Below are 114,009 nucleotides of genomic sequence, written 5' to 3' on the forward strand. Positions count from 1 at the left end.
CCCTGCGCCTTCCGGATCCGCCCGGTTCCGTCCGGCACCCCGTCCACCAGACCACCACCTGAGCATCCGCAAAACCGCCGGGCCTGCACAACGCATCCGCACCGCCCCGGCACCATCAATGAGGAGAAGAAACCTATGGGACTTCGTGGAGAAGCCGCAATTCTCGGCTACTTTGAACTGCCGCCCGAGCGCAAGCTCGCCCGTGAAAAGACGTTCAACCTGGAGCAGTGGGCCCGGCTTTCGAAGGCGGCGCTGGACGACGCCGGACTGGACGCTACCGATGTCAACGGCATCGTGACCCCGCTGATCGGAGAAGCGGACATGTTCGTGCCCTCCACCATTACCGAATACCTGGGCATCAACGCGAACTTTGCGGAAATCGTCGACCTCGGCGGCGCAGGTTCCGCCGCAGCCGTCTGGCGGGCAGCCGCGGCCGTGGAACTCGGGCTGTGCGACGCCGTGCTGGTCACCTTCCCCGGCACCCACGACGTGCCGACGGACGCCCGCCGCCCCTTCGTGATGGACGACAAGATGTACTTCGGCGCCTCATCCAACGCATACGGCTCCCCCCAGGCGGAATTCGAGATTCCCTACGGCAACCTAGGGCAAAACGGACCGTACGGCCAGATCGCCAAACGCTACGGCTACGAATTCGGGTACGACGAGCGGGCCATGGCCAAGATCGCCGTGGACCAGCGCACCAACGCCTGCGCCACCCCGGATGCCATCTTCCACGGCAAGCCGATCACCATCGAGGATGTCCTTGCCTCCCCCATGGTCGCCGACCCGCTGCACATGCTCGAAATTGTGATGCCGTGCCAGGGCGGGGCGGCCATTGTCATCGGCAACGCAGAGTTGGCCGCCAAGTCCAAAAACCGCCCCGTCTGGATCAAGGGCTTCGGCGAAAGGGTCCCCTACAAGACCCCGACCTATGCAAAGGACCTGATGCATTCCCCGATGATCCACGCCGCGGACCAGGCCTTCACCATGGCCGGCATCGACCGCAGCGAGGTGGACATGGTCTCAATCTATGACTGCTACTCCATCACGGTGCTCATGAGCCTGGAAGACGCCGGGTTCACCGAAAAGGGCAAGGGCATGCAGTTCGTCAGCGAGCACGACCTGACCTTCCGCGGAGACTTCCCCATGAACACGGCCGGCGGGCAGCTTTCCTTCGGCCAGGCCGGAATCGCCGGCGGTATGCACCACGTCATCGACGGCGTGCGCCAGATTATGGGCCGTGCCGGCGAGGCCCAGGTCGCGGACTGCAACCGGGCTTTCGTCACGGGCAACGGCGGCATCATGAGCGAACAAACGGCACTGATTCTCGAAGGCGAATAGGAGTACCACCATGAGCACCGATTACACCCCTCCGGTCCTGGAACGGCCGATGCCGGTCCCCACCCCGCTGACCAAGCCGTTCTGGGACGCACTGGCCGAGCACCGGATCCGCATCCAGTTCTCACCGTCGCTGGGCGAGTACATCTTCTATCCGCGGCCGCTGGCCCCGGGAACCCTCGCCGACGACCTGGAATGGCGTGAGATTTCCGGCGCCGGAACCCTGTATACCTACACCGTCTCCACCCGGCCCGTGGCCCCGCACTTTGCGAACGAAGGCACTCTGGTGCTCGCCGTCGTGCAGTGGGACGAGGGTCCCAAATTCTCCACCGAACTGGTCAACGTTGCCCACGACGAGATTCAGGTGGGCATGCGGGTCAAGCCCGTGTTCTGCGATTACCCCGAATCAGGAATAACCATGCTGCGCTATGAACCGGAGATGTGAATATGACAACCACCACCGATTTTGTTCTTCCGCCCGTCACCCTGCGCATCGGCGGGGAATCCCGCACCGCCGGCGCCGGCGCCCACACGCACGTTAACCCGGCCACCGGGCAGCCCGGCGCCCAGGTTCCGCTGGCCGGGGTGCAGGACGTTGACGACGCCGTCAACGCCGCCCATCAGGCCTTCGCCGTGTGGCGTGCCACCCCTGCCGGTGTGCGTTCCAAGGCCCTTCTCAAGCTGGCGCAGCTGGTGGAGGAGCACACCGAGGACTTCGTGGAGCTGGCGATCGCAGACAACGGCATCGCCCGTTCCAATGCCTACCCCACGGTCACCGCGGCCACGGAATGGATCCGCTACTACGCCGGCTGGGCCGACAAGCTCCCCCTGGGCCGGATCACCTCGGTGGTTGGCGCGGGAGGGTCCTTCGGGCACACGCTGCGCCAGCCCTACGGAGTCATCGGCGCGATCATCACGTGGAACGCGCCGCTGATGTCCCTGGCCATGAAGGTTCCCGCGGCTCTGGCCGCAGGCAACACAGTGGTGGTCAAGCCCAGCGAACTGACGCCCTTCAGCGCCATGCTGTTTGCCGACCTCGTCACCGAGGCCGGCATTCCCGACGGCGTGTTCAACGTCATTCCCGGCGGCCCCGAGGCCGGCGCCGCTCTGGTCGAGCACAAGCTGGTCAAGAAAGTGACCTTTACCGGCGGACCGGACACCGCCCGCAAGATCACCGCTGCCTGCGCCCAGACCTTCAAGCCGGTACTGCTGGAGCTGGGAGGCAAATCCGCCAATCTGATCTTCGACGACGCGGACCTCGAAGCCGCAGCCATGAACTCCACGTTCATGGCCTTCGGCATCATGAGCGGCCAGGCCTGCGCCCTTCCCACCCGGCTGCTGGTGCAGGACTCGATCTACGATGCGTTTGTCGAAACCATCGGGGCGATCGCCGCGTCCTTCCCCGTCGGCAATCCGCAGGACATCGGCACCGTCTGCGGGCCCGTCATCAACGAAGCGGCCATAGACCGCATCCAGTCGATGGTTTCCCGGGCCCAGGAAGAGGGCGCGCGCCTGGTGACCGGCGGGCAGCGGCTTGCCGGCGACCTGGCCGACGGGTTCTTCTACCCCCCGACCGTCCTGGCCGACGTCGATCCCTCCAGCGAACTGGCGCAGAAGGAAGTTTTCGGCCCCGTGCTGGCCATCACCCGCTTCAGCGACGAGGCCGAGGCAATCTCCCTGGCGAACAGCACCGACTACGGACTCTCGGGCTACATCTGGACGGCCGATGTTCGCCGCGCCATCCGCGTCACCGAGGCCCTGGAAACCGGGGAGGTCACCGTCAACGGTGCCATGAACGCAGTGGCCGAACGCCCCTTCGGCGGCATCGGCCATTCCGGCAACGGCAATGAAGGCGGACTGGAAGGGCTCGAAGAGTTCTTCTGGACCAAGTCCGTCGCCTACGGCAACGGCTAACCACAAACCCCGCTGCGCACCACGCACCACCTTTCTCTAAAGATCGTCTGCTCCACCGCCGCCCGATACCTGTCGGCCGGCGCCGCTGCATTCTGTTGACCTCATAGGAAAGGCAGGACACCGATGTCCTCCACCACTCGGGCGCTCAAGCGCCCAGGCTTTGCCTCAGTAGTCATAGTCTTGGTTCTGGCCGAAATCATCTCGGCCTTCGAACTGTCCATGATGTACGTCATGCTGCCGACCCTGATCGCGGATTTCCAGGTGGACGCCAACACGGTCGCCTGGGTCGTCACCGCCTATCTGCTGGTCTCCGCCTCAGCCGCCGTGCTGGGCGGACGCTTCGGCGACATGTACGGCCGGCGAAAGGTCATGGTCATTGTCCTGGCCATCGCAGCCGTCGGTTCGCTCATCTCGCTGCTCGGGGGCTCCCTGGGCATGATTATCTTCGGCCGCGCCATTCAGGGTGTTGCCGGCGCCGTCCTGGGCCTGGCCTTCGGACTGGCCCGCGAACACCTGGATGAAAAGCGGGTGCCGGTTGGCATCTCCATGGTCGGTGCCTCTGCCCTGATCGCCGGTGCCGGCGGATCCATGATCGCCGGGTTCATGATCGATCTCTTCTCCTGGCACGGGATCTTCGTCTTCGCTGCCGTCCTGGCGGTCATTGCCGCCGTGGCCATCCAGCTGGTTATTCCGAAGGACACCAACGCGGCCACCACCGACAAGCCCGACTACCTGGGTGCCATTCTGCTGCCCATCGCGGTCAGCGCCCTTCTGCTGGGGCTCTCCAACAGCTCGAAGACCGGCTTCCTGTCGATGGAGTTCCTGGGACTGACCGGCCTGGGCCTCGCTGCCGCCGCTGTATGGGCGTGGTGGGAACTGCGGGTTGAATCACCGATCGTGAACCTGCGGATGTTCAAGAACCGGCAGATTGCCCTGGCCATGACCGCCACGGTGTTCGCCGCCGTCGGCCCCCTGGGCGGGGTGTCGGTTCCCTCGCAGATGATCATGCAGTCCCCCGAGTCGCTGGGGTACGGGCTGGGCTTTACGCCCACTGAATCGGGCGTCATCATCTGCCTGACCGCTCTTGTTGGCTTTGCTCTGTCACCGGTGGGCGGAAAGCTTGCCTTCCGCTACGGGGCGCGGATTGTGTTCATCGGAGGGCTCGTGCTGATGGCCCTGGTCCTTCCCCTCATCCTGCTCACCTACGGGAACGTGGCAATGTACGTAGTGGCGATGACTCTGAACGGTGTTGGGATTTCCCTCACCTACGGTGCGCTGCCGAACCTGCTCGTTGAGGTGGTCCCGGAAACCCACACCTCGGAAACAGCCGGAACCAACACCATGATCCGCAACGTCGGCCAGTCCGCGGCGATCGCCATCGGCGCGTTCATCCTCGCCAAGAACACTGACCCGGCAACCCAGGCCATCTCGCAGCAGGGCATCAGCGCCGCGCTGCTCCTGGTCCTGGCCTTCGCAGTGCTCTCCGTGATCATGGGACTGATGCTGAGCCGCCGTCCCAAGCCCTGGGTTCCCGAGACGGTTGGCGAGCGCGACATTCGCCGGGGAACGGTTACCGGCCCGAATCCGGAAGACGTGGTCTCCGCGACGGCCTAGGCCGCACCCGGCTCAGTCCCCGCCGCCGGCATGCACCGCGTCACCGTGCGCGGTGCATGCCGGCCTTTTCTTCTCCCCAAACCGAAAGGCGGGACACCGATGTCCTCCTCAGCACGGCAGCTTAAGCGTCCGGGTTTTGCTCCGATCGTCCTGGTTCTGGTGCTGGCCGAGATTGTGTCGGCCTTTGAACTGTCCATGATGTACGTGACGCTGCCTACCCTCATCCGGGATTTCCAGGTGGATGCCAACACCGTTGCCTGGGTCGTCACCGCCTTCCTGCTGGTGTCGGCCTCCGCCGGCGTCCTCGGCGGACGGTTCGGCGACCTGTACGGACGGCGCAGGGTCATGGTCATTGCCCTGGCCATTGCCGCCGTCGGCTCGGTCGTGTCCCTTCTCGGCGGTTCCCTGGGCATGATCATCCTCGGCCGGGCCATTCAGGGCGTGACGGGCGCCGTCCTGGGCCTGGCCTTCGGACTGGCCCGCGAACACCTTGACGAGAAGCGGGTGCCCGTCGGCATTTCCATGGTCGGCGCCTCCGCCCTGATCGCCGGTGCGGGCGGCGCGCTGATCGCCGGCTTCATGATTGATGCCTTCTCCTGGCACGGAATCTTCATTTTCGCGGCGGTCGTGTCGGTTCTTGCCGCGGTTTGCGTCCAGCTGGTGATCCCCCGCGACACCGTGCTGCCCAACCGTGAAAAACCCGACTATCTCGGGGCTGTCCTGCTGCCCGTTGCGGTGTCCGCGCTTCTGCTGGCGTTCTCCGGCGCCTCCAAGACCGGTTTCGCCTCGGCACAGTTCATCGGGCTGATCACCGCAGGCCTTGCCGCCACAGCCGTGTGGGCCTGGTGGGAGCTGCGGGTCGAGTCACCGATCGTGAACCTGCGGATGTTCAAGAACCGCCAGATCGCCCTGGCCATGACCGCCACGGTGCTCGCCGCCGTCGGCCCCCTGGGCGGAGGGAACGTTCCGGCGCAAATGATCATGCAGGCCCCGGCATCACTGGGGTACGGACTCGGTTTCTCGCCGACGGCGGCCGGAGTCCTGATCAGCAGCACCCTGCTGGTGGGATACATCTTCTCGCCCCTGGGCGGGAAGCTCGCCTTCCGGTACGGCGCCCGCACTGTCTTCATCGCCGGCCTGGCGCTGGTGGCCTTGGTGGTACCGATCATCCTGCTGACCTACGGAAGCGCTGTGCTGTTCGCGGTCGCGATGATCTTCAACGGCATCGGCATCTCACTGGCCTACGGTGCGCTGCCGAACCTGCTCATTGAGGTGGTCCCGGAAAGCCACACATCGGAAATCGCCGGGACCAACACCCTGATCCGCAACATCGGGCAGTCCGCCGCCGTCGCAATCGGCGCGTATATCCTTGCCGGGCACACGGATCCTGCCACTGCTGCCGTGGCCCAGGAAGGAATCAGCGCAGCCTTCCTCTTCGTGTTCGTCTTCGCGGCCCTGTCCGTGGCTGCGGCGATGATGCTGCGCCGTTCCCCCGCCCGGTGGGTCCCGGAGACGCCCGGGCAGCGGGACTTACGCCGCGGCACCGGCGTACGCCCCGCGGACGTGCTCCCGGCCGCAGGCTGAAACTAGAACCCTGTTATAGCATTGCCGCAAGCGATCCAGGCCACAGTTGCGGCGGGAATCATCCACCGGGACCTGTTCCCGAAAGTCTCATGAGAGGGAACGTCATGACGATCCACACGCAGAACATTGGAAAGGTCTCCGAAGGGGCTCCTGTTTCCTGGAATTCCAAGGACGCACTCCTGTACGCACTAAGTGTGGGTGCAGGAGCCCGGGACCAGACCGGGAACCTGGCCTTCACGACGGAAAACTCCCGCGGCATCAGCCAGAGCGTGCTGCCCACCTTTGCCGTGCTGCTGGGCGGTTCCGGCGGGTCGATGGACTCGCTCGGCGACTTCAAGCTCTCCCAGATTCTGCACGGCGGCCAGTCCGTCACCCTGAACCGGACGCTGGCGCCCGCCGGGACGGTGATTCCGCGCAGTTTCATGAGCGCGGTCTACGACAAAGGCAAAAACGCCGTTATCGAGCTGACCACGGAACTGCTCGATGCCGAGACCGGCGAAACGGCGGCAACCTCCGTTACCAGCATGATCATCCGCGGCGAGGGAGGCTTCGGATCGGAGCCGGCGCCGGCGGACGGGTGGGAGGTCCCGGACCGGTCCGCCGATCTGGTGGAGACACAGAAAACCACGCCGGACCAGGCGCTGCTGTACCGCCTGAACGGGGACCGCAACCCGCTCCACTCCGATCCGGCCATGGCGGCCCTGGTCGGATTCGAGAAGCCGATCCTCCACGGGCTGTGCACCATGGGATTCGCCGGCCGCGCCCTGCTGGAGGGCATTTCCGGATCCGACGCCGATGCCTTCGGCTCACTCAGCGTCCGCTTCGCCGCCCCGGTTATTCCGGGCGACGAACTGACCACGAGTATCTGGAAGACCGGCACGGGCGCAGTCTTCCAGACCCGCGTGGGAGACACCGTGGTCCTGGACCGCGGTGTCTACACGCTCCGGGGCGCGGCACCCTCCGGGGAAACCCGCGCATCCGCAACCGCCGCGGTTTAGCGACCGTTCGCTGCCGGGCGGCACACCGTGATTATTCGGTGCAGCCGTCCGGGCAGCGCAGCGTTTCGGGATCCGCCGAGCACTCGGCACAGTACAGGGTGAGCTTGCGGCAGGAGAGATTAGAGCAGTTCTCGAACTTGCTGGTGGGCGCCTCGCAGCGGACACAGGTGCCGATCGTCACGGCGTCGTCGGTGAACTCCGTGTGCATCCGCTTGTCGAACACGTACAGGGATCCCTCCCACAGGCCCTTGTCGCCGTAGGTCTCGCCGTAGCGGACAACGCCGCCCTGCATCTGGTAAACCTCCTTGAAACCGCGGTTGACCATCAGCGAGGAGAGCACTTCGCAGCGGATGCCGCCGGTGCAGTAGGTCACCACCGGCTTGTCCTTGAGGTCGTCGTACTTGCCGGAGTCCAGTTCCGCAATGAAGTCATGGGTGGTGGCCACATCCGGCACCACCGCGCCCTTGAACCGGCCGATCTGCGCTTCAAAGGCGTTGCGCCCGTCGAAGAAGACCACGTCCTCGCCGCCGGCTTTTTTCTCCTCGACCAGTTCATGCAGCTGCTCGGGGCGCAGGTGGGTGCCGCCGCCGACCACCCCGTCCCGATCCACTTTGAGCTCGCCGGGAGCGCCGAAACTCACAATTTCTTCGCGGACCTTGATGCTCAGGCGGGGGAAGTCCTCGGCTCCGCCCTCTGAGTATTTGATGTCCATCTTCTTGAACGCCGGATATTCGCGGGTGGCCTTGGCATAGGCCTTGACGGCGTCAAGGGGGCCGCCCACGGTTCCGTTAATGCCGTCGGGGGAGATCAGGATCCGCCCGCGGAGCCCGAGTTTCTCACAGAGGGCGCGCTGCCACAGGCGCACCGCCTCCGGATCCGGAAGGGGAGTAAAGGCGTAATACAGAGCAATTCGATTCAAAGCCACTCATCAAGGGTAGACCGCAGCAGGACCCCGGATTTCATCAGCACCCGTACCTTTCCCCTGCCTGCGCCGTTAGTGTTCATTCATGAGAGTGCTGAACGACGATTTGCTCGAGACCTGGGTCACCGGCTGGGCGCAGTCCCGCGGGTACCAGACGCGGCGGGAGGGCCGCTTTCCCTCCGCGTTCCTGCATGACAGGACCAATGACTGGGAGTATTTCGCGCTGGAGCCCTCCCATGACGAGTTCGCCGCACTCGCGTCCTCCGCCCGGAAGAGCCCGGAGCGCCTGTTCACCATTGTTACCAGCCGCACCAACGAGATCCACGGCGCCGCCCTGGTCCACGGGCTGAGCGTGCGCTCCGCGGATGAGGTGTTCATGTCCCTGGAGATGGCCGGACAGGACATTGAGGACCCGGTTCCGCTCGACGGCTTTGAAACCGAAACCGTGCGCGGGGCCAAGACGGGCATCGTCATGGTGACTTCCGACGGTGAACCGGCGGCCCGCGGCAGTGTCTCCGTGGTGAATGATCTGGCGGTCTACGACCGCATCGTCACTGAACCGCGGTTCCGCCGCCGCGGGCTGGGAACCTATGTCATGCGGGCCCTGACAGCGGTGGCGCTGGAACACGACGCCGAGGCCGGGCTGCTCGTGGCCACGGCCGACGGACTGGAACTGTACAGATACCTGGGCTGGGAGAACCTGGCCAGCGTGGTGATGTTCGAGCCGAGGCTGTAACTGCCTGCGGGTTCAGCCTGCGGCTGAGCAGCCGTGTTTAGCTGCGGCTCCTCCAGCCTCCGGTGGGAGAATGGCAGCGTGGCCCTACATGATTCCCTGATCCCCCTGCTCGGCTCCGGCGCCGACCCGGAACAGCTGGTCCATGTGCACGAAATCCCGGCCCGCACTGCCGTTCCGGTGCCCTGGCCGGACTGGGCGCATCCCGACGTCGTCGCCGCCTACTCGCGGGTGGGCGTCCACGAACCGTGGCGGCACCAGATCGAAGCGGCAGAGTCCGCCCACGCCGGGAACCACACGATCATTTCCACCGGCACCGCCTCCGGGAAGTCGCTGGCCTACCTGCTGCCGGTCCTTGACGAAATCCACCGCACGGCACTGGATGACCGGGTCACGCTGGAGCCTACCGGCTCGGTTGCCCTCTATCTGGCGCCCACCAAGGCGCTCGCCGCGGACCAGCTCTCCGCGGTGAACGCGTTGAAGTTGCCCACTGTGCGGGCGGAAACGTACGACGGCGACACGGACCCCGGCGCGCGGCGCTGGATCCGGGACCACGCCAACCTCGTGCTGGCCAACCCGGACATGCTGCACTTCGGCGTGCTGCCCAACCATGCCTGGTGGGCCCGTTTCTTCCGCCGGCTCAAGTACGTCATCATCGACGAGGCCCACAGCTACCGCGGGGTGTTCGGTTCCAACGTTGCCAACCTGATGCGCCGGCTGCGCAGGATCTGCCGCTACTACGGCGCCGATCCGGTGTTCATCGGCGCTTCGGCCACCTCCGCTGACCCGGCCCAGTCCTTCGGCCGGCTGATCGGCGGCGAAGTGACCGCGGTGACCCGGGATGCCTCACCGCACGGGGCCACCACGGTGGCGCTCTGGGAACCGCAGCTGACCGAGCTCAAGGGTGAAAACGGTGCCCGGTCGCGCCGGACGGTCATTGCCGAGACCTCCGATCTGCTGGCGAACCTGGTGGCCGCCCAGGTGCGCACCATTGCCTTCATCAAGTCCAGGCGCGGCGCGGAAACGATCGCCACCATCACCCGCCGGCTGCTCGACGAAGTGCACCCTTCTTTGCCGGACCGGGTGGCGGCGTACCGCTCCGGGTACCTGCCGGAGGAACGCCGGGAACTGGAACGCCGGCTGCGCAGCGGTGAACTGCTGGGGATCTCCAGTACCTCCGCGCTGGAGCTGGGGATCGACATTTCCGGGCTTGACGCGGTGCTGGTGGCCGGCTGGCCGGGCACCCGCGCCTCCCTGTTCCAGCAGATCGGCCGGGCCGGGCGCTCCGGACAGGACGCGCTGGCCGCGTTCGTCGCCAGCGACGACCCCCTGGACACCTATCTGGTGCACCACCCGGAGGCCATTTTCGACATCTCGGTGGAAGCCACCGTCTTCGATCCGTCCAACCCCTATGTCCTGGGCCCGCACCTCTGTGCCGCCGCGGCGGAAATACCGCTGACCCCGGATGAGCGCGAGCTGTTCGGCCCCACCGCCGCCGGATTGCTGGACCAGCTGGTGGAACAGGGTTACCTCCGTCGCCGGCCCTCGGGCTGGTTCTGGACCCACTCCGAAAGCGCCGCCGCCATGGTGAACCTGCGGGCCGACGGCGGCGGACCGATCAACATCGTGGAGTCCGACACCGGAATGCTGCTGGGCACCATGGACGCTCCGCAAAGCCAGTACCAGGCGCACACCGGCGCGGTGTACGTCCATCAGGGCCAGACCTTCATGGTGGACGAACTGAACGAAGCGGACCACTGCGCCATGGTCACCCGCGGCAACCCGGAGTTCTACACCCAGGCCCGCGATATCACCCAGATCGAGGTCATGGAGACCGAGCGGACCTCGCACTGGGGTGAAATCCAGGTCTGTTTCGGCACCGTGAAGGTCACTACCCAGGTGGTCTCTTTCCAGCGCAAAGCACTGATCTCGAATGAGATCCTGGGCGAGGAGCCGCTGGAGCTGGAAGCCAAGGAGCTGTTTACCAAGGCAGTCTGGTTTGTCATCGACGAGCATCTGCTGACCGCTGCCGGGCTCATCCCGGCCGATTTCCCCGGCGCCCTCCATGCCGCCGAGCACGCGTCCATCGGGATGCTGCCGCTGATCGCCACCTCCGACCGCTGGGACATCGGCGGGGTGTCCACGGCGCTGCATGCGGACACCGAGAAGCCCACCATTTTTGTGTACGACGGCCACCCCGGCGGTGCCGGTTTCGCCGAGCGGGCCTATGAAGCCGCCGAGCTGTGGCTGACCGCCACCAGGGATGCCATCCGCGCCTGCGAGTGCGAACGCGGCTGCCCGTCCTGCGTCCAGTCCCCCAAATGCGGCAACAAGAACAACCCGCTGTCCAAGGCCGGGGCAGTGACGCTGCTGCAGGTGCTGCTGGACTCCGCCCGCGGCCGGGATGCTGATCCGGCGGCGGCCGAATCAGCGGTCATGGCAACTGGACCATAGTCATGGCGGCGGTCCGGCACGGGCGCGGCCGGTAGCTGTCACCGCGGCGGTCCAGCCCGGGCGCGGCCGGTAGCTGTCACGGCGGCGGTCCAGCCCGGGCGCGGCCGGTAGCGGGCCACGGCACCAGCCCGGCCGCCACCTGGGTGTTTACCTGCACGGTGTGATCCCCGGGATTGACCGCGCAACCGGTCAGCGCGGCACCGTTGCGGTCCGCAACCTCACCCGCCACCGCGCAGGCATCGCCCTCCCGCAGGCCGCGGACGGTGTCCGCAGCGGCCAGCGCAGACAGGTCCGCTGCAGTGGCGGCCCGGTTCGCGGCGACCGTGCTCTGCAGCAGCAGCAGAACGGCACCGAACAGCACCAGCAGCAGCACCCCGGTCCCCAGCACCAGCACGGTCCCGGACCCGCGTTCCTCCTTCCCTGCTTTCCTCTGTCCTTTCCTCTGTCCTTCCCTCGGTCCTTCCCCCGGCCCTTCCTCCGGTCCTTTCCTCGGCAACCCGGTCCCCACCCCGGCTTCAAGCCCGGTCTCTTGCCCGGTCTCAGGCCGGGCTTCCTCTCCGGATCCGTTCCGGGCAGTGTTCACGGCAGTGACTCCGGAAGGGCCGACGCAGAAGCAGTAAGCACCAGGGGCAGCCGGTCCAGCAGCGGGGCGGCCACGGCTGAGTCGACCTGCACCCGGAGCCAAGGCCCGTCCGGCGAGAGCGTCACCTGCGCTTCAGCGCCGGCAATCCGCAGGGCCGCCGACTCCGCCGCACCGCTGTCTCCGCGCATGATTTCCCGGGCCGCCGCCCGGGCCGCTTCCTCGATGCGAAGCTGGGTCACTCCGGCCGCGACGCCCGTGAGCACTGCGGCCAGAAGCAGCGCCACAGCGGGCAATCCCACCGCAAGTTCGGCGGTGACTGCGCCCCGAGCGGATGGAGCCCTCGGATTCTTCCGGCCCATCGGCTATCCCAGCGTGAGCGCGCTGCGGATAAGTCCCATCAGCAACGAGCGCACCTCTCCACTGCCAAGCACGGCCACCAGCAGCGCGGCGAACGCCACGGCAGCGAGAGTGGCAATGGCATATTCCGCGGTTGCCATCCCTGCCTCGCGGCCGGGAACATTGCTCCGGAGCCGTTCAGCCCTCCGTGCCCGTCCTGGAGTTGAACTGTCCCGGGCGGCAGAGGGTTGCGCCGGGTACAACACCGTCACGGTGCCGTAGCCCGGAGTTTCCCGCGGTTTTCCTCCGAATCCCGGTGCCTGGCCGGCGGCACTGCACCGGCAGGTACTGCCTTCGGGTTCTGACGTCTCGCCGGTGCCGAAGGCCGGGGCACCGGCAAAGCTGCGGCCGCGCTGGGCGGCAGTTACGGATCTGCTCAAGACAGACATGGTTTCCTCCTGGTGTTGGCTGGCATCACTTGCACCGCTTCGAAAGCGGTGTTCCGATCCTGCAGCCGGCAGCCGCAGCGGGCCAGAGGTCCTTCCGCCGCTGCGGATAACGGCCGCGGCCAAGTTGGCTGTGGAGGGACGTACCGGTGCAGCGGTCAGGGAAACGACGGCAGCAGCGACAGCAGCAGCGGCATCACGGTCAGGACGACAAAGGCCGGCAGCGCGCAGAGTCCCAGCGGGACCACCAGCTTGACTCCCAGTGCTGCCGCCCGGCGTTCGGCCTCACGGGAGCGTCGGCGGCGGACCTGGGCGGCTGCTGCCAGCAGCACTGCGGCTGAGGGCGCCCCGGTGGTCGCGACAAAGGTCAGTGCCTCGCGGAGCTGGGCGGCCGGCGCCTCCGGCCGTTGAGAGGCAGCCTCTCGAGGAGCACGTCGTTGAGGAGCCCGCTGTGGCGAACCGAGCTGCTGAAGTCCTGACCGCCGGGGACTGCGTCGGCGGTAATCTTTCGGCCCTGATCCGGAAGGACGGAATCGGGCGCCGGGACGCCCGGCATCGGCTAGTTCCCACGCCACGGCCCACGGAGCACCCAGTTCCAACGCAGCCTGCACCCGCCGCAGGCACAGGGCCGTCTCCGGCTCCACAACATCCGCGAGGACACCCAGCGCCGGCAGCAGCGATTGGCCGGCGTCCAGCATGGCAGCCACCAGGTCCAGCATCAGCGCGGGATCTGCTATTCCGGCGCTTCCATGACTGTTGGCCCCGGTCGTTTCCAGTGCGGCGCGACTGGCTGCGTCTCCCCTGCCCCGGGCCGGATACCTTCCGGGTCGCAGCAGCAGCCAGGCAGCTGCAGCCAGGAACACGGCCACCAGGGTTCCTGCCATCAGGGGCCGGCTGCCCGGCGCACCAGCGCCCTGGACCAAAACCCGGCGATCAGGAACAGGGCTAAGCCGGCGGCCGCGGCCAGCCAGCCCAACGGGCTTCCGGCGAGGATCGCCACCGGATCGGCGCCCAGCAGGTAGCCCAGTCCCAGCCCGCCCGCCGGCAGCCAGGTCAGCAGCCGCACGGTTGCCTGCGGTCCTGCCAGCGCCGTTTCCCGGGCCGCCTGCTGGTCCAGGCCGCCCTCCAGCTGCGCGGCGTAGCGGCTGAGCACTCCAACCAAAGGTGCACCGCTGCGTTCCGAGACGCTTACGCACGCTGCCAGTTCGCTCCACACGGCCTCCAGTGACAGGTGGGCGTGCCCGCCCCCGCCGATAGCGGTCCGGGGTGCGCCCCCTCGGGCCGCTCGAGTCCGCCGCGAGCCACCAGTTTCCCCTCCGCCTCCCGCGGCAGCCCGGAAGACGGGCACCGGGCTCAGGCCAAGTGATGCAGCTTGGGCGGCTGCTTCGAGGACCGGCAGCAGCCGCGCGGCCAGCAGCGCATTTGGTCCTGTGCCGCGGACGCCAAGCTGCAGGGCTGCGGCATCTGCCCACAACTGGTGAGGAGTCCGCCCGGCGGCCAGCAACCCGGTGAGCTGGTGGATGAGCAGCGGGACGTCCTGCAAAGCAGGATCGGGACGGGCGGGGACGATATTGGCCTTTACCAACCGGGACCGCAGCCGACCGGTCTTTGGTCGGTGCGGCCCCGACCCCGCCCTGCCCGGCCCCGGCCAGCCCGAGGAGCGCCCGGCGGCAGGTGAAGCGGAACGGGGCAGGAGCAGCCCGGCGGAGATTCCGAGCAGCACCGAAATCCACAAGCCAGTCACTCGACGCGTGTTTCTTCTCGAATCGGTTCTTCGTTCAGGATCTCCGCCGGCAGATTGGAGCGGCCGGCCATCCGTTCCTGCAGTATCGGCCAGCCGGGACCGTAGCGGGCTGCGGAATCGGGGCGGATCAACGGCAGCAGCGCCGGCAGTGTTAGCAGCCGGCCGTCGGGCGAAACTGTGAGCACAGCGATTTCGGCCACCCGGCGGCCGGAGGGCTGGCGGGCAAGGTGCACCACCGCGTCCAGGGCACTGGCTGCCTGCAGGTTTACGGCCGTGCTGCTCATCCCGGCCAGGGCACCGAGCGCGGCCAGCCTTGCCGGCACGCTGGCCGCGGAGTTCGCATGGATGGTTGCTCCGGCGCCGTCGTGCCCGGTGTTCATGGCCGCCAACAGCTCGCGAACCTCCGCACCCCGGCACTCGCCGACAACCAGTCTGTCCGGACGCATTCGAAGGGCCTGCCTCACCAGCTCGGCCAAGTCCACCTGGCCGGTGCCCTCCACGTTGCCGTGGCGGCTCTGCAGACCCACCGTATGGGGATGGCGCGGATCCAGTTCTGCGGCGTCTTCGACCAGCACCAGCCGTTCCCCGGGATCACTCAGTGACAGCAGGGTGGAGAGAAGCGTGGTCTTTCCGGTCCCCGTGGCTCCGCTGATCAGGAAGTTCAGCCGGGAGGCCACCAGGCGCCGCAGCACCCCCGCGCTTTCGGGGTCTACGGTTCCCCCGGCCTGCAACTCCTCCAGCGTGAACGTCAGGGTCCGCCGGATCCGGATGGACAGCAGCGTGGAGCCGGTGGAGATCGGCCGGAGCACGGCATGTACCCGGTAACCGCGCAGCTGGACATCAACGCAGGGGTTGGAGTCATCCAGGCGGCGGCCTCCGGCCGCGATCAGGCGGGCAGCGAGCGCCTGAACTTCCGCATCGGAGCCAAACCGCAGCCCGGTCAGTTCAAGGCCGTTTCCGCTGTCCACCCAGACGCGGTCCGGGCCGTTGACCAGAATGTCGCTGACCCCCGGCAGCAGTGCCAGTTCCTGCAGCGGCCCCAGTCCCTGCAGCTCGGCCTGCACACGGTCCACCGCACGCAGCGCCCCTTCAGCTCCGAGCAGCCGGCCGCTGGACTGAATGGCCGCGGCCAGCCGTGCGGGCGTGACGGGTTCGCCGTCGTCGAGCATTTGCCGGCGAACCTGCCGCACCATGGGAGCGTCACCGGGCCGGGACTGCTGCTGGTCCGCCGGCTGGGAGCGCGCGGCCCTCCGGCCCTGGGGACTCATGCGCGTGCACCCGAAGCCGCAGATGCGGCCGGGAGCCCGGATGCGACCTGCCGGACCAGCTGCCCCGTCACGCTCCGGATCCGGGTGCGGCGGCCCCGTTCCAGCAGCAGGCCGCGCGCTTCGGCATGTTCCAAGTTGCGTACGTCGGGCAGGTACCCCGCGAGGGGAAGCCCAACGGCTTCGGCCGCACGGGCATCATCCAGCCCGTCTCCCAACGGCCCGCGGACCACCACAGCCTGCGGCACCGGGCCCAGGCTGAGGTGCAGGGAACGGGCTGCCAGCACCGGGCGGAGACGGCCCGGAACCACCAGCAGCAGGGCATCACAGGAGACCAGCAGCTGAGCAGACCGGTTTCGAGCGCAGTCCACCACGGTCAGGGTGAAGGCAGCCCGCGCCGCGTCCATCACCGCCCTGACGCTTTCTTCGGCAGGTTCCGCACCGGCTTCCGCTTCGCTGTCCGCTGCCGGCAGCACCCCGGATTCATCGGCACCGGACCCCGCGGTGCCCGGGCCCGCGGTACCGGAAAGCAGGGCGAACCCGGACACTTGGGGAAGCGCCGACAACAGCTGCACCGGGTTGAGGGAACCCCTGACATCGGCCAGATCGGGCCAGCGAACTCCTGGAATATCCCCGCTGGCGAGACTGGCGTCCAACCCGCCGCCGTATGGATCTCCGTCCACCAGCAGGGTCGAGATTCCCTGTTCCGCTGCTTCGTGGGCCAGCCAGCACGCCAAGCTGGAGGCTCCCGCGCCGCCGCAGCCGCCCATTACACCCAGGACGTACCCGGCCGCCGGCGCACGCCGGCGGCTCAGGTACTCAGCCAGCCAACCGGAGGCTGCAGGCAGGACGGCTACCCGTACGGCGTCCAGCCGCGCCGCGGCTTCCCACAACCCGGGATCCTGTCCGGTGCCCACCACGATGGTCTCGGTTCCGTTCGCCCCCGGCCGGGCATGCCGCCAGGATCCGGCGCGCCCGTCCGTGGCCAGGTCTATGCCCAGCAGCAGCACCTCGGGGTTCCGCGCCAGGGCTGTCTGGACATCCGGCAGGGCTTCCAGCTCCAGCCCGGCTGCAGCCGCAACCCTGGCCACCTCATCCTGCAGATGCTGGGACCGGCTGGCCAGGACCACCTGCGCTTCGGTATTCGCGCCGGGGGCCGCAAAACGCGAACCCGGCCGCGAACCCGGGCGGCGCCCGCCGGAGGAAACCCGGTGGACTCCCCCGGAACCGGCCCGGCGGCCCGGCTTCCGCACCGTTCCCGCCCCGCGCCCGGGCAACACCGGGCCCGGCGGCGGCACCGCTGCCCGGCCCGGCCGGGTGGCAGCCGCCGGCTCGGAAGGGCCCTCCCCTGAAGAGCTCTCCCCGCCAGCGTCTTTACCCTCAGGGGCAACCCCGGACCCGGCCCCGGGCCCGCCACCGGACCCGGCAAGACGCTCGGTCAACCCCGCGGCACCACGGTTCCGCCGGTTGGCGACAACCTGCCCCGCAGGACCCGGCACCTCAGCGTCCGGCACCCCAGCATCCGGCACCCCAGCATCCGCCACCCTGGCCGCCGGTACCCTGGCCGCCGGTACCCACAGCTGTTCATCTCTCATGCGCCCCACCCTTCCCTGCCAGCGGCAGGGTGCACCCGGAAACCGAGCAGGCTGGGGACAAGCTGCCGCCGGCCCGCGGCTGTGGAGGACAAGCCCAGCGCGGCCACATTCACCCTGGAACACGTTCACCCGGTAAATGGTTCAAGCCCCGCACCTGCCAGCAGGGACAATGGAAGCATGTACGTTGTCCTCACCCCGGCCGGGCCCGGCCCCGCCGCCGGTTCCCTGCAGCTGCAGGAGACGGACGACGCCGGCCGGCCCACCGCGGCGCCCGCCGTCGTCGTGCCCTCCCTGCTCGCCGCCGTCGTGGGCAACTACGAGGAGAGCGGCCGGAACGTCCGCTGGGTCTTCGGCAGCACCCGGGAGCTGTATCCGCGGCTGCTGGACGCGGGCGTGCGGATCGGCCGCAGCCACGATTTGGCGCTGGTGCGCGGGATTCTGCGCTTTTCCGAGGCCGCAGCGCCTTGCCCTTATATTGACGCGCTGCGCGCCGAGGTGCCCGCAGGGGACGCGGATCTGCTGCCCCGGCAGCTGCTGCCGGTCCGGCCCGCACCGAACCAGAGCTCGCTTTTCGAGGAGCTGGAGGGCTTTGAGGACCCCGCGGCCAGACGCGGCCCGTCGCTTGAAGACCAGCTGGCCGAGCTGCAGGCCCAGCTCGCCGCGGTCGAGGCTTCCCCGGCACGGCAGGGACTGGCGCTGCTGCTCGCCGCCGAATCCGCCGGCGGACTGATCGCCGTGGAGATGGAGCACACGGGACTGCCCTGGCGGCGCGACATCCACGAGGCGATGCTGGAACAGGAGCTCGGCCCGCGGCCTCCCGAGGGGCAGCGTCCGGTCCGGCTGGAACAGCTGGCTGCCGAGCTGCGGGAAAAACTTGGCAACCCCGGCTTCAACCCGGATTCCCCGCAGGAACTGCTGCGGGCACTGCACCGCGCCGGGATCGAAGTGAAGACCACGCGGTCCTGGGAACTGGAGCAGCACGAGCATCCCGCCATCCCCCCGTTGCTGGAGTACAAGCGGCTCTCCCGGCTGCTCAGCGCCAACGGCTGGACCTGGCTCGACGCCTGGGTGGCGGACGGCCGGTTCCGCCCGGAGTACGTGGTGGGCGGCGTGGTGTCCGGCCGCTGGGCCTCGCGCGGCGGCGGCGCCCTGCAGATTCCCCGTTTCGTGCGCGACGCCGTCCGCCCGGACCCGGGATACAAACTGATTGTCGCCGACGCCGCGCAGCTCGAACCCCGGGTCCTCGCTGCTCTGGGCCGGGACAACGCCCTGGCCGCCGCGGCCCGCGGCAAGGACCTGTACCAGGGCATCGCGGACCAGAACTTCAACGGGGACCGCGCGCAGGCCAAAATGGCGATGCTCGGCGCCATGTACGGAGCAACCTCGGGAGAAGCCGGACGGCTGATGCCCGCCCTGACCCGGTCCTATCCGCAGGCGATCGACGTCGTCGAGCGCGGCGCCCGGGCCGGGGAAGCCGGCAAGACCGTCAGCAGCCACCTGGGCCGCAGCTCCCCTCCGGTCTCCGGGCGCTGGCTGCGCGCGCAGCAGACGGCCTCTGCCGAAGAGCAGCGCCGCGCCGACTCGCTCGCCCGGTCCCAGGGCCGTTTCACCCGCAACTTTGTGGTCCAGTCCACCGCCGCCGAATGGGCTTTGTGCTGGCTGGCGGAAATACGACGCCGGCTGCAGGCCGCGTCGGTGTCCTCACCGGCCGGGGAACTGGTGTTCTTCCTGCACGATGAAGTCATGCTGCACGTGCCTGAATCCAGGGCCGCGGAGGTCACGGCACTGGTGACGGATGCCGCTGCGGCCGCAACACGGCTGCTGTTCGGGCAGATCCCGCTGGAATTTCCGGTGGTCGCCGTGACCGTCGATTCCTACGCCGACGCCAAGTAGCCCGGACAGTCCGGCTCTTTCACGAACGCGGCTACAGGACCGGCACGATTTCCCGGCTGTCGTCCCAGGGCAGGGTCCAGCCCAGTTCCTCCAGCACGGCGTTAAGGATGATGCCGGTAAACCCCCACACCAGCACCCCGTTCACGAGGAACGCGGGCGAGCGGTGTGCGCTGGCCCCGTGTCTCATCACGGCGGTGCGCCGGTTTTCCGGATCGAGCAGGTCCGCCACCGGCACCCGGAACACGGAGGCGGACTCGCCGTAATCCACCACATCCACCGGTGTGGGCCGGTCCCACCAGCCCAGCACGGGCGTCACCAGGAAGTTGCTGACGGGCAGCCCCACCTCCGGCAGCGTGCCCAGCACGACGACGCCGTCGGGGTCCAGCCCCGTTTCCTCCCGGGCTTCACGCAGGGCGGCGGCCTCCGGGCCGGCGTCCCCGGCGTCAAGTGATCCGCCGGGGAAGGCCACCTGTCCGGGGTGGTCATTGAGCGTGGCGGCCCGTTCAACCAGCAGGACGTCGAGCTCATCAGGCACCCCGGCGGAGTGGAAGTCCGAGGGCTTGTTGTCCAGGTTGCCGAAGAGGATCAGCACGGCGGCGCGGCGGGCCGTGGACGGGTCGACGCTGCGGCGCAGCAGCTCCAGGTTCGCGTCGAAATAGGTGGTGCGGGCGGCGGCTGCTGCCCCCAGCGCCTGCAGATCCGCGTAGGCGCTCATGCTTCCAGGCCGTAGCCGGCGGCCCGCAGCTGAGCGCGCGTTTCGGCAGCCATCATCCGGGCGTGCAGCTCCTCGCGGCCGGGGGCGAGCTCATACTTCAGCAGCTTCCGCGCCTTGTCCGGATCGGTTTCACCCTCGCCGTAGGAGGGGCAAAGCTGCGCGACGGCGCAGGCCCCGCAGGCCGGGTTCTTGGCATGGCAGACCCGCCGGCCGTGAAAGACCACCCGGTTGGACAGCGGAGTCCAGTCCTTGGGCTCAAACAGCTCGGCCACGTCCTCTTCCACCTTGACCGGGTCCTTGGCAGTGGTCCAGCCGAAACGGCGGGAAAGCCGGCCGAAGTGCGTGTCCACGGTGATGCCGGGAATCCCGAAGGCATTGCCAAGCACCACGTTCGCCGTCTTGCGGCCGACACCGGGCAGAGTGACCAGCTCTTCGAGCTTGTCGGGAACCTGGCCGTCGTATTCATCGACCAGGCGGGTGGACAGCGCCTTGATGCTGGCGGCCTTGGCCCGGAAGAAGCCGGTGGGCCGGATCAGCTCCTGCAGGTCCGCCTCGTCGGCCTCCGCCAGGGCCCGGGCATCCGGATAGCGGGCAAACAGCACCGGCGTGACCGCGTTGACGCGGATGTCGGTGGTCTGCGCGGACAGGACTGTGGCGACCAGCAGCTCAAAGGCGTTGGTGAAGTCCAGCTCCGCCACGGCATAGGGATACAGCTCCCCCAGCAGCCGGTTGATCTTCCGCGCCCTGCGCTTCAGGGCGAGCAGGGAGGGATCACTCCCGGGTGCCTTAACCACGTCCTTGTGTCCTTCGTTCCGGTTTGGATGGTGCCGGGTGCGGGCGGATCCGGCTACTCGCCGGAGTCTTCGCCGACACGCTCGATGTTGCTCAGGTCCCGCAGCACGCCGATGCGGCCGGTGCGCTTGTCCTGTACGAGGAACTCGGTGCCGCGGTCTTCCAGCCCCAGCTCCCAGTCGCCCGGGTGGAACATGAACAGCGGCAGGCCCGTGCGCTCGTCGACAATCTGGCGCGGGGTGCCCACGGCAAACCAGAACGCCTCCACGACGTTCTCGGATTCCTCGCGGGTGGCGCTGATCGAGTCAGAGCCCGACGACGGCGCAGAGACCAGGGGCGATGCCTGCGTGGCAGGTTCCGCGTGGGACTGCTGGCTCTGGACAACCGGGTTTACCGTGGTGGCCGCGATGTCGTCGCGGCCGAAGACGGAAGCCGAAGCCTCGGTCTTGGTTTCCGGAGTGTTCTCCGCAGCAGCCGTTTCGGCGCGGGCCGGACCGGTGCCGGCCGGGTCCTGTTCCGCATTGCTGCGGGCTGAATCGTCACGGGCTGAATCAACACCGTTGGGGGCCGCTGAGGCGCCTGCAACTGCTGCGCCGGTTTCCGGGATGCCGTTCGGGGCCGGAGTGGTGCCGGCGTCGTCGGGCTTGCGGCCGAACAGGCCGGTCGGGGCAAGCTTGCCGATACCGGCGAACCGGGATCCTGCGGGCTTGGCGTCGCCGGCTGCGGCGTTGTCGCCGGAGTGGTCGGAGTGGCCGGAGGCAGCGGAACCAACGGTCCGTGCCGGAGCGGCCGGGCGGCGGCGCAGGCGCACGGCGTCGCGCGCCATGACGTGGGCGGGCTCTTCGGGACGCTCGCCGAACTCGCGGGAGAACGGCGGAATATGCGGAGCCAGCGTTGTCGAAGCCACCAGGCCGAGGGCACCGATGAACGTCAGCAGGGTGCCGATGGTGAATTCGTTGACCAGCTGCAGGAAGAAGAAGGCGGTGGCCAGGACTGCCACCACGGAGCCGAACTGGTCCACTGACAGGGAACCGATACGGTATTTGAGCTCCGGGGCCATCCGGCGGGCCGCGAACAGTCCGGCGACCAGCAGCGGCAGGATGATGCCGATCCCCAGGAAGAACAGGGGCGTCAGCGGCGACCAGAGGTTGAGTTCCAGATCAAAGCTGGTGCTCCACGGCAGCAGGGAACCGATGAGCATCAACAGGACAGAACCGCCCACCACGGTGTCGCGCAGGCCAAACGGACCAAAGACGGCGGTCCGGGCTTTGTCCTCGCCGGCTGGACGGTTCTCGGCAGGTGCCGGGGTATCCGCCACCGTTCTGGCGTCCTTTTCAACGGGGGGCTGGTTCATTCTGTTCTCCATTCACGACCGCCGCTTACGGGCCGGCACTTGCTGCGGTCCGCAGCATCGGCGGGCCGCATGCACGGGTCAAAAAGCGGTTGCTTCCTCCCACAGCCTAGTCAACGCCGGCACCGCAGACTAGCCGAACTGCCGCAGGGCTATCCGCCGTGATCTACCGCTCACCGCAGAATTACCCCCTTTACCGGGCCTGCATGTGACGGTGGACACATGCCCGTCTGATCGGAGTTAGGGTTGTTCCAACGCTACGGCAGCCCCTCGATCCGGGCTGGACCGTGGGCACACAGTTAGCGAAAGGGTTCACGATGTCTGAACAGTCCCCCGTCAAGGCGCATGGCGATGCACTGGAGAACCTGCTCCACGAGCACCGCAGTTTCCCGCCCAGCCAGGATTTTGCGGAGAACGCAGTCGCCAAGCCTTCCCTCTATGAGGAAGCGGCAGCCGAAGGGCCGGAGTTCTGGGCCCGGCAGGCCCGCAGCCTGCTGACCTGGGACAAGGATTTCACCGAGACGCTGGACTGGTCCGATGCTCCGTTCGCGAAGTGGTTCGGCGGCGGCAAAATCAACGCTGCGTACAACGCCCTGGACCGCCATGTCGAGGCAGGCCGCGGCGACCGGGTGGCACTCTTCTTCGAAGGCGAGCCCGGCGACACCCGCACCTACACGTATGCCCAGCTCACCGAAGAGGTCAAGAAGGCGGCCAACGCCTTCGAATCCCTCGGCGTCGCCAAGGGCGACCGGGTCGCCGTCTACCTGCCGATGATTCCCGAAGCAGTCATCACCATGCTGGCCTGCGCCCGCATCGGCGCGGTGCATTCCGTGGTCTTCGGCGGCTTCTCGGCCGATGCACTGCGCAGCCGGATCGACGACGCCGAGGCCAAGCTGGTCGTCACCGCCGACGGCTCCTACCGGCGCGGCAAGCCGACGTCGCTCAAGCCGGCCGTGGACGAGTCGCTGGTCAAGGAAGGCCATACGGTCAGCAGCGTTGTTGTCGTGAAGCGCAACGGCGAGCCGGTCCAGTGGACCGAGGGACGCGACCTGTGGTGGGACGACGTCGTGGGTACCGCGAGCGCCGAGCACACCGCGGTGGGGCACGACTCCGAGCATCCGCTGTTCATCCTCTATACCTCGGGCACCACCGGCAAGCCCAAGGGCATCCTGCACACCACCGGCGGCTACCTGGCGCAGACGGCCTTCACTCACCTGAACACCTTCGACCTGAAGCCCGAAACCGACGTGTACTGGTGCACCGCGGACATCGGCTGGGTCACCGGGCACTCCTACGTTACGTACGCGCCGCTGATCAACGGAGCCACCCAGCTCATCTACGAGGGAACCCCGGACACCCCGCACCAGGGCCGCTGGTGGGAGCTGGTCGAGAAGTACAAGGTCTCCATTCTGTACACGGCCCCCACCGCCATCCGCACCTGCATGAAGTGGGGCCGCGACATTCCCGGGAAGTTCAACCTCGACTCCATCCGGGTCCTCGGTTCCGTGGGCGAGCCCATCAACCCCGAGGCCTGGATGTGGTACCGCACGGTCATCGGCGCCAACGGCAACAAGAAGGAAAACCCCGCGCCCATCGTGGATACCTGGTGGCAGACGGAAACCGGCGCGCACATGATCGCGCCGATGCCCGGAGTCACAGCCACCAAGCCCGGCTCCGCGCAGGTGGCAGTGCCCGGCATCTCCATTGACGTGGTGGATGAGATGGGCGAGTCGGTGCCCAACGGTTCCGGCGGCTTCCTGGTGGTCAAGGAGCCCTGGCCGGCCATGCTGCGCGGCATCTGGGGTGATCCGGAGCGCTTCAAGCAGACCTACTGGTCCCGGTTCGACAACATGTACTTCGCCGGCGACGGCGCCAAGAAGGACGAAGACGGCGACATCTGGCTGCTCGGCCGGGTGGATGACGTGATGAACGTTTCCGGACACCGGCTCTCAACCACGGAGATTGAATCCGCCCTGGTCAGCCATCCGTCGGTGGCGGAGGCCGCCGTCGTCGGGGCCAGCGACGAGACCACCGGCGAAGCAGTGGTGGCGTTTGTCATCCTGCGCGGCAGCGCCAAGGACGACGACGACATTGTCACCACGCTGCGCAACCACGTGGGCAAGGAAATCGGACCCATCGCCAAGCCGCGTCACATCCTGGTGGTGCCGGAGCTGCCCAAGACGCGTTCCGGCAAGATCATGCGCCGGCTGCTCAAGGACGTGGCCGAAGGCCGCGAAGCCGGTGATTCGAGCACGCTCGCGGACAACACCGTAATGCAGCAGATTGCGGAGTCCATGCGGAAGTAACTCCCGCGGAAAACAACCCCGCGACATGGCAGAAGGTGCGCTTCCCAAGGCCGGGAAGCGCACTTTCTGCCATATCGGCGAGGGGAGGTTAGGCGACGGTGACGTCGAGAACGACGTCGATGTTGCCGCGGGTCGCGTTGGAGTACGGGCACACCTGGTGGGCGGCTTCGACGAGCTTTTCGGCGGTCTCCTGGTCCACGCCGGACATCTCGACGTGCAGCTCGACACCGAGCTTGAAGCCGACTTCCTGCTTGTGCAGGCTGACGTCCGCCGTGATCGCGGCGTCGGCAATCGGAGCCTTCTCGGCGCGGGCAATCATCTTCAGCGCGGAGAGGAAGCATGCGGCGTAGCCGGCGGCAAAGAGCTGCTCCGGGTTGGTGCCGTCGCCGGCGCCGCCCATCTCGGTGGGAGTGGCCAGATTGAGTTTCAGCTGGCCGTCGCTGGTCCGGGCCTCTCCGTTGCGGCCGTCTCCGGATGCGGTGGCTGAAGCGGTATACAAAGCGCTCATGGCGACTCCTTCAATTGGGGGACGTTCAGGTAGACTGACTAGTACGTCTACTTGAGGCAAGTAAACGCGTCTCCGCCTTAATCCGCAACCCAGGAGGAACCATGGCCAGCCAGTCGCCGGTGCGCGAGCGCATCCTGGACGCCGCCGCCTCCCTCTTCTATTCCGAGGGCATCCGTGCCGTGAGTGCCGACCGGATCATCGCGGAAGCAGGCACCACCAAGGTGACCTTCTACCGGCATTTCCGCACCAAGGAGGACCTGGTGGTCGCCTATCTGCAGGCCCAATCCGCGCGGACCCGAGCGGCAGCTGAGCACCTAAGCGCCGACCCCTGCACCGGACTCCTGCAGCTGGCGGAAGCCATGGGCGCCGAAACCTGCGTACCCGGATTCCGCGGCTGCCCGTTCATCAACGCGGCAGCGGAGTATCCCGACGCCGGGTCCCCGGTCCGCGCCGTGGTCCGGGAGCACCGGGAATGGCTGCACGCCGAAGTCAGCGGCAGGCTCGCGCAGCTGGGAGCAGCAGAACCGGCCGCGCTGGCCGACCAGCTGCTGATGCTGCGGGACGGGGCCATGGTCCACGGTTATGTAGCCGATCCGGCCGGGGTTTCAGCTTCCCTGGTCAGCGCCGGCCGGGCGATTCTCGGCAGCGTTCTGCACTGACGCCGGACCCGGCGCCGGAGTGCAGGGGTGACCTTGGACTCAACAAGTTGGCACCGGGGCACGCGGGGTAGCAGAATCAATGCTCGTGTCCACTTCCAGCACTGCCTCCCCAGCTTCCACACCTGCCGAAACCGATCCGCAGCACCGCCCGCAGTCACGCCGGATGGCGCGCAGGGTAGCCGGAGCCTCCTTTGTCGGAACGGCACTGGAGTCCTATGACTTCTATGTCTTCGGCACGGCCGCCGCACTGATCCTGAACCGGATCTTCTTCCCGGAGGTCGATCCGCTGATCGGCGTCCTGCTGTCCTTCCTCTCCCTGGGCATCGGCTTCATTGCCCGCCCCGTCGGAGCGGTCCTGTTCGGCCACATCGGAGACCGGATCGGACGCAAGAAGTCGCTGATCTGGACCATTGTCCTCATGGGCACGGCCACCGGCGTGATCGGCCTGCTCCCGGACTACAACACCATCGGCCTCTGGGCTCCGGCGCTGCTCGTCACCCTGCGGCTGCTGCAGGGCCTGGCCGTGGGCGGGGAATGGGGCGGAGCCATCCTGATCGCCACCGAACACGCCGAGCCGCGCAAGCGCGCCCTCTACGCCGCGATCCCGCAGATCGGCTCCCCGGTGGGCACCATCATGGTCACCGCCACCTTCCTGCTCCTGACCCAGGCATCGCAGGAAACCATGGAAGCCGGGCTGTGGCGGCTGCCGTTCCTGATGGCCTTCCCGTTCATGGCCATTGCCCTGTACCTGCGCTTCGCCATCGAGGAAACCCCGGTCTTCAAGGACGTTGCCGAGCACCAGGCCGTTCCCCGCGTTCCGGTCCTGGAAGTGCTCACCACCCAGCGGCTGCCCGTTCTGGTTGCCGCCGCCGCCTCACTGCTGGGCATCGGTTCCTACTTCCTCATGACCACCTACACCCAGGCCTACGGCACCCAGCAGCTCGGCCTGTCCGACACCACCGTGCTCAACGCCGCCCTGGTGGGCTCGGTCCTGCAATTGGCCACGATTCCGGCCTTCGGCTGGCTGGCCACCCGAATCGGCTCGGCCCGGATGGTGGCTGCCGGCGCCGCGGCCACGCTGCTGATTTCCTTCCCGCTCTACTGGGTGATCAGCACCGCGGACCAGACCACCTACATCCTGGCCATCCTGCTGGGCGGCATTGCCCCGACGGCGGCCTGGGCGGCTTTGGGCGGGCTGATGGCTGACCTGTTCCCGGCCCGCACCGGCTTCACGGCGCTCTCGCTGGCCTACAGTTTTGCCGGAATCCTCGCCGGCTTTACCCCGGCGGTCACCTCCGCCTACGGCGAGGCGACCGGCGGTGCGTGGTGGCATCCCGGCGTCGTACTGGCCCTGATGTCCCTGGTGACGATTGCCGGCGCGCTTGCTGCGGCCCGCATGACGCGCCGCGGCGCAGACGCCGCCGAGCGGGTGCAGGTTGGCGCATAGTTAAGGCATGACTGCCTCCCGCACCCGCAACCTGCTCGTCCTCAACGGCCCCAACCTGAACCTCCTGGGCACCCGGGAGCCGGGGATCTACGGCACGGCCACCCTTGACGACGTCGAGACACTCGCCCTCCAGGCGGCCGAGGCGCAGGGCTGGACGGTTGACTGCATCCAGTCCAACCACGAGGGGGACCTGATTGACGCGATCCACGGCGCTCCGGGGCTGGCGGACGCCATCATCATCAACCCCGCCGCGTACAGCCACACCTCCGTTGCCATTCCCGATGCGCTGTCCGGAGTGGGGCTGCCCGTCGTGGAAGTGCACCTGAGCAACATCCACCGGCGCGAGGAGTTCCGCCACCACTCCTACGTGTCGGCAGTGGCCGACGTCGTCATCTGCGGCGCCGGAATTGCCGGCTACGGGATGGCGGTCAACTATCTCGCTGCCCGGCTCGACGGCGAAGCCGGGGACTGAGCCCGCGGAACCGACCCTCTGCTACTTGCAGCCTGTCCTACTCGCCGGAAATGCACTGCCCGGGAGACACCGGGTCGGAGTAGCCGGCGGCAGCCTGCGCCACCGGACCGAGTTCGCTCAGGGACAGGGCGTAGCCGATGGGCTGCTCGCCGGTCGTCTTGGCGAAGATCACCCCGGCCACCTGCCCGTCAATATCCAGGAGCGGCCCGCCGGAGTTGCCCTGCTGCACGTTGGCCGCCAGGGTATAGACCTCCAGCACCTCCGGCGATGAGCCGTAGATGTTACGGACGGAGACGTCGGAGAGCCGCTCCACGTTGGCCGCCTGCAGACGGAACGGGCCGCCGGCCGGATACCCGGCAAAGGCCGCCGTGGTGCCGTCCGGCAGCACGTCGCCGAGGGGAATGGGGTCCGCCTCCAAGTTTTCCACCGACAGCACGGCCAGGTCACGGGTGCTGTCAAAGTAGACCACCTTGCCCGGAAGTGCCCCGCCGCCGGGAATCTGCACCACCGGCTCGGACACCCCCGCCACCACGTGGGCGTTGGTGATGACGCGGTCATCCGCCACCACGAAGCCGGAACCGGTCTGGTTCTGCCCGCACTGGTAGGCGGTGCCGGTGATCTTCACCACGGACTCCGACGAGGTTTGGAGCGCAGCGGAGGAGAACGCCTGGTCGGGGGCGACCACCGTTTCCGGTGCCGCGCTGTCCAGGATGGTCGGCAGGCCCTCGGCCAGCGTGAAGGACCGCACCTGCGCCGTCCAGGCCTGCACCCGGTCCGGAGTGGCCTCGTCGATGGTGGTCAAAACCTTGGACGAGGTGATCTGCTGCGAGAGGAAGGGCACACCGAGCGTATTGACACTGAACGCGAGCATCGACATCACCAGTGCGGATACCGCCAGGTTCACCGCACCGCCGAACAGCCGGTCCAGAAACCGCAGCGGCGGGAAGTTCAGCCAGCGCCGGATTCCGCCGCCCAGCGCGGCTCCCACGGCATGTCCGCCCAGAACGAGGACCGCCACGGTGGCAATAACGGCGGTCAGCCGCCACCCGTCGTCGGGCACCCACGCCGCGACCAGCGGAATGGCGAAAAACGCAGCGACAGCTCCGGCCACGAAGCCGACAATGCCGCCCAGAGTCACCACCAGACCGTTCCGCAGACCGGCGATGAGGTAGAACAGCAGCGCCAACAGCAGAATGATGTCAAGCAGGGAGAAACCGAGCACAAACAGCTCCAAATACGGTGTAGGGGGCTAACGCGGGACCATGCGGCGACGGTCCCTGCCTCCAGAGTTTAGCGGTCCAAGCTGGGTGTGCCGTCCGCGCCGGAGTCCGCCGGGCAGTGCGTCGGGGCGTCCTTTTTATCATCCGAGGGCGAACAAAGCTATTACAGGTGTCACATGGGGCCGCAGTGCGGGAAGATAATAGAAGGGACAACTATTTACAGGAGATTTCATGGATATCGAGGTACTGCGCCGTGCGCCACTGTTCGCCTCATTGGGAGACGACGTCTTCGCAGCTCTGACCGACGAGTTGACCGAGGTCGACCTTTCGCGCGGCGCATCAGTTTTCCGCGAAGGTGACCAGGGCGACCAGCTGTATTTCATCGTGTCCGGAAAGATCAAGCTGGGCCGCTCTGCACCCGACGGCCGCGAAAACCTGCTGGCCATCCTCGGCCCGGGCGAGCTCTTCGGCGAGATGGCACTGTTTGATCCGAGCCCGCGCAACGCCACCGCCACCGCGGTGTCGGAAACCCGTCTTGCGGGACTGCGGCACGACAACCTGAAGGCGCTGCTGGAAACGCGCCCGGAGGTGTCGGTGCAGCTGCTGCAGGCACTGGCCCGCCGCCTGCGCCGCACCAACGAGTCCCTTGCGGACCTCGTCTTCTCGGACGTTCCCGGCCGTGTCGCCAAGGCGCTGCTGGATCTCGCGGACCGCTTCGGCCGTCCGGCCACCGACGGCATCCTGGTGGCACACGAGCTGACCCAGGAAGAGCTGGCCCAGCTGGTCGGCGCTTCCCGCGAAACGGTGAACAAGGCCCTGGCCGAGTTCGTCCAGCGCGGCTGGCTGCGCCTTGAGGCACGCGCCGTGGTCATTCTGGACGTGCAGCGGCTGCGTCAGCGCTCCCGCTAGGCCTTCGGCTTAGCGGTTCTGCCGCACGACGACGGCGGCGCCTCCCCTTTTCGGGGCGGCGCCGCCGTCGTTTAACCGGTGCGGTAGCCAGACGCGGCGTCAGCGCCCCCGCTGGGCCGAACCTTCGCCGGCGCCGCTGAGCTGTACGGCCAGCCAGTAGCCGTCGTCATTCTGGACCAGTTCGGGCTGGTAAACCTTTGCGGGGCGGCGGGAAGCCAAGTAGGCGATGCAGCCGCGGGCAGTCGCCAGCTTTTCCAGGACCAGCTCCACCTGTGGAACTGTCAGCTCCCCCAGGCGCAGTCCGGCGGTGTCCGGAAGCCCGATTTCGTCACCCAGCGACGTCGTGTCGCGCGCTCCGATTTCAGCGGCCGCGGACCGCCACCCGCCCCAGACGCCCTTGCCCTCGAGCAGGGAGGCCTCCTGGCCGATGGGCTGCACGGCGGCAAAGTAGCGGGTGTCGAAGCGGCGCAGCGCAAAATCCGCCGTCTGCCAGTTGGAGAGCGGGCGCAGCAGGTCCGTGCGCAGGCCCAGGCCGCGGCGGCCGAGCAGGTCCAGGAAGGACAGCTCTCCGGAGGCAATTCCGGACCGCGCCGCCATCCACTCCGGGCCCCGGTTGGCCTCCAGCAGGGTGGACTCATCCGGGCCCGCCAGCAGGATCCCCGTTTCTTCGAAAAGCTCGCGGATGGCAGCCACCACGTGGCGGCGGGCCAGCCGGGGGTCGTCGATGCCCAGGGATTTGGCCCAGGCTGCGGCGGAGGGTCCGTACCAGCCGGCGGCGGAACCGTCGTCGCCCTCTTCGATGCTTCCGCCGGGGAAGGCGACCTTGCCCAGCGGGGATTCGCCGCGCCGGTAGGCCAGATAAGTTTCAGTCCCGCGGGGAGCGTCCCGGACCAGCACCACGGAAGATGCCAGGCGGGGTTTGCGCGGTGTGCGGTCACCGTGTTCTAGCCAGCTTTCCGCGGCCCCCCGCAAATACGGGGGAACCGGGAAAAGCCGTAGGGAGGAACTAGGCAAATTCAGCGATCACTTCTACTTCGACCGGGGCATCCAGCGGCAGTACCGCCACGCCGACGGCGGACCGGGCGTGGGAGCCCGCCTCGCCGAAGACCTTCCCCAGCAGTTCGGAGGCTCCGTTGATGACGGCCGGCTGTCCGGTGAAGGACGGCTCGGAGGCAACGTAACCAACTACTTTCACAATGCGGCTGATGCGGTCCAGGTCACCGATCTGTGCCTTGATGGCAGCCAGTGCGTTGACTGCGCAGGTTGCGGCGTAACCGGCGGCGTCCTCAGCGGACACCGCGGCGCCCACCTTCCCCGCAGCCGGCAACGCGCCGTCGACAAACGGCAGCTGGCCGGAGGTGTAGACGTAGTTGCCGGTGACAACGGCCGGCACGTACGCGGCCACGGGGGCGGCCACCGCGGGCAGGGTCAGGCCCAGCTCCGCGAGCCGGCGCTCCACGGCCGAAACCGCTTCATTAACCTCTGTCACTGCGACTTCTCGCGCTTCATATAGGCAACAGCTCCGGTGCCGTTGGGGGCGGGGGTGATCTGAACCAGCTCCCAACCTTCTTCGCCGTGCATGTTAAGGACAGCTCCCGGTGTGTGAAGAGGAAGCGGCGTGATGAAATATTCCCATTTGCTCATAATCCAAAGACTAACGCGTGCTTGTAGACTGATGCGCATGGCAGCTCGCAAATCACCTCTTTTTGACACGGCGACCACTTTGGGCAAGATCGTCGCGTTCTTTGGCGTCAGTGCACTTTGCGGTGTTTTGGCCGCGGGACTCCTCGTTCCCGCCGCCGCGGCTGCCGGCACGGCCGCATCCGGTTCCCTGCAGTTCTTCGACAATCTCCCGTCGGAACTTGAGCCCGGGGCACTGGCCGAGCCCTCTCGGATTTATGCCAATGACGGTTCCCTCATCGCCACGCTGTATGAGGAGAACCGCCAGCCCGTGAAGCTGGCCGAAGTCTCCCCCACCATGATCGACGCGATGCTTGCCATTGAAGACGACCGCTTTTACGAGCACGGCGGCGTGGACATGCAGGGCATCCTCGGGGCTTTGGCCTCCAACATCTCCTCCGGCACCAACCGTGGTGCCTCTACGATCACGCAGCAGTATGTGAACAACGTCATCATCGACTCCAACCTCCAGAACGAAGAGGATGTGGTCTTCAGCGGCAGTATGCAGAAGACCTACGGCGACAAGCTGCGGGAGATGAAGCTGGCCATCGCCGTTGAGAAGCAGCTGAGCAAAGAAGAGATCCTTGAGGGCTACTTCAACATTGTGCCGTTCAGCGGAATGACGTTCGGCGTGCAGGCAGCCGCCAAGTACTTCTTCAACGTGACAGCGGCTGAACTGAACATCCCACAGGCCGCGCTGCTGGCCGGCGTGGTCAACGGTCCCACGCTCTACAGCCCCACAGGCAACCCCGAAGTGGCCCTGAAGCGGCGCAACCTGGTCATCGGCACCATGCTCAGCACCGGGCGCATCACCCAGGAAGAGCACGACGCCGCCGTCGCCACCGATCTGGGCCTGAACCTCACGCCGGTCCCCAGCAACTGCGTCGGCGCCGTCCAGGCACCGTACTTCTGCGACTATGTCACTCACCTGGTCACCAACGACGAGCGGTTCGGCGCCACGGTGGAAGACCGCGAGAAGCTGCTGTACCGCGGCGGCCTGAGCATCAACACCACCCTTGACCCCGAAATTCAGAACGCCGCGCAGACCGCCATCAACGAAACCGCCAACCCGGACACCACCGACCCCGAGATCGGCCACTCCATGGTCTCCATGGAGCCGGGCACGGGCAAGATCCTGTCCATGGCGCAGAACACCCGGTACACGCCCGAGCAGGGCCCCGGCAACTCCGTGCTGAACTTCAACGTGGACCAGTACCAGGACGGCAACCCGGAGAAATCCCTGGGCGGCATGGGCGGTTTCCAGCCGGGCTCAACCTACAAGCCGTTTACCGTGGCTGCCTGGCTTGACGCAGGCAAGACACTGAACGCCCAGCTGGACGGCCGCAAACGCACCTACCCCGCCGGACACAGCTGGAACGCCAGCTGCCTGCCCGGCGGCCGGTACGGCATTCCGGAACCCTGGACACCCATCAACTACGGCGACACCAACTACAAAACAACCTCGGTCATCGACGGCCTGGCAAACTCCCTGAACACCATCACGCTGGCAGAAATCAACCAGCTGGATCTGTGCAAGTTCCAGGAAATGGCCTTTGCCGCCGGCATCCACAACGGCAAGAGCTCCAGCGGAGAGTACGAACGGCTCGGCATCGACCCGCCGTCGTCCTTCGGCGGCGGCGGCGACGCTTCGCCGCTGTCCATGGCCACCGGCTTTGCCACCTTCGCGGCTGAGGGCCTCAAATGCGAGCCCCGCGCCCTGACCTCGGTGACGGCATCCGACGGACGGACCTTCGAGGTTCCGGCTCCGGACTGCCAGCAGGTCATGAAAAAGGAAGTTGCCCAGGGCGTCAACGCTGCCACCCAGCAGGTGATGACCAAGGGCTCGGGCTACAACCTGCAGATCGGCCTCCCGGTCGCCGGCAAGACCGGAACCAACGACTTCCGGTCCCAGACCTGGTTCATGGGTTACACCACCGGCATGGTCACCGCCACCTGGCTGGGCAACCACGTTTGGGGTGACGATCGTGGAACCATGATCGGCAAGCCCATCGGCGGCAAGGTTTACCCCGAAATCGACGGTTCACTCATTGCCGGGCCGTCCTGGAAGAACTTCATCCAGCGCATCCCCGGCGAGTACGGGGCCAACCCCTTCACTCCCCCGCCCGCCAGCATCATGGGCAATGCGCCCCAGGCCCCGAAGCCGGCTCCCGCGCCGTCCCCCAGCCCCGCCTCAGACAATGACGAGGGCAACGGCGGCGGCGAGGGCAACGACGGCGGAGACGGCGGCGGCGAGTCCGAGGGCGACAACAACGCTTCCGGGGTGAGCTTCTTCAAAGACCGGCTTGCTGCCGGACGCGAGACGTACTAACTGTGGCTGACTCATCCCTGGGCACTGCCCTGCGCTCGGCCGCATGGACGGCCGGAGCCGGGGCTGCCGCCCTGGCCTACGCCTCATTGATCGAACGCAACCTCTTCGGCGTCCGCACGGAGACGCTGGCTGTCCTGCCCCCGGGCAGCACGCCCCTGCGGGTGCTGCACCTTTCGGATATCCACTTTGTTCCGAACCAGAACGTCAAAACACGGTGGCTGGCCTCGCTTGCCGAGCTGGAACCGGACCTGGTGGTCAACACCGGTGACAACCTCAGCCACCCCGATGCCGTTCCGCCGCTGCTTGAGGCGCTCAAACCGCTGCTGCGGTTCCCCGGCGTTTACGTTCCCGGCTCGAATGACTACTACGGTCCGATGCTGAAGAGCCCCTTCACCTACTTCACCGGGCCTTCGAAAATCACCAGGGAACCGCCGGCACTGCCGTTTGGAGAGCTGTTCGGCGCATTCGACGACGCCGGCTGGACCGGACTGACCAACCGCCGGGATTCCAAGGTCATCGACGGCGTCCGGCTGGATTTCTCCGGCGTGGATGATCCGCATCTGGACCGCGACGTCTATGCAGGGTTCCCCGAACCCGCCGCTGCCGCCGCTGCGCTCCCCGCTCTCCGGGTCGGGGTCGCCCATGCGCCCTACCAGCGGGTGCTGAATTACTTTACCGACGGCGGCGCGGAGCTGATCCTGGCCGGCCACACCCACGGCGGACAGGTCTGCATCCCGTTTTACGGCGCACTGGTCAGCAACTGCGACCTGCCCACCTCACGGGCCAAGGGCGTGTCGATGTGGGAGCACAACGGCCGAAGCGTACCGATGAACGTGTCCGCCGGGATCGGAACCTCCCGTTTCGCTCCGGTCCGGTTCGCCTGCCGTCCCGAAGCGGTCCTGCTGACGCTGACCCCGCGGGCATGAAACCGGCCTGAGCCGGCACCGGCTCAGACTCCCGGGCAGCGACCGCACCGGGCGTGAAGCAGGCATTTCGTTCCGGCCCGGACCATACTCCGGACCTCCGTCGATTCCGTCGCCGGGCAGGCTTAGGATTGAGGCCACCAGGGACAACTGCTCGCAGCAGAACCCTCCACCCGCACAAAGAGGTTTCATGCCCGCGCAAACAACACTGTGGCTATCCCTTGGACGGCTGTATCCCCATCTGCGGCCCATCCTTCTCCGCTTAATCCTTGGACTCTTCTGCGCACTGGGGGCCAGCCTCATGGCGCTGGCCATCCCGCAGGTCTTCCGGGTCCTGATCAACACCTCGCTCAACCCCGGCGGATCCTCCGCTGCCGTGTGGGGCGCGGCCGGCGTCGTGCTGGGCCTGGGCGTGCTGGAAGCCGTCTTCGTAGCGCTGCGCCGCCAGTTCGTGATTGCCCCCGCCACGACTGTGGAAACCCGGATGCGCACCTCGTTCTACCGTCATCTGCAGGACCTGTCCGTGGAATTCCACGACCGCTGGGGCAGCGGCCAGCTGCTCTCCCGCGCCATGAGCGACCTGAACCTGATCCGCCGCTGGATGGCGTTCGGCGCCATCATGCTCGTAGTCACCGCCCTGACCGTGGTGATCGGGTTTACCGTCATGCTGTTCACCAGCTGGCCGCTGGCCCTGATCTTCATGGCAGCCGCTGTTCCCATCGTCATTTACGGATTCCGCTTCAACCGGTTCTACCGGCAGGTGTCCCGCCAAAGCCAGGACCAGACCGGCGACCTGGCCACCACCGTGGAGGAATCCGTCCACGGCATCCGCGTCCTGAAGGCCTTCGGCCGCAGCCGCGAAGCCCTGGACTCCTTCGAGGAACAGGCCCAGGAACTGCGTCTGACGGAAGTGTCCAAGGCCAATTCACTGGCCAAGTTCTCGCTGGTGGTCACGCTGCTGCCCGAGGCCGCCCTGGCCGCGGCCCTCGTCGTCGGCATCATTTCCGTGGCCGACGGCACGCTCAGCATCGGCGCGCTGGTCGCGTTCTTCGCCACCGCCGCCGTCGTCGCCGGCCCGGTGGAGGCCATCGGGCCGCTGCTGTCCATGACGCTCACCGCGAAAACCGCAATTGACCGCCACTACGAGGTCATGGACGCCCGGCGCTCCATCACCAGCCCGGCCAACCCGGTGCACCTGCAGGACGTGCGCGGGGAGCTGGTGTTCGACGGTGTGCATTTCGCCTATCCGGACACCAAAGACGGCACACGCAACCTGGTCGACGGCGTCGACCTCTGCCTGCGTCCCGGCGAAACCATGGCGCTGGTGGGGGTCACCGGAAGCGGGAAAACAACCCTGCTGCAGCTCGTGCCCCGGCTCTTCGACGTCACGGGCGGCTCGATCCGGATCGACGGCACCGATCTGCGGGACCTGGACCTTGAAGAGCTCCGCACCATCGTGGCGGTGGCTTTCGAGGACACCACCCTGTTCTCCAGCTCCGTACGGGACAACGTGCTGCTCGGCGCCGAACCGGCAAGTTCCGCCGAAGCGGACCAGCTGCTGGCCCAGGCGCTCGACGTGGCGCAGGCCGACTTCGTGTACTCGCTGCCCGAGGGCACCGACACGCTGATCGGCGAGGAGGGCCTGAGCCTGTCCGGCGGGCAGCGCCAGCGTGTGGCCCTGGCCCGCGCCATTGCCGCCCGGCCCAAGGTCCTGATCATGGATGATCCGCTGTCGGCCCTGGACGTCCGCACCGAAGAACTGGTCGAGGGCCGCCTGCGGGAGGTGCTGGCCGACACCACCACGCTGGTGGTCGCGCACCGCCCCTCCACGGTATCCCTGGCCGACCGCGTCGCCCTGCTTCAGGACGGCCGGATCAGCGCCGTCGGAACCCACGCCGAGCTGCTCGCGGGCAATGAGCACTACCGGTACGTGATCGCAAGCCTGCCCACGGATCCCAAAGATCTGGACAGCGGGCTCGACGACGGCCCGGTGCCGGAGAACGACGACGGCGACGGCCTGGCGGCCCAGCGCCTCGATGATGAGGAGATAGTGCGATGAGCCGCTTTACTGTCCGCCGCGGCCCCGCCAAGGGCTCCGATCCGAACTACGACGCCGCGGCCCGGCTCGGCACCGCCGGCGAGGACGCCGTCCACCTCGGAGCGGAAGAAAACCGGGCGGTCCGGCGCCGTTCCCTGGCCCTGCTCGGGTCCCTGATCCGGCCCAACCGCGCCAGGTTCATCGGCACGGTGGCGCTGGTCGTCTTCTCCCAGGCCGCGCGGGTGGCCGGACCGGCCATCATCGCCTACGGCATCGACCATGCCCTCCCTGACCTGCAGGCCGGCAACAGCCTGCCGCTGATCCTCTCCGGCGTTGCGTACCTCGTGGCGGCACTGCTGGCGGCCGCCCTGACCGCAGGTTACGTCCGCGCCACCGCACTGCTGAGCCAGGCCATGCTGCTGGACCTGCGGCTGCGGGTCTTCCGACACACCCAGCGCCTGAGCCTGGAGTTCCACGAAAAGTACACTTCCGGGCGCATCATCTCCCGGCAGACCTCGGATCTGGAGGCCCTGCGCGAACTGCTCGACTCGGGCATCAGCTCCCTGGCCTCGGGCGCCATGTACATGCTGTTCACCGCCGTCAGCATTTTCCTGCTGGACTGGCGCACCGGGCTGCTGCTGCTGGTGGCGTTTGTTCCCATGTTCCTGCTGACGCGCTGGTACCAGACGCGTTCCCAGCTGGCCTACCGCGCGTCCCGGGTGACCTCCGCGAAACTGATTGTGCACTTCGTGGAGACAATGACCGGAATCCGGGCTGTGAAGGCATTCCGCCGCGAACAGGTCAACGCCCGGAAGTACGACGAGCTGGCCGATGACTACCGGGTGGCGACCGTCCGCTCCATCAACCTTAACGGCGTTTTCCAGCCCGGACTGGTGCTGATCGGCAACGCCACGGTGGCCGTGGTGCTGCTGGTGGGCGGGTTCCGGGTGCTCGACGGCGGCCTCGAGGTGGGTGCCCTGCTGGCCCTGCTGCTGTACTCGAAGCGCTTCTTCCAGCCGGTGGACCAGATGGCCATGTTCTACAACTCCTTCCAGTCCGCCTCCGCGGCGCTGGAAAAGGTCTCCGGGCTGCTGGAGGAAGTTCCCACCGTCCGCCCGCCCCAGCATCCGGTGGAGCTCAAGCACGCCGCCGGCGACATCCGGTTTGACGGCGTGGAGTTCCGGTACGGCAGCGGCCCGGTGATCCTGCCGCAGATGGACCTGCACATTCCCGCCGGGCAGACGGTCGCCCTGGTCGGCCAGACCGGGGCCGGAAAGTCGACCCTGGCCAAGCTGATCGCCCGCTTCTACGACCCGTCGCAGGGCGCCGTGCTGCTGGACGGTGTGGACCTGCGCGACCTCACGCAGCGGGACCTGCGCCGCGCCGTCGTCATGGTGACCCAGGAGGCCTTCCTGTTCAGCGGTTCGGTGGCGGACAATATCGCGCTGGGCAAGCCCGAAGCCAGCCGCGCGGAAATCATCGCCTCGGCCAAGGCCGTGGGCGCGCACGAGTTCATCGAAGCGCTGCCGGAGGGCTATGACACTGACGTGAACAAGCGCGGCGGCCGGGTGTCCGCCGGCCAGCGCCAGCTGATCAGCTTTGCCCGCGCCTTCCTGGCCGATCCGGCGGTGCTGATCCTGGATGAGGCCACGTCCTCGCTGGACATCCCCAGCGAACGGCTCGTGCAGCACGGCCTGAAGACCCTCCTCGGGAACCGGACGGCTTTGATCATTGCGCACCGCCTCTCCACCGTGGAGATTGCCGACCGGGTGCTGGTGATGCACTCCGGCGAGGTGGTCGAGGACGGCACCCCGGCCGAGCTCACCGCCGGCACCGGCCGCTTCGCGAAGCTGCAGGCGGCTTGGCAGGAATCCCTGGTGTAACCCGGTTTCGCGGAACCGGACCTCATCGTCTACACTTGTAAAGTTGCTTCAGCGGCGGGGAAACCCGCCGAATAGCAGTGGTTACGGGGTGTGGCGCAGCTTGGTAGCGCGCGTCGTTCGGGACGACGAGGTCGCAGGTTCAAATCCTGTCACCCCGACCATAGAAAAGGTTCCCTTCCGGTTTTTCCGGAAGGGAACCTTTTTCGTTAAGTTTCCTGCTGCTGGGGTGGTTCGGGGACTCCCCCATCCCGGAGGAGGGGGGAGTCCCCGAACAAAGTCCCCTACTCGAACTTTTTCCCGGTGAGCCGCTCGTAGGCCTCCACATAGCGCGCGCGGGTGCGCTCGACGACGTCGGCCGGCAGGGCGGGCGGCGGGGTGTCCGAGGACTTGTCCCAGCCCGATTCCGGCGACGTGAGCCAGTCGCGGACGTACTGCTTGTCGAAGGACGGCTGCGCGCGGCCCGGCTCGTAGAGCGCGGCGTCCCAGAAGCGGGAGGAGTCCGGAGTCAGCACCTCATCGCCCAGGGTCACCTCGCCGGTGGCCGGATCCTTGCCGAACTCCACCTTGGTGTCCGCCAGGATAATCCCGCGGTCCCGGGCGATCGCCTCGGCCGCCGTGTAGATCTCCAGCGTGAGCGCGCGCAGCGTTTCCGCCGTTTCGGCGCCAACGGATTCCACCACGGCACCAAAGCTGATGTTCTCGTCATGCTCGCCCACCTCAGCCTTGGCCGAAGGCGTAAAGACCGCCGGCTCCAGCCGGGAGCCGTCCACCAGTCCGGCGGGCAGCGGCACCTCGCACACGGTCTGCGACTGCCGGTATTCGGCCAGTCCTGTCCCGGTGAGGTAGCCGCGGGCGATGCACTCCACCGGGTACATCTCCAGCTTTTTGCAGACCATCGCCCGGCCGGCCACTTCGGCCGGCACGCCCTCGTCCGCGGAAATCACATGGTTGGGCACGGCCAGCTGGTCAAACCACCACAGGCTCAGCTGGGTCAGGATGCGGCCCTTGTCCGGGATCTCGGAGGCCAGTACATGGTCAAAGGCGCTGATCCGGTCACTCGCGACCACCAGGACACGCTCCTGAGCCCCGGGCGCGGACAGGTCCGCGGGCACATAGAGGTCGCGGACCTTGCCGGAGTAGACGTGGGTCCAGCCGGCCAGTTCGGGCGCGCTCATGCCGGGTCTCCGTCCAGGCTGCGTGCAGGCGTGTTTTCCGTAGCGGCGTCCGGTACCGTGCAGGTGCCGGAGGGAACCTCCACTTCCCCGCGCAGCGCCTTCAGGGCAATGTCGCTCCGGTGCTGGGACCCGTCCAGCCGGATTTTCTCCACCCCGGCATAGGCCAGGTCCCGGGCGTTCCCCAGGTCAGAGCCGAGCCCGACGACGGCGAGCACCCGTCCGCCGGCGGAGACTGCCTTGCCGTCCCCGTTGAACGCGGTACCGGCGTGCAGGACGTGTACGCCGTCGAGCTTTTCCGCCTTCTTCAGGCCCCGGATCCGGTCTCCGGTGCGCGGGGTCTCCGGATAATTGGCGGCAGCGACCACCACCGCCACTGCCGTCCGCGGGTCCCATTTAAGCTGTTCCATGGCGTCCAGCTCACCCTTGGCCGCGGCCAGCAGCAGGCCGCCGAGCGGGGTTTTCAACCGGGCCAGGACAGCCTGGGTTTCCGGATCGCCAAAGCGGGCATTAAATTCGATGACGCGCATGCCGCGGGAGGTCAGGGCCAGTCCGCAGTACAGGACGCCGACAAACGGGGTGCCGCGGGCGGCCATTTCATCGACCGTGGGCTGCGCGACGCGCCGAACGACATCATCCACGAGGTCCGCCGGAACCCAGTTCAGCGGCGAATAGGCTCCCATGCCGCCGGTATTGGGCCCTGCGTCGCCGTCGTAAATGCGCTTGAAGTCCTGGGCCGGTGCCAGGGGAACAACATTGCGTCCGTCGGACAGGACAAAGAGGGAAACTTCCGGGCCGTCCAGGAATTCCTCGATCACCACGGTTCCGCCGGCGTCGAAGCAGGCCTGCGCATGCGCCAGCGCAGCGTCGCGGTCGGACGTGACCACCACGCCCTTGCCCGCGGCCAGGCCGTCGTCCTTGACCACATAGGGTGCACCAAAGGTGTCCAGCGCATCGGCGGCCTGCTCTGCAGTCGAGGCCACCCGGGCCATCGCGGTGGGAACGCTGGCCGCAGCCATGACCTGCTTGGCAAAAGCCTTAGAGGCCTCCAGCTGGGCGGCCGCCCGGGAGGGACCAAACACCGGAATGCCTGCCTCGCGCAGGGCGTCCGCAACGCCTGCGGCCAGCGGAGCTTCCGGGCCGATGACCACCAGGGTTGAGCCCAGGGTCTTGGCGAGTGCGGTCACCTCCGCCGGATCGCTGGCGTTGACCGCGTGGACCGGAACCATCTGCGCGATGCCCGCGTTGCCGGGGGCAGCGTGGACCTCTCGGACATAGGGGTCAGCGAGGAGGGATCGGACAAGGGCATGTTCGCGGCCGCCGGGGCCAACAACGAGAACCTTCACAGTAGTTCAGGGTACTGGTTGGGCTCCGGCAGCCGAAAGCACGGCTCCCGTATGACGCGGCCACCCATACCTGCGCCGGGCTGCTGCGAATAGTTTCCATGACGGCCTCCCCAGCACCCCCGCCCGCCCGAACCCGTATCCGGACCCTGCTCCGGCCCCGGCCCGCACTGATCTACGCCGCAGTGGCCGGGATCCTCGCCGCGGCAATGGTGCTGGCCGTGGCCGAGCTGGCCGGCGCGTTCTTTACTGCGCGGGCCCGCCCGCTCATTGCCCTGGGCTCCACGTTTATTGACTTCACTCCCCTGTGGCTGAAGAACTTCGCGGTGGAAACCTTTGGCACCAATGACAAAGCCGCCCTCTTTGCCGGCATGGCCGTGACCATCGTCGTGCTGGCCGCCCTCGCAGGGGTGCTGGCCCGGTACCGCTGGGCGCTCGGGGTTGCCGCCGTCGTCGCCATGGGCGCGGTGATCGTCGCGTGCGTCCTGACCCGCGCCGGTGCTGCGCCCCTCGACGCGGTGCCGACCCTGCTGGGCACCGCAGCCGGCATTGGCGTGCTGCGCGGGCTTCTTCGGCGCATTCCTGCCGCGAAATCCGCTCCTTCTGTTGCGGTGCACGGGCAGCAGGCGGATAGTAAACACCGGTCGGCAGGCATCCCCGCAGCGGCGCCCGCCGTCCAGCCGGTCTCGGCGGGGGACGGTCAGAACGACGGCGGTGCCGGGGCCGTCATCGGCGCCCCGTCCCCCGCGGGCCCCGGCCTGCACCCTGACCTGCACCCCGGACCCTTTCCGAACCGGCGCGGATTCTTCGTTGCTGTCGGGCTCACGGCGGTGCTGGCGGCTGCGGCAGCAACCGGCGGCCGGGCCATCGCCGCGGCCCGCAGCACCACGGCCACCTTCCGTGCGGCCCTGAAACTGCCCGCCGCCGCCGAGCCCGCTCCCGCCCTTCCCTCCGGTCTGCAGTCGCCGGTGCCCGGCGTGACGCCGTGGCTGACGCCGAATGCAGACTTCTACCGGATCGACACCGCGCTGAGCGTGCCGGAGGTGGACGCCGAAACCTGGGAACTGCGGATCCACGGGATGGTGGAGGAAGAGATCCGGATCAGCTTTGCCGAGCTGCTGGACTCGGACCTGGTGGAGCGCCACCTCACACTGACCTGCGTTTCCAATCCGCTCGGCGGGGACCTGGCCGGTACTGCCAAGTGGCTGGGACTGCCGGTGCGGGAGCTGCTGGCCCGGGCGCGCCCCACCGCAGGGGCGGACATGGTGCTCTCCACCAGCGTTGACGGCTTCAGCGCCTCCACTCCCCTGGAGGTGCTGCAGGATGACCGCGACGCCCTGCTGGCCGTGGGCATGAACGGTGAGCCGCTGCCTCCGGTGCACGGCTATCCGGTGCGGATGGTGGTGCCCGGCCTCTACGGCTTTGTATCCGCGACCAAATGGCTCATCGACATGGAGGTCACCCGCTTCGACGCCCAGACCGCCTACTGGACCGATCGCGGGTGGGCCGAGCAGGCGCCGGTCAAGACGATGGCGCGGGTGGAGGTCCCGGCGTCATTCGCCCGGGTACCGGCCGGCCCCGTGGACGTCGGCGGCACAGCCTGGTCACAGCAGCGCGGCATCACCGGAGTGGAAGTGCAGATCGACGACGGCGAGTGGCAGCCGGCGGTCCTGGCCGCGGAGGCCTCGGTGGACACCTGGCGGCAGTTCTCCTTCCGTACTCCGGCGCTGACTGCGGGCAACCACACGGTGCGGGCACGGGCCACGGATCCGCGGGACGGTGTGCAGACCGATGCCCGGGCCGACACGGTGCCCGACGGCGCCTCCGGCTGGCAGTCGGTACAGTTCATGGTGGAATAAGAACATGCCTGCCACTTTTACTGCGTCCGATGCCGTTGAACTTGCCGTTGTGGAACGCAACGGTTTCATCGAGTCCCGCCACATCGGTTCCGCCGTCGTCATGGCGGCGGACGGAAGCGTCGTCACCGCCCTGGGCGACATCACGACTCCCATCTTTCCGCGCTCCACGCTCAAGCCGTTCCAGGCGGTGGCCGCCATGAAGTCCGGTGTCCCGCTGCGCGGCCCGCAGGTGGCGCTGGCCGCTGCCAGCCACACCGGGTCCAAGGAACACACCGACGTCGTCAAGACCATGCTGGCTGCCGCCGGAGTCACCGAAGAGCACCTGCAGTGCCCCGAGGACTGGCCGCAGGATGAAGCCGCCCGGCATGAGCTGATCCGCAGCGGCAAGGGCAAAAACAAGCTCGCCTTCAACTGCTCCGGCAAGCACGCCGCGTTCCTCTGGGCCTGCACCGAAAACAACTGGGACCACGCCACGTATCTGGACCCGCAGCATCCGCTGCAGCTGCGCATCGCCGAGGTCTTCGAGGAATTCACCGGCGAAACCATCCGGCACTGGGCCACCGACGGCTGCGGCGCGCCGCTGGCCGCGGTTTCCCTCACCGGCCTGGCCCGCGGCATCGGCCGCCTGTCCAAGGCACCCTCGAGCAAGCACGGCGACGCCCGGGCCGCCACCGTGGCCACCGCGATGCTCGACTACCCCTGGGCCGTCCACGGCCACGGCCGCGAAAACACCGTGGTGATGGAAGACCTGGGCATCATTTCCAAAAACGGCGCCGAAGGCGTCCTCGTGCTGGGCACCGACACCGGCGTGTCAGTCGCCCTGAAGATGCTGGACGGCGACACCCGGGGCGCCTCCCTCGTGGGACTGACCCTGCTGGCGGCCAGCGGGGCGGTGGATGCCGGCAAGATCGGCGCGGTACTGGACAAGATTGTCCGTCCGGTACTTGGCGGAGGCGAGCCCGTCGGCAGCATCCGGCTCGGGGCACCCGTCACGGCCCTGCTGGATTCCTGACCAGCGGCAGCGGACGGATTACCCATGGCACGACGACGCGTCCCGGCCCCCGAGGGTGAGGCGGCGCTGCGGGCTGCCCTGGCAGCCGCTGAGACCGGATCCGCGGCCGACCGCAAGACCACGGCAACCGCGGTCCGCTACTCCCTGGAGGAACTGGCCGAACGCGCGCCGGGCAACAGCGTTGAGGTCCGGGTCCCGCCGTTCGGCGTCACCCAGTGCGTGGCCGGCCCCCGCCACACCCGGGGAACGCCGCCGAACGTGATCGAGACCGATGCTGCCACATGGTTGGCGCTCATAGCCGGAAGGCAATCGTGGGCCGACGCCGTCGGAGCCGGGCAGGTGGCCGCATCCGGGCTGCGCGCGGACCTCTCAGAGTGGCTTCCGCTGTTCCGTGCAGGGCAATAATCTCTACTGCCGGTAGAATTTGGATATGAATTCCGAGCAGCACAGCCCTGAACGCCGCGAGATTACCGTCCGCCGCGCTCCCCGCTTTATCCCGTTCCTGGCTCTGGGCGTGATCGCCGGGTTCATTGCCGCGCTGGTGGTCGCCTACTCCGGGCCGGCCGATCCCACCTACACCCGGGCGGCAACCCTGGGCTTCTTCACCATCATGTTTGCCATTCCCGGAGTCTGCCTCGGCGCCGTCGCCGCCCTGCTTCTGGACTGGATCAGCGTGCGCAAGGCACGCCGCGCCGTCGTGGAGCGCGACGAGGAGTAACTCCCGGCGGCTCCGTAATGGTTCCGCATCAAACTCCGGCTTTGACTCCGCCGTGAGACACTAATCTCATGGCACGCGGTGACGGAAAGCTTTCCCACGATCTCATGCCCGGCGAGAAAGGTCCGCAGGATGCCTGCGGAGTTTTTGGTGTCTGGGCCCCCGGCGAAGAAGTAGCAAAACTCACGTATTACGGGTTGTACGCGCTGCAGCACCGCGGACAGGAGTCCGCCGGCATTGCTACGAGTGACGGCAACAGAATCAGTGTCTACAAGGACATGGGCCTGGTGTCCCAGGTCTTTGACGAAACCACCCTCAATACCCTGACCGGCCACATTGCGGTGGGGCACTGCCGGTATTCCACCACCGGGTCCTCGCAGTGGGCCAACGCGCAGCCCACGCTGGGCGCAACGGCGAGCGGAACCGTGGCCCTGGCGCACAACGGCAACCTGACCAACTCCGCCGAGCTGTACGACATGATCATTGAACGCGAGGGCCGGCCCCGGTTCGGCGAAATCGCCCAGGGCAATACCTCGGACACTGCGCTGGTCACTGCCCTGCTCAACGGCTCCGACGGGCGTTCGCTGGAAGACACAGCCCTCGAGCTGCTGCCCAAGCTGCGCGGGGCCTTTTCCTTTGTCTTCATGGATGAAGGCACCCTCTATGCGGCCCGCGACACCTACGGCGTCCGTCCGCTGGTGCTGGGCCGGCTGGCCAGCGGCTGGGTGGTGGCCTCCGAAGGCTCCGCACTCGCCACCGTGGGCGCCAGCTTCATCCGCGAAATCAAGCCCGGCGAATTCATCGCCATCGATGAATCAGGTATCCGCAGCACCAGCTTCGGCGAAGCCACCCCGGCAGGCTGCGTCTTCGAATACGTCTACCTCGCCCGGCCCGACGCCGTCATCAACGGCCGGTCCGTCTACGAGAGCCGGGTGGAGATGGGACGCCAGCTGGCCCGCGAGTACCCGGTCGAGGCGGACATCGTCATTCCGGTGCCCGAGTCCGGCACCCCGGCGGCCGTCGGCTACGCCGAGGAGTCGGGCATTCCCTTCGCCCACGGCTTCGTCAAGAACTCGTACGTGGGGCGCACCTTCATCCAGCCCAGCCAGACCCTGCGCCAGCTGGGCATCAAGCTCAAGCTCAATGCCCTCGAATCCGTCATCCGCGGCAAGCGCGTGGTGGTCGTGGACGACTCCATCGTCCGCGGAAACACGCAGCGGGCGATTGTGCGGATGCTGCGCGAGGTGGGCGCCAAGGAAGTGCACGTCAAGATTTCCTCCCCGCCGGTCCAGTGGCCGTGCTTCTACGGCATTGACTTTGCTTCCCGTGCCGAGCTGATTGCCAACGGTGCCGCCGTCGAGGAGATCTGCGCCTCCGTGGGAGCCGACACCCTGGCCTACATCTCCGAGGAGGGCATGATCGGCGCCACCCAGCAGCCGCGCGAGCGGCTGTGCACCGCCTGCTTCACCGGTGTCTATCCGATTGAGCTGCCCTCGGCGGACCGGCTGGGCAAGAACCTGCTCGAGCCCGCAGCGCCCGGCAATCCGGCTGACGAGGACGGGGCCAACGGCTGCGATCCCGGCCCGGATGCCGAGTTTGAGAATCTCCTGACCAAAGCTGACAAGAAGGAAGCCGTATGAGCTCGTCCAAGACCGCCATTACCTATGCCTCAGCGGGCGTGGACGTTGAAGCCGGCGACAGGGCCGTGGAACTGATGAAGGCCGCGGTGAAGGCCACACATAATTCCTCCGTGCTGGGCGGAGTGGGCGGATTTGCCGGACTCTACGACGTTTCCCGGCTGCTGACCTACAAGAAGCCGCTGCTTGCCACCTCCACCGACGGCGTGGGCACCAAGGTGGCCATTGCCCAGGCCATGGACATCCACGACACCATCGGCTTCGACCTGGTGGGCATGGTGGTGGACGACATCGTGGTGGTCGGAGCCGAGCCGCTGTTCATGACGGACTACATCGCCTGCGGCAAGGTGGTTCCGGAACGCATTGCCGACATTGTCCGCGGCATTGCCGCGGCCTGCGAGGTTGCCGGAACAGCACTGGTGGGCGGCGAGACCGCCGAGCACCCGGGCCTGCTGGGAGAGCATGAGTACGACGTCGCGGGCGCGGCTACCGGCGTCGTCGAGGCCGGGAACCTGCTGGGACCGGAACGGGTCCGCAGCGGCGACGTGGTGATCGGTATGGCGTCCTCGGGGCTGCACTCCAACGGTTACTCGCTGGTCCGCCGCGTGATCAACCATGCCGGCTGGCAGCTGGAGCGCCAGGTCAGCGAATTTGGGCGCACGCTTGGTGAGGAGCTGCTGGAACCCACCCGGGTTTACGCTGCCGACTGCCTGGACCTGGCACGGCTGGAAGCCGCCGGCGTCCACGGTTTCAGCCACGTCACCGGAGGCGGCCTTGCGGCCAACCTGGCGCGTGTACTGCCCAAGGGCCTCGAAGCGACCGTGGACCGCTCCACGTGGGAGCTCCCGCCCATCTTCAAGCTGGTAGGCGAGCTGGGGAACGTGCCGCAGCCCGATTTGGAGCGCACGCTGAACCTGGGAGTGGGCATGGTGGCCATCGTCGATGCCGCGGGTGCCGATGCAGCTGTGAACCGGCTTGCCGAACGCGGAGTTCCGGCCTGGGTGATGGGCACGGTGGGAGCCGCCGGTGAAGCACAGGCGGGACCCGACTATGTCCAGGGCGCCAAGGGAGTCGACGGCGGCGCGGTCCGCCTGGTGGGAAACTACGCGGGCTAGCGGGAACCGCGGGCTGGCGGGAACCGCAGAGCCGGCAACATAAGAGGGTGCGTATCCGCAGGGATGCGCACCCTTACCCGTTCGACGGCCGGGTCAACCGACAGCGCATGGGCGTTAACGGCCTTCAGCGGATACACCCTGGGGTGATCCGCTGAAGGATAGCAATTGGCCGACGCTTTGAAGTGCCGCTCTAGCCGGTGCGGCGGGAAGTACCTTCATCGTCGTCATCGTCGCCAAATTGATCCGCGTACTTATCTTCGTACGCCGAGTAATCCGGCTCGGCCGGTTCCTCGGGATATCGACTCGATGGACGGCTCGTTGGTCCCGCAAGCTCGCGCTGCAGTGCCGAGTAGTCCGTGGCCGGGGTGAAGTACTTCATTTCCCGGGCCTGCTTGGTTGCTTTTGCCTTTTGACGGCCGCGCCCCATGGCGTGACCCCCTTTTTGCGTCGATCCGGAGGTGGTCGCTCTGAGCAAGTGAGCGAGGCCCCGGAATATTTGGTCAATTTGTCGTAAGTACAGGTTACATGTTTTCGGGCCGCCTTGTGCCCCGCCTCGCCCTTTGTGGCGCTGGGAGGCGCATTTTGACCGCGCGCCCCAAACCCCCCTTTCCTGCGCCACCCCGCAGAGACTGGGTAAAGTCAGGGGTAGAGACAGTTTTGGGGCCCCCGGAGGGCCGCCTACAGTGAGGACTGACGTTCACCATGAGCGATAAAAAAAGCACGCAGGGGGCTGGCACTCCTGCCCCCTCGGGAGCGTCCGAGGCGACCCCGGACACCGTCGAAGGGCAGGCCCCGGTTCCCGCGGAAGCGGATGCTGCAGGCACCGTACCGGCTGAGGCCGACGCGGCTGCCCCCGCCGAGGCCCCGGCAGGCGCCGACGCCCCGACAGGCGCCGACGCCCCGACAGGCGCCGAAGCCCCGGCAGCCGGCCTGCCGGACCTGGAGGCCCACACGGAGGCTCCCGCCTGGCTTTCCGGGAACGGAGAGCATGACGGCAAGGTCTGGGAGGGAGCATTCGAGGCAGAGCCCGGTGAACCCGCCGCCGCAGAGCCCGCCGACGCAGAGCCCGCTGCCGAACCGGAGGTGACCAATCCGGATGACGTCACGCTGGAAACCCCGGCGCTCGGAGAGGCGGACATCAGTTCCGATGCTGCCGAGGCCGCATCGCTCAGGGACGCCACAGCTGAAGTCAAGGAAGTGGAAGCCCAGGCAGCGGACGCCGCTGTGCTGACCGATCCGGCAGCCAACCATCCGGCGGCAGTAAACCGCACCGACGGGATTGCAGCGGCTGCGCCCATGACAGGTGACTCGCCCGGCGACTCGTCCGATGCTCGTGACGACAAGCCGACGGCAGGCACAGACACCGGCACGCAGGCGGAGGGCGATGCCGCCCCGACCGCGGACACGGAGGACGGCTCCAAGCCGACGGCGGACGACCACGCCGGTGCGGGCGCAGCGGCCGCAGGCGGCGCCGCAGCCGGAGCTGCCGCCGCAGCGGATCCCGCCGAGTCGCGCCGTTCGCGGCGGACCGATCCTGCCCCTTCGTCGGAGCCGGCCGGCAACGGACGGAACAAGCGCCTGCTGATGATCATCGGAATCATCGGGGTCCTGGCCGTGCTGGTGGTGCTGTTCTTCACTGTCATTCTGGGCAATTCCGAGAAGGAACCGGGCGTGCTGGATGAAGATGTGGCGCCGATCGAGCTGGAAACCGGTGCCTGCCTGCAGGACTTCACCGGAATCAACGAGCCCACCACCGTGGTGACCTGCGAGACGCCACATAACGCGCAGCTGGTGGCCACTGACACCTACCCGGACGCCGATGACTTCCCCGGCACCGAGGCGCTGTCATCCCGTGCCACCGAGATCTGCTCCGAGGTCCGGTATTCGGACGCGCTGGCTGAGCGCGGCGACCTGGACCTGCAGGAAAACAAGGTAATCCCCACCCCCGAATCCTGGCGGGACGGGGACCGGCGGATTGACTGCTTTGTGGTCGCGGGCTCCGACCAGGAGCTGACCGAATCCCTGCTTGAGCAGTAGGTCGGCGCAGCCCCTGGCCGGGCCCCGGCAGGAAGCGCGTTAGGCCGCTTCCACCGACAGCCCCACCGGCTCGGCCACCAGCTCCTCGCCGTCCACGGCCATGTTGCCCTCCGGGCGGTCCACCAGCACGGTGTCGCCGTCGGTGATCTTGCCTGCCAGGATTCCCCGGGCGAGCTTGTCGCCGATCTCGCGCTGGACGAGACGGCGCAGCGGCCGGGCACCGTAGGCCGGGTCGTAGCCGGTGAGGGCCAGCCACTCGCGTGCGGCATCGGTGACATCCAGCACCAGCCGGCGCTCGTGCAGGCGGTCGGCCAGAGCCCGCACCTGGATGTCCACGATCTTTGACAGATCGTCCAGGCTCAGCGGGTCAAACAGGATGACGTCGTCGAGCCGGTTCAGGAACTCCGGCTTGAAGTTCGCGTTGACCATGCCCATGACCGCTTCCCGCTTCTGGTCCTCGGCCAGTCCCGGGTCCACGAGGAACTGTGACCCCAGGTTGGAGGTCAGGATGAGGATGACATTGCGGAAGTCCACCGTGCGTCCCTGGCCGTCGGTGAGGCGGCCGTCGTCGAGCACCTGGAGCAGGATGTCGAAAATCTCCGGGTGCGCCTTCTCCACCTCGTCCAGCAGGATGACGGAGTAGGGCCGCCGGCGGACCGCTTCGGTCAGCTGGCCGCCTTCCTCATAGCCGACGTAGCCGGGAGGGGCACCGACGAGCCGCGACACGGAGTGCTTCTCCGAGTATTCGCTCATGTCGATGCGCACCATCGCGCGCTCGTCGTCGAAGAGGAACTCCGCCAGGGCCTTGGCCAGCTCGGTCTTGCCGACGCCGGTGGGGCCCAGGAAGAGGAAGGAGCCGGTGGGGCGGTCCGGGTCGCTGACACCGGCGCGGGAGCGGCGCACCGCGTCCGAGACGGCATTGACGGCTTTGGTCTGACCGATCAGGCGGGAGCCGATGTTCTCTTCCATGGTGAGCAGCTTCTGCGACTCCCCCTGCAGCATTCGTCCGGCCGGAACTCCGGTCCACGCGGACACCACCTCGGCTATGTCGTCAGCGGTGACCTCCTCGGAGACCATGAGTTCACGGGTCTCCTCGCCGAACTTGCTTTCCTCCGCCTGCTGGGCGGCGTCCAGTTCCTTCTGCAGGGCCGGGATCTCTCCGTACAGGATCCGGGAAGCCTCGGTGAGATCGCCGTCGCGCTGGAATTTCTCCGCTTCGGAGCGCAGCTCGTCAATCTGCGCCTTCAGGTCGCCGACCCGGTTGAGCCCGGCCTTCTCCGCTTCCCAGCGGGCGTTCAGTGCCGCCAGCTGTTCCTTTTTATTGGCCATGTCTTCGCGCAGCACTTCCAGCCGCTCCACCGAGGCCGAGTCGGTTTCATTGGCCAGGGCCAGCTCTTCCATGGTCAGCCGGTCCACGGCGCGGCGGAGCTCGTCGATCTCTTCCGGCGCGGAGTCGATTTCCATGCGCAGCCGGGAGGCCGCCTCATCCACCAGGTCAATGGCCTTGTCCGGCAGCTGGCGGCCGGTGATGTAGCGGTTGGACAGCGTGGCGGCGGCAACCAGGGCCGAGTCGGCGATTGCCACCTTGTGGTGCGCCTCGTACCGTTCCTTCAGCCCGCGCAGGATGCCGATGGTGTCCGGAACGCTGGGTTCGCCCACGTAGACCTGCTGGAAGCGGCGTTCCAGCGCGGCGTCTTTTTCCACGTTCTCGCGGTATTCATCCAGCGTGGTGGCACCGATGAGCCGCAGCTCGCCGCGGGCAAGCATGGGCTTGAGCATGTTCCCGGCGTCCATTGACCCCTCGGCTGCGCCGGCACCGACAACGGTGTGCAGCTCATCGATGAAGGTGACAATCTGCCCCTCGGCGTTCTTGATTTCCTCCAGGACTGCCTTGAACCGCTCTTCGAACTCGCCGCGGTACTTCGCTCCGGCAACCATGGACCCCAAGTCCAGGGAAAGCAGCGTCTTGCCGTTGAGGCTTTCCGGAACGTCTCCGGCGACGATGCGCTGGGCCAGCCCCTCAACGACGGCGGTCTTGCCCACGCCCGGCTCGCCGATCAGGACCGGGTTGTTCTTGGTACGCCGGCTCAGCACCTGGATCACCCGACGGATTTCCGAGTCCCTGCCGATGACGGGGTCCAGCTTGCCGCTGCGCGCCATCTCCGTGAGGTCGGTGCTGAACTTTTCCAGTGCCTGGAAAGTGTTTTCGGGGTCTGCGTTAGTCACTTTTCGGTCTCCTCTAACGGATGGAAGGGCTGTCCGCAGGGCGTCGTGGCCCGCACCGTTGTCCCGCAGGGCCTTGCCCGCAGCACCGCTGTCCAGGGACAGTCCCAGCAGCAGGTGCTCCGTGGAGACATACGCATCTCCCAGCTGCTCGGCTTCCTGCTGGGCTGCAGTGATCACCTGGAGCATGGGGCGGGAAAACTGCGGCTGCGCCACAGAGGAGCCCGACGACGACGGCAGGGCATGGATCGCATTGCTGGCGGCAGCACTGACGGTGTCCGGATTGGCGCCGGCGGCCTTGAGCAGTGCCACGGCCACCCCCTGGCGCTGGTCCATTAGTGCCTTCAGGAGGTGGGCGGGCTCGATCTGGGGATTGCCCGCGGTGGTGGCGTTCATTGCAGCCGCCTGCAGCGCCTCTTGGCTCTTGTTCGTGAATTTGGTGTCCACTACGGGCTCCTTCCAACCTCAACAACGTGGCTTCCCGGCTTCCGGAGCGCGGCTCCACGCAGGTATCACCCGTCCGGACGCAACAAACTTGAGTCTAATTCGCTCAACTTAGGATGTAAAGTTATCCACAGGCTTTCAGCGCCTGTGAAGGCTCTTAAAAAGAAGGGCCCCGGGAAGAACATCAGGAGGGGCCGGGAGTGGCCTCGTGCTCGTGGTCCCAGTCGGCTTTTACCTTTTCCCATTCGGCATTCCGTGCCTGGTACAAGCCCAGCTGCTCTCCCTCGAACGTCCGCCAGCCGATAATGCCCAGCGGCTCTTCAGGATTCTCCCCGTTCAGGAAGTCAGTGAGGCTGTCGAGGAAGAATTCCCATCCCGGACCCGCCGCCCACTCGCCGGAAGCGGCATCGATCAGCACAAACCCCTTGCGGACGGACGCGTACTTCAGATCGATACGCGTACGCGAATCCTCGGCGGTCAGATGCAGCTCCAGCTCCGCCGAGTGCCCTCCGGGGCGCTGCACCGAGAGGGTCAGCATCCGGGGCGGATCGCAGCGGAGGATGTCGCCGCGGGTGCCGTCGGGCAGCTCGTACGTGCCGCCCCGCCTCAGGTCCCCTTCGGGCCGGCCCACGTACTGTTCCAGCCGGTCGGGATCAGTGACAGCCGCCCACACTTCACCGATCGGGTGGGGTATGGCCCGCGAAATCAACATCATGAGCGCGTGGCCCGCCTGGATCTGGCGGCGGCCGAAGGTTCGCTCGGTTTGCGTAAGCGCGGACTTCTCTTCGGACATCATTTCCACTCCTCTGTAGAACAACCGGCCACCAGTTCCGGGTCCTCCAGCGGCCGTCGACGCCGAGTGGCCGTCAGCAGGATCAGTGGAAGCGAGTTGTGGTCAGGGCCGCAGGCAGCCTCTTTCCGAAAACGGTAGCAGGGAAAATCCGCGGTGCACAGGTACGCTGAGATGCAGGTTCGTGATGGGAGTCACTGAAATCGGAGCCCTTAAATCGGGTTTGATAAGTTCATATTGCCTCGGTTCCCGCTCCTTCAGGAGCCCCCCGCAGTTCCTTCGTGCCTTGTCAGGCTGGAACTGTGCGTTGCCGGCGCTGCTTTGAAACTGCCGGCGGCCGGAGCGGGAACACCTCCAGCAACCCGAAGGATTGATCAAAGTGGCCAAACTTGCGGAACCGGACGCGGCGGAAGTCGCCGAACCACGGACCAGGGTTAACAGAACGGTCTTTGTCGGGTCTGCCGCAGGCATCCTTGCCATCGCCCTCTGGGCCATGCTGGCCACCGAGAACGCCGAGTCCGTCATTGGCTCGATGGTGGGCTGGGTGTCGGCCAACATGGGCTGGTACTACTTCCTGGTAGTCAGCCTGGTCGTGGTCTTTGTCCTGGTCACCGCTTTGTCCCGGGTAGGCAAAACGAAACTCGGCCCGGACCATTCCAAACCGCAGTTCGGCGTCTTCACCTGGGCCGCGATGCTCTTCGCAGCCGGCATCGGCATCGACCTGATGTTCTTTTCGGTGTCGGAGCCTGTCACCCAGTACCTTGCGCCCCCAACCGGCGACGGCGCCACAGCGGAAGCCGCGCGGCAGGCCCTGGTCCTGACCCTGTTCCACTACGGCATTACCGGGTGGGCGCTGTATGCCCTGATGGGCCTGGCACTGGGCTACTTCGCCTACCGGCACAACCTGCCGCTGAGCATCCGCTCCGCCCTCTACCCGATCTTCGGCAAGAAGATCGAGGGACCCATCGGCCACGGCGTGGACATTGCCGCCCTGCTCGGCACCATCTTCGGCATTGCCACCTCACTCGGCATCGGCGTGGTCCAGTTGAACTACGGACTGAGCTTCATGTTCGGCCTGCCGGAAAACCTCACGGTGCAGATAGCCCTGATTGCCCTGTCCGTCGTCATGGCCACCATCTCCGTGGTCTCCGGCGTGGAAAAGGGCATCCGCCGGCTCTCGGAGCTCAACGTCATTCTCGCCGTCGGACTGATGCTCTTTGTGCTGATTGCGGGCAAGACCAATTTCCTGCTGGACGGAATCGTGCAGAACACCGGCGACGTCCTCAGCCGTTTTCCGGCAATGACCATGGACACCATGGCCTATGACCGGCCGGATGAATGGCTGAGTTCCTGGACCTTGTTCTTCTGGGCCTGGTGGATTGCATGGGCACCGTTCGTGGGCCTGTTCCTCGCCCGCATTTCCCGGGGCCGCACCATCCGCCAGTTTGTGCTCGGCACCATGATCGTTCCGTTCGCCTTCATCCTGCTGTGGATTTCCATCTTCGGGAACTCAGCCCTGGACCTGGTCATCGGCGGCAATGCGGCCTTCGGCGAGGTTGCCATGAACCAGCCGGAACGTGCCTTCTACGGTCTGCTCGAGCAGTATCCGTGGGCTCCGGTGACGGCCGCCGTCGCCACCTTCACCGGCCTGCTGTTCTACGTGACCTCCGCCGACTCCGGCGCCCTGGTCATGGCCAATTTCACCTCGCACCTCAAGGACGCCGACTCCGACGGGCCCAAGTGGCTGCGCGTCTTCTGGTCAGTGGTCACCGGCCTGCTGACCCTGGCGATGCTCATGGTGGGCGGAGTGACCACCCTGCAAAACGCCACCATCATCATGGGCCTGCCGCTGTCCATCCTGCTGCTGTTCATCATGCTCGGCGTCTACAAGGCCCTGCGCGTGGAAAACTCGCTGACGGACAGTTACCGCGCTTCGCTGCCGGGCATCATCGCCGGCCGCAGCCTGGACACCCGCAGCGGCCGCAGCTGGCGCCAGCGGCTCTCCCGCGTCATGACCTATCCCGGACCCCGTGCCGCGGAGCGGTTCCTGCAGACCGTGGCGCGGCCGGCGCTGCAGGAAGTCCATGACGAACTTCAGGAACGCGGCGCCGACGTCGTACTCTGCGAGGGCGAGGTGGCCCCGCACGGCATCCACCACCTGGACCTGCAGGTGGGCATGGCAGAGGAGCGCGGCTTCAAATACCAGATCTACCCCGTGCAGTACGACACCCCGTCCTACGCCAGCAACGCGTCGGCGGACAGCAAGTACTTCCGTATGGAGGTCTTTTCCCTTGAGGGCAGCCACGGCTACGACCTCATGGGCTACACCAAGGAACAGGTCATCACCGATGTCCTGGACCACTACGAAACCCACCTGGAATTCCTGCACCTCAACCGTGAGGTGCCGGGCAATACCTCCATCGCGGAGGACCAGGTTCCAAAAGATAACTGGGAAGCTGATTTTCTCAGCGAGGAGGGACGAGCATGACAACCGCCACACTGTTCATTGACGGAGCGTGGGTGCCCGCATCCGACGGAGGCACCCGTGAGATCCACAATCCTGCGGACGGAGAATTCGTAGGCGCGGTCTCCGAAGCAACGCGGGAAGACACGGAAAAAGCCATCGCCGCCGCCAAGGCCGCCTGGGACCGCGGGGAATGGGCCGGCGTGCCCGCACCGGAGCGCGGAGACTTCCTGCTGAAGGTCGCCGCCAAACTGAAGGAACGCAAGGATGAATTCGCCCTGGCCGAAACCAGGGACACCGGCAAGCGCCTGGTGGAAAGCGAAATCGACATGGACGACATCGCTGCCTGCTTCACCTACTTCGGCAAGATCGCCGGTTCCAACGCCGGCCGGATTGTCGACGCCGGCAACAACGACGTCGTCAGCCGCATTGAGTACGAACCCGTGGGCGTCTGCGGGCTGATTGCTCCCTGGAACTATCCTTTGCTGCAGGCAGCCTGGAAGATTGCCCCGGCCCTGGCCGCCGGCTGCACCTTCATCCTCAAGCCCTCCGAGCTGACCCCTCACACGTCCATCCTGATGATGCAGGTGCTGGAGGAACTCGGCCTGCCCCGCGGTGTCGCCAACCTCGTGCTCGGGGCGGGGGCAGTTGCCGGCGCGCCGCTCTCCGAGTCCCCGGACGTGGACCTGGTCTCCTTCACCGGCGGCGTGGCCACGGGCAAGGTGATTGCCGCTTCCGCCGCCAAGACGGTCAAGAAGGTTGCCCTGGAGCTGGGCGGCAAGAACCCCAACATCATCTTCGCCGATGCAGACTTCGACGCCGCACTGGACAACGCCCTCAACGCCGCCTTTGTCCACTCCGGGCAGGTCTGCTCCGCCGGAGCCCGGCTCCTCGTGGAGGAACCGATCGCCGAACGGTTCGTGGCCGAACTGGCACGCCGTGCCGAAATGATCCGGATGGGCGGCCCGTTCGACGCGGACACCGAAACCGGTCCGCTGATCTCAGCGGCCCACCGCGACAAGGTCACCGCGTACGTGAACAAGGCCGTTGAGGAAGGCGCCCGCATCCGCTGCGGCGGCACCTGGGGCACCGGGGAGCTGGAGAAGGGCTTCTACTACGCTCCCACCGTGCTGGACAACGTGGACAGCGGCACTGCTGCACTTAAGGACGAGGCCTTCGGCCCCATAGTCACGGTGGAGACGTTCAACGGCGAAGCCGAGGCCGTGAAACTCGCCAATGACACCGACTACGGACTGGCCGGAGCCGTCTGGACCTCCGACGCCGGCAAGAGCCAGCGCGTGGCCCGGCGGATGCGCGCCGGAACCGTATGGATCAACGATTTCCATCCCTACCTGCCGCAGGCCGAATGGGGCGGATACGGCCAGTCCGGCATCGGCCGCGAGCTCGGACCCACCGGGCTCGGTGAATACCAGGAAGCCAAGCACATTTACCAGAACATCAACCCGCAGGTGACCGGCTGGTTCACCGATCACGGAAAGGCCTAGGGCTACATGGCTGAAAAGACCGAATTCGACTACATCGTGGTGGGCGGCGGCTCCGCCGGTGCGGCTGTGGCCGCCCGGCTGAGCGAGGACCCCGACGTCGAGGTGGCGCTGGTTGAGGCCGGCCCCGATGACCGCGGCGAAGAGGTGATCCTCCAGCTGAGCCGCTGGATGGAACTGCTCGAATCCGGCTATGACTGGGACTACCAGATTGAACCGCAGGAAAACGGCAACTCCTTCATGCGCCATGCCCGTGCCAAGGTGATGGGCGGCTGCTCCAGCCACAACTCCTGCATCGCCTTCTGGGCGCCGCGCGAGGACATCGACGAGTGGGAGGCCAAGTTCGGGGCCGAGGGCTGGAACGCGGAAACGGCTTTCGCCCTGTACAAGCGGCTGGAGTCCAACGAGGACGCCGGCCCGGAGGCCCCGCACCACGGAGACTCCGGCCCCGTGCACCTGATGAACATTCCCCCGGCGGACCCGTGCGGGGTGGCGCTGCTGGATGCCTGCGAGCAGGCCGGCATTCCGCGCGTGAAGTTCAACACCGGCGAGACGGTGATCAACGGAGCGAACTTCTTCCAGCTCAACCGCCGCGCCGACGGCACCCGGTCCTCATCCTCGGTCTCCTACATTCATCCGATCATGGAACGGGAGAACTTCACCCTCCTCACCGGTGTGCTGGCGAAGGAACTGACCTTCGATGAGGCCAACCGCTGCACCGGCGTCGCCGTTGTGAACAATCCGTTTGGCCGGGCCCACACGCTGCGGGCCCGGATCGAGACAGTGGTCGCCGCCGGCGCGATCGACTCCCCCAAGCTGCTGATGCTCTCCGGCATCGGCCCCGCGGAGCACCTTGTGGAGCGCGGCGTACCGGTCCGGGTGGACTCCCCCGGCGTCGGATCCAACCTGCAGGACCACCCCGAGGGCGTGATTCAGTGGGAGGCGAAAAAACCGATGCCCGAAACCTCCACCCAGTGGTGGGAAATCGGGATTTTCACTCCCACCGAAGAGGGACTGGACCGGCCGGACCTGATGTTCCATTACGGGGCGGTGCCGTTTGACATGCACACCCTGCGGCACGGATACCCCACCACGGAGAACGGTTTCTGCCTGACCCCGAACGTCACGCACGCCCGCTCCCGCGGCACCGTCCGGCTGCGCAGCCGGGACTTCCGGGACAAGCCGATGGTGGATCCGCGCTACTTCACGGACCCGCATGACCTGCGGGTCATGGTGGCAGGGATCAGGAAAGCCCGCGAAATTGTCTCCCAGCCGGCCATGGCGGAATGGGCCGGCGAGGAACTGTACCCGGGCAAAGACGTACAAACGGATGAACAAATCACCGAGTACATCAAAAAGACCCACAACACGGTGTACCACCCGGCCGGCACCGTCCGGATGGGAGCTGCCGAAGACGTGATGTCGCCGCTGGATCCGCAGCTGCGGGTCAAGGGAGTCACCGGTTTGCGGGTCGCCGATGCGTCGGTGATGCCTGAGCTGGTTACCGTCAACCCGAACATCACCACCATGATGATCGGTGAACGCTGCGCGGACCTGATCAAGGCTGCGCGCAGGTCATAAGACCGGCAGCCAGCAGGGAACGCCGAAGGGGCGGTGGGGGAAAACACTCCCGCCGCCCCTTCGGCGTTTCTTTTCCGGAGCGCAGGTACTCTGTGCGGATGGGGAAAATTCGCACCATCACTTCCGTCCTGGCCGCTTCGGCCCTGGCACTGACGCTCGTCTCCTGCTCGGAGGACAAACCCTCGCCGCAGGACGCGGCCGAGTCGCTGGCCAAGGGAATCGCCGCCCGGGATGTCGCCGGGCTTTCCTTTGCCGGCACCGATCCGGCGAATGTTGGCACAGAGCTTGAAGAAATCCTGGCCGGCCTGGGGGACGTGGAGCCCGACGTCACCGTCGCCGGAGTTCAGGAGGACGGCGACGACGCCGCCACGGCCCGCCTCAGCTATGCCTGGGACTTCGACCGGGATGAGACCGCGGACTGGACCTACGAGACCACTGCTCCGCTCGAACGGGCCGACGACGATTCGTGGCAGACACGCTGGGAACCGGCTGTCCTCTTCACCGGCCTCTCGGATGACCAGCGGCTTGTCCGGACCAGCGAGCCGGCCGCGCGCGCCGACATCCTGGGCGCGGGCGATGAGGCACTGGTGACCCAGCGCGGCGTCTTCCGTGCGGGGATCGACAAGACCAAGGTCGACGCGGCAGCCCAGGCCGCCTCTGCCGCTGCCCTCGCAACACTGCTGGAACTGGACCCGGCAGCCTACACCGCCAGCGTCGAAGCCGCCGGCCCGGAAGCTTTCGTGGAGGCCATTACCCTGCGCGCCGAGGAAGAGCCGGATCTGCCGGAACGGGTCGCCGGAATCCCCGGCGCCGTCGCACTTCCGGCCACCATGGCCCTTGCCCCCACCCGCACCTTCGCCCGCGCTCTCCTCGGTTCGGTGGGAGAAGCAACAGCCGAACTGATCGAGGAATCCGACGGCGTGCTGGCGGCCGGAGACCAGGCCGGGCTTTCCGGACTGCAGCAGCAGTACGATGCCCAGCTGAGGGGCACGGACGGAATCACGGTGATGGTGATGGATGCCGCCGGGGAAGTCTCCTCGGAAGCCTTCACCTCCGCGCCGAAACCGGGAACGCCGCTGAAGACGAGCCTCGACGCGAGGCTGCAGGCCCTCGCCGAATCGGTGCTCGAGGACGAGCCCTCAGCATCCGCCATCGTGGCGCTCCGTCCGTCCACCGGTGAAATTCTTACCGTGGCAAACGGCCCCGGCAGCGAGGGGCAGCAGACCGCCCTGCTGGGCCAGTATCCGCCGGGATCCACCTTTAAGATTGCCACCTCCCTGGCACTCCTCCGGCAGGGAAGCACTCCTGACAGTGTGCTGTCCTGCCCGGCCGAGCTGATGGTTGACGGCCGCAAATTCAACAACGCCGGCAGCTATCCGGCAGCCTTTGTCGGAGACATTCCGCTGCGCGATGCCTTTGCCCAGTCCTGCAACACCGCGTTCATCAGTACCCGGGATGCGGTTCCCCAGGAGGCACTGGCCGCCGCTGCCGCAGATCTGGGCATCGGCGTGGAGCAGCCCATCGGTACTGAGGCATTTTTCGGTTCGGTTCCGGAAACCGCTGAGGGCACCAACCATGCCGCCTCCATGATCGGCCAGGGCGAGCTGCTGGCCTCGCCGCTGGCCATGGCCGTTGCTGCCGCGTCCGTTGGAAAGGGTGAACGCGTGGCTCCCGTCCTGGTCACGGCCGATCCCGCCGCCGCGGATTCTGCTGCGACAGCGGAGACCGGCACTTCGCCGTCGGCTTCCGCTGCCCCTGAGCCTGCGGAAGCCGCCGACCCCGGATCCCTAACGGCTGCGGAGGCAACATCGCTGCGTGAGCTGATGCGCGGCGTGGTAACCGAGGGCGGCGCTGCCATGCTGCTGGAAGTCCCGGGCGAACCGGTCCTGGCGAAAACCGGAACCGCCGAGTTCGGCAGCGAAACACCGCCGCGGACGCACGCCTGGGTGGTGGCGCTCCAGGGAGACCTGGCCGTGGCCGTGTTTGTCGCCGAGGGTGAACTGGGCTCCACCTCCGGCGGTCCGCTCATGAAGGCCTTCCTGGACGGAGCGGCCCGATAGCGGCGGAACTAGCTGCGGTACTGGCCGTATCCCGGCGCGGCACCGTAAGGTCCCGCCTGCCCGTAAGGAGCGGCCGCACCGTACGGAGTGACCCCGGGACGGCCGGTCGGGACAATGACCTTGCCCAGCGGCATCAGGGAGATCGGCACCATCTTCAGGTTTGCGATGCCGAGCGGAATGCCGATGATGCTGATGAACATGGGAATGGCAGTCAGGATGTGTCCCACCGCGATCCACACGCCGGCCACGACCAGCCAGATCACGTTGCCGACCGTGGACAGCAGCCCGGGAGATCCGCCCCGGTCCACCACAGTCCGGCCGAACGGCCAGAAGGCGTAGGCGGCGATCCGGAACGAAGCTATGCCGAACGGGATGGTCACAATCAGGAGGCAGCAGACAATGCCGGCCAGCACATAGCCCAGTGCCAGCCAGATGCCGCCGAACAGGAGCCAGATGATGTTCAGGATGAGGTTCATCGTCTCATTGTGGGGCACTGGCCCCGGCGGCACCATATCCCGGGAGCAGCGCCGGTTTCCGGCGAAGCGGGCCGCTGCAACTAGACTGAGGGCATGTTGCCTATCAAAGATGATGCCGGAACACCTGCCGAGAAGCCCGCCGAATTAACGGCCAACCAGTGCTGGGACTACATCCGCCAAGCGGCCATCGGCCGGCTGGCCGTGGTAGTCGACCGGCATCCCGAGATTTTCCCGATTAACTTTGTCGTGGACAGGGGTTCGGTGATTTTCCGTACGGCTGAGGGAACGAAGCTCGCGGGCGCCCTTGAGGGTGGTGTGGTCGCTTTCGAAGTAGACGGTTATGACGACCGCCTCGGCATGGCCTGGAGCGTTGTCCTGAAGGGCAGCGCCGTGCAGCTGGAGAGCATTGAAGACATCCTGGCTTCCGAGGAGCTTCCGCTGTTCCCCTGGCAGGCCGGGGAAAAGAACCATTTCCTCCGGATCGAACCCGTGCAGACCAGCGGGCGCAGCTTCCTCATTAACAGTGCAGCCCGGCGGCACTATCTGCGCGGCAGCACTCCGCTGCCCTCCATCGAGTAAGGACACCGTGAGCAGTCCCCAGAACACCGGCACCCCGGTCATCCGCTTTGCCGATCTCCCCTCTGTCCCGTGGGGGAAAAACAACGGCCGCGTCAAGGAGGTGTCCTCCGGAACCGGGTGGCGCCTGAGCATTGCCTCCATCGACAAGCCCGGCGCTTTTACCCCGTTTCCCGGCAGGGACCGGATCACGGTGCCGGTCGAGGGCGAGCTGCTGGTGCTCACCGTTGACGGCGCTGAGCAGGGGATGGAGAGGTTCCGGCCCTTCCGGTATTCCGGTGACTCCCCCGCCGAAGCAGCGCTGCCCACCGGGCCGGTGACGGTGCTGAACACCGTTGCTGACCGGGCCTCGACCGGAGCTTCCGTGCTGGTTGCCGAGCTCTCCAAGAAGAACCCGCAGACCATTGGCGAGGGACAGTTTGTGGTGCTGCTGCACGGCGCGGCAACCGTCACCGCCGCCGACGGTTCAGCCTCGGCACTGGGCCCCCTGGACACCGTGGTTGGCGGGCCCGAGCGGCCTGCTGTCGTGGGCCGGGGCTTCGCCGCCGTCGTCTCGTTCTATGACCTGGGCTGACGGACCGAACTCAAGGTGTGAGCCGACGGCCTGAACCGACGGTCTGCTCAACAAAAAAGGCGCCTGCTTCCGGAAGGAAGCAGGCGCCTTTTGGCTGGTGCTAGAGGCTAGCGTGAACGGCGTTCGTTCGACGCCGGAGCCGTTGCGCGGCGGGGGCCGGCACCGCGTGCGGGACGGCCTGCGCCCGTTGGTGCCTGGCTGCGGGAAGCAGCCGGCCGGCCGCCGCCGGCGGGAGCCACGTCACCGGCGCGCTGGCCGGTGGCCGGACGGCGGTTGCGGCCCGAAGCGGTGGAAGCAGCAGCGGCACCGCGGCGTCCGTCCTGCGACCGGCCGGCGCGGGGCGCATCGGGAGTGAAGTCGTTGCGCTCGCTGCGGTCGCTGCGTTCCGTGCGGTCAGCGGAGACACGGCCGCGTCCGCCGGATCCGCCCCGGCCGCCGGCACGGGGTGCGGTGGTGGAGCGGGCGGCGCGCTTGCGCTGTGCGTTGGCACCGGTGGACCGGCCGCCGCCCTGCTGGGGCGACTTCGACGCGAGCTGGGCGGCGCGCACATGCGGCTCCACAGCAGCGGCGCGGTCGCCGATCAGCTTGGCAATGGACGGGGAGTTGTGCGAGACCTTCTCGATCGAAACGTCCACGCCGGCAGCCTTCATCAGCTTGGACACTTCGCTCTTCTGCTCCGGCAGGGTCAGCGTGACCACGGTTCCGCTGGATCCGGCACGGGCCGTACGGCCTGAGCGGTGCAGGTAGGCCTTGTGCTCCGTGGGGGGATCGATGTGGACAACCAGCTCCACGTCGTCCACGTGGACGCCGCGGGCGGCGACGTCGGTGGCAACGAGCACGCGCACGTCACCGGAGGAGAATTCCGCCAGGTTCCGGTCACGGGCGTTCTGCGACAGGTTGCCGTGCAGGTCAACGGTCGGGATGCCGCTGTCCGTCAGGAACTTGGCCATCTTGCGTGCGTGGTGCTTGGTGCGCATGAACATGATGCGCCGGCCCTGGCCCGAGGCCAGTTCCTTGACCAGCAGTTTCTTTGCCGTCTGGTCCTGGACGAGCAGAACGTGGTGCTCCATGGTGGTGACCGCGGCCTGCGGATCATCCACGGAGTGCGTCAGCGGGTTGGACAGGTAGCGGCGGACAAGCTTGTCCACGCCGTTGTCCAGCGTTGCGGAGAACAGCATCCGCTGGCCCTTTTCCGGGGTGCGGTCCAGCAGCCGCTGGACGACCGGCAGGAATCCGAGATCAGCCATGTGGTCGGCTTCATCGAGCACAGTGATTTCAACGGATTCCAGGCTGATGACCTTCTGCTTCATCAGGTCTTCCAGGCGGCCCGGGCAGGCAATGACAATGTCAACGCCCGCCTTCAGCGCCTTTTCCTGGCGCTGCTGGGAAACGCCGCCGTAGATCACCGTGGTGACCAGGCCCATTTCCTTGGCGAGCGGCTCAATCACGTTGTTGATCTGTGTGGCCAGTTCGCGGGTGGGTGCCAGGACCAGGCCCAGCGGACGGTTCGGACGGCGGCGGTAGCCTGCTTCGGCTTCAGCCAGCCGGGCGACGAGCGGCAGCGAGAATGCGAGCGTCTTGCCCGAGCCGGTGCGGCCGCGGCCCAGCACATCGCGGCCCTTGAGGGTGTCGGGAAGTGTTTCAACCTGAATCGGGAATGCTTCGTCAATTCCGGAAGCGGAGAGGGAGGAAACGAGGACCTTGGGTACACCAAGGGCAGCAAAAGTAGTCATTAAAAGACAGGCAACTTTCGGTAAGTGGCCCCCAAAACCGTATGGCGCCGGGGGTTCGCCGAAGAAAAGTCAGACAGTGTCCAGGGCTTGGCCGGATAAGGGCCAGCGGGACAAAAGAAAGCGTTCATCGACGCAGGTTGTGCTGCTTACACACGCGGCTTTGAGGCGCGGCAGACACAACAACTTCGTCCAGTTTACCGGATTGCCCCCAGTTTCCTAATCGGCGGGTCCGCAGGCACCCCGGGGACAGCGCCGGGACAGCGCCGGGCGGCTGGAAACGGCCCCCCGTCCCAGCCGATAGCATTAACAGTGATGACTACTGAACCAGCCCTGCCCGACGCCGGCTCCCTGAACGCTGCGGATCCCGAAGTTCCGGAACCCGCTGCCCCGGAGCACGGGAACGAAACCGGTGAAACCGGCGAGACCGGCGATCCCCGGCACTTCCGCTCACCGGTGTCGTTTGTCCGCCGCGGCTCCCGCCTCCAGGGACGCCGCCAGCAGGCATGGGATGAGCTCTCCGATCAGTTCGTCATTGACGTCCCCCGGGCCGAAGCTGACACGTCCGTTGATCCGGAGTACGTGTTCGACGCCGCTGCCGAGTTTGGCCGGACTGCTCCCCTGATCGTGGAAATCGGTTCGGGGCTGGGCGAAGCGGTAACTCATGCCGCCGAGCAGAATCCGGACACAAACTACCTGGCCGTTGAGGTGTATCTTCCCGGCCTCGCCCAGACCCTGCAGCGCATCGGGCAGAAGGAACTGAGCAACGTCCGCGTGGTCCAGGCAAACGCCCCCGAGGTCCTGACCACCATGCTTCCCGCCGGGTCCGTGGACGAAGTTTGGGTCTTCTTCCCCGATCCCTGGCACAAGACCCGCCACCACAAGCGCCGCATGGTCAAGGAAGAATTCGCCGAACTGGTCGCGCGGGTGCTGGTGCCCGGCGGTCTCTGGCGCCTCGCCACCGACTGGTCCGATTATGCAGTGCAGATGCGCGAGGTCCTGGACGCCTCCGGGGCGTTCGTCAACCTGCACGCCGGGGAGCGCGCCGGCGAGGACAGCCCGCTGACCCGGGTGAACCGGGAAGGCCTGGAAAAGAAGGCGCCGGTGAACGACGTCGACACCCGCGGCGGCTGGGCACTGCGCTTTGACGGCCGCATCCTGACCAGCTTTGAGAACAAAGCCCACCAGGCAGGCCGCCTGATTTTCGATCTCACCTACCGCAAGGCCTAAGTTCCATGAATGAACCCAACGACGCCCGCGTCGGCCTCTACATCGACTTCGACAACATTGTCATTTCCCGCTACCAGCAGCTGCACGGCCGCAACGCCTTCCAGCGCGACGGCATCCGCAATTTTGACCGGCTGAGCCGTGACGCCGATCCCGAGGTGGCAGCCAAGCTGACCGCGGCGACGGTGGACTTCAACGCCATCATCGACTTCGCCGCCTCATTCGGCACGCTGGTGGTCAACCGCGCGTACGCCGACTGGTCGGTGCCGGTGAACGCCAGCTACCAGCGCCAGTTGATGTCCCGGGCTGTCGACCTCACCCAGCTCTTCACGACCACCACCCGGGGAACCAAGAACGGGGCGGACATCCGCCTCGCCGTGGACGTCGTCGAAGACCTTTTCCGGCTGCCGGACCTGACCCACGTCATCATTGTGGCCGGCGACAGCGACTACATTGCCCTCGCCCAGAAATCCAAGCGCCTGGGCCGCTTCGTCGTGGGCATCGGCGTCGCCGGATCGACAAGCACCTCCCTGGCCGCTGCGTGCGACGAGTTCGAAGACTATGACTCGCTGCCCGGCGTTGTGAAGGCAAGCGAGACTGCTCCGGCCTCCACCGAGGCCAGGGGCACTGCAGCCGCTGCGCAGGACCAGGCTCCGGACACCGCGCGGAAGCTGACCGTGGTTCCCATGTTCTCCCACACCGGGGATGCCCCGTTCGAAGAACCGGATACTGCGGAAGACATCGATCCCCGGACCCTCGCCACGGAACTCCTGGTGCGGGCACTGAAGATCGGCCATGCCAAGGGCGACGCCGACGAGTGGCTCAACACGGGCACCGTGAAGAACCAGATGCGGCGCATGGACCCGTCCTTTAACGAGAAGCCGCTCGGTTTCCGGTCCTTTACCGATTTCCTGTCTTCGCACGGGGATCTGGTGGAGCTGGACGAGGACGGCCCGCAGCGGCTCATCCGGCTGCGTCCGGAAGCGGATTCCCGGCTCTAAGGCAGGGAGGACAGAGCAGGGCGGTCAGCGAAGGGAGACCGCATCTCCGGCCCGTACCGTCCCGGCCCGCTGCACATACGCCTGCAGGCCGAATTCCGTGCGGTGGTGCAGGCCGAGCAGCTTCAGGGTTTTGCCGCCTTCGGTGACTCCTGCCTGGGCCTGATCGATCATCACGCAGCGGGGCATCCCCGGTCCCAGCCGGAGGACAACCTCATTCCCCAGGGCCAGTTCGGCCCCGGCCCAGCCGTCCTCGCAGAACGCTGGCTGGGCCCCGGTGTTGAGAATGATGTTGGCGCGGAACCGGCGCTCGTCCACCGCGGCGCCGGTGAGGTTCCCGAGTGCTTCCAGCGAGGACGTCGTGAGAAGGTGCAGGGGCGTCTCGTCGTGGTGCTGGACCGTGGTTTCGGGCCGCAGCTCCAGTGAACGGCCAAAGGCTTCGCTGAGGGCCCCGGATGCGGCGGGGTCGCCCGCCGCGAAACGGAGCCCTTCAGGACTTACGAGCAGCGGTTCTCCGCAGTCATCTTCCACCAGGGAGGACCACTGCATCAGGCCCGGGACCGGGCGGAAGCGCTGAGTCCGCTTGCCGCTGGCGATGCCGCCGTCGTCGGTATACACGGCCCATCCGCGGTCATGCAGCAGTCCCCGGCCGGTCACGGCGCAGCTGCGCACCGCCTGACCTGCGGTTGATTTGACCGGGTAGCGGTAAAGCGCTTGGACCGTGCCTATCGGCGTTCCCTCATGCGGCATTCCGGCATTGTTTCACACGGGCCCGGATCCCCGGGTTGCCGGTTCAGCAAAACAGCTTGGCGGCAAACGGCCCGGGACGCCATGCTTTTGACATGGAGAGAAATGACGGCAGCACGCGTGATGCGCAGCAGTCCCCCGCCCACACCCGAGAGCCCTCCGGCGGAATCGAAGACTTTTGGGACCGGCGCTACGCCGAGATGAAAAGCCTGTGGAGCGGACAGCCCAACGGCGCACTTGTCCATGAGGTGGACGGGCTTGAGCCCGGGCGGGTCCTGGACGTTGGCTGCGGTGAAGGCGCCGACGCCCTGTGGCTGGCGGAACAGGGCTGGAACGTCACGGCGCTGGATGTTTCCCGGGTGGCGCTGGACCGGGCCGCCCGCGAGGCCGAAGCGCGCGGGCTCCGCGTGACGTGGCTGCATTCGGGCCTGGTCGAAGCGGCCCTGCCGGCCGGGTCCTTTGACCTGGTCTCCGCACAGTTCCCGGCGCTGCTGCGCACGCCGGAGAACCTCGCGGAACACGCACTCCTGGACGCGGTGGCTCCCGGCGGTCTGCTCCTGGCCGTGCACCACCCGCTGCCGACCGCCGCCGAGGCCAAGGCCCGCGGCATGAATCTCGACGAATATGTGGGCCTGGCGGAAATCCGCGCACTCCTTGAGGGGAACTGGCGGATCGAAGTTGACGAAATCCGTCCCCGGCACGTTGCCGCCGGCGCCGGCGCGCACCATACCGAAGACGTCATCCTGAAAGCCCGCCGCCTGCGCTGAGCGTGCGGTGCCCGGAAAAGTTCCAAAACCCTCTTGTTGCAAACGGGTTTGTGATGCAAACTGCTTTGCAACCGGCGCAAAGCCGGCCGGATCTCTTCCGGAGGACAGCATGGAACGACAGTCAGCGGGCCTGCACCACGACGGCGGATCTCCCGCGGGCGGGCGCATGGACACGCCTGCCCCGGACCGGCCGCTGGACCCGGGGGCGGCCCTGGCCATCGTGGAGAACGCGGAACGCTCCACCCGCAGGCAGCTGACCGGCAACGCGGCCCTGATCTACCTGCTGTGGGGGCTGGCGTGGCTCACCGGGTACGGTGCGCTGGACGGCAGCAGGCGCGGGTGGCTTCCGCTCGAGCCGGCCTCCGCCCTCATCGTGCTGGGCGCGGCGCTGCTGATTGCCACCGCTGCCACAGTGGCCGTGTCGATCCGGGCCGCTCTGGGCATCAGGGGGCACAGCGCCTTCCAGGCCGGAATGTACGGTGCTTCATGGATCCTGGGGTTCCTCGTCATGGGCATCCTCAGCATGAGCATCGGCCGGGCAGTGGACGATTTCTGGCTGCGGGGCATGCTGATCAATTCGAGCGCGGTGCTGATTGTCGGCCTGCTCTACATTTCCGGCGGCACCGTCTACAACGATCCCCGCCAGTGCTGGCTCGGATTGTGGCTGCTGGCGGTCACCGCGGCCGCGCTCCTCTCCGGGCCGGATCATTTCCTGACCGTCAATCTCTACCTGGGTTCCGGGGGCATGCTCGCAGGCTCCCTCGCCGAATATCTCGGCACCCGGGGGCGGGCATCGGGGGTTCCCCGTGCCTGAACTGGATCCGGTCATCCACGCCGAATCGCGGCTTCGGGCCCTGACCACATTGAACGAGGTGGGCGAACGAAACCGCATCGCGTTCACCAAGCTGCGCGCCATGCTGGACATGACGGCGGGCAACCTTTCCACCCATTTGCGCAAGCTCGAGGATGCCGGCTACATCGAAATCACCAAGACCATCGAGGGCCGCTCACCCGCCACCTATGTGGGCATCAGCGCCGAAGGGAAGCTCGCCTACGCGCAGTACCGCAAGGCGCTGAGGGACCTCCTCGCGGGGCCGGTGCCCGAGGGCGCCCCCCGGACCCGCGCCGAAGAACCGCAGCCGCACTGACCGTCGTCCCGCCGAACCCGTTTCCTGGAGGCAGCATGAGTGTGAACCCGAGTCCCGTCACCGCTGAGAGAGTTCCCCCCGAACGTCAGGCTGACGTGCTCGCAGCGGCCTCTTCCGTGAGAAAAAACTACGCAGGGAAACCGGCCCTGAACGGGGTGAGCCTTTCCATCCGCGCCGGTGAGGCCCTCGGGCTGCTCGGCCCCAACGGTGCCGGCAAATCCACCCTGCTGAACCTGTTGTGCGGCACCCGGACCCCCGACGCCGGGACGGTGGAACTCTTCGGCCGCAGCCCGCGGGATCCGGCGGCACGGCGGGAACTCGGGACCACGCCCCAGGCCACCTCGGTTCCGCCCACCCTGCGGGTCCGCGAGACCGTCGACTTTGTTGCCGCGCACTACCCGGACCCGGTGCCCACCCCCGAGCTGCTGGCTGACTTCGGGCTCTCCGACATGGCAGCCAAGCAGTGCGGCGGACTCTCCGGCGGACAGCAGCGCCGGCTCATGGTGGCTCTGGCACTGGTGGGCCGGCCCCGGCTGGTGATCCTGGACGAGCCCACCACGGGCCTGGACGTGGAGGCCCGGGAGAATCTCTGGGAACGTCTGGGCCAGTACCGCCGGGACGGCGGAACACTGCTGGTCACCAGCCACTACCTCGAGGAGATCCAGGCACTGTCCGGGCGGGTGGTGGTCCTGAACGGCGGATCCGTCGTTGCCGACGGCACCGTTGATGATATCCGCAGCCATGTCTCCGTGAGCAAGGTGTCCTTCCGCACCGACCTGCCGCCGTCGTCGTTCGCAGCCCTTCCCGAGAGCGCCGGGGTCACGGCCGGACCGGGAAATTCAGTGACGGTGCTGAGCCGGGATGCCGATGAAACGGTGCGCCGGCTGGTCCGCGACAACGTTCCCTTTGCCCGCCTTGAAGTCCATGCCGCCAGCCTCGAAGAGGCCTTCCTTGCCCTCACCCACCAGCCCGCCGCCGGCCCGGAGCCGCTCGCGCGGAAGGAGCAGCCATGAGCGCAGTATCCGCCCCGGCACGCGGACGATCCCGGACGGAGCTGATCCGGGCCCATGCCAAGGCCCAGGTTTTGGAGCAGCTGCGGATTCCGATCTCGGTGATTTCCTCGACAGTGTTCCCCACCCTGGCCCTGGTGTTTTTCGTGCTCCCGCAGGAGGCCGTCACATCCAATCCCGTTGCGTCGCTGATGGCCATTTCCCAGCTCGCCCTCTTCGGCGTCATGAGCTCGTTCCTCTTCAACTACGGCATCGGTGTTGCAGAGGAGCGCGCCAACCCGTGGAGCAGCTACGTGCGGACGCTGCCGGCGGGGGCCGTGCCGCCCACCGTCGGACGCGCCCTGACGGCCATGATGTTCGCTTTCTTCGCCCTGGTCCCGGTGATGCTGGTGGGCCTGTTCACCACCGCGGCGCTGGAGGCCTTTACCACCGGGCTGGTCTCCTGGTGGCGGGTCCCGGCCGCGGTTGCGGTGTGGCTGGTGTGCGGCCTGCCGTTCCTGTTTCTGGGACTGCTGATCGGCTATCTGTGCACCTCAAAGGTGGCCATTGCGGTGACCCAGGTGGTGTTCTTTCCGCTGGCGTTTGCGGGCGGGCTGATGCTTCCGCCGGATCTGTTCAGTCCGGGGCTGAACACGTTCTCCCTGTTCCTGCCTACCCGGGCCGCGCGGGATGTCTCGGTGGCGGTGTTTTCCGGTGAACCGCTCGGGCCGGCCGCACTGCCGTGCCTGCTGGCCTGGACACTGCTCCTCGGCGCCCTGGCGGTCTGGGCCAACCGCCGCGACCAGGGCCGCCGGTTCCGCTAGAGGGACGGGACGTAGCCGCCGTCTGCGTAGTCCACGGGTTCCTGCTTCCCGGCCGGCAGGGCGCGCAGCTTGCCGCGCCGCTGGACCAGCGACGCAAGGCTGAGCTGGCTCGCGAAGGGGCGCGACGCCGGCGGCCGCTGTCCGCGGGTCAGGGTCACGACGTCGCCGGCCAGGCCGGCCGCGAAGACCCTGCTCCGGTCGGGGTTGCGCTGCTGCATGGATTCCAGTTCCTCGGACAGTTCCTGGACCCGGGCGCGCAGCCCGGACACCTGGTTTTCGAGGTGCATGATGCGTTTGATGCCCTCCAGGGACACACCCTCCTGGGAGAGCCGCTGAACCTCGCGAAGCATTTCGATGTCATGCTGCGAATAGCGCCGTGACCTGCCCGGAGCGCGGCTGGGACAGACAATGCCCAGCCGGTCGTACTGCCGCAGGGTCTGCGGATGCATGTCCGCCAGTTCCGCGGCAACGGAGATCACAAAAATAGGCGCATTGACATCGATGCCCATTGTTCCTCCTTGACAGCAGTTGAAGTAGTAACGATAACCCGGTTCGGCTCCCGGGGCACGGGAAACCGAACCGGATGTGCGCTGCTAGAGCCGGGCCTTGGACGCCAGTCCGGCCCGGGGATCTTCGCCCTTTGTGGCCTCAGCGAAAGCTTCGACCGCCGCCCGGGCTTCCTTGTTCAGATGCGAAGGGACGGCGACGTCGATGGTGACCAGGAGATCACCGTCGCCCTTTGCGGTGTGGACGCCCCGGCCCTTCACCCGCAGGGTGCGGCCGGACGGGGTTCCCGCCGGCACCTTCAGCCTCACCTTGTCTCCGGTCAGGGTGGGCACCTCAATGGTGGCGCCCAGCGCGGCCTCCGGGAAGCTCACCGGTACGTGGATGCGGATGTTGTTGCCGTCGCGGACAAAGAAGTCGTGCGGGGTGACGTTCACCGTCACCATGAGGTCACCGTTGCCGGCCGCCCCGGGCTGGCCCTTGCCGCGGACACGGATCTTCTGGCCGTCCTTCACGCCGGCCGGCACCCGCACTTCAACGACTTCGCCGCTGGGCTCGCGCAGGCCAATGACCGTTCCGTTGATGGACCCCGCGAAGGAAATGGTGGTGCTGGCCGTCCGGTCAGCCCCCTTCTGAGGCGGGGCCGAGCCGAAACCGCCGCCGCCGAAGCCGCCTCCGCCGAACAGGTCGGCGAACTCGGGCGGGATGTTGCTGCCGCCCGGGGTGCTGTAGGTGGTGCGGCGGCCGCCGGGACGGGCGCCCTGGCCGAACAGTCCGCCAAACAGATCCTCAAAACCGGCGCCGCCGCCGGGGCCTGCACCGCCCGGACCGCCGGCGGAGAAGCGCGCCCCGCTGCCCATGGCCCGGATCGCGTCGTACTGCTGGCGCTCTTCGGCGTCGGACAGCACCGAGTAGGCCTCGGACAGGTCCTTGAACATCCGCTCGGCGTTGGCGTCGTCCTGATTCTGGTCCGGATGGTACTTTCGCGCCAGCTTCCGATAAGCCTTCTTGATATCGGCTTCCGACGCGTCCTTGGGGACACCCAGAATCTTGTAAAAATCCTTATCGACCCAATCCTGACTAGCCAATTGGAGTCCCCTTCCATAAATTCCTGCTCCTGCCCGGAACCCGTGGGGTTACGGGCAGGACGTGCACTGCGAAAAGAAAAAGGGTGCCCGGGGCCGTGACGGTCCCGGGCACCCGAGGTTACTGCTCCGGAACGGAGACGATAACCTGTGCCGCCCGCAGCACCCTGTCATTGGCCTTGTAACCGGCCCGCAGGATCTGCGTCACTGTATCCAGCTGGACGTCCGGGCTCTGCTGCTGAATCAACGCTTCGTGGATGTTCGGGTCGAACTCGACCCCCACTTCGTCAATCCTGCCCAGGCCGTACGTCTTCAGCGTGTTTTCCAGCTTGTTGGCGATCGAGGCAAACGGTCCGTCCGCCAGGTCGCCGTGCTGGCGCGCTGCGTCGATGTCATCCAGGACCGGCATCAGGGAGTTCAGGACTCCGATGACAGCCATTTCCCGTGCAACGTCGCGGTCACGCTCCACCCGCTTGCGGTAGTTGACGTACTCGGCCTGCAGCCGCAGCAGATCGTTCCGCAGTTCGGCGGCTTCCGTGGAACCCGCTTCCTGCGGCTGGTCCGGCGCGCCGGCGCTGTTGAGGATCTGCTCGGCCTGGGCCAGGGCATCACCGTCAGCTCCGGCGTCTGCACCGGAAGCCGGAGCTTCCGATGCGTCAGCCGGTGAGCTGCCGGACTCCGCCGGCTGCCCGGCGGCTTCCTGCTCGTTGGGGTCGGGCTTCTCGTTGGGGTTTTCGTTCCCTGCCGTCATGATTACTTCTTGTCTTCGTCGTCAACAACCTCGGCGTCAACGATGTCTTCATCGCCCGCTGAGGAGGAGTCGGAAGCGCCGGCACCGCCCGCAGCACCGGCACCGCCTGCAGCGCCTGCGCCGTCAGACTGGGCCTGGGCGTAAATGGCTTCGCCCAGCTTGGTCTGCGAGGTCTGCAGCTTCTCGAACGCCGACTTCACTTCGTCGTCGTTCTCGGTGCCTTCCAGCGCCTTCTTCAGTGCGTCAACGTCGCCCTTGACCTCGGTCTTGACGTCTTCGGGCAGCTTGTCATCGTTGTCCGTGAGGAGCTTGTCCACGGAGTACGCCAGCTGCTCGGCGGAGTTGCGGACGTCGGCTGCCTCGCGGCGCTTCTTGTCCTCCGCTGCGTGCTCTTCGGCTTCACGGACCATGCGGTCAATGTCTTCCTTGGAGAGGGAAGAGCCGCCGGTGATCGTCATGGACTGCTCGGCGCCGGTGCCCTTGTCCTTGGCGGACACGTGGACGATGCCGTTGGCGTCGATGTCGAAGGTGACCTCAACCTGCGGAACGCCGCGCGGAGCCGGAGCAATGCCGGTCAGCTCGAACGTGCCCAGCGGCTTGTTGTCGCGGGTGAACTCGCGCTCGCCCTGGAAGACCTGGATCGCCACGGACGGCTGGTTGTCGTCAGCGGTGGTGAAGGTTTCGCTGCGCTTGGTCGGGATGGCCGTGTTGCGCTCAATCAGCTTGGTCATCACACCGCCCTTGGTCTCGATGCCCAGGGACAGCGGGGTGACGTCGATCAGCAGAACGTCCTTGCGCTCACCCTTCAGGACACCGGCCTGCAGTGCGGCGCCGACGGCGACGACCTCATCCGGGTTGACGCCCTTGTTCGGCTCCTGGCCGCCGGCCAGCTCCTTCACCAGTTCGGTGACGGCCGGCATGCGGGTGGAACCGCCGACGAGGATGATGTGGTCAATGTCGGAGACCTTGATGCCGGCCTCGGAGATGACGTCCTTGAACGGCTTCTTGGTGCGGTCCAGCAGGTCCTTGGTCAGGTCCTGGAACTTGGCGCGGGAGAGGTGCTCGTCCAGGTGCACCGGACCTTCGGGGGTGACCGAGAGGTACTGCAGGGAGATGTTGGTGGAGGTCGCGGAGGAGAGCTCCTTCTTGGCCTGCTCGGCGGCTTCCTTCAGGCGCTGCAGGGCGATCTTGTCCTTGGACAGGTCCGCACCCTTGGCCTTGGCCTGCTGCAGCAGGTAATCCACGACGCGCTGGTCCCAGTCGTCGCCGCCGAGGCGGTTGTCACCGGCGGTGGCGCGCACCTGGATGGTGGAGAAGTCGTCTTCGTCCTTGCCGACTTCGAGCAGGGAAACGTCGAACGTTCCGCCGCCGAGGTCGAAGACCAGGATGAGTTCGTCTTCCTTGCCCTTGTCCAGGCCGTAGGCCAAGGCTGCCGCGGTGGGCTCGTTGACGATGCGCAGGACGTTCAGGCCGGCAATTTCACCGGCCTCCTTCGTGGCCTGGCGCTCGGCGTCGTTGAAGTACGCGGGAACGGTGATCACGGCGTCCGTGACCTTTTCGCCCAGGTACGACTCGGCGTCGTTCTTCAGCTTCTGCAGGATGCGGGCGGAGATTTCCTGGGCCGTGTAATTCTTGCCGTCAATGTCCACCTTCCAGTCCGTGCCCATGTGGCGCTTGACGGAAGAGATGGTGCGGTCGATGTTGTTGACGGCCTGGCGCTTGGCGATCTCGCCTACCAGGACCTCACCGGACTTGGCGAAAGCAACAACCGACGGCGTGGTGCGGCCGCCTTCAGCGTTGGCGATAACGGTGGGCTCGCCGCCTTCAAGGACGGAGACAACCGAGTTGGTGGTTCCAAGGTCGATACCTACTGCACGTGACATGTTTGCTTCCTCTTTCCGTGGAAAACGACGCCGTTGGGAGGAATCATCCATCCCGCAGCGCGTCTTGAGCCTTCTGCACTCAACTTTACTCAGAGCATCGGCTTTGTCAACAAAGTTGAGCCTGATTGACTCAACTCTGTGTATCTGCCGGCCGGGTCTTGACGGCACCCGGCGCAGGCGCCCCGGCGGCAGGAAGGACACACACCGCAAAGTCCGGACAATCCGGTCCGCGGCCCGCGTATTCTCCTCCTATGGCTCCCGAACAGTATTCGCACGGCCACCACAGCAGCGTGGTCGGCGCCCACGCGGCACGGACCGCCGCTGATTCCGCCGCCTATCTGCTTCCGTTCCTGGAACCCGGCATGGCGGTGCTGGATGTTGGCTGCGGCCCGGGCAGCATCACCGCGGACCTGGCCAACCTGGTGGAGCCGGGTCCGGTGACCGGGCTGGATCCGTCCGAAGACGTTGTTGTTTCGGCGCGGAAACTTGCTGCCTCGCGCGGCCTGACGAACATCGGCTTCACGGCGGGCAACGTGTACGACCTGGACTACCCTGACGGAACGTTCGACGTCGTTCACGCCCACCAGGTCCTCCAGCATCTGGCGGACCCGGTGGCGGCACTGCGCGAGATGCGCCGGGTGACCCGGCCCGGCGGCATTGTGGCGGTGCGCGACGCCGATTTCCACGGGATGAGCTGGTATCCCGAGCTTCCGGAGCTCACGGAATGGATGGATACCTACCAGCGGATTGCCCGCGGCAACGCTGCCGAGCCCGACGCCGGCCGACGGCTTGTGGCCTGGATCCTGGAAGCCGGTTTCACCGAGTTCGAGCCCTCCTCGTCGAACTGGCTCTATGCCACGCCGGAGCGCCGGGCCTGGTTCGGGGAGGGCTGGGCCGAGCGGGTGCTGCACTCCGCCTTCGCGGAGCAGGCCCTGGGCCGTGAGCTGAGCGACCGCGCCGGGCTGGAACGGATGGCCGCAGGCTGGCGGCGCTGGTCGCAGGCCGCTGACGGCTGGTTCCTGCTGCCGTCGGGAGAAGTGATTGCCTGGGCCTGATAACCACTCGGTAGGCTGGAGGAATGTACCGAATCAGTGCGGTGTGCACCGGCAACATCTGCCGCTCCCCCATGGCCCAGTTTTGTTTGACCCGCGCTTTTGAAGACGCTGGCCTGGGAGCCCGCGTGAGCGTAACTTCCGCGGGTGTCACCGGGTGGGAGGCCGGACGCCCCATGGATGACCGCACCAGGGCCGAGCTGCTCAAGCACGGCTTTTCCGCGGCCGACCTTGCGCCGTTCCGGGCCCGCGCCTTCGAGCCGGAAGAGTTTGCAGCCCTCGACCTGATTCTGGCCCTGGACTACGGCCATCTGCTGGAGCTCCAGGACCTGGCCCGCACTGAAACGGACCGGGACAAAATCCGCCTGCTCCGCAGCTTCGATCCGGCCGCGGCCGGCCTTCCCCCGGAACAGCTCGGCATCGAGGATCCCTGGTACGGCGACATGCGGGACTTTGATTCCTCCTACGCCCTGATTACCGCCGCGGTCCCGGGCATCGTGCAGCATGCGGCCGCCGCCCTGGACGCAGCTTCCGGCACCGCGGGCTAATGCCTCTTCCCTCCCCCACGGCCGCCGGCACCGCCGCCCTGCCGGTGATGATCGCCGTCGACGGCTTCTCCGGTGCCGGAAAAACGACTCTCGCCATTGAACTGGCCGCCGCCCTGCGCGCCCACCACCGGGTGTCCCTGTTCCATCTGGAGGATATTTATCCGGGCTGGGACGGCCTGGCCGACGGCATCGCCTACTACTGCGGGCAGGTCGCAGCGCCGCTGGCAGCAGGACGCCCGGCGGTCTGGCAGGCATGGGACTGGGACGCGGGCCGCTACGGTCCGGCCCGCACCACGGAGCCGGCGGAAATCGTCATAGTGGAGGGCGTTGGAGCCACCGCCGCCGCTGCGGGGCAGCTGCTTGACGCCGCAGTGTGGGTGCAGGCGCCCGCCGACCTGCGCCGGGAACAGGCGCTGGAACGCGACGGTGAAACCTACGCACCGCACTGGGAGCGCTGGGCGGCGCAGGAACGCAGCTGGGCCGCCGCGGATCCCGCGGCGGAACGCGCGGACATCACCGTTGACCGGCAGCACCGGCGCGGAACTCCGGCGGAAGCCGCGGGTTATGTCCTGCGCGCCCTGGCTGATCTGTCCCTGCCGCGGCTGCAGCTGGCCCGGCCCGAAACAGGTGCCGCGTCCGCCGCCGTCCGCGTGCACCGGATCGAGGCGCAGCCCGATCCCGCAGAGTTGTTTGCCGCCCTGTACACGGACTCGGCGCGCGCGGTCTGGCTAGACAGTTCCAGCGCGGCGGCCCCCGGGCTTCCCGCGGAGTCCGGCGCCGCACACATTGCCGCGCGCAGCCGGTACAGCATCATGGCCGACGACGGCGGAGCGCTGGGCAGGTACGCCGAGCACCGCAGGGGCGTGACCACCGTGGTGTCCGGGCCGGTCACGGTGTCCCGCCCCGGTCCGTTTTTCCAGTGGCTGGACTCGGTGTGGGGCGAGCCCCGGGCCGCCGTACCCGAGGACTACCCCTGCGGATTCGCCCTGGGCTGGCTGGGTTTCCTGGGATACGAGCTCAAGCGTGAAACCGGCGGCTCCGACACTGCTCCGCCCGCGGACGGGGCGCCGGACGCCGCCCTGCTTTTTGCGGGCCGGGCAGTGGTGCTGGACCACGAACTGCGCTGCCTGTACGCGCTGACACTGGGCGATGACGACGGCGCGTGGGCCGGCCGGGTCAGGGACGCAGCGCAGGCTGCCGCCGGTGTCGGCGGTGTCGGCGGTGTCGGCGGTGTCGGCGGCGCGGGCTCCGGCGGGATTCCCTCCGTCCCGCCGGCTCCCGTCCGGCCGATTCAAAGCACCCCGGAATTCACCGTCCGGGACAGCCGGGACTCCTATCTGGCAAAGGTCCGGTCCGCCCAGCAGGAAATTGCGGACGGCAATTCCTACGAAGTCTGCCTGACCACGTCCCTGAGCGCCCGGCTGCCGGTTCCGCCCGACAGCCGGACGCTGCTGGAGATGTACCGCGCACTTCGGGGGCGCAGCCCGGCACCGTTTGCTTCCCTGCTGCGGTTCGGCAGTTTCGCTCTGGCCGGCACCTCACCGGAGCGGTTCCTGTCCATGGACGCCTCCGGGCTGATGCGTGCCGAACCCATCAAGGGAACCCGCCCGCGCGGCGCCACTGTACAAGCGGACCGGGAGCTGGAGGAAGACCTGGTGACCTCGCTGAAGGACCGCGCTGAAAACGTCATGATCGTGGACCTGCTGCGCAATGACCTGTCCCGTTCCGCAGTTCCGGGATCCGTCACCGTTCCGCGGCTGTTCGCAGTGGAAAGCTACGCCACGGTCCATCAGCTGGTCAGCACCGTCGATGCCCGTCTGCTTCCCGAGGCGTCCCGGGCTGAAGCTATTGCCGCCGCCTTCCCGCCCGGATCCATGACCGGCGCTCCGAAGATCAGCACCATGGCCATCCTCGACCGGCTGGAGGGTGCGCCGCGCGGCCCCTATTCCGGCGTCGCCGGCTGGTTTTCCCTCACCGGAGCCGCTGATCTTTCGGTGGTGATCCGCACCCTGGGGGTTCAGGGGAACTCGCTGACGCTGGGGGTGGGCGGAGCCGTCACTGCCGATTCCGATCCGGCATCGGAATGGGAGGAAATCCGGGCCAAGGCCTTCGGCGTCCTCAGCGCACTGGGCGCCCGGTTCCCCGGCTGAGGAACGGCCTGGCCGGCTACTGCAGCGTGGCCGTCAGCCGGCACACATTGTCGATGTACCGCTGCCAGACCGGGCGGTCCACCCACTCGGAGAGCAGCAGCTCCCGCGACATGGAACGGTAGGTGTCCTCGATCCGGCGGGTTTTCGCCACGATGTCGCCGTCAAACATCATGATCGACACCTCCAGGTTCAGCGAAAAGGACCGCATGTCCATGTTTGAGGAACCGAGCACCGCCACCTCGTTGTCGATGGTGAAGTGCTTGGCGTGAAGGACCAGCGGCTTCGGGTAGAGATAGATCCGGATGCCGGCCCGCAGCAGCGCCTCGTAGTAGGAGCGCTGGGCGTGGTCCACCAGGAACTGGTCGCCCTTCTCGGATACAAAAAGCTCCACCTGCACGCCGCGCTGCGCCGCCGTCGTAATGGCATACAGCAGCGAATCGTCAGGAACGAAGTACGGGCTGGTGATGGAAATCCGGTCCGAGGCCGAATAGATCAGGGAGGTGAAGAGCCGGAGGTTGTTTTCGGTGGAGAATCCGGGACCGCTGGGCACCACCTGGCAGGTGACTTCACCGGGGTGCGTTGTCCACTCGTAGAGGCTGAGTTCGCGTTCCAGGTTCTCGTCGGTTTCCGCGTTCCAGTCGGTCGCGAACACCACGTTGATTTCGTCAACCACCGGCCCCTCCAGGCGGGCCATCAGCTCCACCCATTTGCGCCCCATCCTGTGGTTGCGGGGCTTGCGGTAGGACGGTTCCACCAGGTTCTGCGAACCGGTGTAGGCCACCTGGCCGTCCACCACGAGGATCTTCCGGTGGTTGCGCAGGTCCGGGCGGCGCCACTGGCCGCGGGCCGGAAGGATGGGCAGCATGCGCCGCCACTGGATGTCGGTGCTGCGCAGTTCCTTGAGCAGCTTGCGGTATCCCTTCACCCGCAGGGTGCCGATGTGGTCGAACAGGAGCCGCACCGGCACGCCGCGGGCCGCCGCTTCCTTGAGGGCGGCAAAGAAGTCCCGGGTGACGGCGTCGTAACTCATGATGTAGAACTCGACGTGCACGTATTTCTGCGCGCCCCGGACCACCTCGGTCATCTCCCTGATGGATTCGTCGTAGTCCCGCTGCAGTTCCACTTTGTTGCCGTCCAGGCTCGGGAACGATCCCAGCCTGCGGTTCAGCTCGGTGGCGGAAACCACCCACTCGGGACCGGAATACCGGCTGCCTTCGGCCTCGAGTTCGCGGGTGTTCTCACGTACGGCCCGGTTGACTTCAGCCTGCCGTTTCACCCGGTGTTCAGACAGCCGGAAGTTCCCGAAGAGCAGGAACAGGATGATTCCCGGGACCGGAAGGAAGAAGATGCACAGCAGCCAGGCCATGGCGGTGGTGGGGCGCCGGTTGCCGGGAACCACGCCCAGCGCAATGATTCGGATGGCGTAGTCAAGGATGGTGAGTGCAGTGGCAATCCACAAAGGCAGCGTCGAACCGGTTAATGCCACCCACACACGACGCTCCCATCAGCTGATCCTTATCCTCAAGCCTAGTCTGCCGCACCGGCAAACTAGGCTGGGCACATGACTGTTCTGGTATTTTTGGACCCCGAATTCCCCGAAGGCCGCCTGGCCGACGCTTCCGTTCCGCAGCTGATGGCCACAGATCTCGGCGCGACCCGAGGCGACGGCATCTTCGAATCGATGCTGGCCGTGGACGGCAGCGCCCGCAAAATGGACGCCCACCTGGACCGGCTGACATCCTCGGCCCGCGCCCTGGACCTTGAACCGCCGGCGCGCGGCGCCTGGGAGCGTGCCGTCGCAACAGCGCTGACGGAACTGGTGCTGCGGGAAGGCCCGGGCGAGGCCGTGGTGAAGCTGCTGCTGACCCGCGGCGTTGAAGGGGCGCACTCCCCCACGGCGTGGGTTGCCGCTTCCCCCGTTCCGGCCGGCACACGCGAACGCACCGCGGACGGCGTGTCCGTACTGCTGCTGGACCGCGGTTACGACAGCACTCTGGCGGAGCGGGCACCGTGGCTGCTCCTCGGAGCCAAGACCCTCTCCTACGCCGTCAACATGGCCGCCCTGCGCTACGCGAAGGCCAACGGCGCCGACGACGTCATTTTCACCTCCGCCGACGGCAAGGTCCTGGAAGGCCCGACGTCCAGCGTCATTTTGGCCGTGGAAGAGGACGGCGTCAAAATGCTGCTGACCCCCGAGCTGGAGAGCGGGATCCTGCCCGGCACCACCCAGCGGGCGCTGTTCGACGCCGCCGAAGCGGCCGGCTGGGCCCGGGGTTACGGCCCGCTGGAGCCGGCGCACCTGATGGAGGCCGACGCCGTGTGGCTGGTTTCCAGCATCCGGCTGCTGGCTCCGGTTACCTCCATCGACGGAACGCCGATCAGTTCCTCCCCCGCTCTCACCGAGGAACTGACCGCCCTGCTGCGGGAAGCGCTGACGGAGGGTTAACGAGAGGGAACGGCCGCCGCCGGGGCGCCCCGGCGCGGGCGCCCCGGCGCGGGCGCCCCGGGTCCCCGGCCGGGCCCCGGCCGGCCTAGGTGAGGATGAAGTTGAACGTCCCCGCCGCCACGGCGGCAGCCAGTGCAGCGCCGGCAGACACCGCCCCGTACAGAGCCACCCAGATATCCAGGCCGGTGAACACGGACGTCCGCGCCCAGGTCCGCTCGCCGCTGCCAAAGCCGCGCGCCTCCATGGCCGCTGCCAGCCGAATGGCGCGGCGCACCGCCTGGACCAGCAGCGCCACCGACTGCCCGAGGAAGGACCGGGCACGGGCCAGCGGCCCTGCGTCCGAGCCGATCCCGCGTGCGTGCCGGGCCATGCCCAGGGTCTGCCATTCCGAGACCAGCAGGCCGACCAGCCGCATGGCAGCCAGCGCGCCGAGCACGAAGCGGTGCGGCAGCCGCAGCTTCTGGGCCAGCGCATCCGCCAGATCCGTCGGGTCCGTGGAGACCAGCAGATAGATTCCGGGCAGGGCGATCGCCAGCCCCCGCAGTCCAATCGCGATGCCTGCCTCCACCGAATCCGAGGTGAACAGCAGCGGCCCGGCGTCCAGCAGCACCGCTCCGGTCTTTTCGGCCAGCAGTGCGGTGCCGTAGGCGCCGATGAGGGCAGCAACAAGCAACGGCCAGATGCGCTTGAGCAGCGTCAGCGGCTCAATCCGCAGCAGCGGCAGCAGGACCAGCTCGGACGCCAGGACTATTGAGGCACTGATCCAGTCCACGCTCACCAGCACAGCCACTGTCAGAGCCAGCGCCGCAGCCAGCTTGGACAGCGGATTGGCCCGTTCCAGCAGCGTTCCGGCCGGCCGCCGGGAGGGGTTGCGCAGGTCGGCGGGTTCCTGGTGCTGTGCTGTGAAACTCAATTCTTCCGAGCGTTTCACAGCAGCGCTCCGGCCCGGGCGGTGCCGTGTTCCACCCGCAGGAGGCTGCCGCCCAGGGCAGCTAGGAATTCGGCGTCGTGGGTCACGGAGACCACCGCCGTGCCGTCAGCCACCAGCGTACGGAGCAGTGCCACGAGCTCGGCCCAGGTGTTCGCGTCCTGCCCGAAGGTGGGTTCGTCCAGGAGAAGCACAGCGGGGTCGGTGGCGATCATCGTGGCGACGGAGAGGCGGCGCTTCTCTCCGCCGGAGAGGGTGAACGGGTTGGCGTCCAGCAGCGCGGACAACCGCAGCCGGTCGGCCAGGGAAGCCACCAGCCCGGCTACCTGCGCTTCGGACTTCCGCCCCGTGCGCCGGGGTCCGAAGGCCAGTTCCTCTCGCACCGTTGCCGCGAGGAACTGGTGCTCGGGTTCCTGGAAAACGGTGCCGATCCGGGTCACCAGGTCCGTTGATTTCCACCGCGCAGGATCGGGCCCTGCAGCACCGGCCAGTGCGGGGGCGGCACGCAGGGCGCCGGCGACGGGCTTCAGCAGCCCGCCCAGGGTCAGCGCCAGCGTGGACTTTCCGGCCCCGTTGGGACCGGTGATCCCCAGGGCGGTTCCGGCCGGCAGCGCCAGGTCCACATCGCCCACAACAGCCGGTGCCCGCTTGGAGCGTCCGGCGCCCAGACCGCGGGCTTCAAGCAGGAGTTCCCCCGGTGTTCCGGCCGCCGGCCCGCCAACGGCAGGCCGCACTCCGGGCAGCCAGACCCCCGCGGCGCGGAGGCGGTCCCGGTTGGACGGATCGGTGAGGACCTTCGAGGGCGGTCCGTCGGCGAGGATTCCGCCGTCGGCCGCCAGGACCACCACGCGGTCCACGACGTCGGCCCACACTGAAACGCGGTGTTCCACCACGATGAGCGTGGCGCCGGTGCGTTCCAGGACGCGTTCGACGGCGGCACGGACCTCCAGCACTCCCGCCGGGTCCAGGTTGGCCGTGGGTTCATCGAGCAGCAGCAGCCCGGGCCGCATGGCCAGCACCGATGCCAGAGCCAGCCGCTGTTTCTGCCCGCCGGACAGGGCTGCGGTGGGATGGTGCAGCGGAACCCGGAGCCCGACGTCGTCCAGGCTCGCCCGGACCCGTTCCCAGATCTCCTGCGGCGGCACCCGGAGGTTTTCGGCGCCGAACGCCACTTCGTCGCCCACCCGGGAGAGCACCAGCTGGGAGTCGGGATCCTGCAGCACAAGTCCGGCCCGGCCGCGGGCCTTCAGCGGAGTTTCCCCGTCCAGGGTCAGGGTGCCGTGCTCCTCACCGGCGGCATCGGGGCCGGACCCTTCGCCCAGCACGCCGGCGAGGGCATGCAGCAGGGTGGATTTGCCGGCGCCGGAGGCCCCGAGCAGCAGCACCTTTTCGCCGGCCTCAATGTCCAGTGACAGGGATGAGACGGCCGGGGTGCTGCGCCCGGAGTGCCGCCAGCTGTAGTCGCGGGCTCGGACCGCTGCGGGGGCTCCGGCCGGGGACCGCCTAGGCGCGTGCATGGGAGCGAACGTCCGCAGCCCGTCCGGACGCAAACGGGGCCAGCACTCCGGTGCGGGCCAGCGCCCGGGCGATCAGCCAGGAGACAAATCCGGCAATGACGGCTCCGGAGACGGCGGCGAACAGCGTGTACAGCGCCTGCCACTGGAAGGCCCATTCCGGCTTGTAGAGGATGCTTTCACTGACGCCGAGGAAGATTCCCGAGACAAGTCCGGCCAGCACCGCCACGGGCAGCGTGTACCGGAGGTAAAGGAACGCCAGGAACACCAGTTCCGCGCCGAGGCCCTGGATGAAGCCGGAGAGCAGCACCGACAGGCCGAACTGGGTGCCCAGCACGCCGGAAACTGCGGCGGCGAGGACTTCGCAGTAAATTGCAGCGCCGGGTTTGCGGATAATGAGCGCACCGAGAACGCCGGCGATCAACCATCCGCCGGTGTACAGCCCGCCGAGCGGAGGGAAAGCAAGGATCAGGGCTTCAACGCCGGCGTAGCCCAGGGACCAGGCCCAAAAAATTACGCCTACTGCCACGCCCAGCACGGAGGCGACCACAATATCCACCACCCGCCACGGGCGCCGGAGGGATGACAACTGCTGCTGGAAACGGTTCTGCTGCATAAAAAAATCCTCCTGAGGTACAGGAGGGGAGGGACCGTCCACGGCGGACTGCCGTGAGGTCCCGTGAGATCTCGACTCCCTAGCGCCGGTACTAACCGGATCAGGTTCGAGGGTCTGCGGATGTCCGCACTCTCAGCGCCGTTGGTCTTTCCTTGTTCTTTCTGACCGGCTGTAACCCCGGGCAGAGAGTAAGGGCAGAGGCGCTCCCCTGTCGTATGTTTGCGCCTCCCACTGTACACACGGAACGGCCCGAAGGGGAGGATCGGCGGGTAGGGTTAGGGAAAAGGCCTTCAACCCTAGGAGCATCATGAACCTGATCCTCAAACTGCTCGCCACCGGTGCCAGCATCGGCGCCGGTCTCCTGTCCGCCAAGATCCTGGACTTTGTCTGGACCCGGGTCACGGGCAACGAGCCGCCCCGCGACAAGGACGGTGTCCTGGACGTGAGCCTGCGCACCGCGGTGATCTTCGCCGTCGTATCCGGTGCCGTCAGCCAGGGCATCCGCGTGCTGACGAACCGGGGCACCCAGCGCGCCATCCAGCGCTACCAGAAGACGCCGGAAATCGTCTAGGCGTCCTCCGCCTTACTTCGGGGCGCTCAGCCCTCGGGACTGTGTCCCGGGCGGCGGGCGCCCTGATTGTTTTCCGCTTCGGCTCCGGACACAGCCCCGGGCTGCGCCTCGGGAGCCCGCGCCGGAGTAACGGGTACGGCGTCGTCGTCCAGCGAGCCGGCCGGCGGGTGTTCGCCGGGGTCGCCGTCCACGCGCGGGTCTTCACTGTCGCTGTCATCCCCGGCGGTTCCGGCGTTGGCCTGCAGCAGCAGCTCCTGCGCCCGCGCCACAACGTCGTCGAGCTCGTCGATCGTCAGCAGCTCCGGCCGCAGGTGCTTGGTGCGGTAACCCGCGCGGCCAATCATGTGGGCGGAGACCGGGGCGGTGAGGAGCATGAACAGCCAGCACACGGCAAGGACCGGCAGCAGGACCCAGCTTTCAAACTGCACGGCCATGGCCAGCAGGAACAGCAGCAGGCCCAGCACCTGGGGTTTGGAAGCGGCGTGCATCCGGCTCATGAGGTCGGGGAAACGCGTGAGGCCAATGGCTGCGGCCAGCGACATCAGGGCACCGCCGAGCATCAGGACTCCGACAATGACGTCTTTCAGTTCCTGGTTCACCGGTTATCTCCTGTCCGTAACGAAGCGGGCAACCGTCACGGAGCCAATGAAGCCGATCAGCGAGACGGACACCAGGAGCGCCAGGAAGTTGAGGTTCTTGTTCACGATCATGTCCGTTGCGAGAGCGGCACCAACGATTGCCAGCAGGACATCGGCTGCCAGCACCCGGTCCAGAATGGACGGTCCGCGGGCGATCCGGAAAATCGCACCGGCCGCTGAGGCCGACAGCATGATGGACACCAGGACCACAAAAACGGTCATCATGACGGGGCTCCCTTGCTGGTTGCAGCGGTACCGCCCGGCACGGCGGCTTCTCCTCGGGACAACGCTTCTTCAGCCTTCAGGACTTCCAGGTCCTCGCGGGTGCCGATGCTGCGGATCAGCCAGGATTCGGTGTCCCGGACGTCCTTGCGGACCTTATCCGCGTGTTCGGGGGTGGAAACGTTCAGGCAGTGCAGGTACAGCGTGGAGGTGGACCGGTCCACCTCCACCACCAGGGAACCGGGGATCAGCGACAGCGCGTGGCCGGTGGCCGTGACCAGAAGGTCCGAGTGGCTGCGCAGTTTCACGCCCACCACGGCGTTCTTGATGTGCGGACCCTTGGCAACGGACAGCCACAGCACTTCGAAGCTGGCGTGGACCAGCTTGTAGAAGAAGCGGACCGCGAAGCCCAGCGCATAAACCGGGTTGAACCGGCCGCTGAGCTCCACCGGCGGCAGGTAGAAGATGTTGGCCACGATGAAAGCGATAACCGCACCGAAGACCAGGTTGCCGGCGCTGAAATCCTGCCAGAGGGCGCCCCAGAGGAACACCAGCCAGATCAGCAGCGGGATTTCCTTGAGCAGCGGCACGCGCGGGCGCTTGCGCATTTGGGCTTTGCGGGTCATCGGTTAGCCCCCTCTCCCAAAACGGCTTCAATGTAGGGCGTGCGGTCCAGCAGGTCCTGTGCCGCGTCGTCGCTGAGCGAGAACAGCGGCCCGGCCAGGACACTGAGCGAAACACCCAGTGCCACGAGCCCCACGGTGGGATACACCATGGTCCGCGGCAGCAGGTCGACGGCGTCGCGGCCGGCGAACTTCCCCGAGGACTTCTCGGTAACGTCGCCGGAGTTGCGCAGTGAAGAGCCGCCGACGCCCGTGGCCAGCAGGATGGGGTCGGGGTGCACTGCGTCCTCCGGTGTCCGCCAGAATGCCCGGTTCCAGACGCGGGCCATCACGAGCAGGGTCAGGAGGCTGGTCAGCACGCTGGCGGCTACCAGGACGTAGGCCAGCGGAGTACCCAGGTCCACGCCGGCTTCCATGAGCCCGAGCTTGCCGAGGAAGCCGGAGAACGGCGGAATCCCGCCGAGGTTAATGGCCGGAATGAAGTACAGCACGGCCAGCAGCGGGGACAGCTTGGCCAGCCCGCCCAGCCGGTCCATGTTGGCGGTGCCGCCGCGGCGCTCAATCAGGCCTGTGACCAGGAACAGCGAGGTCTGGATCGTAATGTGGTGGACCACGTAGAACACGGCGGATCCAATGCCGATCACCGATCCCACGGCCAGCCCGAACACCATGTAGCCGATGTGGCTGACAAGGGTGAAGGAGAGCATTCGCTTGATGTCCGTCTGCGCCAGCGCGCCGAGGATCCCGACCACCATGGTCAGCCCCGCCACCACCATTAGCAGCGTATTGATCCGGTCGCCGGGGAAGAGCAGCGTCTCGGTCCGGACCATGGCGTAGACGCCAACCTTGGTCAGCAGCCCGGCAAACACGGCGGTCACCGGAGCCGGAGCCGTCGGGTAGGAGTCAGGCAGCCAGAAGGACAGCGGGAAGACGGCGGCCTTGATGCCGAACGCCACCAGCAGCATCAGGTGCAGCATCAGCTGTGTGCCCGGGTCCAGGTCGCCCAGTTTGACGGCCAGATCGGCCATGTTGACCGTGCCGGTGGCCGCGTAAATCATGGCAATGGTGATCAGGAACAGCAGCGAGGAAACCACGCTCACCACCACGTAGGTGACGCCGGCGCGGATGCGCGGCGTGGTCCCGCCCAGGGTCATCAGCACGTAGCTGGCCGTAAGCAGGATTTCGAAGCCCACGTACAGGTTGAACAGGTCTCCGGCGAGGAAGGCATTGGACACCCCGGCCACCAGGATCAGGTAGGTCGGGTGGAAGATCGAGATCGGCCCGTCCTCGTCGCCGTCGGTCATGCCCTGCCCCGCGGCGTATATGAGGACCGCCAGGCTAACGGCCGAGGAGACCACCAGCATCAGCGCGGAGAACTGGTCCACCACCATGGTGATGCCCACCGGCGGCAGCCAGCCGCCCAGGTTCACCGCCTGCGCACCGGTCTCCCACACCGAGAACAGCAGGATCACTTCCAGGATCAGCGTCACGGTCAGGATGCTGATGCTGATTACGCGCTGGGCGCGCGTGTGCCGGATCAGGATGAAGGCCAGGGCGGCACCGAAGAACGGCAGGACCACCGCCAGCGGGGCCAGACTTATCGTGTTCATTCCTTGGCCTCCGGGCTGGTGCTCTGACCGGTGGCGCGCAGGGAGCCCGGCGCCTCTTCAGCCTCTTCGGGCGGGGTGAATTCGGTGGTGTCCTCGGGGACATCGGCGTCGTCTTCGGCATCAAAGCTGCTCTGGCTCGCCACGCGGCGGTCTTCGATGTCGTCCTGGACCTCATCCTGGCGGCTCAGCACCCAGGAACGGTAAATGATGCCCAGCATGAACGCGGTCACGGAGAAGGAGATGACGATGGAGGTGAGGATAAAGGCCTGGGGCAGCGGGTCGTTGTAGTCTTCCGCTGCAATGTCCGCGTTGAACAGCGGGGCAAGGCCCTGGAACCCGCCGGTGGAGAGCAGCAGGATGTTCGTGGCGTTGGTGAGCATGGTCAGCCCCAGCACCACGCGGGTCAGGCTGCGCTCCAGGAGCAGGTAGATGCCGCAGGCGTACAGCGCTCCCATGATGACCATAAAGGTGATGTTTATGCTCATCGGGCTACCTCCTCCTCTCGGCTGGCTATTTCGGGTTCGGGCTCCAGTGTCTCCTCCTGGCTGGAGGAACCGCCTTCACTGCGTTCATCAATTTCGGAGCCCAGGCTCCGCAGGACATCCAGCACCAGTCCGACCACCACGAGGTACACGCCGATGTCGAAGATGGTGGAGGTGACGAACTTGATCTCGCCGAAGAGCGGCCAGGTGAACTTGATAATGGCGCTCTGCAGAACCTGCCCGCCGAAGAACAGCGGCACGGCCGCTGACAATCCGGCTATGCCGAGCCCGCCGCCAAGCAGGAGGCCGGCGCTGACCGGGCTTGCTTCCGCCAGTTCGAAGCGGCCGCCGGCCAGGTAGCGGATGGTCAGGGCGAGTCCGGCCATGAGCCCGCCGGCAAAACCGCCGCCGGGCATGTTGTGGCCGGCCAGCAGCAGGTAGATCGAGAACAGGATCACCGAGTGGAACAGCAGGCGCGTGACCACTTCAAAGATGATTGACCGGCGTTCCGGGGCAAGTGTCCGGCCGGCAACCAGCCAGGCGTCACGGCTGACGCTGGAGAACTTGCGGGCCAGTGCCAGTGTGGCCTGCTGGCGTCCGGACGACGACGCAAAGTGTTCGCGTCCCCGGTCCACGGAGCCGGTGGCAACGCCCTCGGCCCGGCGTCGCTTGTCGCCGCGTCCGCGGACAAAGATCAGAGATGCGACGCCGGTGGCGGCCATGGCGAGGACGGAGAGCTCTCCGAAGGTGTCCCACGCGCGGACGTCAACGAGCGTCACGTTAACAATGTTGGCGCCGCCGCCCACCTCGTAGGCCAGGTCCGGGAATGCCAGCGATATCGGCTCGGCGACCCGGGAAGCCATGGCCGTCATGGCGATCATGACCATGGTGGCTCCGAAGGCCAGGCCCAGCGCCGCGCGCAGCAGCCGGTGGCCGGCCGGTTCGCGCTTCCACAGCCGGGCGGGCAGGGAACGCAGTGCCAGGACAAAGGCCACCAGGACGATGGTTTCCACGAGCATCTGGGTCAGGGCCAGGTCGGGTGCGCCCTGCAGGGCGAAGATCAGGGCAATTCCGTAGCCGGTGACGCTGACCATCAGCACTGCGAGGAAGCGCTTGTTGGCGCGGGCTGCTGCCAGCGCACCCAGGATAATGCCGACGCCGATGACTACCTGCAGCGGCGAGTCAAACCAGTGGAACTGCTCGGGCAGGGGCGCGTCCCGCACGATGAGCGCAAACAGCGGGGTCACGACCGCCACCGACAGGATGACGAAGAGGTAGAACATCAGCGAACCGCGCTGGGTGCGGCCGGTAACCCAGACCGCGACGTCGTCGAGCACGCCGATGATCCCGCGGTAGGAGCGCTCGGCATCCAGCGGGGCGGTGAACCGTGCCTGCACCCGTTCCACGCCGAGGCGCTGCCAGAAGAGCAGCAGCCCCATCCCGATGGTGATGACCGTGAGCAGCAGGGCGGTGGTGAAGCCGTGCCACAGCGCCAGGTGCGTGGGTTCGCCGTCGGCCGGGTACAGATCAGCGTAGGAAACGATGGCCGCGTCCAGCGGTGCCGGCCACAGGCCGAACACCACGCTGACGACGGCGAGGATGCCCGGAGCCGCGAGGAAGGCCCAGGGAACCCGCTTGAAGGGCGTGGGCGGGCAGTTTGCCTTGGTGGCAAAACCGCCCCAGACAAACCGGGCACTGTAGGCGAAAGTGAGGATGGAACCGATGACGACGCCGGCCAGCAGCACTGCAGCTCCTGCGGTTCCCTGTTTCTCGGCGTAGTGGACGAAGGTCTCGTAGACCGATTCCTTCCCCACGAAGCCGAGCAGCGGCGGAACGCCCGCCATCGAAGCGGCGCCGATGAGCGCCACGATGAACAGCTGCGGGGAGGAGCGGTGGATGCCGGAGAGCTTGCGGATGTCGCGGGTGCCCGACTGGTGGTCGACGATGCCCACCACCAGGAACAGGGTCGCCTTGAAGAAGCCGTGGGCCAGTAGCATGCCCAGCCCGGCAACGGCGGCTTCCCGGTTGCCGAGCCCCACCACAAGGGTCAGGAAACCGAGCTGGCTGACGGTTCCGTAGGCCAGGATCAGCTTCAGGTCGTACTGGCGCAGCGCGCGCCAGCCGCCCAGCAGCATCGTCGAAAGGCCCAGGACCAGCACGACGACGTGCCAGTACGCGGACTCCGAGAAGCCGGGGGCGAGGCGTGCCACCAGGTAGATGCCGGCCTTGACCATGGCAGCGGCGTGCAGATAGGCGCTGACCGGCGTGGGTGCGGCCATGGCGGCAGGGAGCCAGAAGTGGAACGGGAGCAGCGCGGATTTCGACACCGCGCCGACGAGCATCAGCACAATGGCCACGTCGACGACGGCGCCGCGCTCAAGCAGCTGCGGAGCCATGGCCAGGATTTCGGAGATCCGCAGGGTACCGGCGGTGTCTCCGATCAGGACCATGCCCACCAGCATCGTCAGGCCGCCGAAGGTGGTGACGATCAGCGCCTGCAGGGCCGCCCGGCGTGCCGACAAACGGTGCGCCGAGTAGCCGATCAGCAGGTAGGACAGAATGGTGGTCAGTTCCCAGAAAATGAACAGCAGGATCAGGTCATCTGCCGTCACAAGGCCGAACATTGCCGCGGCGAAGGCCAGCAGCTGGGAACCAAAGGCACCCATTTGGGGGTCCCCGGGCCGGAAATAGCGGGCGCAGTAGAAAAGGACCAGTGATCCGACGCCGAGGATAAGGATGGAAAGGACCGCGGCCAGGGTGTCCATCCGGAATGCCAGCTCCACGCGGAGATCGGGAATCCAGGGGATGATCACGGACGGCGGGGCGTTGGGAGCGCCCGAGGCCAGCGTCTGGTCGGCACCTGTGTACCGGGGGAACGTGACCAGCAGCCACACAAAGGCTGCTGCGGGGACGGCGGCAAGGACGTAGAACGCCGACCGGCCGATCCTGCGGAACAATAAGGGCGCCACCAATGCCACCGTAAACAAAACGGTGAGCACAATTAGCACTAGATCTCCCGAGCTTTTTTGACTGTCTTCCAGCCGCGGACAGGGCTGCAGTTATCAAGGTGGTGGTCAGAGGGCGTCCACCTATTCTACCCATGGCATACAGCCAAGTCTCATCGGCGGTGCCACAGCGGGCGCCGCACCAACAGACATGCCGGAGCTTCCGGGTAACCCGGCCCCCGCACCGCGCAGGGATAGCATCTGGCTTATGACCTCCGACACAGAAGTTCCGCGCGCATCACCCGGCGGTTTCCGGCCGCCGGCCATCCGGAAGCGGCAGGTCGCGGCATGGGCGGCCTGGGACTGGGGATCCGCGGCGTTCAACGCGGTCATGACCACCTTTGTGTTCACCGTGTACCTGACGTCCGAGAGCTTCGGCGGCGAGGCTCATGCCTCCTCGGTCCTCGGATACGGCGTGGCACTGGCAGGAGTGGCAGTGGCGCTGCTGGCGCCCGTCGTCGGGCAGCGCTCCGACGCCGGCGGGCGGCGGAAGCTGTGGCTCGGGATCAATACGGGGATGGTCTGCCTGGTCACCGCCCTCTGCTTCTTTGTCTTTCCGCGCCCGGAGTTCCTGCTGCTGGGAGTGGGCCTGATTGCCCTGGGCAACGTCTTCAGCGAATTTGCCGGCGTCAACTACAACGCCATGCTGTCGCAGATCTCCACCCCCGCCACGGTCGGCAGGGTCAGCGGCTTCGGCTGGGGCATGGGGTATGTGGGCGGCATCGCTGCCCTGGCCGCAGTGCTGGTCGGATTTATCAACCCCGATGTCGGATGGTTCGGCGTCACCTCGGAGGACGGCCTGAACATCCGGGCCGTTGCTGTCTTCGCCGCCGTCTGGCTGGCCGTCTTTGCGCTTCCGGTGTTGTTCATGGTTCCCGAAGTCCCCCGGCAGCAGCGTGCCGCGGGAATCGGCTTCTTCGCCTCCTACGGGCTGCTCTTCCGCCGCATCAAGGCCATTTTCAAGACCAGCCCGCATACGGTCTGGTTCCTGCTGGCCAGCGCCGTGTTCCGGGACGGCCTGGCCGCGGTCTTCACCTTCGGCGGCGTGATTGCCGGGGGAACCTTCGGCTGGGAATTGCCCGAGGTGATCATGTTCGCGATCTTCGGCAACGTGGTGGCCGCCGTGGGCGCCATCGCCGGCGGGGTTCTCGATGACCGGGTCGGACCGAAAAACGTCATTGTCTTCTCGCTGGTCGGGCTGCTGGTCTCCGGCGGACTGATCGCGGTTTTTGGCCCCGATGAGCAGAGCATGCTGGGGCTGCAGTGGTCCGGCGACACCACGTTCTGGATCTTCGGCCTGCTCCTGTGCCTGTTTGTGGGACCTGCCCAGTCCGCGTCCCGGGCCTTCCTGGCCAGGCTTGCGCCCGAGGGCCAGGAAGCCGAACTGTTCGGGCTCTACGCCACGACCGGCCGTGCCGTGAGCTTCCTGGCACCGGCACTGTTCGCCGCGTTCATCAGTATCTTCGGCGCCCAGCGCTACGGCATCCTGGGCATCCTGCTCGTCCTGCTCCTGGGCCTGCTGGCACTGCTGCCCGTCCGCTCTCCGGACAAGACACCGCGTGCGGTGGTTCCGGAGGTATAACGGCGGTTCCGGAGGCTCGGAGGAGCCTAGACCGCGCTGCGGTGGAAGTTCAGGTGGCTGCGCGACGCCGTCGGGCCGCGCTGCCCCTGGTAGCGGTTTCCGTACTGCCCGGAGCCGTAGGCGAACTCGGCGGGCGAGGTCAGCCGGAAGAAGCACAGCTGGCCGATCTTGGACCCGGGCCAGAGCTTGATCGGCAGCGTTGCCATGTTGGACAGCTCCAGCGTGACGTGGCCGGAGAACCCGGGGTCGATGAAGCCGGCCGTGGAGTGCGTCAGCAGGCCGAGCCGGCCCAGCGAGGACTTGCCCTCAAGCCGCGCGGCGATATCGTCCGGAAGGGTGACGGTCTCGTAGGTGGAACCGAGCACAAATTCACCCGGGTGCAGAATGAACGGTTCATCGGGATCGACCTCCACCAGGCGGGTCAGGTCCGGCTGGTCCAGGGAGGGATCGATGTGCGCGTACTTGTGGTTGTCGAAGAGCCGGAAGAACCGGTCAATGCGCACATCCACACTGGACGGCTGGACCATTCCGGGTTCATAGGGATCAAGAACGATCCGCTTGTCGGCAATCTCGGTTCGGATGTCGCGGTCAGAAATCAGCACCTTCTAAAAATAGCGCATTCCCGCCCTCCGGCCGCCCGGGTCCGGCCGGTGCCCTCAGCGGCCGATTTCCGTCCGGACCGCGTACAGCTCGGGGAAAAACGTCAGCTCCAGCGCCCGCTGGAGGAAGGAAGCTCCGGAGGATCCGCCGGTTCCCCGCTTGAATCCGATGGTGCGCTCCACGGTCTTCAGGTGCCGGAAGCGCCACAGCTGGAAGTTGTCTTCCAGGTCCACGAGCTCCTCGCAGGCTTCGTAGATGTCCCAGTGCTCGGAAGCGTTCTCGTAAACGTGTTTGTAAACACGCATCAGGTCCTCGTTCGCCACGTGTGCCCGGGTCACGTCCCGGTCCAGCAGCTCCCCGGGGACGGCGTATCCGCGCCGGTGCAGGAAGCGGATGAACTCGTCGTAGATGCTGGTTTGTCCGAGGAGCTCGGTGAGCAGTTCCATAGCTGCCGGATCCGCTGCAAAGACATTGACCATACCGGCGTTCTTATTGCCCAGCAGGAATTCCACCGCGCGGTACTGGTAGGACTGGAACCCGCTGGAGGCGCCGAGGTCCCCGCGGAACTCCGAGTACTCCGAGGGAGTCAGCGTGGCCAGCACTGACCATTGTTCCGTCAGCGAGCGCTGGATGTGCTTGATCCGGGCGATACCCTTCATGGCCCCGCGCAGGTTGTCCCCGGCAAGCTTGGACCGCACGGCCCGCAGCTCGTGCAGGACCAGCTTCAGCCACAGCTCGGAGGTCTGGTGCTGAATGATGAACAGCATTTCATCGTGGTGCTCGGGATTGCTGACCGGATGCTGGGAGTCCAGCAGCGTCTCCAGCGCCAGGTAGGAGCCGTAGCTCATCTTGTCGCTGAAGTCCCGTTCGATACCGGCTTCCAGGCTGCGGGTGTTCCTGCTGACGCTCATCGGTGCTCCGTGTTTCGTGGCGGTTCAGACAGCTCCTACGGTAGCCCTCCCCGGTGCGCTGCGCCCTCCCCGGCGCACCGGCGGCTCCGCATTCGAAAGACCCGCCGCTTGAAAGACCCCCCTGCCGCTGTGCCAAACTTGCCGCTGGGCATAACGCGATGAACAAGGCATTTAACAGAACTTCCAAGGAGAGTCCCATGGAGAGCACCGACAGCACCGACAGCACGGGACAGGAAGATGCCGTTCCCGGGCAGACGCAGTATCAGGATCCGGAGGGAGCAGCAGCGCTGGAAGAGGCGATTGCTGCCGGAAAAGAAGGACGGATCAGCAGCCAGGAGCTGGTGGCGCGCATCTGCGAATCGGAGCTGCTCAGCGTGGGCCGGCTCCAGGACGAGCAGGATCCCGCGTCCTTCCAGGCACTGGTCCTGAGGGCGCCGGAGGGTGAATCCGCGGTGGCAGCCACTTTCACCACCGCCGCCCGCGTCCCGGAGCAGATCCGGGAACAGGCCCCGGTCATGGTCAAGGCCGGGGGTGAGGCGACGCTGCGCAGCATCGCGCAGGGCTACGGGCTGGCGATCAACCCGGGCAGTGACATGGGCCTTGAACTGGCGCCCGAGGGTGTAGCAGCCATTGTGGCCGCCTATGACCAGGCTGCAGCCAACCGGGCGGCACCGGCAGCTTCCGACGGCGAAGCAGACACCCCGCAGGCACCGTAGCCGGGGCGGATTGACCGCCTCCCCTTGCACTGTCGGACGGGGCCTCTAGGCTGAGCCCACAGGTGCAGAATCCTGCTCCTGCCGCATCCGGCATCGGAGGTCACCCATGATCTGCTCCATTGTTCCCCCCTATCTGCTGGCCCGCATCGCGGAGCAGCAGGGAGGCAGTTTCACCAGGGCAGCGGAGGCAGCACGGCGGGCTTTGGCCGAGCTGCCTCCGCTGGAGTACGCCCGGTCCCGGGCCAGGCAGTCTCCCGCCCCGCCGCCGGGGACGGCTCTTGCGCCGTCCCTGCGGCGGGAAGTGTCCGACGCCGGAGGCACGGAAACGCTGCCGGGCACCCTGATCCGCTCCGAGGGCGACGAGCCTTCCCGGGACGAAGCAGTGGACGAAGCCTACGAGGGACTCGGTGCCACCCATGCGCTGTTCAGGGACATTTACGGCAGGGCCTCGGTTGACGGTGCCGGCGGTTTGCTGGCCGCCACCGTGCATTACGGGCGGGAGTACGACAACGCCTTCTGGAACGGCGGGCGCATGGTCTGCGGGGACGGCGACGGAGAGGTCTTCCAGCGGTTCACGAAGTCGCTGACGGTTATCGCCCATGAGCTGACCCACGGAGTCATCCAGTACACCTCCCGGTTCGAATACCAGGGCCAGGCCGGGGCGCTGAACGAGTCGGTGTCCGATGTCTTCGGCGTTCTGACGGAGCAAAAACTCCTGCACCAGGAAGCCGCTGAGGCAACCTGGCTGGTGGGTGCGGGCCTGTTCACCGAGCAAGTGTCCGGGACGGCCATCCGCTCCCTGAAAGCTCCCGGGACGGCCTACGACGACGACGTCCTGGGCAGGGATCCGCAGCCCGCTTCCATGGCCGGTTATGTTTCCACCGAAGCAGACAACGGCGGGGTCCACATCAACTCCGGCATCCCCAACCATGCCTTCTACCTGGCTGCCGCCACGCTGGGGAACTTTGCCTGGGAGCGCGCCGGCCAGATCTGGTACGACACCATCACCGAGCAGGACCTGCCGGCGGACTGCACCTTCGACCTGTTTGCGGCGGGGACACTCGCCGCAGCCGGAAAACGCTACGGGACGGCCGGAGCCGAATACAGTGCCGTAGCCGATGCCTGGGAAGCGGTGGGCGTGCTGCCATGAAGATCGTAGTGGTTCGAACGGGCGGATTCGCCGGCCTCACGAGGGTCTGGAGCGCCCAGGTCAGCTCGGAGGAGGCTGAACGGGAATGGCTCCCCCTGCTGCAGAATCCCCCGCCGGAACAGCCCGGCGGCTCCGACCGTTTTGTGTACGAATTCCAGGTGGGACAAACCGCGGTGACGCTGCCGGAACAGTGTGTGCAGGGGCGCTGGCGGGACCTGGTGGAACGCGCCCGGCAAGCCAGCGGCGACGGCCCCGGGCAAACCGGCGGGGAGCGGGACGGCGACGCCCCGCACGGCGAATTCGGGTGAGGCCGGGGTTACATGTAAAGTAGTTTTCTGTGCCGGAGTACTCCGGCTTTGCGGGCGTAGCTCAATGGTAGAGCGCTAGCTTCCCAAGCTTGATACGCGGGTTCGATTCCCGTCGCCCGCTCCACGGAAACCCCGGAAATCCTTGCGATTTCCGGGGTTTCATCTTTTCCGCTCCGTTCGCTTCCGGCCGTATACTGGGCGGCGATGAGCCACTTACCGCCCCAGCCCGCCCCCTCGCCCGAGGTCCGCAGGGCCTCCCTTCCCCCGTCCGTGCTGTAGTACCCGGTGCTGGGGGTACTGACCGGGTTTGCGGTTGTCTGGATCATCATCCTTGTCGGCTATCTGATCGGCCGGCTGGGGGTGCTCGGCGACAACGCCCAAAACGTCCTGAGCCGGCTCGCGTTCTTCGTGGCCTCACCGGCGCTGCTGCTGGTAACGATGAGCGATGCGGACCTGCACACGGTGTTCTCACTGCCCCTGCTCGTTGCCGCCGCCAGCGCGTTCGCCACCGCTGCCGCCTTTGTGCTGTGCACCCGCTGGTGGCTGCGCCGCCCGCTGCCCGAACTGCTGATTTCCGCCATGTCCTCGTCACTGGTCAACGGCGCCAACCTGGGCCTGCCGATCGCGGTGTACGTTCTGGGAGACGCGGCGTACATCGCGCCGGTCCTGATTTTCCAGATGGCCATCTTTACCCCGATGTTCCTGATGCTCCTGGACTCGGCGACCAGCGGACGGCGCACTTCGCTGCGCATTTTCCTGGGCCAGATTGTCCGAAATCCCATCATCATCGGCACCCTGACCGGCTTGGTCCTGGCGGCCACCGGGCTGAAGCTGCCGGTTATCATCCTCGAACCGGTCACTCTGATCGGAGGTGCCGCCGTGCCGGCCATGCTCCTGGCCTTCGGAATTTCCCTGGTTGGCTCACGGCTGCTTCGGCGCGACGGCGGCCGGCGCGCCGACGTCGTGCTGGCGTCGGCGTTCAAACTGGTGCTGCAGCCTGTGCTGGCCTATCTGCTGGCGCGGTTCGCCCTGGGGATGGAGGGGCACCTGCTGTTCGCCGTCGTCGTCACCGCCGCCCTGCCCACCGCGCAGAACGTATTTGTTGCCGCCAGCCGCTATGAGGAAGGCGTACTCGTCGCTAAGGACACCGTGCTCCTCACCACAGTGGTCTCGCTTCCCGTCCTGGTGGGGATCGCTGCGCTCCTGACCTGAGGAAACTACTTCCCTGCGCCCGCTTGGCAGTGGCGCAAAACACTGTCAGGGCATAATGTCGTTCGAAAGGCTGCTGAGGGTGGCAGCCGCCGCGGATTTACCCGGTCCGCGCCTACGACGAGGTGGAGGCACAGCACCGATGCCAACGGACGCACGACACTACGGCCGAACCCGCAAAAGGACCCACGCCGCCGCAGGGCTTGCTCTCGCAGTCGGAGCCACTTTGCTCAGCGGGTGCAGCTCTGCTGAAGGGCCTCCCACCCTCACCTGGTACATCAATCCGGACGCCGGAGGCCAGGCCACCATCGCGGAGACCTGCACCGAGCAGTCGGACGGCGCTTACACCATTCAAACGTCCCTGCTCCCCAATGACGCGGCAGCGCAGCGGGAGCAGCTTGCCCGGCGGTTGGCAGCAGGCGACGACACCATGGACATCATGAGCCTGGACCCGCCCTTCGTTCCCGAATTCGCGGAGCCGGGCTATCTGGCGCCCGTACCCGAGGACGTTGCGGAACGCACCACTCAAGATGTGGTGGAAGGCGCCCTGGCCGGAGCCCGCTGGAAGGACAAGCTGGTGGCCGTTCCGTTCTGGGCCAACACGCAGATCCTCTGGTACCGCAAATCAGTGGCTGAGGCAGCCGGCATGGACATGACCCAACCCGTGACGTGGGACCAGATCATCCAAGCGGCCGCCAGCCAGGACAAGTACATCGGTGTCCAGGGTGCCCGCGCGGAGTCCATGACCGTGTGGGTGAACGCACTGATTGAATCGGCCGGCGGCACGATCGTTGAAAATCCCGACGCACCGGCGGATGAAATCCGGCTCGGCATCGACTCGGAAGCCGGAACCCAGGCCGCGGAAATCGTATCCACCATCGGCAAGGAAGGGCTTGGCGGGCCCGGCCTTCCCACCCAAACTGAAAACACGTCCATGATCCAGTTCCAGGGGGACCAGGGGTCCTTCATGGTGAACTACCCTTTCGTCTGGCCCGCCACCAATGAAGCGGTGACGGCGGGAACGCTGCCGGCAGGTCTGATCGAAGACATCGGCTGGACGCTCTACCCGCAGGTCAACGAAGGTGAAGACACCGCTCCGCCGCTGGGAGGCATCGACCTGGGTGTCGGCTCCAACAGCAAGTATCCGGATCTGGCCTACCAGGCGATTGAATGCATTGTGAGCCCGGAAAACCAGGCCCAGTACTTCACCACCAACGGCAACCCGCCGGCGAGCGCCGCGGCCTACGACGCTCCCGGAGTGACCGATACGTTCCCGATGGCGGAAACCATCAGGGAGTCCCTTGAACTGTCCAAGCCCCGGCCGCAAACCCCGTACTACAACGAGGTGTCGACCGGAATCCAGCAGACCTGGACTCCGCCAAGCGCGGTTGATCCGGCCACCACGCCGGCAACAAGCGGCGAATTCATTCTTGCGGTCCTGAAAGGGGAGAAGCTGTTGTGAGTACTTCCGTAGAAGCCCCCAGGGGAACCACCCCGGCCCCGGCTCCGGCCAAGCCCCGGCTCAGTGACCGGGCCCGTTCCGAACGGCGGCTCGGCCTGTCGCTGGCGCTCCCGGCGTTCATCATCATGCTGGCGGTCACCGCCTACCCCATCCTGCTGGCCGTGTGGGAGTCGCTGTTCAAGTACCGGCTCACGGCTCCGGCCGACCGCGAATTCATCGGCCTTGGCAACTACGCAGTGATCCTCACGGATTCCCTGTTCTGGCGGGACCTCGGAGTAACGCTGCTGATCACCGTCATCACCGTTGTGGTGGAACTGGTCCTGGGCTTTGCCCTCGCCCTGGTGATGAACAGCGCATTGAAGGCCGTCCGCGGCTGGCTGCGCACAGCCATCCTGGTGCCGTACGGCATCATCACGGTGGTATCGGCCTTTGCCTGGTTCTACGCCTTCGACATCGATTCGGGGTACATCAACAACTGGTTTGACTGGGTGCCCGGCATCAACCCGGACCTGAACTGGTTCGCCAACGGTCCCAGCGCCCTGTTTGTCATCATGGCCTCGGAGATCTGGAAGACCACCCCGTTCATCTCCCTGCTGCTCCTTGCCGGACTGGCGCAGGTTCCGGGTGAGCTGACGGAAGCCGCCGAAGTCGACGGCGCCACCTGGTGGCAGCGGATGTCCCGGGTCATCCTCCCCAACATGAAGGCCGCCATCATGGTTGCCGTGCTCTTCCGGGCCCTTGATGCCTTCCGAATCTTTGACAACGTCTACATCATGACCAACGGCGCGTACGGGACGGAGGTCCTCTCCCTGCTCGCCTACCGCACCTCGATTACCAGGCTCGAAATAGGCATGGGCTCAGCTGTGTCCGTGCTGCTGTTCCTGTGCGTCATCCTCATCTGCTTCATCGCCATCAAACTGTTCAAGGTGGACCTCACCGGTGCACGAGGGGGTAACTAATGAAAGCCTCGCCCACGAGGCGGCGGATCACCTGGACGATTATCTCGATCCTGGTCATCCTGTACGCACTGTTTCCGGTGGCTTCCATCCTGGCCACGTCGTTCAAGCTGCCCAGCGACCTGACATCGGGAACGTTCCTTCCCACCACCTGGTCGTTCTCCAACTATGAACAGATCCTGGTCGGTGACGCGCAGGGCCTGTTCCTCTCCTCGCTGCGCAACTCGATCGGCATTTCGCTCATCGCCACCTTCATCGCCGTCGTGCTGGCCACCCTGTGCGCCTATGCCATTGCGCGGCTGGATTTCCCGGGCAAGAAGCTGATCCTGACCACCGCACTCGGCGTGTCGATCTTCCCGGTCATTTCCATCGTGACGCCGCTGTTCAATCTGTGGCGCAACATCGGGCTCTACGACACCTGGCCCGGTTTGATTATTCCGTATCTGTCGTTGACGCTCCCGATCTCCATCTGGACCCTGTCAGCCTTCTTCCGGCAGATCCCCTGGGAGCTGGAACAGGCCGCCCAGGTTGACGGCGCCACCACCTGGCAGGCGTTCCGGAAGGCCATCGTGCCGCTGGCCGCACCCGGGGTATTCACGACGGCGATTATTGCCTTCTTTATCGCCTGGAACGACTTCGTCTACGGCATCTCGCTGACCTCAACCGACGCGGCCCGGCCGGTGCCGGCAGCTCTGGCATTCTTCACCGGCGCGTCCCAGTTCGAAGAACCGACGGGCGCCATCTCGGCGGCCGCAATTATTGTCACCATTCCCGTTGTTGTCCTGGTGCTGGCGTTCCAGCGCCAGATCGTCTCGGGTCTAACCCAGGGCGCCGTCAAGGGCTAGTCCCGGCACGTCCGGTCGAAGAAAAGGATTTGTTCTCATGGCATCGATCACCCTCAAGAATCTCGTCAAAAAGTACGGAGACGGCTTCCCCGCCGTGAACGATGTCAGCTTGGACATCGCGGACGGCGAGTTCATCATCCTGGTGGGCCCCTCGGGCTGCGGCAAGTCCACGTTGCTGCGCATGATCGTGGGGCTGGAAGACATCACCTCGGGAGACCTGCTCATCAACGGAGAGCGGGTGAACGACAAGGCGCCCCGCGACCGGAATCTCGCCATGGTGTTCCAGAACTACGCCCTCTACCCCCACCTCACCGTCTTCGAGAACATCGCGTTCCCGCTGCGCCTGGCCAAGGGGAAGTACACCGAGGAACAGGTCCGCAAGCTGGTCAACGACGCAGCGGCCACGCTGGAGCTCACCGAGCACCTGGACCGCAAGCCGGCCAACCTGTCCGGCGGGCAGCGCCAGCGGGTTGCCATGGGCCGTGCGATTGTCCGGCAGGCTGATGCGTTCCTCTTCGACGAGCCGCTGTCGAACCTGGATGCGAAGCTGCGCGGCCAGATGCGGTCGGAGATCTCCCAGATGCAGCGCCGGCTCGGGACCACCAGCGTCTATGTGACCCACGACCAGACCGAGGCCATGACTCTGGGTGACCGGGTGGCAGTCCTCAAAAAGGGCATCCTGCAGCAGGTCGCTTCCCCGCGCGAGCTCTATGAGCAGCCCGTCAACCTCTTCGTGGCCGGGTTCATCGGCTCGCCGTCGATGAACTTCCTGCCGGCAACGGTGGAAGGAAACGTGCTGCGGACCGCTGTCGGAGACCTCACGATTCCGCAGGACAGGGCGGACAAGGCCGCCGGGAAGAACATTGTCCTGGTGGGGCTGCGGCCGGAATTCTTTGAGGACGCAAAGTTTGTTGACGAGGCCAAGCGCCCGCACGGTTCAATCTTCACCGCACCGATCAGCCACACCGAGTGGCTGGGCAACGAACAGTACGGCTACATCCCCTTCAATCCGGACCCCGAGGTCAAGGAACTGCTGGACAACCTCGCCCGCGACATGGATGCCGACGAGCTGCGGCCGCAGATTGTGGTCACCCTGGACGCGGCGTCACGCATCCGGGGCGGCCGGGACGCCGAGCTGTGGCTGGACACCCGCAAGGTGCACCTGTTTGATCCCGAGTCCGGCGAGAACCTGACCCGTGATGCGCGGGCCGGCGCAGAACTCACCGAGGAAGCCAATGCCGCCCGGGCCGAGGAAATCGCGATGGCCCGCGAAAGGGACGCGGTCAGCAGCGGCGTCGACTCCTAGCAGCCCTTCGCCGGGCCCCGGACCTGCGGCCGCTGCCGCAGGTCCGGGGCCTCGGCGTGTTCACCCGGTATCGTTTGAGCAGTGCAGGGAACAACTTCAGTAATTAAGGCCGTGTCCACATGGCTGCTCGCGCTCATGCTCACGGTGGCCGCCGCCGTAGTGGTGATCTTTTTTGTCAACGCCAAGATCTACGGTCCCGAGCACCAGGTCAGCAGCTACCTCACGGCATTGAAGGAGGGCGACGGCGAACGCGCCCTCGGCCTGCTTGCCGCCAAGGTTCCGAACGCGAATGCCGTCCTTCTGGACGATGAGGGGTTGAAGGCATCAACCGCCGGCCTCGAGGTGCTGGAAATCGGAGAACCGCGGAACGCCGGCGGAAACCGGGTGGACCTTGATGTTCGCTACTCCCTCGGCGGTGAGGAAGAGACCAGCACCTACCGGCTGGAACGCACCGATAAGCACTGGCTCTTTTTTGACCGCTGGTCCTTCGTGCCCTCCACGCTGCCGACGCTGACGGTGACGGCAGCCGGCCAGCCGCAGGCCTCCGTAAACGGCGTCCCGGTCGCCCTTCCCGAAGACACGACCACCTTTGCGGCGTTCTATCCCGCCCGGGTTGAGGTTTCGTACACCTCGGAGTTCTTCGCCGCTGCGGAGCAGACCGATTCCATCACCTCATCTCAGGACACGGCGGACCTGGTGCTCACCACCGAAGCCACCGAAGCACTAAAGAATGAAGTGAATGAGGACGTGCGCACCTTCCTGGCGGGCTGCACCAGCGCCCAGGACCGCCTCGCTCCCCCGGGATGCCCGTTCTTCCACTTCACCGACAACCGGGTTGAACTGCCGATCACCTGGGAGATCACTGAGTATCCCGAGGTAAAGATCCGCTCCGTCTCCGGCAACTGGGTGCTCTCGCCGCTGAACGGCAAGGCCCGGCTCACCGCCACGCAGACGGATTTGTTCTCCGGCGTAAAGAGCCCGCTGGATGTGGAGAAGGACTTCAGCTTTGCGGCGCAGCTGTCAGTCGGCAGCACCGAGGTTTCGGTCACGCCACTTATCGACTGACCTTCCAGGGCCGGCTATCCCTCCCCCGAACTACAGAAGGTGTACGCCCCTAGGGACGTACACCTTCTGTAGTTGGCGGGGCTTTCGAGGCGGTTAGTCGAGGCCGCGCAGGTCCAGTGTCAGCGATGTGTCCCCGGCGGCGTCGATGGTCACCGGGATGCCCCAGTCCTGCTGGTACAGGTGGCACGCCGCGTGATCGGGGATCTCGCCCCCGGGTTCGCCGTCGCACGCAGCGGCGCGGGCGGTGATGTGCAGGACGCCGCCCGGGACGGAGCCGGACAGCACCAGCTCACGGGTCAGGCCGGTGGAGGTGCCGCCGCCGGAGACGAGCAGCTCCTCCGGCGAGGAGGAAATCTTCAGCTGCGTCGGATCTCCCCAGCGGTCATCCAGCTTCTGGCCTTTGGGGGCGGAGAACCGAACGGACAGGGCCAGCGGACCGGCTGCGACGGGGCTGGCCGGGCGCTGGGTCTGCCGGGCGCCCTCGTCCACTGACTGCGCTTCCTTGGGAATCGGCACCCGGACCAGTTCGTGCTTGTTGGCCTCAACGACAATCAGCAGCGGTTCCTCCGCAGTGGTGTCAACCAGGACATCGGAGGGCTCGGAGAGTCCGCGGGCCAGGGTGGACACGGTTTCCGTGGCCGGGTCATACCGGCGAACCGCACCGTTGTAGGTGTCGGCGACGGCAACGGAGCCGTCGGGCAGCACGGCCACGCCCAGCGGATGCTGCAGCCGCGCCTCGCCGGCGGCGCCGTCCCGGAAACCGAAATCAAAGAGCCCGGCGCCGACGGCGGTGCTCACCAGCACCTGCGTCCCGCCGTCGTCCGCGGTAAAGGAGAGCCGGCGCAGGGCCGAGGTCTCGGAATCCGCGACCCAGATGTTGCCGTCAGCGTCTTCGGCCAGACCCGAGGACTGGGCAAACCAGGCGCTGTCCCCGGGCCCGTCCAGCAGGCCCTCCAGCCCGGTGCCGGCCAGGATGTCCACGGAACGGCTGAGCGGATCGAAGGTGAAGATCTGGTGGGTGCCGGCCATCGCCACGACCAGGCGCCCCAGCGCAGTTGACCAGGTGAGGTCCCACGGCGAGGAGAGGGAAACGTTCAGGGGTTCGTTCCCGAGGGCGGTCTCCGTCAGGGAAGGCCCGGAGCCGCTGGCTTCCGCTGTGCTGGACTCCGAGGGATGTTCCTCCCCCGCTCCCCGCTTCGTGTGGTTTCCCGCGTCCAGGAGCCGCTGAACACCGTTTCCTGCCACTGTGGTGACGGTTCCGGTGGCCAGGGCCACGCCGCGCAGGCGGTGGTTGACGGTGTCCGCGACGACGACGTCGTACCCGGCACGCCCGGCTACGGCTGCGGGAAGCACCGCCAGCCCCTGGGGCTCGTTGAAGCGGGCCGCGGCTGCCGAGCCGTCCTGCCAGCCCTTCGTCCCGTCCCCGATGACGGAGCGCACCGTCGTGAGGTCCGCTTCCAGCTCCACCAGGCGGTGGTGGCCGGTGTCGGCCACCAGGAAGGTGCCTCCGGGCAGCGGAACCGCTTTGCCCGGGAAGCGCAGGTTTCCGGCGGTGGGCTCGGCCGGGACGTACGGACCGTCTCCGCGGTGCAGTGTTCCCTTGGCCTCGTGCTCGGCAACCAGTTCGCCGATCAGCGAATCCAGGCCGGCGGCATGTCCTTCACCGGAGAGGTTGGCCACGATGTAGCCCTCGGGATCCAGGACCACCAGGGTGGGCCAGGCACGTGCGGCATAGGCCTGCCAGGTGAACAGCTCGGGGTCGTCCAGGACCGGGTGGTGGATCTCATAGCGCTCCACGGCCGCGGCCAGGGCCACCGGATCCGCTTCGTGTTCAAACTTGGGCGAGTGCACGCCCACTGTGACCAGCACGTCGGAGTACTTCTCCTCCAGCGGGCGCAGCTCATCCAGCACGTGCAGGCAGTTGATGCAGCAGAAGGTCCAGAAGTCCAGCAGCACGACCTTCCCGCGCAGGTCTTCCAGCCCCAGCTGGCGGCCGCCGGTGTTGAGCCAGTTGCGGCCCTCAAGGGCAGAGGCCCGCACCCGGTAGCCGGCACGCACGGTTTCAGTCATTTACGATCTCCTTCAGGGCTGCTGGCATCCCGCTTGGCCAGATTGGCGAACATATTGTTGTAAGCGGCGAGCTCAGCCTCATTATTCCGCTCGGCGGCCCGGTCTTTACGCCGTGTTTCGCGGGCGTCCGTCCGCGACCACTGCAGGGCCACGCCGATTGCCACCATCACCGTGGGAATTTCACCGACTCCCCACATGATGGATCCGCCCAGCTGCTGGTCGGCAAGGGCGGAGAGTCCCCACTCCCGGCCCATGTTTCCGAAGTAGGAGGCCTGGATCAGCGAGGTGCCGCCCATCACCGCCACCCCGAAGAACGCGTGGAACGCCATGGTGGCCAGCAGGATCACCAGGCGCAGCGGATACGGCGCCCGGTACGGCAGCGGGTCGATGCCGATCATCGTCAGGACGAAGATGTACCCGGTCAGCAGGAAGTGCACGATCATCAGTTCATGGCCCACGTGCTGGCGCAGGGCGAAGCCGAACAGCTCGGAGTAGTAGAACACCACGATGGAGCCGGCAAAGTTCACTGCCGCGAAGATCGGGTTGGTGACGAGCTTGGAGAACCATGAGTGCACACCCACGAGGATCCACTCGCGGATGCCGCGGGTTCCGTCGCCGCGCGGCGTGAGGGCCTTCAGAGCCAGCGTCACCGGCGCACCGAGGACCAGGAACAGGGGAACCACCATGGTCAGGGACATGTGGGCGAGCATGTGGGTGCTGAACAGAACCATGCCGTAGACGGCCGGGGCACCGGAGGTGACATACGTCAGCATCGCAAGGCCGGCCAGCCAGCACAGGGTCCGGACCAGCGGCCATTTGTCCCCGCGCCGGCGGACTTTGACCACTCCGCGCAGATAAGCGACCGCGAGGGTGAGCACGATGGCGACCCAGAGCCAGTCGAAGCGCCATTCCGTGAGGTAGCGCTCCAGGGTCAGTTCCGGCGGAAGGTCGTACCCGGTCAGGATGCGTGCCGGGGAGGCATTGGGCGGCAGTTCCTCAGGGCGGGGGGTGGCGGTGCGGCCCAGCGCCACCGCCACGCCGGAGACGGCGCCCATGATCAGCAGTTCGACGGCGATGAGCTGCCAGAGGATGCGGCCGGCACTCTTTTGTTTCGGTCCGCCGTGCTCGCTGGACCCTTCGGCGGAGCCGGGGACCTTCGCGGGCAGCTGCGGAATGATCCAGCGGCGGTGGAGGAAGCCGATGACCCCCAGCAGCAGAGTTGCCGCAGCCTTGACGATCACCAGGGCGCCCCACTCCGAGTTCAGCTGCTCGAGCGAGGTGATCCGCAGGGAGGCGTTCACGACGCCGGAGAGCAGCACCAGGGCGAAGGCGAAACCGGCCAGGGCAGAATAGCGGCGCAGGACGACGCCGGTGATGGGGCCCAGCCGGCGGGACACGACGGCCAGGACAATGAGCCCGCCGATCCACAGGCAAACGCCGGCCAGGTGCAGTCCGATCGAGTTGACGGCCGCGCTGTGGTCATCGCCGCCGGCGGAATGTCCGACCAGGGCAATGGGAATGATGGCGCCTGCAGCCAGCACGGCAGTGGCGGCCAGTGCGTTCAGGGACCGGACGCCGAAAGCCAGGGTGGTCACCACGGCGGCAATAATGCTCACGGCCAGCCATGCCCGCCCGGTGGAGAAATCAGTGACGAAGGATCCCAGGCCCTGGGTGTAGCTGGCCTCGGAACTCAGCGGAAGCCCGGACACATCCGAGTAGGTGAAGAGCAGTACGGCGACGGCGGACAGCGTCCAGACCGCAGCGGCCGCTCCGGCCAGCGACAGGGTCTTGGCAAACGCGGGGTGTTCCGGCTCTCCGGCCTCGATCCTGCGGCCCCGCTTCAGTTTCAGGGATTTGGGCAGGATGGCCACCGCGAAGACCAGGGCGCCGATGACGGCGGCCATGGCCGCGTTCTGCACCGCCTTGGCCACCGGCAGCGCCCACCGGGTCAGGGCCCCGGGATCGGACAGCTGCTGGGCGGCTGCGGCTCCGGAGAAGAGCAGAGCTGAAGCCAGCGCGGTGAGCATGACGGCGACGGCTGCGATCAGCCAGCCGTTCCGGACGGCCGCCTCGGCAGCGGGAGCACCGGGTGCGGGGCGGGGATCCCTTCCCGCCCGGCCGCCGGCTGCGGTATCGGTGTTGGCAGTTTTAGGCACGTTACCTATTCTCTACCCACGGTAGAAATTTGGGCTAATTACGCGGAAAGGGCCGGCGCCTTCCGGCACCGGCCCTTGCACATGCGAAGAAGTTACTTCTTGTTGGAGACCGAAGCCTTCAGCTTGGAGCCCGCGGTCAGCTTGACGCTGTGGCCTGCGGGGATCTGGATGGTTTCGCCGGTCTGCGGGTTGCGGCCGGTGCGGGCAGCGCGGTCGGTGCGCTCAACGGCGAGCCAGCCCGGGATGGTGATCTTTTCACCATTGGCAACGGAGGTTGCGAAGATCTCGAAGACAGCGTCAAGCACGCCATTAACTGCGGTCTGGCTGTTGCCGGACTTCTCTGCGACTGCTGCAACAAGTTCACTGCGGTTCATAGCCAATTTATGTCCTCCTGGACTAGGGGTTAGCTCGAGCGGATCACGGATGCGAAACCGCCACTGTTGGAAAACTTACCAGCCTGACACCGAAAGTCCGGCAAAATCCGCTGTTTTTAGCGGTTTTTTCCGCTCTCAGCCCAGAAAAAGGTGCCATTTGCCCCGCTGCGGCTCGTAGGCTGCTTTCCTGCAACTTCCCTGCAACGGCGCGGAATTGGCCGCGGAGGGCCGGACCGGCGCTGCCTTGCCCGGGGCGGGCGGCGCCGCACGGCACCCGGACAGCAAAAAGGGCGGCAACCTCAGAGGTTGCCGCCCTTTCAGAGCAGATTAAGCGATGCTTACCAGCTGGACTTCTTGACGCCCGGCAGTTCGCCTGCGTGGGCCATGTTGCGGAAACGCACACGCGAGATACCGAACTTCTGGAGGGTACCGCGGGGGCGGCCGTCGATCTGGTCGCGGTTGCGAAGGCGAACCGGCGAGGCGTTGCGCGGAAGCTTCTGCAGGCCGAGGCGTGCAGCTTCGCGGGCTTCGTCGGTGGCGTTCGGATCCACCAGGGTCTTCTTCAGTTCGAGGCGCTTTGCAGCGTAGCGCTCAACAACGACCTTGCGCTGCTCGTTGCGGGCAATCTTTGACTTCTTTGCCATGTTTAGCGCTCCTCACGGAATTCGACGTGCTGGCGGATCTTCGGGTCGTACTTCTTCAGGACCATGCGGTCCGGGTCGTTACGACGGTTCTTGCGGGTCACATACGTGTACCCGGTGCCGGCGGTCGACTTCAGCTTGATGATCGGACGTACGTCCTTGTCCTTAGCCACTAGAGCTTCACACCCTTCGCGATAAGGTCAGTGATGACGGCGTCGATACCGCGCACGTCGATCGTCTTGATGCCGCGGGCCGAAACCTGCAGCGTAACGTTGCGGCGCAGGGACGGAACCCAGTAACGCTTCTTCTGAATATTCGGGTCGAACCGGCGCTTGTTGCGGCGGTGCGAGTGCGAAATGCTGTGACCAAAGCCGGGAATGGCTCCGGTGACCTGGCAGTATGCTGCCATGATCTCTCTCCTCCAGTTGTAGTAAATATGACGGTCCTCAAAAAACAGACACAGGGCGTTTGCCTAAGCACCTGCCATAAAGAGCGTCCCGCCACCAGTTTTGACACCGTTATTACTGCGACTTTCCGGAGGTGAACCTGGCGGGGTGAGATCCAGCCGAAGTGCCTCGCCGCGGGGAAGACGGTGAAGTTCAGGAAGCCAAGCAGTATCTGCCGGGACAGCCTTCAATTCTAGGTTTATACGGGTGGCCGCGCAAATGTCCCTCCGGCTGCTTCACAGCGGGCCGGGTGGGCACAGGCGCAACTTAACGCCTCTCTATCCTAGGGGCAAGCCGCCGTTCATTCAAACCGGCGGGACACCCTACCCGGTTAACGTGCCCGACCTCACGGTCGCCGGGAACGGTTTACGACGACGACGGGGCGTCAACGGCGCCGTCCGCACCGACAACCACCACGCCTGCGTCCGGATCCAGCTGCGCACCGTCCAGTTCCGTGTCTCCGCCGATCACCGCGTCCGCGTCCACAATGGCGTTGCGGAGCCGCGCGCCGGAGCGGACCCGGACATCTCCCAGGATCACGCAGGATTCAACGTCCGCGCCGGCTTCCACCACTGCGCCCGGGCCAATCACGCTGCGCCGGACGGTCCCTTCCACCCGCGACCCCGGGGCAAGCAGGCTCCCGGAGACCTGCGCGCCGTCCCCCACATAGCCGGGCAGCCGGCGCGGCGCCGCGCTCAGGATCGGCCATTTCGGGTCGTCGAAGACCAGCCCCCGCCCGTCGATGAGATCCACGTGGCCCTGGTGGTAGCTGCGCGGAGTCCCCATATCCCGCCAGTAGCCGTCGAGCCGGTGTTCGGCTACTTTTTCGGTCCGGACCAGGTACGGAATCAGCTGGTCCCCGTAGTCCTCAAGCTTGCCTTCCTTTTCCATCAGCTCGTCCATGGCGGACAGCAGGACGGCGGCGTCATACAGGAAGATCTCGGCGGCCACCCGGTCAGTCTTCGGGTTTTCCGGCTTGTACTCGAAGCCGGCCACCTCCCCGTCAGCGGCTTCGACGACACCGTGGTCAGAGGGGTTGTTGCGGATCTTGGTCGTCACTACCGTCAGTGCGGCATTGGCCTCTTCATGGGTGGCCACCACGTCGCGGTAGTCCAGGCGGTAGAGGTGGTCGGCGCTGAGCACCAGCACCAGGTCCGGATCATATTCACGGATGTAGTCGGCCTGCCGGTAAAGCGCGTCGGCATTGCCCTCGGCAAACCCCTCCCCTTCCCCGCCCTGGTACGGCGGCAGGACGCGCAGGCCCCCGTTGGTCCGGTCCAGGTCCCAGGGGCGCCCGCTGACCAGGTGGTCGTTGAGGGATTTGGGCTTGTACTGCTCCACGATCCAGACGTCGGAGAACCCGCTGTTGTGGAGGTTGGACAGGGGAATGTCGATGAGCCGGTAGGAGCCCGCCACCGGCATGGCCGGCTTCGCCCGGTGCTCGGTGAGCGCTCCGAGCCGGCCCCCGGTTCCGCCGGCAAGAATAATGGTCAGGATCCGCGGCGCATGCATGAGTAGTACCTCTCGCTGGGTTGGTGGGGCTGCTCAGCTCTCACTACGCTAGCAAACGCTAAATCCCGGTGTCAGGCGCCCTCTTCGTCAAGGAACCCGATGCCCGGTTCGATCCGGGCGAGGATCCTGCGCCCCACCCGCTCAAGGTCCTCGACGTCGCGGGCATCAAGCCCGTCAAAGACCAGGTCCCGCACTGTGCCTACATGATCCGGGGCCAGCCCCTCAAGGGCCACCATGCCCTCCTGAGTCAGTGCGGCCATGGTCACGCGGGCATCGACGGGCGACTGGGACCGTTCCATCCAGCCGCGGCCCTCCAGCTTCTTCACCACATGGGACAGGCGGGAGAGCGAGGCGTTGGACCGTGCCGCCAGCTCGCTCATGGGAAGGGCCCGGTTCGGCGCTTCGGAAGCCATCGCCAGCACATGATAGTCAAACAGGGTGATCCGGGCCCGCTTGAACAGGTCTGCATCCAAGGTGGGGGTCAGCCGGGTGGCCACCGCGTACAGCGCCAGCCAGGCACGCCGTTCCTCCGGGCTCAGCCACCGGGGACCGGATGCATCAGATTCACTCATGCGGTCAATTCTCCCATGGTTGGTTGAGGCTTCAAGGATTGGCGGGCCTGACTGGATTTACTACTTGCCGGAATCGGCCGTTTCCGTGCCGAACGGCAGGGAATCGACGTCGAGCCGGGGATTTTCATCCTGGGTCGCCACCAGTTCGTGGGCTTCGGCCCGGGTGTCCACGCTCGGCATGGAGCCGGGCATCGGCCGGTTTGCGGATTCCTTCATGATAAAGACGGCCACGGCTCCGACGACTGAGGTCGCCATCAGCCAGAAGGCGGGCATCAGGTCGTTGTCCGTGGCGTTGATCAATCCCTGCATGATCAGCGGCGCGGTGCCTCCGAAGATGGCCACGGCAAAGTTGTACGAGATGCCCATGGCACCGTAGCGGCTGGCCGTAGTGAACAGGGCCGGAAGCGCCGAGGCCAGGTTGGACACATACAGCGTCACCGGCACGGCCAGCAGGACCAGGCCCAGCAGCGTGGACCAGATTGGGCCCAGAGCGATCAGCAGGAATGCCGGCACGGCCAGCACAATGGTGCAGCCGGCACCCATCAGCAGGACCGGGCGGCGGCCAATGCGGTCCGACAGCTTCCCGGCCAGCGGGATGCAGGCAGCCATGAGCACCAGGACCGGGATGGTCAGCAGCGTCCCGTGCAGGGCGTCATAGCCCATGGAGTCCGTGAGGTATGACGGCATGTAGGACGTCAACGTGTAGCCGACGGTGTTTGCTGCGGCAACGAGGGCCATGGCGACGAGGATCGGCCGCCAGTAGAGGCCGATCATGGCCAGGGTGCCTGGAGGGGTGACCGAATCGTCGGGGTTGTCCGACGCTGCGTTTGCCTCCTGGGCGTCCAGGGTCGCCTGGAACGCCGGGGATTCTTCGATCTTCAGGCGGAAGTAAATCGCGATCAGGCCCAGCGGGCCGGCGATCAGGAACGGAATGCGCCAGCCCCAGTCCAGCATGGTCTCGGGGCTCAACGTCAGCTGCATGACGGAAACGACACCGGCACCCAGGGCGAAGCCCAGGTAGCTGCCCGTGTCCAGGATGCTGGAGAGGAAGCCGCGGCGCTTGTCCGAGGCATACTCCGTCACAAAGGTGGTGGCACCTGCGTATTCGCCGCCGGTGGAGAAGCCCTGGAGGAGCTTCATCAGGATCAGCAGGACCGGTGCCCACATGCCAATCTGGTCATAGCCGGGCAGGAGCCCGATGACGAACGTCGAGGCGGCCATCAGGATCAGGGTCGTGGCCAGCGTCTTCTGGCGGCCCATCTTGTCGCCGAGCCGGCCAAACACGATGCCGCCGAGCGGACGGGCCAGGAAGGTGGCGGCGAAAACGCCCAGGCTGAAGATCAGCTGGGCGGAGGCATCAGCCTCGGAGAGGAACACGGCACCCATGGTGACGGCGAGGTAGCCGTAGACACCGATGTCGAACCATTCCATGGTGTTGCCGACGACGGTTCCGCCGACGGCCTTTTTCATCATCGATTTGTCAACGACATTCACGTCATCGACCTTCAGTCGCCTGCGGCCCAGAACGGGGCGGCGCTTAGTCGGTGCATCTTTAGGCATGTTGGCTTTCTTTCCTAGAAGTCAGCTGCGTGTATCGGAAGCAACCGGCCGGACGCCGTAATAGGCGCCGGGCAGACCATCAAGTTTAGGAAAAACAGCCCCCCTCACCGAATTGCAGGGGGCGGCCGGAGCCGGTGGCGGGCTTTAGCCGGCAGCTTAATCCGCGTCAGCATATGGACTACGGCGGAAATTGTGAAACGCCTCACCGCAGCGCATTAGAGGCCTCATTTTCGTCCCGGAAAGCCGCCGGAGAGCGTTATTCCGGGAATACTGCAGCACGAAAATCCACGGGCGGGCTGCCCTGCAGCCGCGCCGGCCCGACACCGGTTGTGGAGGTTGGCCGGTGTCAGTCTCCGACGCCGGCCGGCACGTCGAGACGCACCGGGACGGGATACTTGGGGCTGAGGTTGTCACCCGACGAAACCCGGCGCAGGCGGCGCCCGACCCACGGGCCCAGATACTCGCGGGCCCACTGAGCGTCGCGGCGCAGCTGTTCAACACGGGTCCGGGACGGCAGCGCGTCCAGTTCCGGAACGTCTATGGCGTCGGTGCGGCGCAGGACTTCCAGGACCTTTTTGGCGGTGAGCATGTGCCCTGCCGGCGACATGTGCAGCCGGTCAACGTCCCAGTACCGCTCATCCTGAAGTTCCTTCATCCGCCAGTAGTCCACCAGCTCCGCACCGTGGCGGTCCGCGGACTCCCGGACCAGTTCGTTGTACAGGGCGGTACGGCCCCGGGTGGCCCCGAACACCGGGGCGCGGCCGGAGTCGAATCCGGTGAAGACGAGAACTGCAGCTCCGGAGGCCCGCAAAGCCGCGATGCCGGCGTCGTACGAACCGACCAGCGCATCGATGTCCACTTTGGGCCGCAGGATATCGTTGCCGCCCGCGTAAATGGTGACCAGGGTGGGCTGGAGCCTGACGGCGGCGTCCACCTGCTCGGCGAGGACCTGATGCAGCTTCTTGCCCCTGATGGCGAGGTTTGCGTAGCCCCAGGAGTTGTCGGCGAGCATCAGCTGCTCCGCCACCCGGTCCGCCCAGCCCCGGACACCGTTGGGCCGGGAGTCGTCCCAATCCCCCACGCCTTCGGTGAAGGAATCCCCCAGGGCCACATATCGAGAAGTAAAAGTCACTCCCACAGGTTACAAGTTGATTGGACAGTTCCTGCATCTGCCAGCGCGCGGGCCCGGGGCGGATTAGACTCTGAAGCAAGCTGCACTCCGGCCGCAGGCTCCCGCCTGCACCCTCCCGCCGCGCTGCACCAGCCCCCCGCACTGAAC

104 protein-coding genes, 2 tRNA genes and 1 riboswitch (1 of these 107 running past the window's edge) are annotated in these 114,009 nt (G+C 66.7%); of the genes, 56 read left to right on the forward strand and 50 right to left on the reverse strand.

The features are described 5' to 3' along the window. The 7 genes from M1D40_RS15885 to M1D40_RS15915 all read left to right on the forward strand — a co-directional run. On the forward strand, window positions 1-62 hold the 3' end of the coding sequence (locus tag M1D40_RS15885) for a VOC family protein (RefSeq protein WP_461169452.1). It extends 796 nt beyond the left edge of the window; 62 of the gene's 858 nt are visible here — the last part of the coding sequence; the start codon falls outside the window, past its left edge; it ends in the stop codon at window positions 60-62. Window positions 63-135: 73 nt separating this feature from the next. Continuing rightward, window positions 136-1,341 carry a thiolase family protein gene (locus M1D40_RS15890; RefSeq protein WP_341395233.1) on the forward strand — a complete coding sequence of 402 codons (1,206 nt, stop codon included), beginning with the start codon at window positions 136-138 and terminating at the stop codon, window positions 1,339-1,341. 10 nt (window positions 1,342-1,351) lie between these two features. After that, on the forward strand, window positions 1,352-1,783 hold the full coding sequence (locus M1D40_RS15895; protein WP_341395232.1) for a Zn-ribbon domain-containing OB-fold protein: 432 nt from the start codon (window positions 1,352-1,354) through the stop codon (window positions 1,781-1,783). A gap of 2 nt (window positions 1,784-1,785) precedes the next feature. Then, window positions 1,786-3,252, forward strand: coding sequence for an aldehyde dehydrogenase family protein (locus M1D40_RS15900; protein ID WP_341395231.1), 1,467 nt, complete (start codon window positions 1,786-1,788; stop codon window positions 3,250-3,252). Between the two features lie 123 nt (window positions 3,253-3,375). Beyond that, complete coding sequence (locus tag M1D40_RS15905; RefSeq protein ID WP_341395230.1) at window positions 3,376-4,866, forward strand: MFS transporter; 1,491 nt, start codon at window positions 3,376-3,378, stop codon at window positions 4,864-4,866. Window positions 4,867-4,965: 99 nt separating this feature from the next. Continuing rightward, the gene (locus tag M1D40_RS15910; protein WP_461169453.1) at window positions 4,966-6,450 is read left to right on the forward strand and encodes an MFS transporter; all 1,485 of its coding nucleotides are present in this window, start codon (window positions 4,966-4,968) and stop codon (window positions 6,448-6,450) included. Window positions 6,451-6,554: 104 nt separating this feature from the next. Then, window positions 6,555-7,448, forward strand: coding sequence for a MaoC/PaaZ C-terminal domain-containing protein (locus M1D40_RS15915; RefSeq protein WP_461169454.1), 894 nt, complete (start codon window positions 6,555-6,557; stop codon window positions 7,446-7,448). Window positions 7,449-7,479: 31 nt separating this feature from the next. Here M1D40_RS15915 and trhO read toward each other — a convergent pair whose 3' ends face one another. Further along, the gene (gene trhO, locus M1D40_RS15920) at window positions 7,480-8,373 is read right to left on the reverse strand and encodes an oxygen-dependent tRNA uridine(34) hydroxylase TrhO (protein ID WP_461169455.1); all 894 of its coding nucleotides are present in this window, start codon (window positions 8,371-8,373) and stop codon (window positions 7,480-7,482) included. Window positions 8,374-8,455: 82 nt separating this feature from the next. On the opposite strand from trhO, the gene M1D40_RS15925 reads away from it, so the two are divergent. After that, window positions 8,456-9,106: a GNAT family N-acetyltransferase gene (locus M1D40_RS15925; protein ID WP_461169456.1), complete on the forward strand. Its 651-nt coding sequence runs from the start codon at window positions 8,456-8,458 to the stop codon at window positions 9,104-9,106. 78 nt (window positions 9,107-9,184) lie between these two features. Beyond that, on the forward strand, window positions 9,185-11,557 hold the full coding sequence (locus tag M1D40_RS15930) for a DEAD/DEAH box helicase (protein ID WP_461169457.1): 2,373 nt from the start codon (window positions 9,185-9,187) through the stop codon (window positions 11,555-11,557). A gap of 76 nt (window positions 11,558-11,633) precedes the next feature. Here the strand turns inward: M1D40_RS15930 and M1D40_RS15935 are convergent, their stop codons facing one another. The 7 genes from M1D40_RS15935 to ssd all read right to left on the reverse strand — a co-directional run bounded on the left by M1D40_RS15935 (window position 11,634) and on the right by ssd (window position 17,526). Beyond that, window positions 11,634-11,951 (reverse strand): Rv3654c family TadE-like protein, encoded by a 318-nt coding sequence (locus M1D40_RS15935; RefSeq protein WP_461169458.1) that lies wholly within the window; start codon window positions 11,949-11,951, stop codon window positions 11,634-11,636. Window positions 11,952-12,136: 185 nt separating this feature from the next. After that, the gene (locus M1D40_RS15940; RefSeq protein WP_461169459.1) at window positions 12,137-12,424 is read right to left on the reverse strand and encodes a TadE family type IV pilus minor pilin; all 288 of its coding nucleotides are present in this window, start codon (window positions 12,422-12,424) and stop codon (window positions 12,137-12,139) included. Window positions 12,425-12,502: 78 nt separating this feature from the next. After that, a complete protein-coding gene (locus M1D40_RS15945) occupies window positions 12,503-12,925 on the reverse strand; it encodes a DUF4244 domain-containing protein (protein WP_461169460.1) in 423 nt (140 codons plus the stop codon). Between the two features lie 155 nt (window positions 12,926-13,080). Next, the gene (locus tag M1D40_RS15950) at window positions 13,081-13,806 is read right to left on the reverse strand and encodes a type II secretion system F family protein (protein WP_461169461.1); all 726 of its coding nucleotides are present in this window, start codon (window positions 13,804-13,806) and stop codon (window positions 13,081-13,083) included. After that, a complete protein-coding gene (locus tag M1D40_RS15955) occupies window positions 13,806-14,666 on the reverse strand; it encodes a hypothetical protein (protein WP_461169462.1) in 861 nt (286 codons plus the stop codon). Before M1D40_RS15955 ends, M1D40_RS15950 begins: the two co-directional genes overlap by 1 nt. Continuing rightward, complete coding sequence (locus tag M1D40_RS15960; protein ID WP_461169463.1) at window positions 14,663-15,934, reverse strand: TadA family conjugal transfer-associated ATPase; 1,272 nt, start codon at window positions 15,932-15,934, stop codon at window positions 14,663-14,665. The genes M1D40_RS15955 and M1D40_RS15960 overlap by 4 nt, the downstream gene beginning before the upstream one ends. Next, window positions 15,931-17,526 (reverse strand): septum site-determining protein Ssd, encoded by a 1,596-nt coding sequence (gene ssd, locus M1D40_RS15965; RefSeq protein ID WP_461169464.1) that lies wholly within the window; start codon window positions 17,524-17,526, stop codon window positions 15,931-15,933. The genes M1D40_RS15960 and ssd overlap by 4 nt, the downstream gene beginning before the upstream one ends. A gap of 177 nt (window positions 17,527-17,703) precedes the next feature. On the opposite strand from ssd, the gene M1D40_RS15970 reads away from it, so the two are divergent. Next, on the forward strand, window positions 17,704-19,419 hold the full coding sequence (locus M1D40_RS15970; protein WP_461169465.1) for a bifunctional 3'-5' exonuclease/DNA polymerase: 1,716 nt from the start codon (window positions 17,704-17,706) through the stop codon (window positions 19,417-19,419). Window positions 19,420-19,450: 31 nt separating this feature from the next. Here the strand turns inward: M1D40_RS15970 and M1D40_RS15975 are convergent, their stop codons facing one another. From M1D40_RS15975 to M1D40_RS15985, 3 genes are read right to left on the reverse strand one after another with little or no spacing between them, the layout of a single operon-like run. Continuing rightward, on the reverse strand, window positions 19,451-20,134 hold the full coding sequence (locus tag M1D40_RS15975) for an NUDIX hydrolase (RefSeq protein ID WP_341395216.1): 684 nt from the start codon (window positions 20,132-20,134) through the stop codon (window positions 19,451-19,453). Beyond that, window positions 20,131-20,928 (reverse strand): endonuclease III, encoded by a 798-nt coding sequence (nth, locus tag M1D40_RS15980; RefSeq protein WP_341395215.1) that lies wholly within the window; start codon window positions 20,926-20,928, stop codon window positions 20,131-20,133. The genes M1D40_RS15975 and nth overlap by 4 nt, the downstream gene beginning before the upstream one ends. A 53-nt stretch (window positions 20,929-20,981) precedes the next feature. Further along, the gene (locus M1D40_RS15985; protein WP_461169466.1) at window positions 20,982-22,280 is read right to left on the reverse strand and encodes a hypothetical protein; all 1,299 of its coding nucleotides are present in this window, start codon (window positions 22,278-22,280) and stop codon (window positions 20,982-20,984) included. Between the two features lie 314 nt (window positions 22,281-22,594). Between M1D40_RS15985 and acs the strand changes: the two genes are divergently transcribed. Beyond that, window positions 22,595-24,583, forward strand: a complete 1,989-nt coding sequence (gene acs / locus M1D40_RS15990) for an acetate--CoA ligase (RefSeq protein WP_461169467.1) — start codon at window positions 22,595-22,597, stop codon at window positions 24,581-24,583. 88 nt (window positions 24,584-24,671) lie between these two features. On the opposite strand, the gene M1D40_RS15995 is transcribed toward acs, so the two are convergent. Further along, window positions 24,672-25,091, reverse strand: coding sequence for an organic hydroperoxide resistance protein (locus tag M1D40_RS15995; protein ID WP_461169468.1), 420 nt, complete (start codon window positions 25,089-25,091; stop codon window positions 24,672-24,674). 101 nt (window positions 25,092-25,192) lie between these two features. Between M1D40_RS15995 and M1D40_RS16000 the strand changes: the two genes are divergently transcribed. The 3 genes from M1D40_RS16000 (at window position 25,193) to aroQ (ending at window position 27,669) form a co-directional block, all read left to right on the forward strand. Then, window positions 25,193-25,750, forward strand: a complete 558-nt coding sequence (locus M1D40_RS16000; RefSeq protein WP_341395211.1) for a TetR/AcrR family transcriptional regulator — start codon at window positions 25,193-25,195, stop codon at window positions 25,748-25,750. An 85-nt stretch (window positions 25,751-25,835) separates the two neighbouring features. After that, the gene (locus tag M1D40_RS16005) at window positions 25,836-27,197 is read left to right on the forward strand and encodes an MFS transporter (RefSeq protein ID WP_461169469.1); all 1,362 of its coding nucleotides are present in this window, start codon (window positions 25,836-25,838) and stop codon (window positions 27,195-27,197) included. Between the two features lie 7 nt (window positions 27,198-27,204). Next, on the forward strand, window positions 27,205-27,669 hold the full coding sequence (gene aroQ, locus M1D40_RS16010; protein ID WP_341395209.1) for a type II 3-dehydroquinate dehydratase: 465 nt from the start codon (window positions 27,205-27,207) through the stop codon (window positions 27,667-27,669). A gap of 37 nt (window positions 27,670-27,706) precedes the next feature. Here aroQ and M1D40_RS16015 read toward each other — a convergent pair whose 3' ends face one another. Then, window positions 27,707-28,891 (reverse strand): MarP family serine protease, encoded by a 1,185-nt coding sequence (locus tag M1D40_RS16015; RefSeq protein WP_461169470.1) that lies wholly within the window; start codon window positions 28,889-28,891, stop codon window positions 27,707-27,709. 229 nt (window positions 28,892-29,120) lie between these two features. Here M1D40_RS16015 and M1D40_RS16020 point away from each other — a divergent pair, with 229 nt between their 5' ends. Then, window positions 29,121-29,798 carry a Crp/Fnr family transcriptional regulator gene (locus M1D40_RS16020; RefSeq protein WP_104053107.1) on the forward strand — a complete coding sequence of 226 codons (678 nt, stop codon included), beginning with the start codon at window positions 29,121-29,123 and terminating at the stop codon, window positions 29,796-29,798. A gap of 99 nt (window positions 29,799-29,897) precedes the next feature. On the opposite strand, the gene M1D40_RS16025 is transcribed toward M1D40_RS16020, so the two are convergent. Genes M1D40_RS16025 through M1D40_RS16035 form a run of 3 tightly spaced genes read right to left on the reverse strand, consistent with a single transcriptional unit; the run spans window position 29,898 to window position 31,442 of the window. Next, window positions 29,898-30,812 (reverse strand): NUDIX hydrolase, encoded by a 915-nt coding sequence (locus M1D40_RS16025; RefSeq protein ID WP_445818930.1) that lies wholly within the window; start codon window positions 30,810-30,812, stop codon window positions 29,898-29,900. Next, complete coding sequence (locus M1D40_RS16030) at window positions 30,805-31,287, reverse strand: RidA family protein (RefSeq protein ID WP_341395206.1); 483 nt, start codon at window positions 31,285-31,287, stop codon at window positions 30,805-30,807. The genes M1D40_RS16025 and M1D40_RS16030 overlap by 8 nt, the downstream gene beginning before the upstream one ends. Then, entirely contained in the window at window positions 31,284-31,442 is a 159-nt protein-coding gene (locus M1D40_RS16035) for a DUF4177 domain-containing protein (protein WP_146067190.1), read from the reverse strand. The genes M1D40_RS16030 and M1D40_RS16035 overlap by 4 nt, the downstream gene beginning before the upstream one ends. 37 nt (window positions 31,443-31,479) lie before the next feature. On the opposite strand from M1D40_RS16035, the gene M1D40_RS16040 reads away from it, so the two are divergent. The 5 genes from M1D40_RS16040 (at window position 31,480) to M1D40_RS16060 (ending at window position 38,812) form a co-directional block, all read left to right on the forward strand. Next, the gene (locus tag M1D40_RS16040; protein ID WP_461169471.1) at window positions 31,480-33,807 is read left to right on the forward strand and encodes a transglycosylase domain-containing protein; all 2,328 of its coding nucleotides are present in this window, start codon (window positions 31,480-31,482) and stop codon (window positions 33,805-33,807) included. Between the two features lie 2 nt (window positions 33,808-33,809). Continuing rightward, window positions 33,810-34,733 carry a metallophosphoesterase gene (locus tag M1D40_RS16045; protein WP_461169472.1) on the forward strand — a complete coding sequence of 308 codons (924 nt, stop codon included), beginning with the start codon at window positions 33,810-33,812 and terminating at the stop codon, window positions 34,731-34,733. A 187-nt stretch (window positions 34,734-34,920) separates the two neighbouring features. Beyond that, entirely contained in the window at window positions 34,921-36,789 is a 1,869-nt protein-coding gene (locus M1D40_RS16050) for an ABC transporter ATP-binding protein (protein WP_461169473.1), read from the forward strand. Beyond that, entirely contained in the window at window positions 36,786-38,651 is a 1,866-nt protein-coding gene (locus tag M1D40_RS16055; protein WP_461169474.1) for an ABC transporter ATP-binding protein, read from the forward strand. The genes M1D40_RS16050 and M1D40_RS16055 overlap by 4 nt, the downstream gene beginning before the upstream one ends. A gap of 84 nt (window positions 38,652-38,735) precedes the next feature. Continuing rightward, window positions 38,736-38,812, forward strand: a tRNA-Pro gene (locus M1D40_RS16060). Between the two features lie 120 nt (window positions 38,813-38,932). Here the strand turns inward: M1D40_RS16060 and M1D40_RS16065 are convergent. Together M1D40_RS16065 and purD are read right to left on the reverse strand one after the other, a co-directional pair. Beyond that, window positions 38,933-39,826 carry a phosphoribosylaminoimidazolesuccinocarboxamide synthase gene (locus M1D40_RS16065; RefSeq protein ID WP_461169475.1) on the reverse strand — a complete coding sequence of 298 codons (894 nt, stop codon included), beginning with the start codon at window positions 39,824-39,826 and terminating at the stop codon, window positions 38,933-38,935. After that, a complete protein-coding gene (gene purD / locus M1D40_RS16070) occupies window positions 39,823-41,169 on the reverse strand; it encodes a phosphoribosylamine--glycine ligase (RefSeq protein WP_461169476.1) in 1,347 nt (448 codons plus the stop codon). Before purD ends, M1D40_RS16065 begins: the two co-directional genes overlap by 4 nt. 98 nt (window positions 41,170-41,267) lie before the next feature. Here purD and M1D40_RS16075 point away from each other — a divergent pair, with 98 nt between their 5' ends. The 6 genes from M1D40_RS16075 to purM all read left to right on the forward strand — a co-directional run bounded on the left by M1D40_RS16075 (window position 41,268) and on the right by purM (window position 47,504). After that, on the forward strand, window positions 41,268-43,025 hold the full coding sequence (locus M1D40_RS16075) for a molybdopterin-dependent oxidoreductase (protein ID WP_461169477.1): 1,758 nt from the start codon (window positions 41,268-41,270) through the stop codon (window positions 43,023-43,025). A gap of 4 nt (window positions 43,026-43,029) precedes the next feature. Further along, window positions 43,030-44,037, forward strand: a complete 1,008-nt coding sequence (locus M1D40_RS16080; protein ID WP_341395199.1) for an asparaginase — start codon at window positions 43,030-43,032, stop codon at window positions 44,035-44,037. 24 nt (window positions 44,038-44,061) lie between these two features. Continuing rightward, window positions 44,062-44,442, forward strand: coding sequence for a sterol carrier family protein (locus M1D40_RS16085; protein ID WP_461169478.1), 381 nt, complete (start codon window positions 44,062-44,064; stop codon window positions 44,440-44,442). 25 nt (window positions 44,443-44,467) lie between these two features. Next, the gene (locus M1D40_RS16090) at window positions 44,468-44,755 is read left to right on the forward strand and encodes a hypothetical protein (RefSeq protein WP_341395197.1); all 288 of its coding nucleotides are present in this window, start codon (window positions 44,468-44,470) and stop codon (window positions 44,753-44,755) included. A gap of 68 nt (window positions 44,756-44,823) precedes the next feature. Next, on the forward strand, window positions 44,824-46,392 hold the full coding sequence (gene purF / locus M1D40_RS16095; RefSeq protein ID WP_341395196.1) for an amidophosphoribosyltransferase: 1,569 nt from the start codon (window positions 44,824-44,826) through the stop codon (window positions 46,390-46,392). Next, on the forward strand, window positions 46,389-47,504 hold the full coding sequence (gene purM, locus M1D40_RS16100) for a phosphoribosylformylglycinamidine cyclo-ligase (protein ID WP_341395195.1): 1,116 nt from the start codon (window positions 46,389-46,391) through the stop codon (window positions 47,502-47,504). The genes purF and purM overlap by 4 nt, the downstream gene beginning before the upstream one ends. 190 nt (window positions 47,505-47,694) lie before the next feature. Here the strand turns inward: purM and M1D40_RS16105 are convergent, their stop codons facing one another. Then, entirely contained in the window at window positions 47,695-47,931 is a 237-nt protein-coding gene (locus M1D40_RS16105; RefSeq protein WP_104102792.1) for a DUF3073 domain-containing protein, read from the reverse strand. Between the two features lie 275 nt (window positions 47,932-48,206). On the opposite strand from M1D40_RS16105, the gene M1D40_RS16110 reads away from it, so the two are divergent. Beyond that, the gene (locus tag M1D40_RS16110) at window positions 48,207-49,541 is read left to right on the forward strand and encodes a septum formation family protein (RefSeq protein ID WP_461169479.1); all 1,335 of its coding nucleotides are present in this window, start codon (window positions 48,207-48,209) and stop codon (window positions 49,539-49,541) included. A 39-nt stretch (window positions 49,542-49,580) separates the two neighbouring features. On the opposite strand, the gene clpB is transcribed toward M1D40_RS16110, so the two are convergent. Next, a complete protein-coding gene (gene clpB, locus M1D40_RS16115) occupies window positions 49,581-52,211 on the reverse strand; it encodes an ATP-dependent chaperone ClpB (RefSeq protein ID WP_341395193.1) in 2,631 nt (876 codons plus the stop codon). Window positions 52,212-52,392: 181 nt separating this feature from the next. Continuing rightward, window positions 52,393-53,001, reverse strand: coding sequence for an SRPBCC domain-containing protein (locus M1D40_RS16120; protein WP_461169480.1), 609 nt, complete (start codon window positions 52,999-53,001; stop codon window positions 52,393-52,395). Window positions 53,002-53,371: 370 nt separating this feature from the next. On the opposite strand from M1D40_RS16120, the gene betT reads away from it, so the two are divergent. The 4 genes from betT to M1D40_RS16140 all read left to right on the forward strand — a co-directional run bounded on the left by betT (window position 53,372) and on the right by M1D40_RS16140 (window position 60,605). Next, window positions 53,372-55,486 carry a choline BCCT transporter BetT gene (gene betT / locus M1D40_RS16125; RefSeq protein ID WP_341395308.1) on the forward strand — a complete coding sequence of 705 codons (2,115 nt, stop codon included), beginning with the start codon at window positions 53,372-53,374 and terminating at the stop codon, window positions 55,484-55,486. Next, the gene (locus tag M1D40_RS16130) at window positions 55,483-56,967 is read left to right on the forward strand and encodes an aldehyde dehydrogenase family protein (RefSeq protein ID WP_461169481.1); all 1,485 of its coding nucleotides are present in this window, start codon (window positions 55,483-55,485) and stop codon (window positions 56,965-56,967) included. The genes betT and M1D40_RS16130 overlap by 4 nt, the downstream gene beginning before the upstream one ends. A gap of 6 nt (window positions 56,968-56,973) precedes the next feature. Beyond that, window positions 56,974-58,545: a GMC family oxidoreductase gene (locus tag M1D40_RS16135; RefSeq protein ID WP_461169482.1), complete on the forward strand. Its 1,572-nt coding sequence runs from the start codon at window positions 56,974-56,976 to the stop codon at window positions 58,543-58,545. Window positions 58,546-58,643: 98 nt separating this feature from the next. Continuing rightward, complete coding sequence (locus tag M1D40_RS16140) at window positions 58,644-60,605, forward strand: penicillin-binding transpeptidase domain-containing protein (RefSeq protein ID WP_461169483.1); 1,962 nt, start codon at window positions 58,644-58,646, stop codon at window positions 60,603-60,605. Window positions 60,606-60,613: 8 nt separating this feature from the next. Here the strand turns inward: M1D40_RS16140 and M1D40_RS16145 are convergent, their stop codons facing one another. Then, window positions 60,614-61,081, reverse strand: coding sequence for a YccF domain-containing protein (locus tag M1D40_RS16145; RefSeq protein ID WP_461169484.1), 468 nt, complete (start codon window positions 61,079-61,081; stop codon window positions 60,614-60,616). A gap of 93 nt (window positions 61,082-61,174) precedes the next feature. Between M1D40_RS16145 and M1D40_RS16150 the strand changes: the two genes are divergently transcribed. Together M1D40_RS16150 and M1D40_RS16155 are read left to right on the forward strand one after the other, a co-directional pair. Further along, window positions 61,175-61,660 carry a pyridoxamine 5'-phosphate oxidase family protein gene (locus M1D40_RS16150; RefSeq protein WP_461169485.1) on the forward strand — a complete coding sequence of 162 codons (486 nt, stop codon included), beginning with the start codon at window positions 61,175-61,177 and terminating at the stop codon, window positions 61,658-61,660. A 7-nt stretch (window positions 61,661-61,667) separates the two neighbouring features. After that, complete coding sequence (locus M1D40_RS16155) at window positions 61,668-62,231, forward strand: HutD/Ves family protein (RefSeq protein ID WP_461169486.1); 564 nt, start codon at window positions 61,668-61,670, stop codon at window positions 62,229-62,231. Window positions 62,232-62,338: 107 nt separating this feature from the next. On the opposite strand, the gene M1D40_RS16160 is transcribed toward M1D40_RS16155, so the two are convergent. Then, complete coding sequence (locus M1D40_RS16160) at window positions 62,339-63,964, reverse strand: DEAD/DEAH box helicase (protein ID WP_341395186.1); 1,626 nt, start codon at window positions 63,962-63,964, stop codon at window positions 62,339-62,341. 312 nt (window positions 63,965-64,276) lie between these two features. Between M1D40_RS16160 and trmB the strand changes: the two genes are divergently transcribed. Together trmB and M1D40_RS16170 are read left to right on the forward strand one after the other, a co-directional pair. Beyond that, window positions 64,277-65,191 (forward strand): tRNA (guanosine(46)-N7)-methyltransferase TrmB, encoded by a 915-nt coding sequence (trmB, locus tag M1D40_RS16165; protein WP_461169487.1) that lies wholly within the window; start codon window positions 64,277-64,279, stop codon window positions 65,189-65,191. A gap of 5 nt (window positions 65,192-65,196) precedes the next feature. Continuing rightward, complete coding sequence (locus M1D40_RS16170) at window positions 65,197-66,189, forward strand: NYN domain-containing protein (protein ID WP_341395184.1); 993 nt, start codon at window positions 65,197-65,199, stop codon at window positions 66,187-66,189. Window positions 66,190-66,213: 24 nt separating this feature from the next. Here the strand turns inward: M1D40_RS16170 and M1D40_RS16175 are convergent, their stop codons facing one another. Further along, a complete protein-coding gene (locus M1D40_RS16175) occupies window positions 66,214-66,936 on the reverse strand; it encodes an MOSC domain-containing protein (RefSeq protein WP_461169488.1) in 723 nt (240 codons plus the stop codon). A gap of 92 nt (window positions 66,937-67,028) precedes the next feature. On the opposite strand from M1D40_RS16175, the gene M1D40_RS16180 reads away from it, so the two are divergent. The 5 genes from M1D40_RS16180 to M1D40_RS16200 all read left to right on the forward strand — a co-directional run bounded on the left by M1D40_RS16180 (window position 67,029) and on the right by M1D40_RS16200 (window position 70,661). Next, window positions 67,029-67,700, forward strand: coding sequence for a class I SAM-dependent methyltransferase (locus M1D40_RS16180; RefSeq protein WP_461169489.1), 672 nt, complete (start codon window positions 67,029-67,031; stop codon window positions 67,698-67,700). Between the two features lie 109 nt (window positions 67,701-67,809). Then, window positions 67,810-68,514: a hypothetical protein gene (locus M1D40_RS16185; protein ID WP_461169490.1), complete on the forward strand. Its 705-nt coding sequence runs from the start codon at window positions 67,810-67,812 to the stop codon at window positions 68,512-68,514. Then, window positions 68,507-68,848, forward strand: a complete 342-nt coding sequence (locus M1D40_RS16190; protein WP_341395180.1) for a transcriptional regulator — start codon at window positions 68,507-68,509, stop codon at window positions 68,846-68,848. Before M1D40_RS16185 ends, M1D40_RS16190 begins: the two co-directional genes overlap by 8 nt. 116 nt (window positions 68,849-68,964) lie before the next feature. Then, complete coding sequence (locus M1D40_RS16195; RefSeq protein WP_461169491.1) at window positions 68,965-69,861, forward strand: ABC transporter ATP-binding protein; 897 nt, start codon at window positions 68,965-68,967, stop codon at window positions 69,859-69,861. Beyond that, on the forward strand, window positions 69,858-70,661 hold the full coding sequence (locus tag M1D40_RS16200) for an ABC transporter permease (protein ID WP_461169492.1): 804 nt from the start codon (window positions 69,858-69,860) through the stop codon (window positions 70,659-70,661). Before M1D40_RS16195 ends, M1D40_RS16200 begins: the two co-directional genes overlap by 4 nt. On the opposite strand, the gene M1D40_RS16205 is transcribed toward M1D40_RS16200, so the two are convergent. From M1D40_RS16205 to dnaK, 4 genes are all read right to left on the reverse strand, one after another. Next, complete coding sequence (locus M1D40_RS16205) at window positions 70,658-71,170, reverse strand: heat shock protein transcriptional repressor HspR (protein WP_341395177.1); 513 nt, start codon at window positions 71,168-71,170, stop codon at window positions 70,658-70,660. The two genes, M1D40_RS16200 and M1D40_RS16205, sit on opposite strands and share 4 nt — an antisense overlap. A gap of 84 nt (window positions 71,171-71,254) precedes the next feature. Continuing rightward, on the reverse strand, window positions 71,255-72,253 hold the full coding sequence (locus M1D40_RS16210; RefSeq protein WP_341395176.1) for a DnaJ C-terminal domain-containing protein: 999 nt from the start codon (window positions 72,251-72,253) through the stop codon (window positions 71,255-71,257). 118 nt (window positions 72,254-72,371) lie between these two features. After that, window positions 72,372-73,001, reverse strand: coding sequence for a nucleotide exchange factor GrpE (locus M1D40_RS16215; protein ID WP_461169493.1), 630 nt, complete (start codon window positions 72,999-73,001; stop codon window positions 72,372-72,374). Window positions 73,002-73,003: 2 nt separating this feature from the next. Beyond that, entirely contained in the window at window positions 73,004-74,884 is a 1,881-nt protein-coding gene (gene dnaK / locus M1D40_RS16220; protein ID WP_341395174.1) for a molecular chaperone DnaK, read from the reverse strand. 251 nt (window positions 74,885-75,135) lie between these two features. Between dnaK and M1D40_RS16225 the strand changes: the two genes are divergently transcribed. From M1D40_RS16225 to M1D40_RS16235, 3 genes are all read left to right on the forward strand, one after another. Further along, window positions 75,136-75,939, forward strand: coding sequence for a methyltransferase domain-containing protein (locus M1D40_RS16225; RefSeq protein WP_461169494.1), 804 nt, complete (start codon window positions 75,136-75,138; stop codon window positions 75,937-75,939). A 71-nt stretch (window positions 75,940-76,010) separates the two neighbouring features. Continuing rightward, window positions 76,011-76,484, forward strand: a complete 474-nt coding sequence (locus tag M1D40_RS16230) for an arsenate reductase/protein-tyrosine-phosphatase family protein (protein ID WP_461171075.1) — start codon at window positions 76,011-76,013, stop codon at window positions 76,482-76,484. Then, window positions 76,484-78,634, forward strand: coding sequence for a chorismate-binding protein (locus M1D40_RS16235; RefSeq protein ID WP_461169495.1), 2,151 nt, complete (start codon window positions 76,484-76,486; stop codon window positions 78,632-78,634). Before M1D40_RS16230 ends, M1D40_RS16235 begins: the two co-directional genes overlap by 1 nt. A gap of 16 nt (window positions 78,635-78,650) precedes the next feature. Here the strand turns inward: M1D40_RS16235 and cls are convergent, their stop codons facing one another. Then, window positions 78,651-80,126: a cardiolipin synthase gene (gene cls / locus M1D40_RS16240; protein ID WP_445818928.1), complete on the reverse strand. Its 1,476-nt coding sequence runs from the start codon at window positions 80,124-80,126 to the stop codon at window positions 78,651-78,653. Window positions 80,127-80,195: 69 nt separating this feature from the next. Here cls and M1D40_RS16245 point away from each other — a divergent pair, with 69 nt between their 5' ends. Beyond that, entirely contained in the window at window positions 80,196-81,080 is an 885-nt protein-coding gene (locus tag M1D40_RS16245; protein ID WP_341395170.1) for an aminodeoxychorismate lyase, read from the forward strand. An 85-nt stretch (window positions 81,081-81,165) separates the two neighbouring features. On the opposite strand, the gene M1D40_RS16250 is transcribed toward M1D40_RS16245, so the two are convergent. Genes M1D40_RS16250 through M1D40_RS16260 form a run of 3 tightly spaced genes read right to left on the reverse strand, consistent with a single transcriptional unit; the run spans window position 81,166 to window position 84,138 of the window. After that, on the reverse strand, window positions 81,166-81,957 hold the full coding sequence (locus M1D40_RS16250) for an energy-coupling factor transporter transmembrane component T family protein (RefSeq protein WP_461171076.1): 792 nt from the start codon (window positions 81,955-81,957) through the stop codon (window positions 81,166-81,168). Window positions 81,958-82,007: 50 nt separating this feature from the next. Beyond that, on the reverse strand, window positions 82,008-83,525 hold the full coding sequence (locus tag M1D40_RS16255) for an ABC transporter ATP-binding protein (RefSeq protein ID WP_341395169.1): 1,518 nt from the start codon (window positions 83,523-83,525) through the stop codon (window positions 82,008-82,010). Next, window positions 83,512-84,138: an ECF transporter S component gene (locus tag M1D40_RS16260; protein ID WP_341395168.1), complete on the reverse strand. Its 627-nt coding sequence runs from the start codon at window positions 84,136-84,138 to the stop codon at window positions 83,512-83,514. The genes M1D40_RS16255 and M1D40_RS16260 overlap by 14 nt, the downstream gene beginning before the upstream one ends. Before the next feature lie 59 nt (window positions 84,139-84,197). Next, a riboswitch (TPP riboswitch) is annotated at window positions 84,198-84,358 on the reverse strand. A gap of 87 nt (window positions 84,359-84,445) precedes the next feature. Between M1D40_RS16260 and M1D40_RS16265 the strand changes: the two genes are divergently transcribed. Beyond that, a complete protein-coding gene (locus M1D40_RS16265) occupies window positions 84,446-84,709 on the forward strand; it encodes a DUF4235 domain-containing protein (RefSeq protein WP_341395167.1) in 264 nt (87 codons plus the stop codon). A 26-nt stretch (window positions 84,710-84,735) separates the two neighbouring features. On the opposite strand, the gene mnhG is transcribed toward M1D40_RS16265, so the two are convergent. The 6 genes from mnhG to M1D40_RS16295 are packed head-to-tail and all read right to left on the reverse strand — an operon-like array spanning window position 84,736 to window position 91,292. After that, the gene (mnhG, locus tag M1D40_RS16270; RefSeq protein WP_461169496.1) at window positions 84,736-85,308 is read right to left on the reverse strand and encodes a monovalent cation/H(+) antiporter subunit G; all 573 of its coding nucleotides are present in this window, start codon (window positions 85,306-85,308) and stop codon (window positions 84,736-84,738) included. A gap of 3 nt (window positions 85,309-85,311) precedes the next feature. Beyond that, a complete protein-coding gene (locus M1D40_RS16275; protein ID WP_461171077.1) occupies window positions 85,312-85,569 on the reverse strand; it encodes a monovalent cation/H+ antiporter complex subunit F in 258 nt (85 codons plus the stop codon). After that, window positions 85,569-86,195, reverse strand: coding sequence for a Na+/H+ antiporter subunit E (locus M1D40_RS16280; protein WP_461169497.1), 627 nt, complete (start codon window positions 86,193-86,195; stop codon window positions 85,569-85,571). The genes M1D40_RS16275 and M1D40_RS16280 overlap by 1 nt, the downstream gene beginning before the upstream one ends. Next, window positions 86,192-87,802 (reverse strand): Na+/H+ antiporter subunit D, encoded by a 1,611-nt coding sequence (locus tag M1D40_RS16285; RefSeq protein WP_341395164.1) that lies wholly within the window; start codon window positions 87,800-87,802, stop codon window positions 86,192-86,194. The genes M1D40_RS16280 and M1D40_RS16285 overlap by 4 nt, the downstream gene beginning before the upstream one ends. Continuing rightward, the gene (locus tag M1D40_RS16290; protein WP_152223407.1) at window positions 87,799-88,287 is read right to left on the reverse strand and encodes a Na(+)/H(+) antiporter subunit C; all 489 of its coding nucleotides are present in this window, start codon (window positions 88,285-88,287) and stop codon (window positions 87,799-87,801) included. The genes M1D40_RS16285 and M1D40_RS16290 overlap by 4 nt, the downstream gene beginning before the upstream one ends. Further along, entirely contained in the window at window positions 88,284-91,292 is a 3,009-nt protein-coding gene (locus tag M1D40_RS16295) for a Na+/H+ antiporter subunit A (RefSeq protein WP_461169498.1), read from the reverse strand. Before M1D40_RS16295 ends, M1D40_RS16290 begins: the two co-directional genes overlap by 4 nt. Window positions 91,293-91,497: 205 nt before the next feature. Here M1D40_RS16295 and M1D40_RS16300 point away from each other — a divergent pair, with 205 nt between their 5' ends. After that, on the forward strand, window positions 91,498-92,871 hold the full coding sequence (locus M1D40_RS16300; RefSeq protein WP_461169499.1) for an MFS transporter: 1,374 nt from the start codon (window positions 91,498-91,500) through the stop codon (window positions 92,869-92,871). 26 nt (window positions 92,872-92,897) lie between these two features. On the opposite strand, the gene dcd is transcribed toward M1D40_RS16300, so the two are convergent. Both dcd and M1D40_RS16310 read right to left on the reverse strand, forming a co-directional pair. Next, complete coding sequence (gene dcd, locus M1D40_RS16305; RefSeq protein WP_341395161.1) at window positions 92,898-93,473, reverse strand: dCTP deaminase; 576 nt, start codon at window positions 93,471-93,473, stop codon at window positions 92,898-92,900. Between the two features lie 54 nt (window positions 93,474-93,527). Further along, a complete protein-coding gene (locus M1D40_RS16310; RefSeq protein ID WP_461169500.1) occupies window positions 93,528-94,382 on the reverse strand; it encodes a tryptophan 2,3-dioxygenase in 855 nt (284 codons plus the stop codon). A 197-nt stretch (window positions 94,383-94,579) separates the two neighbouring features. Here M1D40_RS16310 and M1D40_RS16315 point away from each other — a divergent pair, with 197 nt between their 5' ends. The 10 genes from M1D40_RS16315 to M1D40_RS16360 all read left to right on the forward strand — a co-directional run bounded on the left by M1D40_RS16315 (window position 94,580) and on the right by M1D40_RS16360 (window position 103,399). Continuing rightward, complete coding sequence (locus M1D40_RS16315; RefSeq protein WP_461169501.1) at window positions 94,580-95,098, forward strand: SseB family protein; 519 nt, start codon at window positions 94,580-94,582, stop codon at window positions 95,096-95,098. A gap of 106 nt (window positions 95,099-95,204) precedes the next feature. Then, window positions 95,205-96,248, forward strand: coding sequence for a M4 family metallopeptidase (locus tag M1D40_RS16320; RefSeq protein WP_461169502.1), 1,044 nt, complete (start codon window positions 95,205-95,207; stop codon window positions 96,246-96,248). Further along, entirely contained in the window at window positions 96,245-96,556 is a 312-nt protein-coding gene (locus tag M1D40_RS16325) for a protealysin inhibitor emfourin (RefSeq protein WP_341395157.1), read from the forward strand. Before M1D40_RS16320 ends, M1D40_RS16325 begins: the two co-directional genes overlap by 4 nt. A 50-nt stretch (window positions 96,557-96,606) precedes the next feature. Beyond that, a tRNA-Gly gene (locus M1D40_RS16330) sits at window positions 96,607-96,680 on the forward strand. 161 nt (window positions 96,681-96,841) lie between these two features. Beyond that, entirely contained in the window at window positions 96,842-97,768 is a 927-nt protein-coding gene (locus M1D40_RS16335; RefSeq protein ID WP_341395156.1) for an AEC family transporter, read from the forward strand. Window positions 97,769-97,907: 139 nt separating this feature from the next. Next, window positions 97,908-99,227, forward strand: coding sequence for an extracellular solute-binding protein (locus M1D40_RS16340; RefSeq protein ID WP_341395155.1), 1,320 nt, complete (start codon window positions 97,908-97,910; stop codon window positions 99,225-99,227). Continuing rightward, window positions 99,224-100,186 (forward strand): carbohydrate ABC transporter permease, encoded by a 963-nt coding sequence (locus tag M1D40_RS16345; protein WP_341395154.1) that lies wholly within the window; start codon window positions 99,224-99,226, stop codon window positions 100,184-100,186. The genes M1D40_RS16340 and M1D40_RS16345 overlap by 4 nt, the downstream gene beginning before the upstream one ends. Beyond that, window positions 100,186-101,028: a carbohydrate ABC transporter permease gene (locus M1D40_RS16350; protein ID WP_341395153.1), complete on the forward strand. Its 843-nt coding sequence runs from the start codon at window positions 100,186-100,188 to the stop codon at window positions 101,026-101,028. The genes M1D40_RS16345 and M1D40_RS16350 overlap by 1 nt, the downstream gene beginning before the upstream one ends. Before the next feature lie 37 nt (window positions 101,029-101,065). Beyond that, a complete protein-coding gene (locus M1D40_RS16355) occupies window positions 101,066-102,334 on the forward strand; it encodes an ABC transporter ATP-binding protein (RefSeq protein ID WP_341395152.1) in 1,269 nt (422 codons plus the stop codon). 111 nt (window positions 102,335-102,445) lie between these two features. After that, window positions 102,446-103,399 carry a hypothetical protein gene (locus M1D40_RS16360; RefSeq protein WP_461169503.1) on the forward strand — a complete coding sequence of 318 codons (954 nt, stop codon included), beginning with the start codon at window positions 102,446-102,448 and terminating at the stop codon, window positions 103,397-103,399. Window positions 103,400-103,492: 93 nt separating this feature from the next. Here the strand turns inward: M1D40_RS16360 and M1D40_RS16365 are convergent, their stop codons facing one another. From M1D40_RS16365 to M1D40_RS16410, 10 genes are all read right to left on the reverse strand, one after another. Further along, window positions 103,493-105,469: an NHL domain-containing thioredoxin family protein gene (locus M1D40_RS16365; RefSeq protein WP_461169504.1), complete on the reverse strand. Its 1,977-nt coding sequence runs from the start codon at window positions 105,467-105,469 to the stop codon at window positions 103,493-103,495. Further along, on the reverse strand, window positions 105,466-107,496 hold the full coding sequence (locus M1D40_RS16370) for a cytochrome c oxidase assembly protein (protein ID WP_341395305.1): 2,031 nt from the start codon (window positions 107,494-107,496) through the stop codon (window positions 105,466-105,468). Before M1D40_RS16370 ends, M1D40_RS16365 begins: the two co-directional genes overlap by 4 nt. A 221-nt stretch (window positions 107,497-107,717) precedes the next feature. After that, complete coding sequence (locus M1D40_RS16375) at window positions 107,718-108,005, reverse strand: HU family DNA-binding protein (RefSeq protein ID WP_152223378.1); 288 nt, start codon at window positions 108,003-108,005, stop codon at window positions 107,718-107,720. A 332-nt stretch (window positions 108,006-108,337) separates the two neighbouring features. Beyond that, window positions 108,338-108,643: a 30S ribosomal protein S14 gene (gene rpsN, locus M1D40_RS16380; RefSeq protein ID WP_104102015.1), complete on the reverse strand. Its 306-nt coding sequence runs from the start codon at window positions 108,641-108,643 to the stop codon at window positions 108,338-108,340. A gap of 2 nt (window positions 108,644-108,645) precedes the next feature. Beyond that, window positions 108,646-108,813, reverse strand: coding sequence for a 50S ribosomal protein L33 (gene rpmG, locus M1D40_RS16385; RefSeq protein WP_013602737.1), 168 nt, complete (start codon window positions 108,811-108,813; stop codon window positions 108,646-108,648). Beyond that, entirely contained in the window at window positions 108,813-109,049 is a 237-nt protein-coding gene (gene rpmB, locus M1D40_RS16390) for a 50S ribosomal protein L28 (RefSeq protein ID WP_104053173.1), read from the reverse strand. The genes rpmG and rpmB overlap by 1 nt, the downstream gene beginning before the upstream one ends. A gap of 403 nt (window positions 109,050-109,452) precedes the next feature. After that, the gene (locus M1D40_RS16395; protein WP_461169505.1) at window positions 109,453-110,598 is read right to left on the reverse strand and encodes a glucose-1-phosphate adenylyltransferase family protein; all 1,146 of its coding nucleotides are present in this window, start codon (window positions 110,596-110,598) and stop codon (window positions 109,453-109,455) included. Between the two features lie 71 nt (window positions 110,599-110,669). Further along, complete coding sequence (locus M1D40_RS16400) at window positions 110,670-111,170, reverse strand: MarR family winged helix-turn-helix transcriptional regulator (protein WP_461169506.1); 501 nt, start codon at window positions 111,168-111,170, stop codon at window positions 110,670-110,672. Window positions 111,171-111,230: 60 nt separating this feature from the next. Further along, window positions 111,231-112,730, reverse strand: coding sequence for an MFS transporter (locus M1D40_RS16405; RefSeq protein ID WP_341395147.1), 1,500 nt, complete (start codon window positions 112,728-112,730; stop codon window positions 111,231-111,233). A 346-nt stretch (window positions 112,731-113,076) separates the two neighbouring features. Next, on the reverse strand, window positions 113,077-113,862 hold the full coding sequence (locus M1D40_RS16410) for an SGNH/GDSL hydrolase family protein (RefSeq protein ID WP_341395146.1): 786 nt from the start codon (window positions 113,860-113,862) through the stop codon (window positions 113,077-113,079). Between the last annotated feature and the right edge of the window lie 147 nt (window positions 113,863-114,009).

The organism is Arthrobacter sp. Z1-15, from assembly GCF_054792395.1.

Coding starts and splice junctions, on each gene's coding strand:
- M1D40_RS15890 (WP_341395233.1), top strand. CDS start 136: ATGGGACTTCGTGGAGAAGCCGCAATTCTCGGCTACTTTGAACTGCCG.
- M1D40_RS15895 (WP_341395232.1), top strand. CDS start 1,352: ATGAGCACCGATTACACCCCTCCGGTCCTGGAACGGCCGATGCCGGTC.
- M1D40_RS15900 (WP_341395231.1), top strand. CDS start 1,786: ATGACAACCACCACCGATTTTGTTCTTCCGCCCGTCACCCTGCGCATC.
- M1D40_RS15905 (WP_341395230.1), top strand. CDS start 3,376: ATGTCCTCCACCACTCGGGCGCTCAAGCGCCCAGGCTTTGCCTCAGTA.
- M1D40_RS15910 (WP_461169453.1), top strand. CDS start 4,966: ATGTCCTCCTCAGCACGGCAGCTTAAGCGTCCGGGTTTTGCTCCGATC.
- M1D40_RS15915 (WP_461169454.1), top strand. CDS start 6,555: ATGACGATCCACACGCAGAACATTGGAAAGGTCTCCGAAGGGGCTCCT.
- M1D40_RS15925 (WP_461169456.1), top strand. CDS start 8,456: ATGAGAGTGCTGAACGACGATTTGCTCGAGACCTGGGTCACCGGCTGG.
- M1D40_RS15945 (WP_461169460.1), bottom strand. CDS start 12,925: ATGTCTGTCTTGAGCAGATCCGTAACTGCCGCCCAGCGCGGCCGCAGC.
- M1D40_RS15950 (WP_461169461.1), bottom strand. CDS start 13,806: ATGGCAGGAACCCTGGTGGCCGTGTTCCTGGCTGCAGCTGCCTGGCTG.
- M1D40_RS15960 (WP_461169463.1), bottom strand. CDS start 15,934: ATGAGTCCCCAGGGCCGGAGGGCCGCGCGCTCCCAGCCGGCGGACCAG.
- ssd (WP_461169464.1), bottom strand. CDS start 17,526: ATGAGAGATGAACAGCTGTGGGTACCGGCGGCCAGGGTACCGGCGGCC.
- M1D40_RS15970 (WP_461169465.1), top strand. CDS start 17,704: ATGTACGTTGTCCTCACCCCGGCCGGGCCCGGCCCCGCCGCCGGTTCC.
- M1D40_RS15975 (WP_341395216.1), bottom strand. CDS start 20,134: ATGAGCGCCTACGCGGATCTGCAGGCGCTGGGGGCAGCAGCCGCCGCC.
- M1D40_RS15985 (WP_461169466.1), bottom strand. CDS start 22,280: ATGAACCAGCCCCCCGTTGAAAAGGACGCCAGAACGGTGGCGGATACC.
- acs (WP_461169467.1), top strand. CDS start 22,595: ATGTCTGAACAGTCCCCCGTCAAGGCGCATGGCGATGCACTGGAGAAC.
- M1D40_RS15995 (WP_461169468.1), bottom strand. CDS start 25,091: ATGAGCGCTTTGTATACCGCTTCAGCCACCGCATCCGGAGACGGCCGC.
- M1D40_RS16000 (WP_341395211.1), top strand. CDS start 25,193: ATGGCCAGCCAGTCGCCGGTGCGCGAGCGCATCCTGGACGCCGCCGCC.
- aroQ (WP_341395209.1), top strand. CDS start 27,205: ATGACTGCCTCCCGCACCCGCAACCTGCTCGTCCTCAACGGCCCCAAC.
- M1D40_RS16020 (WP_104053107.1), top strand. CDS start 29,121: ATGGATATCGAGGTACTGCGCCGTGCGCCACTGTTCGCCTCATTGGGA.
- M1D40_RS16035 (WP_146067190.1), bottom strand. CDS start 31,442: ATGAGCAAATGGGAATATTTCATCACGCCGCTTCCTCTTCACACACCG.
- M1D40_RS16040 (WP_461169471.1), top strand. CDS start 31,480: ATGGCAGCTCGCAAATCACCTCTTTTTGACACGGCGACCACTTTGGGC.
- M1D40_RS16050 (WP_461169473.1), top strand. CDS start 34,921: ATGCCCGCGCAAACAACACTGTGGCTATCCCTTGGACGGCTGTATCCC.
- M1D40_RS16055 (WP_461169474.1), top strand. CDS start 36,786: ATGAGCCGCTTTACTGTCCGCCGCGGCCCCGCCAAGGGCTCCGATCCG.
- M1D40_RS16065 (WP_461169475.1), bottom strand. CDS start 39,826: ATGAGCGCGCCCGAACTGGCCGGCTGGACCCACGTCTACTCCGGCAAG.
- M1D40_RS16075 (WP_461169477.1), top strand. CDS start 41,268: ATGACGGCCTCCCCAGCACCCCCGCCCGCCCGAACCCGTATCCGGACC.
- M1D40_RS16080 (WP_341395199.1), top strand. CDS start 43,030: ATGCCTGCCACTTTTACTGCGTCCGATGCCGTTGAACTTGCCGTTGTG.
- M1D40_RS16085 (WP_461169478.1), top strand. CDS start 44,062: ATGGCACGACGACGCGTCCCGGCCCCCGAGGGTGAGGCGGCGCTGCGG.
- M1D40_RS16090 (WP_341395197.1), top strand. CDS start 44,468: ATGAATTCCGAGCAGCACAGCCCTGAACGCCGCGAGATTACCGTCCGC.
- purF (WP_341395196.1), top strand. CDS start 44,824: ATGGCACGCGGTGACGGAAAGCTTTCCCACGATCTCATGCCCGGCGAG.
- purM (WP_341395195.1), top strand. CDS start 46,389: ATGAGCTCGTCCAAGACCGCCATTACCTATGCCTCAGCGGGCGTGGAC.
- M1D40_RS16105 (WP_104102792.1), bottom strand. CDS start 47,931: ATGGGGCGCGGCCGTCAAAAGGCAAAAGCAACCAAGCAGGCCCGGGAA.
- M1D40_RS16110 (WP_461169479.1), top strand. CDS start 48,207: ATGAGCGATAAAAAAAGCACGCAGGGGGCTGGCACTCCTGCCCCCTCG.
- M1D40_RS16120 (WP_461169480.1), bottom strand. CDS start 53,001: ATGTCCGAAGAGAAGTCCGCGCTTACGCAAACCGAGCGAACCTTCGGC.
- M1D40_RS16130 (WP_461169481.1), top strand. CDS start 55,483: ATGACAACCGCCACACTGTTCATTGACGGAGCGTGGGTGCCCGCATCC.
- M1D40_RS16135 (WP_461169482.1), top strand. CDS start 56,974: ATGGCTGAAAAGACCGAATTCGACTACATCGTGGTGGGCGGCGGCTCC.
- M1D40_RS16140 (WP_461169483.1), top strand. CDS start 58,644: ATGGGGAAAATTCGCACCATCACTTCCGTCCTGGCCGCTTCGGCCCTG.
- M1D40_RS16145 (WP_461169484.1), bottom strand. CDS start 61,081: ATGAACCTCATCCTGAACATCATCTGGCTCCTGTTCGGCGGCATCTGG.
- M1D40_RS16150 (WP_461169485.1), top strand. CDS start 61,175: ATGTTGCCTATCAAAGATGATGCCGGAACACCTGCCGAGAAGCCCGCC.
- M1D40_RS16160 (WP_341395186.1), bottom strand. CDS start 63,964: ATGACTACTTTTGCTGCCCTTGGTGTACCCAAGGTCCTCGTTTCCTCC.
- trmB (WP_461169487.1), top strand. CDS start 64,277: ATGACTACTGAACCAGCCCTGCCCGACGCCGGCTCCCTGAACGCTGCG.
- M1D40_RS16170 (WP_341395184.1), top strand. CDS start 65,197: ATGAATGAACCCAACGACGCCCGCGTCGGCCTCTACATCGACTTCGAC.
- M1D40_RS16175 (WP_461169488.1), bottom strand. CDS start 66,936: ATGCCGCATGAGGGAACGCCGATAGGCACGGTCCAAGCGCTTTACCGC.
- M1D40_RS16180 (WP_461169489.1), top strand. CDS start 67,029: ATGGAGAGAAATGACGGCAGCACGCGTGATGCGCAGCAGTCCCCCGCC.
- M1D40_RS16185 (WP_461169490.1), top strand. CDS start 67,810: ATGGAACGACAGTCAGCGGGCCTGCACCACGACGGCGGATCTCCCGCG.
- M1D40_RS16200 (WP_461169492.1), top strand. CDS start 69,858: ATGAGCGCAGTATCCGCCCCGGCACGCGGACGATCCCGGACGGAGCTG.
- M1D40_RS16205 (WP_341395177.1), bottom strand. CDS start 71,170: ATGGGCATCGATGTCAATGCGCCTATTTTTGTGATCTCCGTTGCCGCG.
- M1D40_RS16215 (WP_461169493.1), bottom strand. CDS start 73,001: ATGACGGCAGGGAACGAAAACCCCAACGAGAAGCCCGACCCCAACGAG.
- dnaK (WP_341395174.1), bottom strand. CDS start 74,884: ATGTCACGTGCAGTAGGTATCGACCTTGGAACCACCAACTCGGTTGTC.
- M1D40_RS16225 (WP_461169494.1), top strand. CDS start 75,136: ATGGCTCCCGAACAGTATTCGCACGGCCACCACAGCAGCGTGGTCGGC.
- M1D40_RS16230 (WP_461171075.1), top strand. CDS start 76,011: ATGGCCCAGTTTTGTTTGACCCGCGCTTTTGAAGACGCTGGCCTGGGA.
- M1D40_RS16235 (WP_461169495.1), top strand. CDS start 76,484: ATGCCTCTTCCCTCCCCCACGGCCGCCGGCACCGCCGCCCTGCCGGTG.
- M1D40_RS16245 (WP_341395170.1), top strand. CDS start 80,196: ATGACTGTTCTGGTATTTTTGGACCCCGAATTCCCCGAAGGCCGCCTG.
- M1D40_RS16255 (WP_341395169.1), bottom strand. CDS start 83,525: ATGCACGCGCCTAGGCGGTCCCCGGCCGGAGCCCCCGCAGCGGTCCGA.
- M1D40_RS16260 (WP_341395168.1), bottom strand. CDS start 84,138: ATGCAGCAGAACCGTTTCCAGCAGCAGTTGTCATCCCTCCGGCGCCCG.
- M1D40_RS16265 (WP_341395167.1), top strand. CDS start 84,446: ATGAACCTGATCCTCAAACTGCTCGCCACCGGTGCCAGCATCGGCGCC.
- M1D40_RS16275 (WP_461171077.1), bottom strand. CDS start 85,569: ATGACCGTTTTTGTGGTCCTGGTGTCCATCATGCTGTCGGCCTCAGCG.
- M1D40_RS16280 (WP_461169497.1), bottom strand. CDS start 86,195: ATGACCCGCAAAGCCCAAATGCGCAAGCGCCCGCGCGTGCCGCTGCTC.
- M1D40_RS16285 (WP_341395164.1), bottom strand. CDS start 87,802: ATGAACACGATAAGTCTGGCCCCGCTGGCGGTGGTCCTGCCGTTCTTC.
- M1D40_RS16290 (WP_152223407.1), bottom strand. CDS start 88,287: ATGAGCATAAACATCACCTTTATGGTCATCATGGGAGCGCTGTACGCC.
- M1D40_RS16300 (WP_461169499.1), top strand. CDS start 91,498: ATGACCTCCGACACAGAAGTTCCGCGCGCATCACCCGGCGGTTTCCGG.
- M1D40_RS16310 (WP_461169500.1), bottom strand. CDS start 94,382: ATGAGCGTCAGCAGGAACACCCGCAGCCTGGAAGCCGGTATCGAACGG.
- M1D40_RS16315 (WP_461169501.1), top strand. CDS start 94,580: ATGGAGAGCACCGACAGCACCGACAGCACGGGACAGGAAGATGCCGTT.
- M1D40_RS16320 (WP_461169502.1), top strand. CDS start 95,205: ATGATCTGCTCCATTGTTCCCCCCTATCTGCTGGCCCGCATCGCGGAG.
- M1D40_RS16325 (WP_341395157.1), top strand. CDS start 96,245: ATGAAGATCGTAGTGGTTCGAACGGGCGGATTCGCCGGCCTCACGAGG.
- M1D40_RS16340 (WP_341395155.1), top strand. CDS start 97,908: ATGCCAACGGACGCACGACACTACGGCCGAACCCGCAAAAGGACCCAC.
- M1D40_RS16350 (WP_341395153.1), top strand. CDS start 100,186: ATGAAAGCCTCGCCCACGAGGCGGCGGATCACCTGGACGATTATCTCG.
- M1D40_RS16355 (WP_341395152.1), top strand. CDS start 101,066: ATGGCATCGATCACCCTCAAGAATCTCGTCAAAAAGTACGGAGACGGC.
- M1D40_RS16365 (WP_461169504.1), bottom strand. CDS start 105,469: ATGACTGAAACCGTGCGTGCCGGCTACCGGGTGCGGGCCTCTGCCCTT.
- M1D40_RS16370 (WP_341395305.1), bottom strand. CDS start 107,496: ATGCTCACCGCGCTGGCTTCAGCTCTGCTCTTCTCCGGAGCCGCAGCC.
- rpsN (WP_104102015.1), bottom strand. CDS start 108,643: ATGGCAAAGAAGTCAAAGATTGCCCGCAACGAGCAGCGCAAGGTCGTT.
- rpmB (WP_104053173.1), bottom strand. CDS start 109,049: ATGGCAGCATACTGCCAGGTCACCGGAGCCATTCCCGGCTTTGGTCAC.
- M1D40_RS16395 (WP_461169505.1), bottom strand. CDS start 110,598: ATGCATGCGCCGCGGATCCTGACCATTATTCTTGCCGGCGGAACCGGG.
- M1D40_RS16400 (WP_461169506.1), bottom strand. CDS start 111,170: ATGAGTGAATCTGATGCATCCGGTCCCCGGTGGCTGAGCCCGGAGGAA.
- M1D40_RS16405 (WP_341395147.1), bottom strand. CDS start 112,730: ATGCCTAAAGATGCACCGACTAAGCGCCGCCCCGTTCTGGGCCGCAGG.